We start from the raw sequence: 115,343 nt of genomic DNA on the forward strand, positions 1-115,343 counted from the left end.
TTACAACATCCATTTCCAAAAAGGCGAAGCAACGGGTATATTGCTATTCTCCAAATAACCATGCAAGAGCAGACGGAATGTCACAAAACAACCATTATCAAGTTTGTGATATACCGTCTTTGTTCTTTTGATAAGTTGAAGGAGACACCCCGAATTGCGTCTTGAAGCATTTACTGAAATAGAAAGGATCATTGATGCCTACCTGATAAGCCACTTCCGCAACAGTGGCATCCGTCTTCAGTAACAACTCCGCCGCTTTCTTCATACGCATTACACGCAGATACTCTTTGGGCGCATAACCGGTAACTCCTTTCACTTTCCTGTAAAATATGGTTCGTCCCAATGCCATCATAGAAGCAAAATCATCCACGGTAAAATCAGGATTATCCAATTGTTCCTCCACGATACGTGTCAGCTTATCGGTAAACTCTTTATCCTTATCTGTCGTGCATATCACCGGACGTATCATGGAAAGGTCGCTCGAGAACTTCTCACGCAGTTTATCCCGTTGCTCAATCAGCTTAAATACGCGTGCCAGCAATAGCTTTGTACTGAACGGTTTCGTAATATAGGCATCCGCTCCGCTTTCCACCCCTTCCAAGTGACTTTCGGGCGCATTCAAGGCAGTAAGCAGAATGATAGGGATATGGCTCGTATTAAAGTCGCTTTTCAATTTTCCGGTAACCTCGAATCCCGATAGCCCCGGCATCAGGACATCACAAATTATCAAATCAGCGTCATACGAGTAAGCCCGTTCCAACCCGGCATTACCGTCTGCTTCCGCCATTACTTCAAAGTAAACGGAGAGCTCCTCTTTCAAGAACTCACGTACATCCGTATCATCTTCTATAATCAACAGTTTCCGTTTATTCAAAGGTACGACCGGCAGACCTTCTTCCTGTGTCTCTTCCTTATCCTGCCCTGTATCCTCACCTATACCGGAAACCATCCTCTCTTCCATGTCTGACAAATGTTTCTGCGCCATTTCTTCCTCACGAAGCAGAACATTGTTGGGTATCAAAAAATCTTTCTCTTCATAAACCGAAGTATCGGTAGAAAGCACCACCGTAAAGACAGAACCGCCTTCGGGATTTTCATCATACGTTATAGTCCCTTTATGAACATTTACCAATTCATGGGTCAGATGAAGCCCCACCCCTACACTGCTACCGGAAAAGTTACTCTGCATGAAACGTTTGAAAAGCTGGTCGCGTTTCTCCTTAGGGATACCGACACCGGAATCGGTTACCTTAATAACTAATTTATGAGCGGCGGCATCCACCTGTATAGAGAAATCTACTTTCCCACCCGATGGAGTATATTTGAACGCATTAGAAAGCAGATTATAAATAACCTTATCCAAATTACCCTTATCAATGAACATTTTATAAGACGCCGCGGAAGGGATAAACCTGAAGTCCATTTTCTTGGACTCGGCGGCATCCTTGAAACTCAGATAAATTTCATAAAGGAACGCTATAACATCGGTTTCTTCCAACGAAAGAGCAAGCTTGTTATTCTGCATTTTCCTAAACTCAAGCAGTTGATTAATAAGTCTCAGCATGCGTTGTGTACTCTTATCCATGACTTTTACCGAGTAGGCCATTTCTTTGGGTATCTTGCCAACACGATGCATCTTCTCCAAAGCAGCCTGAATCAGCGTCAACGGAGTACGAAACTCATGGGAGATATTGGTAAAGAATACCAGCTTGTATTCCGTAAGCTGTTCCTCCACTTTGATCTTATTACGCAAATCATTCATGTTGCGAATAATACGATAGACCGTATAGAACACAAAAACTATAAACAGAAAATAAAGCAGATAAGCCCAAGTAGTACGCCAGAACGGCGGCGCAATAACAATCCGGAGCATCGTATCCTTATCGCCCCACTGTCCTGCAGCATTACATGCTTTTACATGCAAATTATAGATACCCGGTTTCAAATTCTTATAGGCAGCAAAAGTCAAGGTAGACGGAATACTCCATTCTTTATCATACCCTTCCAATTTATAGCTGAACTTTGGCGGAATCGTAGTAGAATAATCCAGCGTAGAAAAGTTTATTCCGAACGAATTCTGGTTATATCTCAAATGAATGTCACGGACATAAGCAAGGGAATATTCCAAAGGTGAATTAGGTTCATCGGAAGATACCGATATACCGTTCAGCTTCAATTCGGTGAAAGTAACGGAAGGAATACTTTGCACGCTTTCCACTTGCGACGGGTTAACGATAGTCAGTCCTTGATTGGTTCCCATAATAATCCTGCCATCCCGCAATCTCAACGCACTGCTTTCGCTATATACATTGCACAGCATATCGCTGGAGAAGAAGTAGTTCTCAAAAGTCTTTGAGCCAGGAAAAAAGCAGGAAACTCCATATTCGGTAGTAATCCATACTTTACCTTCCGTATCTTCTACAAAAGCCTGTACCATACTGTTCACTAAACCATTGGCTACACCATAATGAGTAAAATTCAGCTTGCCGTAATCATTACCGGGCGTACAAATACAGAACCCCACACCGGATTCGGCAATCCAGATATTTCCCTTGCTGTCCTGCATTATATGCCGCACTTCATTACTCAGTAAACTTCGGTTACTCCAATTATAATGGTGATAGGCTTTAGGATTTGCCAACAATTCCTCAGGACGGAATACAAATATACCATCACTCGTACCTGCCCAAATCCATCCTTGTTTGTCCTCAATCAATACGCGTATGCGTTTCTGCGAATAGTATTCATTGAGGAAATGACGGAATTTATAGCCGCCCTGTCCATCGGGTTCGGCAAGGTCCAGCCCACCGCCAAAGGTACCGATCCACATCCGCCCTTTACTATCGCGCAACATACAAAATACTTCATTGGCTGCAAGAGAATTCACATCATCAACCCGATAAGTGTACTTTTTATCTCCCGCATACAGTCCATCACCCCTACTTCCCAACCAAAGGACACCTGTGGAATCTTCACAAAGCGCGTATATATTTTTGCCATAGACAGCTTTGTCCTTTAGGCAAGACAGTACAGCATCGTATACATAGACCTTTCCATCGCGAGTACCCAGATAAATATCCCCATTAGTTGCGGCAGCCAGCATACGAACATTATTCACATGTGTTTCCGTATCGTATTTCACCGGCTCCGGATAGAACTGTGCGGCTCCCTCATTCACTACCTTCAAATGAGACACTCCCGTATACTCGGAACTCAACCAAATGCTCCCCGAACGGTCTTCCATGATATATTGCAGGGCATTGGACGAAATCAATGAGGAACGGCTGTCATCCGCTTTGAAATGGCGCAGTTCGTCAGTCCGCAAATCATAGGTAAAAAGCCCGTTGCCATAAGTTGAAATCCAAAGAATATCACGTGAGTCGTGTACTACATGATAGCGTTCCATATCGATATACCCCACCTTTTCTTGGAGCATCAGTTGAAAAACTTTCACGACGCCGGTTCCCGACTGAATATAATATAACTTACCTGTCTTGTTGTGTACCCAATAATTCCCCCGGTTATCTACAGCAACTTCACCGCCGGGAATATTCCACTCCGATGGTGAGGGTTTCAAGGCATTGCTCTCCAAATCAAAAACGAAACTACCTTTTGAAGTAAAGATAACCCATTGGTTCCCAACCGACAAGCTACCCGGCAAATCCATACCCGAAGATACATCCGGCAACTTTGCCGCAAAGGCAAGCCGCCCCTTCTTATCCGCAGTCCAAATTTCACCTTCGATGGTTATAAAGCAGGTTTTGTCTTTAAAACGATAGGCACGCTGGAAATAATGTGACTTATCAACACACTGCAACGCATTATCTTTCCAATAATAAAGTCCTCTATCCGTGCCAATCCACACCCGTTTACCGCTATCCTGCAACACAAACAGGATATTGTCCGATTGGAGCTGTCCACTTTTCGCATTAAAGACTTCCGAAACAAACTTGCCTTCTCTATATTGTATACGCCGACAGCCTTGCCCCCGTCCCCATAACCAGACTTCGTCAGATAATATGGTTATATATCCGTAGTGGTCTTCATGTTCCCCACATCCGGTGAAATCCACGAAACAATCCTTCTTCAAATCATAACAACTGAAACGATCGGCAGAGGTAGATATCCACAAGAAGCCGTTATTATCTTCATACAAATGCTTGACCCGTCGGTCTGCAAGTGAAATACGTCCGTTATTTTTAGGCAGGAAAGTACGAAACGAATTACCGTCATAACGGTTCAGTCCGTTCAGTGAACTCATCCAAATAAAGCCTTTGCTATCCTGATAAATATAACGGACAGAATTATTGGACAATCCGTCCGCTGTAGTCAGATATTGTACATGTACCTTAACGGAAGCATAACCCGACAAATTCATTAGTGCAACAAGACACACTACCAGAAAGGTATAAATTCTTCTCCCGCAGACTCTTTGTTCTATGTTTTTCATAAGTTTCCGATGTCGTTACGGCAAAAGTAATGATTTTCTCCGTATTACGGGGAACTTCTATCTAATAGTTACTATAATTTCATCGCCAAAAGGGTCGAAGTCGAAAAATGCTTTATCGGAACGAAGTTGTACGGGAAGTTTCTTTTTCCCTTGTCGGACGGAAAGTTTCTTTATAGTTTTCCCCTCAATAACCATAGTCAACGGTTCTGTAAAAAGTTTCTTATCCAAAGATAATTCCGGAACGATATATAATTTATTCTTTTTCTCCGTTACCCTCAAATGAATCGCTTCCTTTTCTTTGAGATAGGAAACAACCTCACAGAAAGTTCCGACCCATACTTTGTCTTCATTGGCTTTGACCTGATCCCAGTGTTCCCACAAAAGTTGCGGATTTCGGAAAGCATCATACCCGTAAGTCAGACCGTGCGTCATACCCACACCCCAATCACCCGTCCTAATCAGTGTTTCCAGCCACTTCTGCAAATCGCGGGCTGTACGCTTACTGCCTACGGAACGTTGTTTTAGCCGCGTACCCACACGGTTTCGAGCAACAAATTCCATTGCGTCTCCTTGCTTCGTATTATTGGGATAAGCGTATGTACGAGGCATTATACCGACATTGGCATATATCGCACTGTCGTTTTTCATTATATCTTCCTTGAGTACGTCAAACGGGAATTTGGCAAAATTACGATGGGCCCAGCCATGATTGGAAATCTCATGCCCGTTTTCCGCCATTTCTTTCAATTGAGGCCACGTTACACGAGTAGTATCTCTCACGCGTCGCTCATCCTTATTCACTTTAGAACCATTAACAAAAAAAGTTCCGCGAAAACCCCGTTGTTCCAATTGCGGAGCTGCCAGTGTATAGTGCTCTGCCAACCCGTCATCAAAGGTATAACTGATAGCGCAAACTTTATCATGCCGATACTTGGCGACATATACATTCCAATCCGTCCCGAATGAAAAACCGGAATAAAAAAGCGTACATAAAAGAATAGTCAAAAAAGTTCTCATGGTTGTCCTATATTTAAGTTTATCCTCGACAAAGATAAATAAACGTCCTGATATACAGCAGCCATGAATATTCGGAAACCATGTAGTTTTGTACACTTACCTCATCTGCGTCATACCGCTTCCACTTATTATCATGCATCGCGGTTATTCATTCGTTACCGTAACGCGTAACATCAGATACGGCAACAATGGCAAACGAACTTTCCGGAGATTCACATCATAATGCCGGTAATCTATCGTTTTTCCGACTTCAAACGTACCGGGATACTCAGTGACAGTCATATTCCATGTATCAATGATTTCCACTTTATATTTTGTACCGGATCGCACTTTTTGATAAGAAGCGTTCTTTGCCGGAAGATTGAATAACCATTCATCCTGTATCTGCCTGCCGAAATAAATCAAGTAATAACCATCTCCGGCCGTAGCTGTCCGATGGTCACGGCTGACATCCGCCAATTGCAACGGTTGCGGCAGTGAGTCCAGCAGACTGCGGGTAAAAGGAATACGTTTCCACGATTCACCACGCCACTCTCCGCCTTTTGCCCAGAAAATAGTGTCCATGCTGCCGGTATTCCACTGGTAGCATTCTCCGTGCGTGACGTATGTACCGGCTATCAATCCTTGCCAAATACGATGAAGCATTTCAGGTCCGCTCAAACGTCCCCAACGGGAAGCCAGATTCCCCTCATAACACACTTCATCAAAGATGACCGGCTTGCGGTAAACACCGCGCACAATAGAAGCACGCCCGAAATCCTCAACCGGAGCCTCATCCTGAATACTGGTATGCGTCAGTGCTTCCATCCAATAAGGGAAATAGGTTGCCGTACTCCCATGAATGGAGCATAAATGCCCATAGGGGTCTGACGCGGCAACAGTCCGTATCAAAATATTCCAATCAGCTTCGTTTTTGGCCTTGACGTAATCATACTCATTCGCCAATGACCACCACACATTACTGAAAGAAGCAAGACGCGCCGTCAGATATTTGATATATGCCACATTGATTTCCATCGGCATACTGTCAAATCCCCAACGTCCTTTATCATAAGGATGGAACAGAATTAAATCCGCTTCGACACCCAAATGCTTCAGATTATCAATGCGTTTCTCCAAATGGCGGAAAAAAGCAGGATTGAAACGTGTAAAATCAAACACCGGTTTCCCGGAAGAATACTCTTTGACAAGAAAAGGATAGATTACCGGTTCTTCCTTGCAAAGGCCGTAATTCTTCGGAAACACACACATCCGCAATTTATTAAACCGCGCTTTCCCCAATGACAACAACGTTTTCTCCTGTACCGGCTGTGACATGTGGGTCCAGGCATACGCCGTAGTGCCCAGCGGATAATATACGGTACTGTCGGCATACATAAAATTATGCGTATCTTTCACCCTCACCGGACCGTGATTGTCCGCAACGGCCGGCACACATTCCAGAGTGCCCTGCTTTCCGGTCAAAGAAAGCATATTGCTTTGCGTGACATAATGCCACATCCCCGGTAAAGCAGGCATAAAGCGGATAATATACCGCCCGTCTCCGTCATAAAAGCCCTGCACGTTGACCGTGTCTCCTCCTTGCTGCCAAAAAGCGGCGGCCAGACTGACATCCGTAAAAGGATTTCCGTCGGAAGTACCTTGCAACGCGACCTCAAACCGTTCCCACTGCGGAACTTTCTTCACCTGTGCATTAAGTTGCCAAACAGAAGTTATGAGGCACAGCACGCATAAAGCTATTTTTCTGAAATATTCCATAATTCCCTGTCTTGAAATCCGGGCTTACTGTTGAAGCGTAATACCCATTATTCCTATCACCACCTCATTAGAAAGCGTTTCCAATACCAGACGCGAAAGTTTCTTCTTGGCATTCAACGGCATTTCCAGCAAGACAGCCGCGCCGCCGTCAACCTCACGCGACACCCCGGTAAAACCAAGTTCTTCACCGAAATTATTACTTAGCTCACCCGTTTTCAAACGCAAGCGATAGAGAGACGGAGCATGACGATTAAAGGCCTGTCCGTCTTCAAAGAATATTTGTTCGATAGGAGGCCAATTGTCCGGATTTACCAAAGGCAGAGTATCACAAGTGCCATCTTCATAATATACGCGGATTACGCCATTCTCAATATGGCACTGCATATGATTGGTACTGCCCGCCATCAACAGATAGGCACGGGATGCCTTACCGGCCAGAGGAATCTGCAAGCTGTCCGGATAATTGTCCCAAAGAGAGGTGAAAGCAATGTTATGCCCCGCGGCAGGAGTACGGAAAGGTATTCCGAGTTTTGTTTCCAGCACACCTTCGCGCACAGCGGCACGCAGCCCCGTATCATCAATCCCGGCCGTTTTCAGCGGATGACACCACTCGCCTATACCTTGTTTGGGTAATTGCAACGTAGTGTACGGAGAGCGGGGCGATAGATATTCATTGCGGAAAATATCCGTTACATTTGCATTGAACACCTTCTGCATATCAACGGGGGTACATTTGGCAGAGTCGACGGCTTTAAAGTCACCAGCCGGAATAGTTTGTTTACAACTGCCGGCTACCGGTTGTTCCACCGGCGCCCACCATTTCATCTGTCCCTGTTCCATGGCAATAAAGCTGACAGGTCCCGCTTCACGAACACGGGCCGAAGGATAAGTATCAATAGAAACGGGAACTGTGAGCGACTCTCCTTCCCAATTGACATCGATTGTTATTTCCTCACCGGAAGAAGCCGGAACGGAAACACTAAGCATAGGCCGGCCAACCGAATTTTCAACCAATTTCCATGCCGCCTCCTGTCCGTTCACTGTCAGACGCGCTACGGAAGAGCGACGCGCCGGAAACTGCAATTCCAGATTACGCACCGCAGACAGGTGATGAGTAACGGTATAAAGCGAGCGATCGCGGGAAGAATATTTGCCGGCAACCGCTTCACCCGCCTTAAAATCAAAGTCAATATCCGGCGTATGCAATGAAGCATACTCCCACTCCGTCGGGAAACCGGGCTTTATCAACAAGCGACCGTTCAAAGCATCAGGCAAAATACCGTAAAGTCCTTGAATCAATGTACGGGAAGCTACTCCGATAGGATCGCCGAAATCGCGATAACACTCCCCTCGGGCGGCGTCATAGAAACTTATCTGTCCGAAGTTACCCGGACTCTCACCTAAATACATGCCATCGAGAACAGAGCTTTTCAATAATTTGAAGCCCGCCTCTCTGCGTCCTGCCTGAAAATAGGCCAGTGACGTATGCATCACCTCGGCAAAAGCTACATTATTGATACTCCATGAGTAGGGCATCCAGTCGGTAGTAGCCACTGTGGCATACTCCCCGGCATTAATGGCAGCCCCCGCTTCCTTCAACTGCTTCTGCCAACGGGCATAAGAAACCGCATTGACAGGCAAAGCGGCAGTACCGGCGGTAAAGACATCATCCGAAGTTACGACAGGAATATGAGGAATTTCACGGTCTACATAACTTGTAGCAAGATATGCCTGGAACGGATCTGCCACATCACTATCGAGGGCATGATAAATAGTCCATACAGCAGCGTCTTCATGCAAACGGCGGTGTCCCATGAAATCCTGAAATTCAGCCCAATGTCCTTTCTCCGGCAACCATAGGCGGGCGTTGAGCGCTTTCAGTATCTTATCGGCTTCTTCCCGATAAGGTGCAGGGTCCTCGCCGATTTTCTCGGCAATCAGCGCAGCCAGCCTATTGCCGCGATAGTTATAGGCGGAACTGTGTGTGACAGCTCCACTGTTATAGTACAGTGCGTCACTTGCCCAGATACAGGCATAGGCATCGTAAAGGCCGTCGTTATCAGGGTCGAAGTTACGCTTTTCCCAAGCAAGATGCAACGTCAGCAAAGGCCACATACGACGGGCATAATCAAGGTCTCCGGTCCAATTGAAGTGCCACAGCAATTCGTCTATGTAGCAGAGGTTCATGTCATAATGGTGCATCTGGTTATTTCGCCGGGGATTTCGACAAATATACCCGTTGCTGTATTGAGGTGTTCCCCAAATCTTGGCCGAACGTGCCAGTGCAAGAGCGGAATCTTGTGCAGGATGCGGAATCGTATTAGGAATCCCGGTTACCTGACTGGCGGCATAGTTATCAAAATGAGTGCGTGCGCGATCGTGCCAACCCAATACATCGCCTACATAAGCAGCGCGCCAACCGCTCAGCGGCATACGCCAACCGATAGCTCCATGCAGCCACACACCCTCTTCTCCCCAAATGCCATCGGCGGCAACGGCAAGCGCACCGCCAAGCGTATTGAAATAAGGATCGGGAGTAGTAATTTTGATGCGTCCGGCAAGTTTACGGCAAGCATTCTGCAAAGTAAGATATTGTACATCGCCATCCGGTACTTCTTTCAATTCGTTACGGACAATACTTATGTATAAATTTCCGTCGGACGGAAAACGGCATTTCAGCGTTTGCAATACCGTACCGTCTTCTGCCGGTTCAAAACATCCCGGCGGGTCTGCTCCCATATCTCCGCTACGGAAAAGCTTCTTCTGACGGATAGGCGAATTCAACACTTCCAGCTCACAGCCGGCAGGCAATTCTCCGGAGAACTTCCACATAGCCATTTCCTCCGTCAAACTTGCCAGTACGGAAATCTTCAGGACGCAATTCTCTCCCCATGTTTTGTCTTTCAACAAATAAATGCGGCTACCCGGATTATAGCGAGCCTCGCACCAAGCGGTCTCTTCCAGCGGTGTAACCGTCCCATCCGGCAGGCGCAGACGAAAACGGATATTACGGCTGTCGTTCTTGACATAAGTGGCAAATATCGGACGATCGCTGGTTTCCAGACGCCATGCCGTAGGACTGCCGTAGAGAGCACGGGTATAACGGTTCTTTCCGTTAACACAGACAAAATCCTCGCCGGACGGCAGGTATTGCAACGCACGGGGAGTTCCCCGCTTATGGTCATTGTAGGAAGTGGATTCTATCAAATCACCTGCTTTCTTCGGCGCTTTAGACGAAGAAGCATATTGCGCGTAAGAACCCAAAGGGGAGAGTATGGTAAAAATAATTGTAAAAACAGAGGTACGATTCATAGGGCTCGTTGATTTCAAAAGATGAGAGTATAGCTTAGGGTATCTCACAGTACGACTGAGATACCCTAAGTATACGACTGAGGCAAGCTCAGTCGTATAGTGAGACTACCCCCTCTTACAGGGTATTCCGAGAGGGTATGGTAAAAGGAGTTTCCTATCAGGCATACATAATAATATTTATGTACAGCCAGAAGATTACGGCATCTGTTTCAGTCCTTCCCAACGTACATCCCACGTACCGTCTTGCGGGAAACCGGGATTCTTCACTTCACAGCCGTCCCAACCTGCGCACATCAGCGCTACCGCAGTCAGCAAACCGCCATTACCCGGCAAGTAGCAACGCAAACGGCCGTCCTGATAGTTGTGCCCATTCAGCAAGTAAGTATTGGTACGCTTATCCATCAGCAAAGCGCCGACAGCCTTTTCGGGTTCACCCAGACGAGTGGCATTCATAGCGGTCATCGGATAATCCCAACCCCATGTCTTACCCCAATTCCAGTTATCCCACACCCAATGAAGCGTATTCTTCATATAGTCGGCACGTATCAGTTTGTTCATAGGCAGGATGCCGACAGAGCCGAGTACAGCCATGTGGTCGCTGGTGAAACGAATATCCTTATAGGTATCTACCGCATTTTCGGCAGCCAGATAAAGGCTGTCTTCATTATAGGCCAGCGGTGAGAGTTTGTCAATCATTTCATCCCACTCCAGATTGCGTTTTTCACCGGCACGTTCGCGCCATTGCTGCGCTACATTCATTGCATAGTGCCAGTAAGAGAGTTCAAACGGCGGATTGATGGTAGTAGCGGCACGTAATGTTTCCTGTGCAGGAATCGCGCCTTTCAGGATAAAGCGGCCATGGAAATCATCGTACGTAGCGAAAGAGTACATGAACTTTGCAGTCTCTTGCACCAGATGGTTGTATTTCTTAATTACTTCATCCGAAGGATTGGCACGGTAAACGAGTTCCGCCAGATAAATAAAGTGCGGTTGTTGCCAAATCAGGAAACTGCCGACATTAGACGGTGCTTCCGTTCCGCTGGGATCGGTCATTTTCATCCAACGGACTCCGTCGAAACCTTGACGGCGTGCTATCTCACGGGCAACCGGTTCCACCGTTTCGTACCAGCCGAGTGTGCGGTCCAGCAACTCCGGATGCCCCCAAAGCGCCTGCCAGGACTGATGCCACCATATCATTTCGAGGTGGAATTTACCGAACCATGAGTTATACGTCAATCCGGTTTCCTGCGGCGGAACGCTACCTGCCGACTGAATGGCCAGCAAGTATTGGCTCAATACAACACGGCGTTCCAGTTCTTTGGCACGCGGGTCGGTACAATGTGAGAAATCTACGGCTGCGCCGTTCTTCCAGAAATTATTCCAATAGCTGTTGCCGGCAGCCAGAGTTTCGGCAAAGACGGGCAGCGCTTCGGCTGTATAGGTCGCAGGTTCACTTTCGAGTACGGTTCCGGGGAAATCGGAAGTAAACTTGCAAGAGAAAGCGAATTTATCTTCTTCCGGTGTCAGTACAAAATAGTTTGCCGACTTCTCTTTGAGGGAAGCTTTGCCTTCCCAATGCAAAGATACGTAGTAAACCGTAGAATCAAGCGTACGTTTGAGAACAGCGCTTTGCGCATCTTCAAAAACTATATTTGTAGTGTGTTTGTCGTTAGCATCCCAATTGCAAGCGTCATCGGCATGGGCACCCGTAGGATACGGGAAGTGCAGCTTCACTCCTGCATGTGCCGGACTGGTGATGCAGGCGGAAATCATATCCAACTCCGGATGACATACAGTCTGTACATCAAAAGCGTTGCCATTCAATGCGAAATGACTGTTGATAACACCGTTCCACATATCCAGTGTTTGGGCAATATCGGTAATATCCGAAATCTTCACACTATCGCCCAACTCCAGCCCTACGATGCCCAAATGCAGGCGGTGAGGGTTCACACGGAACCAGTTAGAGGCTTCTTTCTGCCGTCCGTCTTCCTTAAACTGGCAGGCGTACAATTCTTTATGGCCGCGCCCGAAATCGTATTCCTTTAAGTATTCTTCCGGTTTATAGTGATCGGGATTACCGAAACTGTGCCAGCCCCATTGGCTTTGCGTACCCAATGGTACACCTTTCTTATATACAACAGGGAAAGTCTGAAGTCCGGTAGCATCCACTGTGAAGGCAAATTCACCGTTACCCACCGACAGCGACGCCAGGGAGTCAAATGAAGAAACCTGAGGGTTATTACGGGCAACCAATGCCTCACGATCTATCGGCGCTTGCTTTTCCGAACCGCAAGCTGCCAAAACGACTGCAAGTAGAGAATAAAATAGTTTTTTCATGGTATTTTTAGTGTAAGTAATATATCTCATAGTTGTGAACGAAGCAAAGATAACGCTTCCTCAGCAACCAATCTCTGTATGTATTGGCAGAAATGCTAAGAGATTTGCTTCCAAACCAATCAGGCAGAGGGAGCTTTCCATTTATTCACCCGGCAACGGCCAGTTGGGGGTAGGAACACGCATAGTCTTCATTTCTTCTTCAAACTGCGCAACCTTTTCAGGATACTTATCCGCCAGATTAACAGATTCGGTCATATCCTCCCGGATATTATACAATTCCAACGGAGCATCTTTCTTTATGGTCACAACTTTCCAATCCCCACGTCTTGCAGCACGCTGCTTTCCGGGAAACTCCCAATACAACAAACGATTATCCGTATCAAGGCTCTGTCCATAAAATAAAGGAAGAATATTGATACCGTTAAGTTTCTGCGGTAATTTATCTGTTGCGCCCGCCAAAGCGGCCAAGGTAGGCATTACATCCGGAAAATAAATAATGTTATTCAGTTTCCGTACCGGAACCTTCCCCGGCTGGTTCACGATAAAAGGCACACGGATACCACCCTCATAAAGTTGTCCTTTCATGCCTTTAAGGGAACCTTTACACCCTAATTCCGCCAAAGGAGCTTGTTTGGCCGCACCATTGTCCGATGCAAAGATAACCAATGTATTCTCACGTAGTCCCAATCTGTCAAGTTCCGCCAACAAACGTCCGATAGCCCGGTCCATGTGAGTGATAAGCGAAGCATAACGCTTGGTATTCATATTCCAAGACTCATCATCATACCAGCCGGTTTCATCAATAATATAAGGTTCGTGGGGAGCATCGTAAGCCAGATATAAAAAGAACGGATTATCCTTATTGCGGTTAATGAATTTAATGGCATCTTCCGTTGAAAGATCCGTATTATGCTTAATATGCCTGTCACCCTCATTCTCTTTCACATTCTCCAGTTTTTCGTTATTGAAACGCCAATAGGGATAATAATACGGGTCGTTCGAATAGGTGGTGCTGATGAGCCAGCCATAAAACTCGTCGAATCCCCGGTTCAAAGGAGTAGCCTCCGGATTAAAACCGTCCAAATGCCATTTATTCACCAGGCAAGTTCTGTAACCGGCGGATCCGAGCACGGTAGCAATTGTTGTGTCATTCGGTTGAAGATGCATACGACGGATAGGTTTTGTACCTTTCAGCCCCTCAATGCCGCCGGCAGTGCAAAAGTTATCGCGAATGGTAGTATTACCGGTATTCTTACCCGTCATCAGAGAGCAACGGGAAGGGGAACTAATACCGGAACCGGCATAACATTGGGTAAAAGCGGTTCCCGTAGCCGCCAGGCGATCTATGTTGGGAGTCTCTATGTATTTATTCCCATAACATGCCAAGTCACAATACCCCATATCATCGGCTAAAATAAAAATGATATTGGGCTTACTTTCTTTTACTGCGGCCGGCTGCTGCGCCTGTGCCCCGAGATGAGGCATAATAAGCATTCCGGTACCACATACACTTTCTAATAATATTCTTTTTCTAAACATAATCGACATCAAATATATAGAAAAAAGGTGGTATACCCCTAAAAAGCATCCACCTCTTTCCTCTTTCACTAACCTAAAATTTAATCTATATTAATCATCACATGCAATTAAGTGAGATATCAATTCTTATATCCCTCATTTTGTTCATAAAGACCGGGAGTCACGTTCATCTGATTACGGGGAATCGGATAAAGATAACAACCTTCTCTTAGATTTGACTTCAATTCAGGATAATTATAACGGTCGAACTTTGCCTCTGTATCTGATTTCCAAGTACCGTAACGAACCTGATCGAACCAACGGATACCTTCTCCCATTAACTCTATTTTACGTTCGAGTTTGATGTATTTCATAGCATCGTCCACGCTTACGCCTGTTTCAGGTCTTAAATCACAATTAGCTCTTTTACGTATTCTATTGACAATCTTCATGGCATCTTCCGTCTTACCTTCGCTTGCCAACAACTCTGCATACATAAGCTGCATATCCTCAATACGGATAATCGGAAGATTCACACCCCAGTCATCATAATTCTTCATCGCGTTCTCATCGTAAGAAGTGTTCATCATCTGAAGCTTCGGCTTTGTCGGCAAGAATTTATAGAACATAGCCTTTGTATATACAGTAGCAGTTGTACCATCATCAAAAGTCATCTCCTCCTGGGGACTTTGATAAGCATTAACACCGCCATCTGCCGGATGAGCCTCCAATACACCAAAAGTATAGCCACGTCCGTCTTTGCCATTTGCATACTCTCTGTCAAACTCATGCATTAATGTTTTTTCCACATAAATAGAGTTGGCCGAGCATACCCACTTTGTCCATGAAGCAGGGAAGTTCTTGGTAGGAATCATATTGAAGATTGCCGGATTTCCCGTACCGCCACTACGATATTGAATTGCAAATACCGAGTATTTGTTATAATAATCCGTAGACGGCATCCATTGCATTCTCCACTCTTCCAACGTAGGAGCCCAATACTCTTCAGCGTGCGAATCATTCAACACACTTTCCAATTGTGTCTTCGCCAAACTCTTCGCGTTGGCATCGTTATACGGGAAACCGGCCAATGTCATATATACACGTGCCAGCATGGCCTTTGCCGCCATTCTATCCGCACGTCCTTGTTCTTCTATGTTCTTTTTGCCTTTGGCATCCTGCATGTCCTCCTTATACGGAAGCCCTTCCGCTTTCTTCAAATCAGGAATAACTACATTATTGATGATATCCGACGGAGCAGATTGTTTTACCGACTTAATCTCTGCCGGAGACATCGGTCTGTCAACAACAGGAACATAACCAAACAAACGTACTAATTCAAAGTAAGCCCAACCTCTTAAAAAATAGGCTTCATTTAAATGCTGTTCTCTAATATCTTCCGAATCATATGTACAGCCGGGAATCTTGGAGATGGCGACATTGGCATCGTATATTACTTTATACCACATATTCCAAGTGTTGTCAAACATCTCTACATTGTCTGCCGCTCTAAAAGTTCCTATCTCCGAATATTCACGATAAGCATCCGGATTAGGTTCTACCCATGCTATATCAGAACGACACTCAGACATAAACCAATATTCACAGTTGGCAGCCTGACGCAAATCGGCATAAACACCCAGAATACCCTGTTCTGACTGACTTTGAGTCTGGTAAAATCCATCCGATGTCAATCTGTCCACCGGAGGAGTATTCAAGAAATCGTCACAAGAAGAAATTGTAAGTGCCAACGCACCTATCCATAATATATTTTTAATCTTAAGCATAATTCGTTGTATTAGAAATTAGAAATTGACATTTATACCAAATGTAAATGTACGGGCATTAGGATAACCACCGTAATCCAAACCTAATGCAGTAGCGCCACCGGGGCCTGAACCGACATTGGCAGCTTCCGGAGAATAACCTCCATAATAACTATCCCATTTTGCTAAATTCTCAATAGACAAATATACGCGTGCATACGATACAAATTTAGGATTAATCGGTAACTTATATCCAAAAGTCAGATTCTTAATGCGTAAATAATTGGAAGAATATAACCAGCGGGAATCTATTGCCGACGATGTAGTCGTACTGAAGATATAAGGAACCGAACCATTACCCGGTTCATCCTCTGACCACCACGCATCTCTCCAATGACCCATTACGTTGGATTTAGCTCCCATATTCGGACGGTCGATTGCACGTCCCAAAAGACCATATATCTTTCCACCTGTTTGTGCCGTCAATAAAACAGACAAATCAAAATTCTTATATGTGAAGCGGTTAGTCAAACCGAATACAAACTTCGGTGTCGGGCTTCCAAGATAATCTCTATCGTTCTCTTTATCAAACTTTCCGTCATTATTTACATCTCTGTAACGAACATCACCCGGTTGTATCTTGGTTCCTTCGAAAGTCACCGGTTCCCCACCGTGCGCAGCGCTATAGGCATCAATCTCCGCCTGGCTTTTCCATACACCGATAGCATCATACATGTAGTAAGTATTGACAGCTTTACCCACAGTAAGAATGTTAGATTCATTATTAGACCAACCTGAATAAACCGGAGTATTATCGGTACCTATCTTCTTCACTTCATTTTTATTATAAGACATATTAAATGAAGTATCCCACGTAAATTCCCCTGTCAGGTTATGGGTATTCAACTCGATTTCAAAACCTTCATTATGAATATCACCCAGATTATCCCAAATCGTACTGAAACCGGAAGCGCCTTCTACCGGAACTTGATATAACAAATCGGTAGTATTTTTAGTATACCAATCTAATGATAACTGAATACGATTATTCAAGAAGCCCAAGTCAACAGCGATATCTGTACTATGAGTCTTTTCCCAACCTAAATCCGCATTACCCAAGCTATTAGTGTAATAACCGGGAGCGCCGCCATAAATGGAAGAAGTTAAAGTAGCGTAAGACGCCGTATTACTGATAGAGTTATTACCTGTAACACCATAGCTGGCTCTAAGTTTCAAAGTATTCAACCATTTCTGGTCCCAATTCTTAAAGAACTTTTCATTAGAGATAAGCCAACCTCCTGATACGGCGGGGAATACGCCCCACTTATTATTAGCGCCGAAAACAGAACCTCCATCAAAACGCAAACTACCGGAAATCATATAGCGTTCATCATAATTATATTGTAAACGACCAAAAGTAGACAGTAGCTTATTAGGAGTTTGTTCTGTCACTGTATTAGCTTTCGGTTTAACCTTAGAACCGTCAAAAGTACCGGTAATAGCATCATTCGGGAAAGGCGAACTGAAAGACTGCTCCGTCTTATAACCCAAAGATGACTGCTCTGAAGAGAAACCAAGCATTGCACTTACTCCATGTTTGTCAAAAGTATGGTCGTAATTAGCAACAGCTTGTAACAATGTATTCCAGATACGGCTTGTTGTATGGGCACCGCCTGAATTTTGACCCTCTCCATTAGACCATTTTGAACTAGCGCTTGAGAATGTATAAGTATTGCCATCCAAATCAAGATAATTGGCAGCCGCTGATAATTCTACACGGAAATCTTCAAAAGGAGTAATACGCAAGAAAGCATTTCCCACCATACGCAAAGTACGGTCTTGACGTATCATACTCTCGAGTGTATAGATAGGGCTTGAATTGGTATCAGCCCATCCGTAACGTTCATTAGGCTGTACATTTGTCATATAACCGACCCCTAATTCTGATACAGGAGTAGAGGCTAACGCTTTATGAGTCTGCGCATCTTTACCATTGGCTTTACCGGAACCATCCGTTACAATATAAGTAGGAGCCAGATTAATTCCAAGCGAAATGTATTTATTGATTTTAGATTCAACATTTGCGCGGAACGAGAAACGCTCATAGCCTGTACCGGTAGCCAAACCTTCTTGATTCATATAACCGCCGGAGAACATATAGTTTACATTATCTGTAGCACCGGAAACACTCAGGCTATAATCCTGTACCATAGCCGTACGATAAAATTCATCCTGCCAATCCAACAGACTTAATCCTTCGGACGTCGGAGTATAAGTATGCGAGTCTCTCATATCCTGACTCAAATAGTTGAACCAACGTTCATCAAGAACATACTTATAAGAATCATCCGTACCTGCCTTTACACCAAGATTCGCCAAACGTGTAGCGTTATCATCGAGAATACTGGCATTGGTAACACCTTTCTTTTTGGCATCAATCAAATATTGAGTATCATTCCATCTCGTTCTAAATTCCATCCATTCGGTAGCGTTCAGCATATCTATTTTCTTTTCCAATGTCTGGAAACCGACACTTGCATTGAATGACACCTTTGCCTTACCCGTTTTACCTTTCTGAGTTGTCACGATAACAACACCATTCGAACCACGGGAACCATAAATAGCGGAAGAAGCGGCGTCTTTCAATACTTCAATAGAAGCAATATCCGATGGATTTATACCACTCAAAGTAGTCATAGGAACACCGTCAACTACATAAAGAGGATCGGAATTGGCATTAACCGAAGCAGCGCCACGTACACGAATCTGCATATCCGCACCAGGTTCACCCGTAATGGAACGTACCGACACACCAGCAAGTTGTCCCTGCAAAGCCGTTTCAGGACGTGCTAAAGGTCTATCCTGAATACTCTTAGCGTCCATCTTCGCCACAGCACCTGTCAAGGAGCTTTTCTTCACGGAACCGTAACCGATAACAACAACTTCATCAAGAACTTCCGTATCTTCTTCCAAAGTCACCTTGATATTACTTTGTCCTTTCAAAGCAACATCCTGAGCTTTATAACCTACAAAGCTAACTTGCAGGACAGCATCTTCCTGAACATTTTTCAGAGTAAAATTACCATCGACATCTGTGATAGTACCATTAGTAGTTCCTTTAACCAGCACACTCGCACCAATAACAGTTTCACCTGTTTTGTCCAATACAACACCCGTAACGGTTTTGTCTTGCGCAAGAATGTTTAAATGACAGCTTATTAAAAGAAGCATTAATAAGCATAACTTTTTGTGTAAGATTCTCATAGACTATTAATATAAATTGGTTGATTAATTAATTCAAGATTAACAGTCCGATATAACTATTATCGGATACAGAACTTGTGGGTGCAAAATTAAATATAGCGATACGTAACAAAATACAACTACTGACACAAATACTTTCCTTTTTGACTTTCTCTTAAGCAAAAAGGAACTTACAAGTACTAAAACAATAGAAAATCAAGGGTTTTATAAGCATTTTGACTGTTTACTGCCTATTTTGACTTTAATCTAAGTCCTCATCCTCCGCTTCAGTCTCCCGACCGAAAGAACGGTATTCTAATGGTGTAAACCCTGTACGTTTTTTAAATAATGAAAAGAAATGTTCGGTAGATTTATAATCAAGCATAAAAGAAATCTCTTTGACGGACTGAGAAGTTCCGACCAACAACTGTTTAGCTTTACGTAGCTTCAGTTCTTGGAAATATTTGGCCGGCGCATAACCTGTATAGTCCTTGAACACTTTCCGGAACCAGGAATAGCTAATATTTAATTTCATGGCTAACTCTTCAGGATCGATATCCTTAAAGACATTCTCATTCATTATAATCTTAGCTTGCTCAATCTTCTGATCGACGTCACCTACCTCAAAAATCTTATTCTTCGAAATGGAAAGAATCATACCTACGATATGCAATACTATACCGCCAAGATACTGCTGAGAAGATATCTTATCCGCTTCGGCAATTTCTAAGGCGCGGGAAAAGAGAGATACCAGTTCCTCATTCAAACCGACCTCAAGCACTTGATTATCCTTTGACAAGAAACCGCCTTTCATCAAATTATCAATGACAGGTCCTTCAAAACCTATATAGTATTCATTCCACCCTGTCTGACGATAAGGATGATAGGTATGCCATTGACCGGGAAACAGCACCATCAACCGTCCTTTACAGACTTGCTTTTCCGGAGTGGTTTCTGAAGAGAACAATCCCCGCCCCTTCGTTATATAAACCAATTGGTATTCACGCAAAACACGTCCTTTCTGGGCATTAAAGAAATAGCCGGAAGGGTGATCTTTCAAAGGATATGGAGAGTCCGGCTGAATAGACTGAAAGCCGACAGTATTTACCCAAAGACCAAATTTTTGGTCCATGTCATTTACAATAAGATACTTAAATTCCACTCCTAAATCATTGTAATTCTTTGTCATAATACGTGTCCTTCATGATGGGTTCGGGACAAAAATAGGAAATATTTATGAAATAAGGGATAGCAATGCAAGATTTAATAAAAAAATCCCGGTTGGCAGAACAGGCATTCTTCCAACCGGGATTCGCTTATTTCTAAAAGGACTACTACTTCTTAACCACAATTTTATCGTACTGCTGCTCGGCCTTGATCTCCGTATATTTCGGCGCATCCATCATTTCAATCAATGCACGGAGAACAGGACCTTCACCCATCGGATCATTCTCTTGGGTAGGACGGTTATAATAATATGCAGGAGACGGCATGATACCTGTTCCGACACAGATTTTAGTAACATCACCTTTATCAGACATCAACGTCATCATACCCTTAAGTCCTTGCTCGGCGGCATAAATAAAGTCGGGATGCAGCCATCCGTGCTTTACACCGCGTGCAATACCAAAGACAAACATAGCCGTACCTGTAATCTCCTCATAAGAATCTTCCTTATCGAGAAGCTGGTGCCACAAACCGTTCTTACCTTGATAACGTACTACACCGCTGCACTGGCGACGGAAGCATTCCAATACTTCAGGACGCATCGGGTGATTCTGCGGCATCACTGCAAGTAAATCGGCAGTTGCCATAAAAACCCAACCGTTAGCACGGCTCCAATGAGCAACACCATGTTCATCCGTATCCGTATGATAGCAATGATAGAGAATACGTTTTTCAGGGCACCACAAATATTTATGATATTTGATTACCTGATTGGCAGCATCATTGATGTAATTCATATCACCGGTCATCTTAGCCATACGGGCAAGAAATGAGATAGCCATGAAAGCGTCATCCGCCCAAATTGTATTTTCATGAGGCCAAATGCGGGCAATAGTGCCGTCTGCCAGACGAGGCTCACCATAATTCAGATGTTCGGCTGTTTCATTAATATAATTCAAGAAAGAATTATTCGGATGCTTCATCTGCAAGTCAATCAGACTGGCTCCCATAGGACCGTTGTCATCCAAACGCTTTCCACGGAAAATCATATGCCAGCTCAATTTACGAACTCCATACCAACCTTCATCTTTCATTGCCTGATCATATTGCTTCTTGAAGAAGTCCAGATTGCCTTCATTAAATACGAAGTTCATATTTTTAAAGACATAATCATCATACTTCTTAGCACCGGTTTTATCGGCCAATTCCATTAAAGCGATATGAGTCACTCCATTGGTATAATGCCAATTATTATACTTGCATGCAACCTTGACATTCATATCCAAAGGCAGGTTTTTAATCGACTTATAGGTTTTACCGGTCTTGGTATTCTTAAACTCATAAGTGGTGGTTGCAAGAATACGGTCTGCTATTTTTACGGCAAGGTCGGAAGCTGATAGTTTAGCTTCAGCCGCAGTCTTCATCGTTGTTTGCGAGAAGGCAGTGACAGCTGTTAAAAACAGCACACATGAGATAATAGTTTTCTTCATGGTATATTTGAATTATAATTAAAAAGCTTTACGGTATAAAGCCTCAATCTCTTCGACAGAAGTAGGACGAGGATTACCACCTGTACAAACATCATTAAATGCATCGACAGCCAATTGATGTAAATCTTCCTCTTTTACATTGATTTCATGTAACTTTTGAGGAATACCAATACTTAATGACAACTTACGAACAGCTTCTACTGCTGCACGTATTCCTTCACTTTCAGTCATGCCATCGGTATTTACTCCCATAGCTTTGGCTATATGAATATACTTAGGAGCAGCCGGAGACTCTGCATTGTACTCCATTACATACGGTAAAAGCAATGCATTGGCAACTCCATGAGGAGTATCATAATGAGCGCCTAACGGATGTGCCATAGAATGTACAATACCCAGGCCCACATTACTGAATCCCATACCGGCAATATACTGAGCTTGCGACATGGCTTCGCGAGCTGCTACATCGTTACCATTGTCTACCGCAGCTTTCAAATTAGCGGCAATCATTTCAATGGCTTTCAGCTCAAACATATCAGACATAGCCCAAGCGCCCGGTGTTATATAGCTTTCAATGGCATGTGTCAGGGCATCCATTCCTGTTGCGGCAGTCAATCCCTTCGGCATGGAGTACATCAGTTCCGGGTCTACAATCGCAACAACCGGAATGTCATTGGGGTCTACGCAAACCATCTTCTTTTTTGCGTCCTCATCAATTATCACATAATTAATGGTTACTTCAGCAGCAGTGCCGGCCGTTGTAGGCAAAGCAAAAGTGGGAACAGCCTTGTAACGGGTCGCAGCTACGCCTTCCAACGACTTCACATCTGCAAAATCCGGATTATTCACCACAATACCGATACCTTTTGCCGTATCAATGGAAGAACCGCCTCCCAACGCCACAATAAAATCCGCGCCGGACTCTTTAAAAGCGGCTACGCCATGTTGTACATTGGCAATAGTAGGATTTGCTTTTACATCACTGAAAAGTTCATAAGGAATATGATTCTTTTCAAACACTTCAATTATCTTGTCTGCGACCTTAAAACGAATCAAGTCCTTATCTGTCACAAAGAAGGCCTTCTTAAAACCTCTGCGAATAGCTTCTACCGCGATTGTCTCCCGGCAGCCTGCTCCGAAATAAGAGGTTTCGTTCAATATCATCCTATACATAATTACGCTTCACTTTTATTTCGGTAAATTAAAAGCCACAGTCATCTCTTTCATTTGTTCCTGGCTCATACCGTCCGGTTCAAAGCCCATATTCTTAGCCGCAATGTAAATCAGAGCGGATTTATTCAATACGTCTACCTGGTCAAAAGCAGACATAATATCCACATCTACTGCAAAAACCCCGTGCTTCTCCCACATAGCTACATCATAATCATTCAGGGCTTCAATAGTAGCGTCAGCCAATTGTACGGAACTTGGCAATTCATAGGGAATTATACCCAATCCACGAGGACAGAACGCTTTGGTTTCCGGAATCATGCTCCAAAGCAGATTAGTAGCCACATCTTTCTCCAGGAACTTCTTATTATGGGTCATAGCAATCAGTTCGATAGGATGTGTATGCAAAGATGCTCTATAAGGAGAACCTTTTTCAAGCAGATAATTATGAACTGCAAGATGAGAAGGTAATTCCGACGTCGGCATTACAGGCTGGTCCGCTATAATTACATAGCTGGCGCAGTCATCCAGAATACGGATTATTGAACCGTTTGCCATAGGCCAACGCGCCAAATCACGCATACGCATCTGAGTACCCTTACAATAGAAATAGCAACCTTTCAGATAAGGAAGCTGCTTACCTATCTGTTTAACCTCGCTGATAGCCGGCAGAGCTTTGATTTCATCATCTACATATTCAGTGATGTTTAAAGTTATATTACCACCATTACGTTCCGCCCAACCTTTTTGCCAAAGATATCCGGCTACTTCTGCCGCCTGATTGACTTCATAAGCCAACTCGGGACGATTTTCAAGAATTGATTTCATGTGTCTATTTAATTACAATTTATTAGATATTATTTTTATGCTTGTGCCATCGCCACTACAATAATAGAAGCGATAAGAACGGCTAATCCCGATATCAGTACGCCTATTGTACGAGAGCCGCATCCCTTCCATTCTTTCAGCAGGATTCCCCAAACATTACTGAATGTAACATTCAGTGACATCAGTATACTCCAAGAGAATGCAAGCAATATCGGACTGCCGCCTAAGAAACTTTTACCCATCTCCAGACCAAAGAATTGCGAATACCATAATACTCCGGCAAGAGCGCAAAACAAAATATTATTCACAAGGATATTGCCTTTGGCCGACAAGTATTCCTTACCTGTCTTATTCTTTATATTTTGCTGAATGCAATAAGCCGCATTCGTACAAAACCCGCCCAAAGTCACCAGAAAGATAACAGGAAGTCCGGCATACAACGGGGCCACACCACCGGCCAATGCCGCTTCTTTAATAGGCGTTCCGGCATCCAGGCCGAGAGCAAAACAGGCACTCATCACACCTGCCAGTAAAGCGACCAACAGTCCTTTTGTCAACGCAAAATCTTTCACGGCAGCCTTTTTTTCTTCCTCACTCATATTTTTGGAGCGCAGACTGCCTGCATAACCGATAATGGCAATTCCCGCCAAAGTAATGCAAACACCAATAAGGAGCATCAAGCCATCGCCATGTAATAAGTCTTTCCCTGCAAACAGAGCCGGAAACAAAGTTCCAAAGCCGGCACAAGTACCCAAAGCTATACTCTGTCCTAAGGCAACACCCAAATAGCGCATACTCAATCCAAATGTCAAACCGCCGACACCCCAAAGGACACCGTAAACAATAGCCGGCAATGCACCGCCGGCTCCCCAAAGTTCTATCAGGTTGCCATCAGCAGGAATGGCAAGTAAAGCGCCAAGCAACGGAAAGACGAGCCAGGCAAAAATCCCTTGTACCAGCCAAAAGTTTTCCCATGACCAACCTTTAACTTTATTGATAGGTACATACGAACTGCTCTGCCCAAAGCTTCCCACAGCGATAATTAATAATCCTATTAGTGTATTCATGATAATCAATGGTTAATATTCTACGAGTAATGAAAGTAGCGGGCAAAGATACGCTTTCCCCGCTAAACACTATCATTAACTCTGATTAACTTAGTTACGTTTTGATGTAACCTCAGCTTCGTATTTCTCTATTTCAGCGATGAACTCTTCACCTACCGGCACATTATTCTTCAAGCAGAACATATCCCAAACGGCATTCCAAGGCAAAGCTTTGGCCTCTTCCAACAAAGCAAGACGTTGGAAACCTTGACCGGCAGCCTCATACTCGCGAAGTTTAGCCAGCGGTTCCAATAACGCACGCAACATACATTTCTGCGCAGCACGGGTACCGATGACATAAGCGCCTATACGGTTGATAGAAGCATCGAAATAGTCAAGACCGATATGTACACGGTCTAAAGCATTGCAGCGAACAATTTCCTGGAAAAGTTCGAGAGTCGGGTCGTCCATGATAGTCACATGGTCGGAATCCCAACGAATCGGACGGCTTACATGAAGCATCAATTCCGGCACGAATAACAACATAGACGAAACTTTATCCGCAGCGCTTTCCGTCGGGTGGAAGTGTCCCGTATCGATTGTTATCAGTTTCTGGTGTTGCACGCTGTAACCTACACAGAACTCATTAGAGCCTACCGTATAGCTTTCCAGACCGATACCGAACACCTTGGACTCCAGGCAGTCTTTCATATTCTTATACTCCGTAGCAAAAATTTGGTCGAGAGAGTCCTTAAACAACTCACGATATTTCATACGGTTTACAGTCACATCCTTACTACCGTCGTGTACCCAAAGATTCATGATACAAGGATCACCCTGACGGCGTCCCATCTCTTCTGCAATGGCACGGCAACGTTTGGTATGTTCAATCCAGAAATCACGGATGCTCTTATCCGGATTAGATAAAGATAAGTTACCGCTTTTCGGATGCGAGAAAGAGGTTGAATTGAAATCCAGTTTCATTCCGTTTTCAGCGGCCCACTGCATCCAGCTCTCGAAATGCTTCACTTCCACTTGGTCACGGTCAACAAAGGTACCGCCAAAATCACCGTAAATTTCATGCAGGTTCAAACGGTGCTTACCGGGGATATAAGAAGCGGCCTTTAAAATATCGCCGCGTAATTCTTCCATATTACGAGCCTTACCGGGATAATTACCTGTAGTCTGGATACCGCCGGTCAACGAGCTGCCCGACTCAAAACCGAGGACATCATCAGCCTGCCAGCAGTGCATGGAAATCGCAACCTTCTGAAGTTGTTCCATTACCTTTTCTACATCTACCCCAAGAGCAGCATAACGTTCCTTAGCTACTTCATAAGCCTTTGTTATTAGTTCTTCTTTCATGATACTGATTTATTTTATATGATTGTTAAACATTAATGATTCATTGTCACCTGTTTGAAATGTAAATATGCGGTATCCCACACTTCCGCATCTTCCGGATAGAAAGTTTCCAAAGAAATAGAGCGATTGATTAATTGACGCATGGAAGCAATATCTTTTGCCGTTCCTGCCGCCAACGCCTGAATCATAATATTACCAATTGCCGTAGCCTCAGACGGGCCTGCCACAACAGGAATACCGACAGCATCGGCTGTCCATTGATTCAATAAATCATTACGGCTTCCACCGCCGATAACATGAAGTGTATCTATCGGATGAGGAGAAAGAGTGCGAAGATTATCCAAAACCTGACGATAGCGCAGGGCAAGACTCTCAAAGATACAACGAACAATTTGACCTCGTGTCTGCGGAACAGGCTGGTGAGAATCCGAACAGTACGTCTTTATAGCCTGTTCCATATCGGCAGGATTGGCAAACAGAGCATCATCAGGATTAATCAGACTACGGAACGGTTCACTGGCATTCGCTTCGGATATCAGCTCCGGATACGAAGTCTCTCCCCATGCCGCACGACAGCGTTCCAACAGCCACATTCCACAAATATTTTTCAATAAACGGATAGTGCCATTCACGCCGCCTTCATTCGTAAAATTCAAAGATTCGGTTTCTTCTGTAATAACCGGGCTTTCTGTTTCCACTCCCATTAAAGACCAAGTCCCACTACTCAGATATGCAAAATCAGGATTCATTGCAGGAACTGAAGCCACAGCAGAAGCCGTGTCGTGCCCGGCAACCGCAATTACAGGTATCTCTCCCAATCCGGTCATACGCTGTACTTCTTTTGTCAATGTTCCTATTTTCTCACCGGGGTAAACAAAGCGGCCAAAATTATTCTCCGTCAGTCCGAGCTCGCGCAGCAAAGCATTTTCCAGTTTACGGGTTTTCGCATTTACCAGCTGCGCCGTGCTGGCAATGGTGTACTCCGTTACCTTTTCCCCGGTCAGCATATAACTTAAAGCATCAGGTATAAAAAGCAGTTTATCGGCAGCGGCCAATGCACTGTCACCATTCCGTCTCAATGTATCGAGCTGGAACAAAGAATTGAAGTTCATTACCTGAATACCCGTCCACTCATAGACTTGTTTACGGGCTACTTTTTCAAAGAAAGCGTCAGGCGCTCCGGCAGTATGGGGATCGCGGTACGAATAAGGTTGACGAAGAAATCCACCATCTTCACCCACGCAAACAAAATCCACTCCCCATGTATCGATACCAATGGAAGTAATTTCAACATCTCCTTTTTGAGCGACTATTTTCAATCCTTCGATAATATGCCGGTAAAGTTCATATATATCCCAGTAAAAATGTCCGCCGGTTTCAATCAAACGATTCGGGAAGCGATTCACATCTTCCATTTCCAATCCTTCCGGTGTGAAGGTTCCCAAGATAGTACGGCCACTGGTAGCACCCAAATCGACCGCAAAAAAACATTGTTTCATGGTAATTAGTTTTAGTCGCTATTTCATGATACAAAAATAGGGGAATCATCCCCTATTCTTTGTACTTATTTTGACTGAAAGGGTGTCAGATTTGACAATCCATTTCGTCCGCTATTACCACATCCGGCTTCTTATTTCATATCCTCACAAAAACGGGTAACAACTTGCTCGCCTTCCGTATTGCGGATAGTTACATTCTTCATCGTAACAGCCTTGCTATAAATAAATTCGGCGCCCAATCGTGAAGTAATATCAATATCTTCCAACACGACATTCTCAATCGGCATTTCAGGAATACCGTTGAAGAATAATGCGCGACGGGCTCCTGCACATATCAGATTCTTCACATGAATATTCCGGAAACAAGGAGTTGTTTCGTCCACAGGAAGCGGTTCGACTTTAGCCGGAACCTTTTCACCGCTTTCCAACACTTCAACGGCAGATTTTCCACCATAATAAAGATTGAAAGTAATCGGTTCGGTAGGAATATCCATCATGGAAACATTGGTAATCCAGATATTTTCAACAATACCGCCACGGCCGCGCTTACTTTTAAAGCGCAATCCCACATCCGTTCCCAAGAACTGACAATTGCTGACAGACACGTTGCGTACCCCGCCGCTCATCTCACTGCCGACAACAAAACCTCCATGTCCTTTAAATACCGTACAGCCATCTACCACTACATTTTCACAAGGACGTGCACGACGGCGGCCATCTTCATCCTTACCGCTTTTCAGGCAGATTCCGTCATCTCCCACATCAAAAGTAGAATTCACAATCAGCGCGTTTTTACAAGATTCCAAATCCAGTCCGTCACCATTCTGCGCATAGCTCGGATTACGCACCTGCACGTCTTCAACCAGTACATTCTCACACATCAGCGGATGTAAGTTCCATGCCGGAGAGTTCTGGAATATCACTCCTTGCAACCATACATTCTTACATTCTATCAAGCTCACCATTACCGGACGAAGGAAATGACGGACACTTTGCCACTCTTCTTCCGTTTGCAGATTCTGAGGGACATTCATATTACTGATAGTATCTCCTTTCAAAGTTTCAGGATAAGGGAACCAGTAAGTAGGACGTTTATATACGCCACCACGGGCTGTCGTCTGCTTCCAAACACTCTCCGTGACTTTCTCACGCTTCAGCGGGCGCCAGTAATGACCGTTTCCGTCGATAGCTCCCTCGCCTGTTATCGCCACATTCTCCAAATTACGACCGGAAATAGGCGACTGGCAACGACGGGTATCCAAACCCTCAAATACAGTTTCCACCAAAGGATAGAGATCTACATCGGGAGAGAAAAGGATAACGGCTCCTTTTTCCAAATGCAAATCGATATTACTTTTCAACACAATAGGTCCTGTCAGCCAAACACCGGCAGGAACAACGAGATGCCCTCCCCCTTGTTCGGAAAGGGTATTGATTGCATCGGCAAAAGCCGATGTACATAGAGTTTCTCCATTACCGACAGCATTGAACTCTGCCAGATTAACCGTACGGTCGGGAAATCTCGGCGCTTCCACACGAGGCATGTCAAAAGGCAGGTTACGATAAACAGCTTCATACTTATAGTCCGCAGACTGGCAAGCACTGAATAGCCATAAACAAATAGCAGCGATTACATACAATGGTTTTGTCATTCTTAATAGCGTTTTAAAGTTAGCAAACGTACCGGAACATATTTTCCGATACATACATTAATTATCTCCTAAATAAAAAGACGGTACAGGCGCCTGAGGATACCCCATACTACGATGAGCTACATAGCTACGGTACAAAGCGTCCTGCATCAACGTTACCCTACGGTCTGTCGCAGGAATATTGGTGCGATAGATACGCAGTTCGCCGGGTAAAGCCGTTATCAATTCCTCGCGCCAATCACCTTCCATATCAGCCATCAGCAATATATCCCCTTTGATATTTTCCGTTAATATCTCACCTTTCCATTTCCAGATACTCTGGTCACGTCCACCGGAAGAGGAACCTGCGCCCCAACGGTTATCGTCTCCTTTGAATGTCTCACGCAACAAATCGGCATCCCACCATATCCAGTTACGGCAACCGGGTATCTCATCTTGAGATACTTGCAGTTTCTTTCCGTCGGCAGTAAGCAAATATCTGTCGGTGCTTCCTCCTTTACGGTCTTCGCTGGCAAAACACTCCAATCCGGGATGAGCAGGGTCAAAATCCGCTACCATGCCGTCGCCTACATGATAGGTCGTATGTCCGATACCCCATATCAATTTACCCGTAGCAGCATCCACTACCGAAACGCCACGGCCGTCTTCCTTTTTCGGTTCACTTACCATAAACACCTGCATGCCCTCCATATCGGGACGCAACTTGCAAAGATACGCTTTGTCGCTGTGTCCCAATCCCGAGGACCACAAAAGCGTTCCGTTATCATCGAGCATACAAGAGCCTAACATAACCTCATCGCGGCCGTCACCGTCTACATCGGCAGTAACCATGCTATGCGCGCCCATACTACGGACAATAGGATTTTCCTCATCACCATCCCAACGCCACACACGTTCCAATTTACCGTTTTTCAACATCCAGGCATCCACAACCATCAACTTATAAGTACCGCGTGCCGCCAGTATGAACGGTGTCTTTCCGTCTAAATAGGCAACTCCCATCTGATTACGATTCTGTCGAATCAGATTTCCGTAACGGTCATTGCGTTCAGGCCAATCCACGCGGTCTATCTCCTGTCCGGTCATGCCGTCCAATACGGAAAGATATTCACTCCCGCCGCAAACGCGCCCTTTCCCGTTCTTCACATAGTCGGCACCCGCCGTTTTAATCGCCACTTCGGCCTTACCGTCTCCATTGAAATCGTAAACGATGAAAGGCGAGTACCAGATACCCGGTTCAATACCCGGCCCCATATCGTATGTCCACAGATAAGTGCCGTCACTCAAATAAGCGGATATTTTATAAGTTTTTCCGGTAGTGTCACCCGGCATGCCCGGGTCGACATTTGTTTCGGGAGTACGGATGATATAATCATAAGCCCCGTCACCGTTCAGGTCGGCCAGCGCTATCTTTCCGGCTTTTGCGTTATCTTTCAGGCGGATAGATGTATAAGGTTTCAAATCGGCCGATACAACCTTCCGTTTTTCCGATACAACCGGTTTCTGTCCTTTTACAACAGCCTCCACCCAATAAACGGCTTGTTCATGAGGGGTGGCATCCACAAAGTCGCAAGTACGGGAAACGGCTTTTTTCGTCAAGCGACGAGTCTTTCCGTCTACTTCACGATATACATGGAAAGCCGTGGCAGGAGCATCCGATGCCAGCAAACGCCAGCTGAGATACACGGATTTGCCGTCCCGGGAAGGAGCGACCGCCAGTCCGCGGTTTAATTTCTCAGTAATCCGTTCTTGAGCGAATCCCTCTACCAACGGTTTAGGTTCGTGCTTAGGGTCAAGAATCTCATAGAAATAGTTTCGTTCACGCGGGTCTTGAGCGTGTAAGGAGCAGAAAGCGCAAACAAACGCTACCCCGGCCCAACTGATTTTCTTCATTGCATTTCGTTTTTAGTTATCTTCAGCGGTATAATACGTACAGGGCCTAACAAACCGCTCGGTACAGGTTCCCAACCGGCATAAGTCCCTTTTTTATAACCAAGCGCCGCAATATTTATATCTTTGAAGATACGCCACTTCACTCCACGGCGATCCATATCGGCTATGCGGTTGGCAGGAAGATTGGTCACTTCTATTTCCAGAATATTCTTTCCCGGACGCAAGTATTGCCCGATGGGGCAACAATAGGGTACAGCCCACAAAGTGGCAACCTCCCTGCCATTGATACGTACACGGGCACTTTCACGAACGTCACCGAGTGAGAGCTGCCAATCCTGAGCAGAGGCGGGATTTTCAATCACAAAAGCGGTTGTATAGCAACCTGTTCCCATAGTTGTTCCGGCACCTTCAAAGGATAAATCCGTCCATGAGCCCAAAGAAACGGAATCCGGTACACTATGTACCGCAGGAGCGCTTTCCACAAACCGCAGGCTCCATAAACCGGACAGTTCGACAGTTCCCTGCGCAACAGTCTGATACTTCCATTCCGGAACCTGTACATCAGCTTCCGTGAAAGTCTTCAATATGGCTGATTCCCCGGAAGCCAATTGTAAATAAACTTCCGTCTTGCCATCCTTCTGGCGCAGAAGAGCCTTACCGGAAGATCCGTTCATCGGATTATAAAGCATAACCGAACGTGCAGGTACAGCCAACGGTATCCAACTTTCCGTATCTTTCCCGGTCAGTGCGGATATGAAATAATGGTAGCCCTCCGTGTTTTTGCGACGAATACAACTCAAATCAAAAGATGTCTTCATCGCCTCCGGTATGGCAGCGGTCTGTGCCAGCGTACGGGCATAATCCGTACCGAAGAACACCGTTTGGCCTTTACCACGTTCATTCCCTAACTTCTTTATCTGCTCCAAAGTACGTTTAAATTCCGTGCGGCGCCGTTCCAATCCGGCATATCCCGGAACATCTTCCGGATATTGATCCAAAAATACAACAGTCGCCCCCTCTTTCGCCAAATCAAGAAGCTTGGCAAGTACATCCGCAGGCATCAAACGCGCCCCGGGAACCACCAATGCCTTATACGTTGTTCCGCCGGACGTTACGATTCTCTTATCGCGACAAGCAGCCGTACGGATGAAATTATCGGAAATATAATCCATATCGTAACCGGCATCATTGATACGGTGCACCGCCTCTATAAAGCCCGGAGCACGCTGTGCCATTTTATGAATATCGAACATCAGCAGTCGTCCGTCCTGCTCCTGCCACATATCATACAACGGCAGATACACAAGAAAGTCATTATCCGGCTGTCCCATTTGCAAGAAGCTCTGACAACGGGATATATACTGGAAGAATGCGGGCGCATCCCGCCATATACTGTTCGTCGGGCTCATATCCACCGTAGCATAAAACTTCCAACCGGGCCAGGCAGCCTCGGCGGGAGAATAGGTCGTGCCATGGAAAAACGTATGATTGACGCCGGAAACGAACATGAGGTCGATATCCGGCTTACATTGCGACAAAGACGTACGGAAATGCTCCGTCAGCCAAGTAAAAGTCTCCGAAGAAGTATAAGGTTTGCCGGCGATATGAGCGCCCGAAGAAGCGTATTTCAGCATGGAGAGGTCGGAGTCATTGGGACGCGTCAGCGAATCCTTACGCAATCCCCGTATACCGAAATCGGATAGGCCGAAGCCTTCGCACTCAGGAATATCCACCGTAGCATAAAGGTCTATCAGATTTCCCGGCGAGCCATGAGCCTGGTTTCTGGTCTTAGACCCGTGCAGATGCGCCCACTCCGTCCACTGACGGGTAAAGTTCTCCTGCAATAATTCACTGAGAGTTTCACGATAATCGGAGATGATGCGTCGGGTTTTGTCCGAACGCTCCCCTGTCGCCAGAAACTCCGGCAGATGTTCTTCCAGTTTATAACCGCGACGTGCCAGAAACTCATCAAAAAGTCCTTCCGACCAGTCCGCCCCGTAAACCTCATAGGAGTCGTTAAAGAAATTATGAGGATAAGCGGTAGCGCTGCCGGACGTATCCTTGAACCGTCCATCGAAAGCGCGTTCAAAACGTCCGAGATAGTTTTTCACGGCACGGGCCGAGAAATGATTCATCACATACCCCTCACCGCCGGGAGCCGCACGTTTCACTTTCTGCAAAGTCTTGCCGCAAAAGGCGGCAATCAAACGCCAATTGCCTTTCGGAGCTTTCCAGCATAGCATTCCGTCTTCCACCTTATTCGTCAAATCCAGACACTTTCCCTTATCGGAAAAAGCCATCAGACGTTCCAATTCGGCATAAGGCCGCTGTTTTCTATCGGCGACTTCTATCTTTTTGTCGAGCGTATTCCCGCCCTCCAACCGGTATTCCGTGACAAACAGTTTGCAGGCTGCGTCTTCTATTCCCACTTCAGGACCGCCGAACGGCCAGCCGGTACCGGTATTCATATCAATCTGCATTCCCAAACGGGACGCTTCACTTTCCGTATATTGCAGCATCTGCATCCATCGGGAAGAGAGAAACGGAATATCCTTCGCGTCGTTTCCCTGCACGCCATAAATCGGAGTAATCTCCATCGTACCCATTCCCGCCGCAGCATACGCTTCCAAATTACAGGTCAGGTTTTCCTTATCCACTGCGCTTCCCATCCACCACCAGCGGGCAGCCGGCTTGGCATCCAAACTAATCTCCGGCCACGAAACATCTTGTGCGGACAAAGCCCCTGCGCAAAATGCAAACATGGCAATACAAAACAACCGATTCATACCTGTCTTATTTTTCCAGTTCCAAACATCCCATAATGAACGGACCTGTTGCCTTGGCATCGTTATCCCTCATCTTCTCACCTATATAATATTCAAAGCTTCCGTCACGATACGGATGACCGCCCAAGCCGCCAACCTGGCAGCAACGGGTCAAAGTCAAAGTACCGTCCTGTTTCTCCACCAATAGCTTGTCTTTCAGACCTTGCAGAGCCTTTTCCGCCACAGCGCGATATTTTGCATCGATATATCCTTTATTCACCGCTTTTGCATAAGCATACATACATTGGGTGGTTACGGATGCCTCGGGGAAATTCCCCTTGCGCTTGGGCTGGTCGATAACCTGGTACCAAAGTCCGGCCTTATCCTGATATTTCGGCAATGTTTCCGCCAATCCGCGAATATAGCCGAGCATATCAGCGCGTCCCGGATGATTTTCCGGTATAAAGTCCAAGGCGTCCACCAGCGCCATAAACCACCAGCCTATACTGCGTCCCCAGAAGTTGGGGGAATGTCCGGTCGCCGGATCGGCCCAACGCTGGCTCTTGCTCTCGTCCCACGCATGATGGTACAATCCTGTCTTGGCATCATAGGTATGTTTATGGCAGAGACGGAATTGCTTCACCGCCTCATCGATCCATTCCGGCCGGTTGAATTCCGCGCCATACTGCGCCATAAACGGAGAAGCCATATACAGCCCGTCCAACCACATCTGATGCTGATAAATCAGTTTATGCCAGAAGCCGCCCTCCAAAGTACGAGGCTGGTTTTTCAATTGTCTGATAAGAATATCCATTGCCGCCTTATATCTCTGATCGCCGGTTTCACGATAGAGGTCGAACAGCACCTTTCCCGAGTTGATGAAATCCAAGTTGTAAGTAGACTTATCATACAGATGAATTTCTCCTTTTTCATTAATCAGAGAGTCGGCCCACTGCTTCACGTAGTCATAGTAACGACGTTCGCCCGTAGTCTTCCACATCTGCAACATGGCGCAACAGCCTACTCCCTGGGCATAGCCGAAAAACAAACGCTTACCGTGGTCCAACTGATAAGCCTGCGGGAAACGCATCATCTCAGAGTCGGCAAACCAACGTGCATACGAGCCTTGTTCCCATGTATCCGTACGGAAAGGCACTGCGGGTAAACCGGACTTATTATAGAGATTCACACGGAAGAAGTTACAAAAACCGTAGCGTACGGCAACCGGTTCCGCCACCTGCGGAGCGGAAACCTCCAACCGGCTGCCTTTTATCACAGCCACCGCCGGATAAAAACGACGGTCGGCCCCTGCAACCAGAAAACCCTTGACCGGAGCATCTTCCGGTGTCATCAATCCGTCTTCGGCATATTCAAAACTCAATACGGCCTTATTGCCGCTAACCTTCATCGTTTTAAAGAGCGGACCGGAATAAGCCACATCCTTACCATATTGTTTGGCAAGCGCCCATAAAGCCATGCGCTCACCGGCCACCCGCTTATTACGCGGATGAATATCCGTAGAATCCGCCGCATCCGTAACGACCGCCATACCCACGTTCTTCAGCCCGCTCTGCCATGTTTTGAGCTGCGCTTCACGAATACCGGCCGGTTGCCCTTTATGCGGAGCAATCTGCATGAAATAGAAAGGCATATCGGGTTGTTTCCATTCTTTCCGCCAACTGTTGATCATATTGGTAAATACCTGCTGATATTTTTCATGGCGAATGGCATTGGATTCTCCCTGATACCAAATATTTCCCTTCACCGTATATCCCAGAATAGGATGAATCATTCCGTTCCAAAGCGTGGAAGGAACCTTGCAATATCCTTTTTCCTGCTTCACGTTCTTCAGGGCGAAATCTTCGAGTACGTCCGTATAAAGCGGATTATTCTTCATGACACCCATTTTCGTCCACGACTCCGCATGCGTGCCGCCCCAGGTAGACTGTATCATACCTACCGGTACATTCAGTTCTTTATGCAATCTGCGTCCGAAAACGAATCCCACCGCCGAGAAATCATACAGGTTTTTCGGCGTGCACACCAGCCACCGGCCTTGGCAATCATCCATTTCACCCTCGGGAGCCAACTGATGTTCCACCCGGAACAAACGCAGCTCCGGATAATCCGCATCTTTCATTTCCTCGGCTTCCGTTATCATACCGGTCATCCATTTTTTATCGGGATGCTTGGAAACCGGATATTCCATATTGGATTGTCCGGTACAAAGCCATACTTCACCTATCAACACATTATTAATAGTAATCGAATTTTCACCGCTCACCGTAACGGACTGCCCCTTTGCGGCCGCAGGCGTTTTCAACTTCACGGTCCATTTACCGTCAGCCGCAGCTTTGGTCGTTACGGCTTTATCCGTCCATGATGTTTTTACCGAAACGCGTTCACCGGGCGTCGCCTTTCCCCACAGATTGACTTGCGCATTTTGCTGCAAAACCATATTATCGGAAAAGATGGCCGGAAGTACCACTTTGGCAGAAACGGAACCTGCCAATACTAAAAGAAAGGAAATAAATCCAAGTAGTTTTTTCATGTGCCTTTGATAGTTTTAATAGAATTAAGAAACGAACTTTATTCTGCATTGCAAAAATAAGAGCTTCACGGCAAACGAGTTCTGAGTCTTTTGGCGGTTCTCTTATTGTTTTTGTCGTTTATCGCCTTTACAAAAGTAAGAAGGTCGTTTGTTTTTCCCAAATCCATCAAAGGAGAATATATACGGAATTATTTCAAATAATTCTTTAGAGGACAGTCCGTAGCTTTTAATCCTTCTGCGATGCTTTCGGCATTGAGGTGCGCCCCCTTTAGCGAAGTATGCGTATGATCTTTATTAAAGTACTCACTTACCGCACGTAATCCTTGTTCCCAACCTTTTTTTTGCAATTTGTCCGCTGTGAGTTTATTCAAATCAATAAAATACGCTCCGGTTCGCTCTGCCGCTTCACGAGTCCATTTACCGAAAGAGTCGGTATTACGCTGAATTTGTCCATTATCCCACACATTGCGTGGAGTGTGGCTGAGCACAATAGGAATAGCACCCTTTTCTTTCACATCCATAATAAATTTACGTAAGTACCAGCCGAAAGTATAAACGACCTGATATTTTCCGGTAGACTCCATCAAGAACACCTTGCTCTCATTTCCAGCTCCGGGCAATTCTGCACGCGCTTTGCCAGTATTAACAGCCCCGGCATCATTATGACCAAACTGAATAAGTACAAAATCACCGGGCTGCAGTGCACCGTATACTTTATCCCAACGCCCTTCATCCAAATAAGTACGGGCACTACGTCCGGCTTTAGCGCAATTTTCAACCGTTATCCTATTCAAATCAAATTCATCCGCAATAACACTGCCCCAGCCCCACATACCATTCTCATCGTTATCGTTATTCTTCACCGTGCTGTCACCCACGGTAAACAGTACCGGACACCCCTTCCTACGGTTCTTACCCATAACAGTATCCTGATCCATCGGCTTCAAATAATCGGCAAGTTGCAACCCTTTACATTTACGGATACCTTCAATTGCCGACTCCGCATTAACACGGGCGCCAAAAGCACTGGTATGAATACGATCAAGGTAGAACATATATTTCACTTTCTCTTTACCATACCTTTCAAATTTACGGGCGGTAATCTCATTTAAATCAATGAAAGGTATCCGTTGTTCTTTAGCTATCCGTTTAGCCCACAAACCAAAAGTTTTATTTACACGTGTAATAATCGTACTATCCTTGTCGTCCCACGCATTACGGGGAGTCAGAGATAAAAGGACTGGATGCGCCCCTTTTGCTTTTACATCCCGTACAAAACGTCTCATATATTCACCATAGGTATATACCGTTTCCTTTGCGCCCGTTTCTTTGATTATCACATTCAAACTGTCTTTTCCGATTCCCGAAATAGAAGCACGCGCACGACCACTATCATACGGTCCGTTATCATTATGTCCCAGTTCTATAAAAACCCAATCATCCGGACGTATCCCTTTAAGAACTTCCGGCCAAAGGCGGTTATAAAAAGTCCGGCTGCTTGTTCCGCCTAACGCGTGATTTTCCACTGTTATTTTATTAACATCAAAATACTCGCCCACGTAATATCCCCATCCCCATTGTCCGTTATTTCCATTGCCCAAAGTACCGGTACGCATGGTGGAATTCCCCACTAAAAAAAGTACAGGATTATCCCCTCTGCGACTGGAACCGGCGATAGGCCTCACAGTCCGCGCCTTATTCAAACTGTCCAACGTATTATCAATTACATTATTTACATCCTTCATCGGAGCGGCAACTCTATTTTGAGCACACAATGACAGATTGATAGAAAGCGCAATACACCCCGGCAATAAGTAGCATAAGAAACTTTTTTTCATAACAAGCATTTCATTTTAATAAAAGAAACCATCTATATTTTACACGTCTACAAATATTCTTCATGACACCCTTTTCGTCCACGATTCCACATACGTGCCGTCCCAGATAGATTGACTGCGCATTTTGCTACAAAGCCATATTATCGAAAAAAAATGACCGGAAGTACCACTTTGGCAGAAACGGAACCTGCCAATACCAAAAGAAAGGAAATAAATCCAAGTAGTTTTTTCATGTGCCTTTGATAGTTTTAATAGAATTAAGAAACGAACTTTATTCTGCATTGCAAAAATAAGAGCTTCATGGCAAACGAGTTCTGAGCCTTTTGGCGGTTCTCTTATTGTTTTTGTCGTTTATCGCCTTTATAAAGGCCGGAAGCTGTCTTATTTTTACAAACCTTATACTATCCGCCGTTCAAAGCAACGAACGGCACAAAAGTCTTACCTTGACACACTTACGTACAAAGAGAATCAATCGCCGAATTTCACCAGCTCTACCCTTTCGCCCAAGACACGGCAATATTTACCGTTTTCCTTACGGCGTTCGGGGATAAACTGCACGCGGACAGCTTTCACTTGCTCCGTACTGACCTCTTCGGGCGTATCCACTCCGTTTCCCGCGCAGCTCAATTTGTAGTAGAAAGAGCCAAGCCCGTCCAGATGGACACTGTTGCCGTTCTCCATAAAGAATGACATGACTTCCGGCAACGAACGGATTACCGCATGCACATCCGCGGGCGTAACCGTACACTTCCGGCTGATGGCTTCTCCCAAATCCTGCGTATTGACTGTGTGTTTGTTGACACATGCACGGGGAAACCATTTGTATTTCCCGCCTACTTTGGCACGACTCTTTTTATAAAACATACCGACTTTATTTTAAAAGGTGAATAACTTCCTCAGGCTGCCTGCCTGAGGTTACCGCAAAGATACGATTAAAAGCCTTCTAATATACTATTAAAAGGCTTTTAATTATATATTGTAAGCCTTTTAATCATACCTCGGTCATAGGCTCATCACGGGTAACCCTACGGACAAGTCCGCCATCCCCGCCAAGAAACAGTCCCAAGCATGCATACATATACCGTTGTTTTTACAATATATTGCATATAAAGAATAAAAAAATTCTCATTTCTGTATATTCTTTCCAAAATATTCCCTACTTTTGCGCCGTTCTAAGAATAATTATACAGAAAGATGAAAAAGAAAGCTAATCGGTTAGATGCCATCAAGATGATAATCTCAAGCAAAGACATCAGTTCTCAGGAAGAATTGTTGCAGGCTTTGGGGAAAGAGGGCTTTGAACTGACGCAAGCCACCTTGTCGCGCGACTTAAAGCAACTGAAAGTAGCCAAAGCGGCCAATATGAACGGGAAATATGTATATGTACTGCCTAACAACATCATGTACAAACGCAGCAACGACCAAAGCGCCAGCGAAATGCTGATGACCAGCGGGTTCGTTTCACTTCATTTCTCCAAGAATATTGCCGTCATCCGTACCCGTCCGGGCTATGCCAGCAGCATGGCCTACGACATCGACAACCGCGAATGTCCCGCCGTACTGGGCACTATCGCCGGGGACGATACGATAATGATGGTTCTGCACGAGGCTGCATCCCATGAAGAGGTGCGTGTTTTTCTGTCACAAATCATTCCTAACATGAAGTAAGTCAGTATAACTATAATATAACGAAATAAAAGAAATGGATTCGAAACAAATTGATGTGATGGTAGCTGATGCCTCACATGAAGTTTACGTGGATAAGATTTTGGATACCATCCGAGAAGCTGCCAAGGTACGCGGAACGGGCATCGCAGAACGCACGCATGAATACGTAGCGACTAAAATGAAAGAAGGAAAAGCTATCATAGCTTTGTGTGGAGAGGAATTCGCCGGTTTCACTTACATCGAGAGTTGGGGAAACAAGCAATATGTAGCTACATCGGGACTTATCGTACATCCCGACTACCGCGGCCTGGGACTTGCAAAACGCATTAAGACGGCTTCTTTCCGCCTGGCACGCCTGCGATGGCCCAAGGCCAAGATTTTCAGTCTGACCAGCGGGGCTGCTGTCATGAAGATGAATACCGAACTGGGCTACGTACCGGTTACTTTCAATGAGCTGACAGACGACGAGTCTTTCTGGAAAGGTTGCGAGGGCTGCATCAACCATGACATATTAGTAGCCAAAAACCGGAAGTTCTGCATCTGCACGGCAATGCTTTACGACCCGAATTTACACGAAGAAGATAAAATATAAATAAATGAGGAATTATGAATGAAGAATGAAGAATTTGGCTGCGCTTTATGCTGCATAGTAATTCTTCATTCTTAATTCTTCACTCTTAATTTAAAACTTATGGAAGCAAAGAAGAAAAAAGTAGTGGTCGCATTCAGCGGTGGTCTGGATACTTCATTCACAGTTATGTATCTGGCTAAAGAGAAAGGATACGAAGTATATGCGGCTTGCGCCAACACCGGTGGTTTCAGCCCCGAGCAGTTGAAAACCAACGAAGAAAACGCCTACAAGTTGGGTGCCGTAAAATATATCACTTTGGACGTAACGCAGGAATATTACGAAAAGAGCTTGAAATACATGGTATTCGGCAATGTGTTGCGTAACGGCACTTATCCCATATCCGTAAGTTCCGAACGTATCTTCCAGGCATTGGCCATTGCACGCTATGCCAACGAAATAGGCGCAGATGCCATTGCGCATGGGTCTACCGGCGCGGGCAACGACCAGATACGCTTCGACATGACTTTCCTTGTAATGGCTCCGGGCGTGGAAATCATCACCTTGACACGCGACATGGCATTGAGCCGCCAGGAAGAGATAGACTATCTGAACAAACACGGCTTTGCAGCCGACTTCGCCAAACTGAAATATTCCTATAACGTAGGTTTGTGGGGTACTTCCATTTGCGGCGGTGAGATTCTGGATTCCGCACAGGGACTTCCCGAAAGCGCTTACCTGAAACATTGTACAAAAGAAGGCAGCGAGCAGTTGCGCCTGACCTTTGAAAAGGGTGAACTTAAAGCGGTCAATGATGAAAAGTTTGACGACCCCATCAAAGCCATCCAGAAGGTAGAGGAAATCGGCGCGGCTTACGGCATCGGCCGTGACATGCACGTGGGCGATACGATTATCGGTATCAAAGGCCGTGTAGGTTTTGAAGCCGCCGCTCCCATGCTGATTATCGGCGCGCACAAGTTCCTTGAGAAATACACATTGAGCAAATGGCAGCAATACTGGAAAGACCAGGTAGCCAACTGGTACGGCATGTTCCTGCACGAAAGCCAATACCTGGAACCGGTAATGCGCGATATTGAAGCCATGCTGGAGTCTTCTCAGCGCAATGTAAACGGTACCGCCATTCTCGAACTCCGTCCGCTCAGCTTCTTCACCGTAGGCGTGGAGAGTGAAGACGACCTTGTAAAGAACAAATTCGGCGAATACGGTGAAATGCAGAAAGGCTGGACTGCGGAAGACGCCAAAGGCTTCATCAAAGTGACCTCCACCGCACTGCGCACCTATTACTCAAACCACAAAGAAGAAAAAGAAAACATCTGATATGGAAAAGAAACTGACACGTTCCGTCAACGACAAAATGCTTGGCGGTGTATGTAGCGGCCTCGCCAAATACTTCGGTCTGGACCCTACACTGGTACGCTTGGGATATGCCTTTCTCTCGATATTCACTGCCGGGTTTCCCGGAATCGTGCTCTACATCTTGGCCTGTATCATCATACCTAAAGACACTGCAATATGATTAAAGTAGGAATCATCGGCGGAGCCGGATACACGGCAGGCGAACTGATACGCCTGTTGCTGAATCATCCCGAAGCGGAAATCGTATTCATCAACAGCTCGAGTAATGCCGGCAACAAAATTACCGACGTACACGAAGGACTGTACGGAGAAACAGATTTAGTATTCACCGACGAACTTCCGTTGGACGAGATTGATGTGCTTTTCTTCTGCACGGCACATGGCGACACCAAGAAATTCATGGAAAGCCATAACCTGCCGGAAGACTTGAAAATAATCGACCTCTCCATGGACTATCGCATCAAGAGCGATGACCATGACTTTATTTACGGACTGCCCGAGTTGAACCGCCGGGCTACCTGTACGGCAAAGCATGTTGCCAATCCCGGATGCTTCGCAACCTGCATCCAGCTGGGATTGCTTCCGCTTGCCAAGCACCTGATGCTGAACGATGACATTATGGTGAATGCCATCACCGGCAGTACCGGTGCGGGCGTCAAGCCGGGAGCGACAAGCCACTTCAGCTGGCGCAACAACAACATGAGTGTGTACAAAGCTTTCGAGCACCAGCACGTGCCCGAAATCAGGCAATCGCTCAAACAGCTCCAGAACAGCTTTGATTCGGACATCGATTTCATCCCCTACCGCGGCGATTTTCCCCGCGGCATTTTTACCACTATCGTGATAAAGACCAAAGTGGCGCTGGAAGAGATTGTCCGTATGTACGAAGAGTATTACGCCAAAGACTCCTTTACGCATATCGTCGACAAGAACATAGATTTGAAGCAGGTTGTCAACACCAACAAATGCCTTATACATTTGGAAAAGCATGGTGACAAGCTTCTTATCATTTCCTGTATAGACAACTTGCTGAAAGGAGCCAGCGGCCAAGCCGTACACAACATGAATCTGATGTTCAATTTGGAAGAAACGGTCGGCCTCAGGCTGAAGCCATCGGCCTTTTAATGAAGAACGAAAAATGAAGAATGAAGAATTCACGTAACAGAACAGACTCACTGCTACATGCCAAAAGTTATGTATTCGCATTGAGGATAATACGCATGACAAAATTCTTGCGAGAGAATAAACAGGAATTTATTTTGAGTAAACAAATTCTTCGTTCAGGCACGGCAATAGGAGCGTTAGTTCGAGAGTCCGAGTTTGCCCAAAGCCGCCCCGACTTCATTAACAAGTTAAGTGTTGCACTGAAAGAAGCCAACGAAACGGATTATTGGCTGAATCTGCTAAAAGATTCAGATTACATCGCCAATAATTCGTTTGACAGTATAGATAGCGATTGCGGAGAACTGATAGCTTTGCTCATCTCCTCAATCAAAACAGTTAAAAATAACATGAATGCAGGATAGAAGGATTGTGCTCTCCCTCAATTCTTCATTCCTCATTCTTAATTCTTCATTGAAATGAAACTATTCGATGTATATCCCCTTTTCGACATTAATATTGTCAAAGGAAAAGGCTGCCATGTATGGGACGACAAAGGTACGGAATACCTCGACCTCTACGGCGGTCATGCGGTAATCTCTATCGGGCATGCACATCCGCATTACGTAGAGATGATCAGCAAACAAGTTGCCACACTCGGATTCTATTCCAATTCCGTTATCAACAAACTGCAGCAACAACTGGCAGAACGGTTGGGCAAGGTCTGCGGATACGACGATTACTCCCTGTTCCTTATCAACAGCGGAGCCGAAGCCAACGAGAACGCGTTGAAACTCGCTTCGTTCTATAACGGACGGACACGCGTGGTATCTTTCTCAAAGGCTTTCCACGGACGGACTTCATTGGCAGTAGAGATGACCGACAATCCTAAAATCATCGCCCCTATCAATAACTGCGGACACGTAACCTATCTCCCGCTGAACGACATAGAGGCAATGAAAGCCGAACTGTCAAAAGGCGATGTATGCGCCGTAATCATCGAAGGCATTCAGGGAGTGGGCGGCATACAGCTACCGACCGATGAGTTTATGCAAGCCCTGCGTGAAACCTGTACCAAATACAATACCATACTGGTTCTGGATGAAATCCAGAGCGGTTACGGACGTAGCGGCAAGTTCTTTGCCCACCAGTACAACGGCATTAAAGCCGACATCATCACCGTAGCCAAAGGTATAGGCAACGGCTTCCCGATGGCAGGCATACTTATCAGTCCGATGTTCACTCCTGTTTACGGACAGCTTGGAACGACTTTCGGCGGCAACCATCTGGCTTGTAGCGCAGCGCTTGCCGTATTGGATGTCATCGAGCAGGAAGAGCTCGTAGCCAACGCTGCCAAAACAGGCGCATACCTGCTGGAAGAACTGAAGAAATTCCCGCAAATCAAAGAAGTGCGCGGACGCGGATTAATGATCGGTCTTGAATTTGAAGAACCTATCAAAGAACTGCGTCTGAAATTACTGAAAGAACAACATGTGTTTACGGGTGTCAGCGGTACGAACGTACTCCGCCTGTTGCCGCCTCTATGCCTCGGCATGGACGAAGCGAACCTCTTCCTGGAACGTTTTAAGAAAGTACTTTGATATTTGAAGAATAATCAGCCGACAAAAGAGACGACCGAAAGAAGAATACCTTCCTGTTTCGGTCGTTTTTTATAGAAAATCCATACCTTTGCCGGAAGACAACATTTTAAATTACAAGATGATATGAAAACAGCAATTATCGGTGCAGGAAATATGGGCGGGTCTATCGCCCGCGGTTTGGCCAAAGGAACCATCATCCCGGCCAATGACATCATTGTTTCTAATCCTACGCAAAGTAAATTGGATGTACTGAAGGCAGAATTCCCGGCGTTGCAAACCACACGCGACAACCAGGAAGCCGTGACCGGAGCCGAGCTTATCATACTCGCCGTTAAACCGTGGCTGATGAAGTCCGTAGTGAGCGAACTCAAACTGAAAAGCAAACAGATACTTATCTCCGTGGCGGCCGGCATACCTTTCGAGGAGTTGGCGCACTATGTGGCAGATAAGGAAATGACTATGTTCCGCCTCATCCCCAACACCGCTATCAGCGAGATGGAGAGCATGACGCTTATCTCCAGCCGGAATGCAAGCAAAGAACAGGAACAACTGCTGCTCGACATCTTCAACCAGATGGGACTTGCCATGCTGATTCCCGAGGAAAAAATAGCGGCTGCCACCGCCATGACTTCCTGCGGCATTGCTTACGTACTGAAATATATCCAGGCCGCCATGCAAGCCGGAATAGAGATGGGCATTTACCCCAAGGACGGAATGCGCATGATAGCCCAATCGGTAAAAGGCGCCGCCGAACTGATACTGAACAACGATACGCATCCCAGTGTGGAGATTGACAAAGTATGCACTCCCGGCGGAATTACAATCAAGGGCATCAATGAGCTGGAGCACCGGGGATTCTCCTCCGCCATTATCAATGCCATAAAAGCAAGTAAATAACAGAACTAATCCACTTAATACGAACCACATGGACGAACAGATTAAACAAATCGCCGAACGCCTGCGCGGATTGCGCGACGTATTGGAGCTGACTACCGAAGACATCGCCCGCGATTGCGACATCTCGGCAGAAGAATACCGTCTTGCAGAAACGGGAGAGTTTGACATCTCCGTAAGCATGCTGCAAAAGATAGCCCGCCGTTACGGCATTGCGCTGGACGCATTGATGTTCGGCGAAGAACCGAAAATGAGCAGCTACTTCCTTACCCGTGCAGGAAAAGGAACCAGCATCGAGCGTACAAAAGCCTATAAATACCAATCACTGGCCGCCGGCTTCATGAACCGCAACGCCGATCCGTTCATCGTTACCGTAGAGCCCAAACCGGAAAACGATCCGATACATTACAACAGCCACTCGGGACAGGAATTCAACCTCGTTCTGGAAGGCCGCATGATGCTGAGTATCGACGGCAAAGATTTAATTTTAAACGAAGGAGACAGTTTGTATTTCAACTCCAAACTGCCTCACGGCATGAAAGCGCTGGACGGAAAGAAAGTACGGTTCCTTGCTGTAATCATGTAACAACATAAATGAAGAATGAAGAACGAAGAATGAAGAACGGGGTGTATGCTTATGCCGTACATCAGGTTCTTAATACCCAATTCCCCATTCTTAATCCCTAAAGTTATGGTAGAAAGATTTTTATCGCAAACGTCCTTCACTTCTCAAGAGGACTTTATCAAGAATTTAAAGATTAACGTACCGGAGAATTTCAACTTCGGTTATGATGTAGTGGATGCCTGGGCTGCCGAACAACCCGACAAGCCCGCATTGCTCTGGACCAACGACAAGGGCGAACAAATCCAGTTCTCATTTGCCGACATGAAGCGCTATACGGACATGACGGCTTCCTATTTCCGGAGTCTCGGCATCGGGCACGGGGATATGGTAATGCTGATTCTGAAACGCCGTTATGAGTTCTGGTTCAGCATCATCGCACTGCACAAACTGGGTGCCGTCGTTATTCCCGCCACACATTTACTTACCAAGAAAGATATCGTATACCGATGCAATGCCGCAGACATCAAGATGATTGTCTGTGCAGGCGAAAGCGTCATTACCGACCATATCACCGCCGCCATGCCGGATTCTCCGAGTGTGAAGAAGCTGGTGAGTGTAGGTCCGGAGATAGCCGAAGGCTTTGAGGATTTCCACAAAGGCATAGCCGATGCCGCCCCGTTCGTAAGACCGGAACACGCCAACAGCAACGATGACATTTCCTTGATGTACTTCACCAGCGGAACCACCGGTGAGCCGAAGATGGTAGCCCACGACTTCACGTATCCTTTGGGACATATCGTTACCGGAAGTTTCTGGCATAATCTGCATGAAAACAGCCTGCATCTCACCATTGCCGATACAGGTTGGGGAAAAGCCGTATGGGGCAAACTGTACGGGCAGTGGATAGCCGGTGCCAACATCTTTGTATACGACCACGAGAAATTCACTCCCGCCGATATTCTGACAAAGATACAGGACTATCACGTCACCTCGCTTTGCGCGCCGCCTACCATCTTCCGGTTCCTGATTCACGAAGACCTGACGAAGTACGACCTCTCGTCATTGCAGTATTGCACCATTGCCGGCGAAGCGCTGAATCCCGCCGTATTCGATACATTCAGGAAACTGACAGGCATCAAACTGATGGAAGGCTTCGGACAGACCGAAACCACCCTTACCGTAGCCACCATGCCGTGGATGCAACCCAAGCCGGGCAGCATGGGACTTCCGAACCCGCAATACGATGTAGACCTGATAGACTATGACGGCCGTTCGGTAGAAGCCGGTGAACAAGGACAGATTGTAATCCGCACCGACAAAGGCAAACCGCTCGGTCTGTTCAAAGAATATTATCGAGACGCCAACCGCACCCATGAAGCATGGCACGATAACATCTACTACACCGGCGACGTTGCCTGGAAAGACGAGGACGGTTATCTCTGGTTCGTGGGACGCGCCGACGACGTTATCAAGAGCAGCGGTTATCGCATCGGCCCGTTCGAAGTGGAAAGCGCCCTGATGACGCATCCCGCGGTTATAGAATGCGCCATTACCGGAGTTCCCGATGAAATCCGGGGACAAGTGGTGAAAGCTACCATCGTACTGTCCAAAGAATATAAGGACCGTGCAGGAGAAGAACTGATTAAGGAGTTGCAGAACCACGTAAAGAAAGTGACCGCACCTTACAAGTATCCGCGCGTCATAGAGTTTGTAGACGAACTTCCCAAAACCATCAGCGGTAAAATACGCCGTGTGGAAATCCGGAAGAACGATGAGAAATAACCGCTTCGAACAAAGAAGAGGTATACAAGGTTTATAAAAGAAGGAATGTGCCTAAATGATGATTAACATATCATTTTGGCACATTCCCTTTATTTTTAGGGATGAGACTTACCGTTTCCGCACTATATCCTGCAAACGGAAAAAGGCATCCGAATAACGCGCTCCCCACAATTCATACCTTTCACACTGCATTTCCACCTTACGTGAAAAGTTATCCCAGCTTTTCTTCTCTACCGGCGACCAGACATTCTCGGCCAACGCCGCCATACGGGGAAAGAGAGAAAACTCCACTTTCCATGTAGTAGGAATATACTCTGTCCATAGGCACCCTTGCGCGCCCCAGATAAGTTCAGTCTGTCGGTCAGTCAAAGAATCGGGAACAATTTGGAAATCATACACCTTCTCCAATGATAAAGGTCCTCTCGGCCCTATCTCGGATTGTGTACGGCTTTCTTTCATGTTGAAATACGACCATGCCGAACAGGCAAATATGGCACGGTGCCCGGTTTTCAATGCTTTCACGCCATAGTTCGGACGGCGCCAATTCATGATAATGCAATCCTCGGATATACCGCCTTCCAATATCTCGTCCCAGCCGACAAGCGTTTTCCCTTTAGCGTTGACAACATCCTGTACATAATGGATAAAATAGCTTTGCAAGGCTTTCTCGTCAGCCAGACCATGGTCGCGCATGAACCGTTGCGTTTGCTCGGATTCCTGCCACCAGCGTTTGGCGCATTCATCACCCCCCACATGGATGTATTGCCCGGGAAATAAGTCGCACAGTTCCGAGAATACATCTTTCAGAAAGTCGAAAACTTCCGGTTTGGGAGCAAGCACATTATTGAATTTATTGAAGATTCCCCAGGTAAGCGCACATTTCTTCGGCTCATCCGGTGTAGTACTGAATTGAGGATAAGTGGCAAGCACAGCCATGCAATGCCCGGGAATGTCAATCTCCGGTATAACGGTGATGTATCGCTCGGCGGCATATCGTACCACCTCGCGGACGTCTTCGTGAGTGTAGTAACCGCCATAAGGAAGCGGCTGATACTTTCCCGGATACAGTCCTTCTATTTCCCCTTCGCGCACAGAACCTTTCGCCGTCAGCTCAGGCCGGCACTTCATCTCTACACGCCAGGCCTGGTCGTCCGTAAGATGCCAATGAAAATAATTCAGTTTGTGCAAAGCAAGATAGTCTATATACTTCTTGATAAACTCTACCGGAAAGAAATGGCGTACCACATCCAGATGCATCCCCCGATAAGCGAAACGGGGATAATCCACGACCTTGGCCGCTGCAAGAATCGGCAATACACCGGCTCGTACGGGCAACATCTGAATCAAAGTCTGTACCCCGTAAAATACGCCTGCCGCATCATTTCCTTCAATACGGATACCCGTACCGGGAATAACTTCCAGCCGATAACCTCCGGAAACTTCACCGTTGTTCCGATTGACCAGAACGATACCGTTTACCGCCTTATCAGCCGTACGCTTTTTCCCCTTCTTTGGCACATCGACCCGCAGAGGGATACCTAAATAACGATTTGTATAATCGGCAAGAAAATCAGCCGACGCAACCAGGGAAGAATCGGACACGCGGACAAGCATGCCTCTTTCAATTTGAACCGTCCCCTCGCCGGCAACGGTTATCTCCGCCGGTTCGGGAATAATACTGAACTGTTTCTCCTGAGCCTGTCCGGCAAGTGCGGAGATTGCAAAGATTGCAGTCATAAATTTCCTGAATAACATAGATGATGAATTATTAGCTTTGCAAATATAAGCTTTTTATGTAGATAAAACGATAAAAGGACTATATTTGCACGTGAATCGGGCTTTGCAAAAAGAATCCAATCACTAACGAAGAACGCCACGACACATGGGTAGTAGAATGCGGGCAGGAAGAGAGATGCTTCTCTTAATGATTATCCTGTTCCTGTCCGGCCATATATGCGCGCAAGATAGCTATATCCACCGCCTCGGCATTGAAGGCCGACCGGGATATATATTCCCCACCAGCTCTTTCCTGCGGGGCGAAAACTATATGCGCAAAAGACTGGGTTCCGCCTGCTCCGCCCATCTGAAATACTCATTCCAACTGCAACCGGGTACGGCCGCCGACCGAGTATACGGAAGTTCTTATCAGGGAATAGGAGTAGGCTATTTCGATTTCGGCAACCGCAGGGAGATGGGAACGCCTGTCGCCCTCTACGCTTTTCAAGGCGCCCGTATTGCCAGGTTCACTCCCCGCTTATCACTTAATTACGAATGGGGATTCGGCGCATCTTTCGGCTGGAAACCATACGATTACCTCGCCAACGCCAATAATACCGTTATAGGAACCAAAGTCAATGCATATCTCAATGCCGGAATTCATCTGAACTGGATACTGTCTCCGCGGTTCGACCTCAATATCGGCGCAGCGGCGGTACATTTCTCTAACGGCAATACCCAATATCCCAATACCGGTTTGAATACGGTAGATTTTAAAATCGGAGTGGTATATAATTTCAATCGGGATATAGACAAAGCGTTACAACCGTCACAACAAATTCCGGTTCCGTCATTCCCCAGGCATGTCAGTTATGACCTGACACTGTTCGGTTCGTGGCGGAGGAAAGCTATCGATGTACCGGGTGGACAGGTCCCGGCTCCCGACAAATATGCCGTAGCAGGATTCTGCTTTGCCCCTATGTATAATTTCGGGTATAAGTTCCGCGCAGGAGTATCTTTGGATGGCGTGTATGATGCAAGCGCCAATATTTACGCCAAAGATTACATTACCCCGCTCGACGGCGGCAATGAGGAAGACGCGTTCGGTATTCCCCCGCTTCGCAAGCAACTTTCATTGGGTGTATCCGCACGTGGAGAATGGGTGATGCCTTATTTCACTGTCGGCATAGGTTTCGGCGCCAATATCCTGCATGGCGGTGGCGACCTCCAATCATTCTACCAAATATTGGCTCTCAAAATTGACATGACCCGCGACACCTTTCTGCACATAGGATATAACCTGAAAGATTTCCATGAGCCCAACTACCTGATGCTCGGTATAGGTTATCGGTTTAATAATAAACGTCCCCGTCTGTATCATTAATCCGGACGAATACGCAACATCTCATTTTGACTATAGTGAAAAAGTTTTTTGATATATGGCAAAATGAATTATCACAGTAGAGAAAAACGATTAGAGTATGTATTCAGCAGAAATGCTGTTTATGCAAGATACCCTTTCACCTTTCATATCTTTCTATTTATGCGGGTTAGCGGGTGAAGGGGTACCAAATGTATTGATTTGATTTCATAAGAGTGTCGCTTCCTCCGTCCTGCAAGGCGAAATAATTCATCTTGCGGGATAGATTTATTCATCCCACGAAACAAAATTATCCGTCTCATAAGATGAATCCATTCATCCCGTGAGATGATTTTAAAGGATTTACGGGTTGTGCCTGTAATATACCTGCGGGAAAAGAAAAAGCTCCGCAAATCATTGATTTACAGAGCTTTTATAAAACATTTGTACTCGAAGCGGGACTTGAACCCGCACAGCCGCAATGGCCAAAGGATTTTAAGTCCTTCGTGTCTACCATTCCACCATTCGAGCATCCTTAAAAAGGAGAGCGGAAAACGAGACTCGAACTCGCGACCCTAACCTTGGCAAGGTTATGCTCTACCAACTGAGCTATTTCCGCAGGTTTCCGGAGAACGGATGCAAAGATAAATAGTTTCCCCGTTACAGCCAAACTTTTCACCGGAAAAAAGTTAACTAAGTAGCGTGTACGATGTTAACCGAGCTGTCATTGATTAGTTAACATCCTGAGCAGAGGAAGTTAACATCGTACGCCACAATAAGTTAATTCTCTACGATTACCGACCGAGCAATACTTTCTCGGCCTGTTCCATTGTCTCAAAATTAAAGCCATCTACAACTTTCCGCATCAAACCGGAGATTTCGTCATTGCACAGATTACCTATACTGCCTTCATGCGTATGATGTACCTCTTTGCCATGAGAGAACTTACCGGCTTCAATGTCCAAACCGACTTTCTTATAAGCATCCCGGAACGGCATACCTTCACGAGCCAGACGATTCACCTCTTCCACACTAAAAATAAGCAGGTACTTATCGTCGTCAAGGATATGTTCGTTCACTTTGATTTCGTTCATTATATAAGTCGTCATCTGCAAACAATCCTTCAACTCCTGAAAAGCAGGCAGGAATACTTCCTTAATAATCTGCAAGTCGCGGAAATATCCGGAAGGCAGATTATTGGCTATCATCATTATCTGCTGGGGCAACGACTGAAGCTTATTGCATTTGGCACGTGTCAGTTCAAAAACATCCGGATTCTTCTTATGCGGCATAATGCTTGAACCGGTAGTGCACTCATCCGGCAACTTCACAAACCCGAAGTTCTGGCTATTGAACATACAGGCATCAAACGCCAGCTTGGAAATCGTACCCGCAATGCTTGCCAAAGCAAAAGCTACATTACGCTCCATTTTTCCACGCCCCATTTGGGCATACACCACATTATAATTCAGCGAATCGAAGCCCAACAGCCGGGTAGTCATTGTACGATTCAAAGGGAAGGACGAACCATATCCGGCGGCAGAGCCCAGCGGATTACGATTACACATCTTAAAGGCAGCCTGCAAGAACAGCATATCATCCACCAGACTCTCCGCATAAGCGCCAAACCACAATCCGAAAGACGACGGCATCGCTATCTGCAAATGAGTATAGCCCGGCATCAGCACATTTTTATAACGTTCGCTCTGCATGATAAGCACATGGAAAAGTTGCTCCACAGCTTCGGCGATTTCCTTTATCTCCGTACGGGTAAAGAGTTTCAAGTCCAGCAGCACCTGGTCGTTGCGAGAGCGACCGCTATGGATTTTCTTTCCCACATCACCCAACTTACGAGTCAGCATCAACTCCACCTGAGAGTGAACATCTTCCACCCCCTCTTCTATCACAAACTCCCCATTCTCTGCAGCCGCATAGATATTCTTTAATTCCGCGAGCAGCAGGGACAATTCATCTTTCGTCAGCAAGCCGATACTTTCCAGCATCGTGATATGTGCCATAGAGCCCAACACATCATGCTTTGCCAGGTAAAGATCCATCTCACGGTCACGTCCCACCGTAAAACGCTCTATATCCTTATTTACCTGAACGGATTTTTCCCAAAGTTTCTGAGCCATAAGATTCAGTAATTAGTAATTAATCAGTGACAAGGTCTCTGCCATTTTCTCCAGTCCTTCCTGTAAAGGTTTCTGCACCATAGTTTTCATAAACGGATTTAATTCCATACCGATGGTGAGTTTCATTTTACATTCCGTTTCTGTAACGGGCACTATCTGTATCCACAGATTGAACGGCAGAGGCGAGGTTGTTGTTGCAAACTTGATACACTTACAAGGTTCTTTCTCCACAATCTGCAATACGATTTTCCCAACCGGAGGTACTTCTATCGACAGCGTTTCCGCATCAAAACTCAAATTCTTCACCTTGTCCTGCGGTAGGCGGTCTTTTACCTTATCCAAATTGCTAAGGTCTGAAAGCTTCTCATAAACAGCATTTTGCGAAGCAGGTATTACCTTCACCGCGCTCTCAAATTTTGTCATAATCCAATGGTCTTTAAAAGACAAAAAGAACTATCCGGACAGTATCTATCCGAATGGCTCTTTCGTCATAATCTATCATTATATAAAATAAGTCTTATTTTCCGGCTTCCCAATGCGCAGGGTCTTTACGCCATTCGTTCAGCGTAGCCACATCTTCTTCTTCAATGTAACCTGTACGAAGAGCGACTTCCATAACAGCTTCATAATTGGTCAGTGTCACCAAAGGAACTTTAGCATCCTTGAATGCTTTTTCCGCGATGGGGAATCCGTAAGTGTAAGCGGCAACCATACCGATTACTTCGCATCCGTCACGACGGATAGCTTCAACGGCTTTTAAGCTGCTTCCACCGGTAGAAATCAAATCTTCCACCACTACCACTTTCATGCCCGGACGAAGTTCGCCTTCTATCAAGTTCTCCAAACCGTGGTCTTTCGGAGTAGAGCGTACATATACAAATGGCAGGTTCAATGCATCAGCCACCAATGCTCCCTGAGGAATAGCTCCCGTAGCAACACCGGCAATAGCATCAACCTGACCGAAACGTTCCAGAATCAGACGCGTAATTTCCAACTTCACGAAATTACGGAGAGAAGGATATGAAAGAGTTTTACGGTTATCACAGTAAAACGGGGATTTCCATCCTGATGCCCAAGTAAATGGATTAGCGGGTTGTAGTTTAATCGCTTTAATCTTCAACAACTTCTCTGCAAACAATCTTTCTAAAGTTTTCATAGCTAAACTAACTATTATGATAAATATGCCGCAAAAATACAGAAAGCTAACGAGAATAAAAAAAAGAATACGGATAATTTTTACTCCAAATCATCATTTTCATCAGAAAGCGTAATGCAATGACGAATATCCTTCATTTCGAATCCCCGGCTCAGAGCGAAACGTACCAACTTATTATTCAGCTCGAACTCATTTTCCGCATGAACGCTCTTGCGCTTGGCCGCCAGTAAATCATTCAGAACGGCAAGATATTCATCTTCGTCAATCTCATTCAGGTACTGAAAGAAAACTCTTTGGGGGATTTTCTTTAATTGGAGCGCCTGCCCTATCTTTATTTTTCCCCATTTGGCAAAACGGTACTTATCATGGATAAAGGCGCGGCAAAAGCGTTCCTCATCAATGTATTTTTCCTGTTCCAAACGGTTGATGATACGGTCTATGGCATCATAAGAAATACCCCAACGCTGCAATTTCTCCGTTACTTCCGCACGGCAATGCTCTGCAGTAGAACAATAAGCGGCCAGGCGGCTTAAAGCATCTGTTTCTGTAATTTCTATCATCGTTCTGCGATTACAATTCGGTCATTTCCGGAAATATCTTTTAGAACCTGTAGATTGGTATATCCCTGCTCACAAAGCATCGTCGCCGTAGCTTCTCCGTAAGCCCGATTTATTTCAAAATACAACCGGCCGCCGGGCGCAAGCATCGTCTTGCCCAATTCCGCTATCCGCCGGTAAAAAAGCAATGGATCGTTATCCGGAACAAACAATGCCGAAAAAGGTTCCCAGTCCAGCACATTGCGCTCCATCGTTTGCTTCTCCGACTCTGTGACATATGGCGGATTACTGACAATGACATCATAACATTCGCTGTCTCCCGGTGTATAGGTCAGTACGTTTTGCCGGAGAAAGCGTACATTTCCTCCGAGCATATCGTTATTTCGTCGGGCAATATTCAAAGCTTCATCCGAAATATCCCAGGCTGTTACTTTCGCATCCGGAAAGGCTTTGGAAAGAGAGACCGCGATACATCCGCTCCCCGTTCCTATATCAAGAACACGGGCATCGGACGCAATCTCCTTTAACATCGTTTCCACCAATTCCTCCGTTTCCGGACGGGGAATCAGCACGCCGGGAGCCACGTGATAGGAACGTTCCAAAAAGCGGGCGGTTCCCTGTATATACTGTATCGGTTCAAAATTATGCAAACGAGCGAGAATGCCATCCAAATCCTGCATCTCTTTTGGGGATAAAATTATATCTTTGCCCAGATAATAATCAACCGCCGTCTGTCCCAGTATTTCGCAACAGACAATGCGGGATAGATTGGCAGCTTCTTGTGCAGAGTAACTCTCCTGCAAAGTACGGCGAATATGAGCAACGGAAATATTCATAACGTTCGGCATTTCGAGCTGCAAAAATAGTGGAAGTTTAAGAGTAATACAAAGTATGGAAGAAGAAAAATATATGCGCCGCTGCATTCAACTGGCTCAAAACGGATTATGCAATGCCGCCCCCAACCCGATGGTGGGTGCAGTAGTCGTATGCGACGGAAAAATTATCGGTGAAGGATATCATGTACGTTGCGGTGAAGCGCATGCCGAGGTCAATGCAATCCGCTCTGTCAAAGAGCCTTCACTGCTGAAGCGCTCCACAATCTACGTCAGCCTGGAGCCTTGCTCCCATTATGGAAAAACGCCGCCTTGCGCCGACCTCATCATAGAGAAGCAAATTCCTCGCATCGTGATAGGCTGCCAAGACCCGTTTGCCAAAGTAGCAGGACGAGGAATCCAAAAGCTGAAAGATGCGGGGCGGGAAGTCACCGTCGGGGTGCTGGAACAGGAATGTAGAAATTTAATCCGCCGCTTTATTACATTTCATACCTTGCATCGTCCATATATTACGCTGAAATGGGCGGAATCCGCCGATAGATACATCGACAACTTCCGGGAAGGCGGAAAACCGGTTATCTTATCCAATCCATTGACTTCCATGCTGGTACACAAGAAGCGGGCGGAACATAGCGCCATTATGGTAGGCACACGTACAGCCGAACTGGACAACCCCGGCCTGACGGTACGCAATTGGCAGGGACGGTCGCCCGTACGAATCGTTATAGACAGAAAGCAAAAGCTCTCCCCCGAGCTACATTTATTCGATGGAAATGTCCGTACGCTCGTATTCACGGAGAAACCGCATTCTCCACAATCCAACATTGAATACATTCCCATCGACTTCCGGCAGAATATATTGCCACAAATCATGGAGTATTTGTATGCGCAAGGACTGCAATCGCTATTAGTTGAAGGCGGAAACATCCTGTTACAGTCTTTCATCGATGCGGAATTATGGGATGAAGCGTTTGTTGAAGAGAGTCCTTCAATGCTGTTTTCCGGTGTTAAAGCACCTGAAATAGGCGATAAAATACCTTATGCCAACGAACAATATTTCGGTAGAAGTTTTCGACATTACACCGCTGCAAGATTAAGCTAACAGCCTTATTCAAGGGCATTTTTATCGAGAAAAACAGCCATATTATCTATAATTTTATATAAAACTTGCCGATAAAGCTGTTTATAGAAAAAAATGTTCCTATTTTTGCAACTTGTAAATAAACACTATCTTTCAAATGAGAATAAAGTTTTTAGCAATAATCGCGAGTTTTCTTTTTGTATCAATCGCAATAAGCTCGTGCCTTGACTCTGACGATACAGTAGAACTAAGCTCCGATGCAACGGTACATGCTTTTGGCATCGACACCGTATACGGCAAATATTATAAATTCACGATAGATCAACTAAGCAGAGAAATCTATAATCAGGATTCATTGCCAATTGGAGCGGATACGATTATTGACCGCATATTAATCGATACATTCACCGTAAGCGGCTGGATTACTTCGAGAGATGAAATGAACATCAACGGCGACACGATATTCAACAAAGCCGATTCGGTAGACCTTAGAAAAGCGGTAAACAATGAAACCGGAATGAAGTTTAAAGTACATGCTCCGGACGGCGTTACTGTAAACGAGTATACTCTCAAAATCAGAATGCATAAGCAAGACCCGGACTCTTTGGTATGGAACCTTATGAGCTCTCCTCTATATGTGCCCGCTCCTGCAAGTGGTCAAAAGGCAGTATTATTCAATAACGAATTATGGGTATTCACTCAAGATGCGGCATATAAAACGGCTATACAACCTGATGAAAACAATAAATATCCAAGCGATTGCAATTGGACGAAAGAAGCATATACAAGCTTCCCCAATAATGCCCAATTAAGTTCTCTTGTAACCCTCAGTGGAGATAACGGGCAAAAGCTATATATTGTTACGACAGCTAACACCGTATATTCCTCTTCCAATGGAAGTGATTGGAACGAAGAAAACCGCTTTGGGAGTGATGTCCAAGCATTGATAGCAAGTTTCCCTAATATCCTTACCGTTATTACCAATAATGACGTTTATACCACTAAGGACGATGGAGTTACTAAAGAGTCTGGTGAATTCAGCGGTACAAACTTTCCTACTGAAAACATATATTCCACCAACTTCGAATCTAACTACCAGCCTCAGGTTATGATAGTAGGCAAGTCCGGCAATGACCAATCAGAGCAAACAGTTCCTTGGGTTTCCTCTAATGGTAGCTATTGGGTTCCACTTAATAATACAGCCTATAATGTATATTGCCCTAAACTCGCTAACCCTGTTGTGATGTACTACGGTGAAAACTATTACATCTTCGGCAGTAAAGAAGAAAACAAGCTTGATGCCATTTACACTTCTGTTGACGGCATATCCTGGCGTAAAACCCAAAGAAAATTCTTGTTAGACAAAGATATGACAGAAATAACCGCCCCCTATTCCATTGTAGTAAATGCCCCCTATATCTGGGTAATCTTCGGCGGCAACGGAAGCACAAATGCAGTTTGGCGCGGCCATCTCAACAAGCTGATGTCGGCCGAAGTGCAGTAATCTTATTATTTCTGTTTCCCTTATATATAAGGTATAAAACGAGAATAGTAACCAAGACAAGAGATGTAAGTATAGAAAGATGCTAAATAAAGAAGAACTTGATTTAAGCCGAATTCCACAACACGTGGCAATCATCATGGACGGTAACGGACGTTGGGCAAAGCTGCGTGGACAAGAGCGTAGCTTCGGACACCAAGCCGGTGCCGAAACTGTGCATATCATTGCAGAAGAAGCGTCAAAATTAGGCATCAAATATCTGACTTTATATACGTTCTCCACCGAGAACTGGAATCGTCCTTCTAATGAAGTCGCTGCATTGATGGCGCTTCTTTTCGATTCTATCGAAGAAGAAACTTTCATGAAGAACAATATCAGATTCCGAATCATCGGAGACCTGACCAAGTTGCCCGCCAACGTGCGGGAACGCTTGGAAACGTGTGTCGCGCATACCGTCAACAACACAGGAATGTCTCTGGTACTGGCTATCAGTTACTCATCCCGTTGGGAAATAACGGAAGCGACCCGCCAAATTGCAACTCTAATACACAAAGGCGAATTAACTCCCGGACAGATAGACAGCAATCTGGTATCCCAGCATCTTACCACCAGCTTTATGCCCGATCCCGATCTGTTGATACGTACGGGCGGAGAAGTTCGTCTAAGCAATTACCTGCTTTGGCAATGCGCTTACTCGGAGCTTTATTTCTGCGACACCTATTGGCCGGACTTTCGTGAAGAGGAACTTTACAAAGCCATTTATGACTATCAGAAGCGTGAACGCAGGTTCGGAAAAACCAGTGAACAAATCAGTTGACCGAACAAACACAAATTGTAAAATAGTAAATTGTAAAATAGTAAATAAAAAGATGTACTATCGTATTTTCTCCATACTCGTAACGTTTATCTGCCTCTTTAGCTGTGTACCGACCAGCTCGGCACAGGACATTAGCAACACCGATGAAGCCGAAAAGCCGGTTATTCTTTACTCGGGAACGCCTAAGAAATATGAAATAGCAGATATAAAGGTGGTTGGAGCCAAGAATTATGAGGATTATGTAATCATCGGTCTATCCGGTTTGTCAAAAGGCCAGACCATTACCGTACCCGGTGATGAGATAACGCAAGCTTGTAAACGTTATTGGCGTCACGGTTTGTTCTCTGATGTACAAATCACAGCAGATAAAATCGAGGGCGACCAGATTTGGCTTACAATCCATCTGACAATGCGTCCCCGTGTTTCCGATATCCGTTATCACGGCGTGAAGAAATCGGAACGTGAGGATTTGGAAGCCAGAGTAGGTTTGATTAAAGGTAATCAGATTACACCGAACTTGATAGACCGCGCTAAGACGCTGATAAAGCGTTACTTTGACGACAAAGGTTTCAAGAATGCCGATGTCATCATCACCCAGAAAGACGATCCCAACAATGCCAATCAAGTCTTGGTCGACATCAACATCGACAAAAAGGAGAAAGTAAAAGTACATAAGATTACCATTACCGGTAACCAGGCCATCACCACCAAGAAACTAAAGCGCGTGATGAAGAAAACGAATGAAAAGGGAAAGCTCCTTAACCTGTTCCGCACCAAGAAGTTCGTTGAAGAAAACTTTGAAGCTGATAAACAGCTGATTATAGATAAGTACAACGAATTGGGTTATCGTGACGCCATGATCGTAAAAGACAGTATCAAGCCTTATGACGACCGTACGGTAGATATTTCCATGGAAATCGAAGAAGGTCAGAAATACTACTTGCGTAATGTAACCTGGGTCGGTAACACCCTTTATCCTTCCGAGCAATTGAATTTCCTGCTTCGCATGAAGAAAGGTGACGTCTACAATCAGAAGTTATTGGAAGAACGTACCAGCACAGATGAAGATGCAATCGGTAACCTCTATTATAATAACGGTTATCTCTTCTACTCGCTCGACCCTGTGGAAGTTAATATCGTAGGCGACTCCATCGACCTGGAAATGCGTATCTTCGAAGGCCGCCAGGCTACCATCAACAAGATTAGCATCAATGGTAACGACCGCCTATACGAAAATGTAGTTCGTCGTGAACTTCGTACCCGTCCGGGACAGTTGTTCAGCCGTGAGGACTTGATGCGTTCCATGCGTGAAATCCAGCAAATGGGACACTTTGACCCTGAACAAATCCAACCGGACATTCAGCCGAAACCGGAAGACGGTACGGTAGATATCGGCTATGACCTCGTTTCCAAAGCAAACGACCAGGTAGAATTCTCTGCCGGTTGGGGACAAACGGGTATCATCGGTAAGTTGAGCCTGAAGTTCACAAACTTCTCCGTTGCCAACTTATTGCATCCGGGTGAAAACTATCGCGGTATCCTGCCGCAAGGCGATGGACAGACGCTGACTATCAGCGGACAAACCAATGCCAAATATTATCAGTCATACAGCGTATCATTCTATGACCCGTGGTTTGGAGGCAAGCGTCCGAATGCGTTCTCGGTATCTGCGTTCTACTCTCGTCAGACAGACATCAGCAGCCGTTACTATAATTCGGCATACATGAATAACTATTACAACAGCTATTACAGCGGCATGTACGGTTATGGTATGTACAACTACGGTAACTATAACAATTACGAGAACTATTACGACCCGGACAAATCCATTCAGATGTGGGGATTGGCCGTGATGTTCGGTAAGCGTCTGAAATGGCCAGATGACTACTTCCAATTTACAGCAGAGTTGTCCTACCAACGTTACATCCTGAGTGATTGGCAATACTTCCCTGTTACCAACGGTAAGTGTAACAACCTGAGTATAAACCTCACCTTGTCACGCAGCTCTATCGACAATCCGATTTATCCGCGTCAAGGTTCCGAATTCTCGCTGTCGGCACAGTTGACACCGCCTTACTCCTTGTTCGACGGTACAGATTACAGCAAATACAGTACCAGCAGTCAGGACGACATGAACAAGATGCATAAATGGATAGAATACCACAAGTGGAAATTCAAATCCAAAATATACATCCCGTTAATGGACCCTATCAGCGTAAAACGCACTCCGGTATTGATGGGACGCGTAGAGTTCGGTTTGTTGGGACACTACAACAAGTATAAGAAATCTCCGTTCGAAACCTTTGACGTAGGTGGCGACGGTATGACAGGATATTCCAGCTACGCAACCGAAAGTATTGCCTTGCGCGGATATGAAAACAGCTCTCTTACTCCTTATGGATACGAAGGCTATGCATATACACGTCTCGGTCTGGAATTAAGATATCCGCTGATGCTGGAAACAAGTACCAGTATTTATGCGTTGACTTTTGTTGAAGCCGGTAACGCTTGGCAAGATGTAAACAAATTCAACCCGTTTGATTTGAAACGTTCTGCTGGTGTCGGTGTCCGCATCTTCCTTCCTATGATTGGTATGATGGGTATCGACTGGGCTTACGGTTTCGACAAAGTATTCGGAAGAAGTGAGTACGGCGGCAGCCAGTTCCACTTCATCTTAGGACAAGAGTTCTAATTTGTTTAACTAAAACCAGAACGTTATGAGAAAGAGTTTATTAATCATGTTTCTGCTGTTTACCGTAGGTATGACAGCCAATGCACAGAAGTTTGCCCTGATTGACATGGAATATATCTTAAAGAATATCCCGGCATACCAAAGTGCAACCAATGAGTTGAACCAGGCTTCCAAACAATGGCAAAGCGAAGTTGAAAAGCTGGGCAAGGAAGCCAAGAGTTTATACGACAGCTACCAGGCGTCTATCAAAACCCTTTCCGAAGCACAAAAATCAAAGAAAGAAGAAGAAATTGTTGCCAAAGAGAAATCTGCGGCGGAATTACGTCGTAAATACTTCGGCCCGGAAGGTGAGCTTTTCAAAAAGCGCGAAGCGTTGATGCAACCTATTCAAGATGAAATTTATGAGGCCGTAAAGGAAATATCCACACAGAAAGGTTACGCCGCAGTAGTAGACCGTGCATCCGCATCAAGCATCATCTTCGCTTCTCCAAGTATTGACATAAGCAATGAAGTGCTTGCAAAATTAGGATATTCAAATTAATTTCATACATTTGCATCCTATACAAGGAATAATCATTCAAAATAAATAATAAACATTATGCTTAAAAAAATCGCACTGCTCGTAGTTATGTTCGCTCTCCCTTTGGGAGCTATGGCGCAAACTAAATTCGCTCACATGAACTCTCAAGAAGTTATTATCACCATGCCGGAATATACAAAAGCTCAAGCCGACTTGGATGCTATGTCTAAAGAGTACCAAACGGAAATGCAGCGTACTCAGGAAGAGTTCAATAAGAAGTATCAAGAATTCTTAGCACAAGCTGACTCACTGCCGAAAAACATTGCCGAAAGACGTCAGAAAGAATTGCAGGATATGGCACAACGCCAGGAACAATTCCAACAAGAAGCTTATCAGTCTATGCAAAAGGCACAGCAAGACGCTATGGCTCCTATCTATAAGAAATTGGACGAAGCCATCCAAGCGGTAGGTAAGGCTGAAGGTGTAATATATATCTTCGACTTGGCTCGTACTCCGATACCTTATGTAGGTGCACAAAGTGTAGATGTAACCGCTAAAGTTAAGACACAACTCGGTATCAAATAACATCGGTATCAAATAAACCGCATACCTCTAAACGGGGAATTCATCGAAAGGGTTAAGCTGCAAACAGCTTAACCCTTTTTTTATATCCTATCACCTTTTATCCCCGTACCAAGTTCTTCGGGTACTTCTTCGGAACAGCCATCCTTGCCAATGTGGTTCTCGGCTATGTAGCCGAAATGGCAGGCTGGGACTGGACTTTCATACTCCTGCTTATTGCTTGCGCCTTGTCCATTTTGTTGATGTCTTTTACGTATAAAGACGAGAAAGCATTGCTTGCAGAAAGAAACAAACGTTAGAATTTTAAAATCGTCCTTCATGGTAAGCATGGCGCGCTTACTGTATAGTATTAATTAATCACAGGTTGATTGACAGGATTGGAATATGCGCCGAACTAATCCTGTTAATGAACCGCTATCGACAAAAGTATGAAAAAACACTTTTACACACACTTGGGGAAACACTTTGTAAAAATGGCATTTGTTTCCGTGTTAGGTTTGATTTCTGTATCCTGCTCCGATGATATACGGACGGATGGATTTTCAACCAATGACATCCCAGAACTGCTACCCTTAAGTAATGTACAGAAAGAGATTCTGGCTTATCTTCCAAAAGACTGTATCATCGCCCATCGCGGTACCGAGTTTTGGGCTCCTGAAGAAAGTGAAGCCGCCATGCGCTGGGCACGTAACATGGGCGCGGACTACCTTGAATGTGACGTACAGCGTACTAAAGATGGAGTTGTACTCGCCCTCCACGATGAAAGCTTACTTCGTACAACCGATGTAGAAGTTATCTGCCCCAATCGTCAGAACGATTACGTAAGCGCTTTTACGTATGAAGAACTGTTGAAACTTGATATCGGTTCATGGTTTAAGGATGCTAATCCGGAACAGTGGCGGGAATCATTCAGAGGACTCGAGATTATCACAGTACAAGATGTTATTAAAATTGCGGAAGGTTATCGTTTTAAGCGTTGGGGTAAAGATACCAATGGTGTACTGGATGGTCATCGTTATGGCGAACGCATGTATGACAAAATACAGCTTCCCGATGGAAAAGTTAAATATGACTTTAAGTATGTAGAGGATGAAGCGGACAACGGTAACCGCCCGGGTATCTACGTGGAAACCAAATCACCGTCACTCTTCAGTGGAGTAGAACAGGATTTACATGATATCTTCGTGGAATATGGCTGGTATCACGACGACATCAACCAATTGAAACGGGTTCCTTACAAAAACAATACACCGGGGTTGGTTGATATTGCTAATACACCGGCACGTATCGTTTTGCAGACATTCTCCGATCCCAGTCTCAAAAGTTTCAATTCTGTGTTTAAGCGTACCATTCCTTATGCATACCTCTATGCAGATATGGAATCGACCCCTGCTACTTATGCGCGCCTTATCAACTTTGCTATTGAAAACGGTGCCACGATTATGGCTCCCAATATTGACTATGTTACCGGTTATCCAAGCAGTCTGAAAATATGGCAAGGAGAAATGATACGTCGGGCAGGCATGGATATTCATGCATGGTCATTCAATACCAATGAGCAATATTTGGCTTATACAGGTCCTTGGAGTGATCCAAAGGGAGAAGGCGGTGCAGATAAAAACTATCTGGATATGTCATTTACCAACCTGACAGATTTATGTATCCGGTATTATAACGATACAATGCAAAAATACAAGGACGCAGGCAAGAACTATTTCCGTGACCAGACTCGTAACAGACATGCCGGTAAAGGTACAAAGACCGCACAGCAAGTGCTTGATGAGTTAGGCTACTAAATATCAACCAATTATAATAAAGACAATCATGAAGAAATATATTTTCCCGTTACTGGCTTTCGCTCTGCTGAGTACACAGAGCTGGGGGCAAACGAAGCCCACTGAGGCACAGACAGAACTCAATGCTTATATGGATGACGGTTTAGTGACATTCAAATCTCAGGACGGACAGTATAGTTTCCGCGTCGGCGGACGATTAGCGGTAGACGGTGCATATTACATCGATGACTATACAGACCGCAGTTCAGGTGCCGATCTGTCTTCGGCCCGTATACGTATCTTCTCCAAATTGGGTAGTAAACTTGATGTGAAGTTCGATATTGACTTTGCTTCCGGCGTATCTATCAAAGATGCCTATTTGCGTTGGCACACAGACCGTGCCGGCTTCTTGCGCGTCGGTCATTTTGCCGAACCGTTTTCTGCTGAAAACATAGCCAGTACATTCGACTATAACTTTATCAATAAGTCCGCCACCAACGAAGCCTTCGCACCCGGACGTGCTTTGGGAGTTTCCTACCGTCATTACAGTAACTATCTATGGGGCGAAGGTGGAATTTTCTCTCAGAAAATAGGTAAGTCTCATTCCAATGGTGATATGGGTTGGGGCGTAACAGCTCGTTTGCTGGCTCGTTACATCGGTGAAGATTGGGCTGTTCATGCCGGTGGAGCTTTCAGCTATCGTATTCCTGACGCCAACGGGTTCGCCAATGGCAATGATGACTATAACCGCTCCGTGATACTTGCGTCTTCACTGGAATCCGCCATTGATAAGACAAACATGCTCTATTCTAAAGTCAATAATGTTAAACAGACTTTCAAGTATAACATAGAGGGATTGGCTACTTGGAGAAATCTTTATCTGACAGGCGAATATACACATGGAAAGTATGTACGCGAAAGAGACTGGGATTATAACTTCCAAACATCACTCGGTACACTTATGGGTACCTTTACCCCTACACCGGAAATCTACAAGTCATTTTTCGGTCCTGATACCAACGCGGAATTCAGCGGCTATCAAGTACAGGCAGGTTGGTTGATTCGTGGCGGTAACTACCGTTACAACAAGGTAGATGCCTTGATGAACCGTCCCGGCAGAAATTCTCTCGAACTGATTGCCCGTTACAACCATACCGACCTCAACTATATCGAGCCGGGTAGCATCTTCATGAACGGTAAATTCTACTCCAATGAGATGATGGCGAGTTGGGGTATGGCCAATACCTCCGTCGTAGGTGGTGTAGCCAACACCTTTACAGTAGGAGTAAACTACTATTTCACACACAATATCGCTATGAAAGTCAACTATTCTTATGCGCATCTGGACCAACAGTACAGCGATGCTTTCAGATATGACAAGAATTTACACACATTGCAAATGAGATTGCAGCTCGAATTCTGATGCTGTAATTAATTTAAACTGTCCCCGTCACATGAGCACATGTGATGGGGATACTTAATTAGGAATCTCCTCATGTAAAGTATGAATTAAAGACGGAACGGCAAAAGGTAGAATTGCAGTATCACAAAATTTGTGCAATCCGTGCCCTATCCTCACAAATTACATTATCTTTGCTGCACACTATACTCTTAGCGTCAGAAAGATTGTATGAAACAAAAACTACCATCCAGTCCCGGTCCTATCGGTGTATTCGATTCCGGATACGGTGGGCTTACTATCCTGAGCAAAATACGGGAAGCCCTACCGGAATACGATTATGTCTATCTGGGTGACAATGCCCGCGCTCCCTACGGAACACGTTCGTTTGAAGTTGTCTATGAATTCACATTGCAGGCAGTCACAAAACTGTTTGAAATGGGTTGTCACCTGGTAATTCTTGCCTGTAATACGGCATCCGCCAAAGCTCTGCGTAGTATCCAGATAAACGATTTGCCACATCTCGACCCGGCACGCCGCGTATTGGGCGTTATCCGCCCTACTGTGGAATGTATCGGTAATATAACCCGTAGCCGGCATGTCGGAGTTCTTGCCACAGGCGGAACAATCAAGTCCGAATCCTATCCTTTGGAAATACATAAACTTTTCCCCGACATCAAAGTCAGCGGAGAGGCCTGCCCGCTATGGGTATCACTTGTAGAGAACAACGAAGCGCAAGGAGACGGAACGGATTACTTCATCCGCAAATATATAAACGAACTCCTGGCCAAAGACCGGGAGATAGACACCGCTATTTTGGGTTGTACACATTATCCGATACTATTGCCTAAAATCCGGCAATATATGCCTGATGGTATCACCATAGTATCACAGGGAAAATTAGTGGCGGACAGTTTGAAAGATTATCTCCGCCGTCATCCCGAAATAGATGCAAAATGTACACAAGGCGGCGAATGTACTTATTATACTACAGAGGCGGAAGAGAAATTCGTCGAATCTGCATCTATCTTTCTGAATGAGGCGGTCACGGTACAGCGTATCGAGTTGTAGGCACAAATTGCCTGACATTAAACATTAAACCGAAAAAACTTGTTATATTTGTAAAACAAGAACTCTAAATTCATACCATTATGAAAGAAGAAGATAAAAGCAAGCTCATCGAAGTGTTCAAAGGATCGCTTTGGGAAGCTGAACTTGTAAAAAGTTTGCTGGGAAACAATGACATCGAATCAACCTTGAAAGATGGGATGGTAGTCAACATCGTCCTGCCCGAGACTGCTGTCGATGTAGCAGTGCTCGTCAATGAAGCGAATTATGAAGCAGCCATGGAGGTTGTTCGCTCATACGAAAAGAAAGAAGACGGAGATTAAACTTCCCACACCGGGAAACACACAAATATGGAACAACAACTAACGAGAATTGCTGTCAAAATAGGCAGCAATGTATTGACACGCCGTGATGGCACATTGGACGTAACCCGTATGTCCGCCCTTGTAGACCAAGTGGCAGAACTGCACAAGGCAGGCGTAGAAGTTATCCTCGTTTCTTCCGGAGCCGTAGCATCGGGACGAAGCGAGATACATCCCACCAAAAAGCTGGATAGCGTAGACCAACGCCAGTTATTTTCTGCTGTGGGGCAAGCCAAACTTATCAACCGCTATTACGAACTATTCCGTGAACACGGTATTCCCGTGGGGCAAGTGCTCACCATGAAAGAGAACTTCGCCACCCGCCGCCACTATCTCAATCAGAAGAACTGCATGACCGTAATGTTGGAAAACGGAGTGATTCCTATCGTCAACGAGAACGATACCATTTCCGTCAGCGAACTGATGTTCACCGATAATGACGAGCTTTCCGGACTGATAGCCTCCATGATGGATGTGCAAGCCTTGATAATCCTCAGCAATATCGACGGTATCTACAACGGCTCGCCGGCTGACCCTTCATCAGAAGTCATTCGGGAGATAGAGCATGGTAAAGACCTGTCCTCATACATACAGACTTCCAAATCCAGTTTCGGGCGCGGCGGTATGCTTACCAAGACCAATATTGCCCGTAAGGTGGCCGATGAAGGAATTACAGTTATCATCGCCAACGGCAAACGTGACAATATCCTTGTCAATATCCTGAGAAATGAGGAATCAAGAATGAAAGATGAAGAACCTTCATCAGATATGACAGCACAGCACAATTCTTCATCCTTCGTTCCTCATTCCTCATTGAAATACACCCGCTTCATTCCCGCTCCCCAGCCTGTGTCCAGTGTAAAAAAGTGGATAGCTCACAGCGAGGGTTTTGCCAAAGGAGAGCTACACATCAACGATTGCGCCACACAGGTGCTTACTTCCGACAAGGCTGTCAGTATTCTTCCCATAGGCATCATTGATGTACGGGGCGAATTTGAAAAGGACGACATTGTGCGTATCATAGACTTTGAAGGAAATCCGGTGGGCGTGGGCAAAGCCAATTGCAGTTCGGAGCAAGCTCGCGAGGCTATGGGAAAACATGGTAAGAAGCCTGTGGTGCATTATGACTATCTTTATATAGAATAAGTCCGATTAATACCGATTATAATCACTACATTTGCAGAAGTATCAATTAATAAATCACAAAAAATGGATTTAAAAAAGACTTTTTCCGCCGTACAGTATGCCAGTCGCAAGCTATTGGCGCTGAACGACGAAAAGATTAACCAGATATTGCTGGCCGTTGCAGATGCAGCTGAGGAAAGAACAGAGTTTATTCTCGCCGAGAACCGGAAAGACCTGGAACGTATGGATATTTCCAATCCGAAGTACGACCGCTTGAAGCTGACGGCAGAGCGCTTGAAAGGCATTGCAGGCGACATCCGCAAGGTTGCCAAATTACCCTCACCGATAGGACGCGTACAAAAACAGGGAGTGATGCCCAACGGGCTGAAAATAAAACGTATAAGTGTACCTTTCGGAGTAATCGGAATCATCTACGAAGCACGTCCTAACGTCAGTTTCGATGTATTTTCACTCTGTTTCAAGAGTGGTAATGCCTGCATACTGAAAGGCGGAAGTGATGCGGACTATTCCAACCTTGCCATCATCAGCGTGATACACGATGTGCTGAAACGATTTGAAGTAGACCTGCACATCGTGGAACTGTTACCCGCCGACCGTGAAGCTACCGCGGAATTACTGCATGCCAACGGCTATGTAGATTTGATTATCCCTCGCGGCAGTAGCAATCTTATCAACTTTGTTCGCCAAAATGCGACTATCCCGGTGATAGAAACCGGTGCAGGTATATGCCACACCTTCTTCGACCGCTACGGGGATGTAAAGAAAGGGGCAGCTATCGTCAACAACGCCAAGACACGCCGCGTCAGCGTGTGCAATGCTTTGGACTGTCTGCTCGTAGACGGTGACCGCATGAAAGACCTGCCTGCGCTCTGTGCGCCGTTGCAGGAAAGCAACGTAATTATCTACGCAGACCCGTTTGCATATGCCTCTTTGCAAGGCCACTATCCAGCCGAACTGCTGAAAGAAGCCACTGAAGAGGACTTCGGTACAGAATTTCTGGACTATAAGATGGCCGTGAAAATAGTTGAAGGCATAGACAGCGCCATAGCGCATATACAACAGTATGGTTCCAAGCACAGCGAGTGTATCGTAACCGAAGATAAGGGACATGCCGACTGGTTCTGCCGCGAAGTGGATGCCGCCTGTGTCTATGTCAATGCTCCTACTTCCTTTACAGACGGCGCACAGTTCGGATTGGGTGCGGAGATTGGTATCAGTACACAGAAGCTGCATGCACGCGGCCCTATGGCTTTAGAAGAAATCACCACCTACAAGTGGATTATTGAAGGAGAAGGACAGGTAAGAAAGTAATAACGATTAATCACTAAAAAAAGTATGAAGAACTTTACTTGCGTGCAGGACATCGGTAATCTGAAAACTGCACTGGACGAAGCATTCGAAATCAAAAAAGACCGTTTCAAATATGTAGAACTGGGACGTAACAAGACACTGATGATGATATTCTTCAACTCAAGTCTGCGTACCCGCCTCAGTACTCAAAAAGCCGCCCTGAACCTGGGCATGAATGTCATTGTACTGGACATCAACCAAGGAGCATGGAAACTGGAAACCGAACGCGGCGTCATCATGGACGGCGACAAACCGGAACATCTACTGGAGGCCATCCCCGTAATGGGCTGCTACTGCGATGTTATCGGCGTGCGTTCTTTCGCCCGCTTTGAAGACCGCGAATACGATTATAACGAAGTTATACTGAATCAGTTTATCAAATACTCCGGTCGTCCGGTATTCTCTATGGAAGCCGCCACACGCCACCCGCTGCAAAGTTTTGCAGACCTTATTACCATTGAGGAATATAAGAAAACGGCACGTCCCAAAGTTGTTATGACATGGGCTCCGCATCCTCGTCCGTTGCCGCAGGCCGTTCCCAACTCCTTTGCAGAATGGATGAATGCCACGGACTACGATTTTGTCATTACTCATCCCGAAGGTTATGAACTCGATCCGAAATTCGTGGGTAACGCTCGCGTGGAATACGACCAGATGAAGGCCTTTGAAGGTGCAGATTTCGTATATGCCAAGAACTGGGCTGCCTATACCGGCGACAACTACGGACAAATACTGAGTAAAGACCGTGACTGGACCGTAAGCGACCGCCAAATGGCCGTGACCAACAACGCTTATTTCATGCATTGTCTGCCGGTACGCCGTAATATGATTGTAACGGATGATGTGATTGAAAGTCCTCAATCTATTGTGATACCGGAAGCGGCCAACCGTGAGATTTCTGCAACAGTCGTGTTGAAACGTCTGATAGAAGGTTTATAAATAGTACTTTCCCGTAGTCGTAATCTCCGTATCTCTTATGGATGATACGCTTATATACGATACAAAATCTTATTATGGCTTATGTTTTTCTTCGTCCCGCAATTGTGGGATGAAGAAAAACATAAGCCATAAGTGTAACGGTATTTTGAATGTACCAAAAGTACAAAATCAAAAATAGAGGGATAAACTATTTCTCCGTTTCTTTCCCGGCCTCTTTCCAACCGATAAAGCCCTTGTCAAGGTCATAAACCTTATAGCCTTTCCGGCTCAAGATAGTAGCGGCTTTCTTACTGCGCTTTCCGCTGCGGCAATAAAGAGCTATCGGTTTATCCTTTTGAAGTGTAGAGTCTGCTATAACAGCAAACTGTTCGTCCAATACATTGATATTGATACTGCCCGGAATATGTTCTTCCGAATATTCGGCAACCGTGCGTACATCCAATCGCTGGATATCGGGATCAGCTATCAATGTTGCAAACTCATCCGTCGAAACGGATTCGAAATCCTCTCCTTTCTGCTGACAGGAAACGAGAGTGGAAAAGAACAGGCAAATACCTGCAAAAAACGCTTTCATAAGTTTACTCATTTTAGTCGGAATTGAAAATGTAATCAAAGTTATAACTTTTTCGTTTATGATGCCGGATATCGCGGAAAATATCTGCATAGTCTTCACTATACAACAAAAAAGAGGATGCTCGCTCAACCGGCATCCTCTTTCCTTTTGTTACCTCTACCACAGAGGCTCACTAACCATTATTATAAACAAATGCACACAATTAGAATTGGAACATCAAACGAGCTTGAAGCACGTGGAAATTCTTGTCATATTGGAATTTATCACGGTCAAGACGATTGTATGTGTAGCTCAACATCACTTGGGCAAACTTATTGAAAGAGTAGTTTACACCCAGAGTAGCGGAATGCATATTACCGCCGCCTACACTTAATGAAGTAGAAGGATAGTCTGCCAACAGTCCGTTAGGGTAGTATTGGTCACGTCCGGGAACATACTTTTCACCTTCAACGATATCATTCAATCCGGTATAGCTGTAACGTGCAACCACTTCAAGCGCTCTGCCATTCAAACCTTTCAACAAAGCATCAGAATTGCTGTACTGATACGGATCACCGAAGATTTTATAACCGGCTTCAATATAGGCGCCATGGAAAGAGTTCTCGCCGAGCGGATTACCTTTTTGCCATGATTCAAGTGTTCCCCAAGAATCGATAGAGCCCAAATTAGCCTCAAACAATGCCTGGTCGTCACGGTCTTTAGTAACATGTTTGTACATATACTCACCACGAGTAAAGAAATTATCTGTTTTGTATAAGAATTCAGCACCCACATCAAATACGTTTTTCGCCCACGGCAGTTGGGCTGACAAGAAGTCCTGAGTGGCGTCTACATAAGTTTCCAATGAAGAACCGATATTCAACTCTGTTTTCAATACGTTATTTTCTACTGTACCGGTAGCAATATTGGCATAGCGGAAAGCAGCTCCTACGTGGAATGTTCTGTCCTCGTTATTGATAGGACGCCATACCCAACGGCCACCGAATGACATACCTTGATAGCCTGCAGGCTGGTCATTGTACTTATTTTCCGCAAATACACCTTGATTGGCAAAGAAATGATCATTGTAGAAAATATAGCTCAACCCCAACTCACGGGATGGCGAGAAAGCGTTGGCGGCAGCCGAACGGGAAATGAAGTGCAAACTTCCGCGACTGGTATTGTTTGCCATTGATGCCGGATTGTTGTAGTAACCGGCTTTAAAGCGATGAGTGCCCTTTGCACCTTCCAACGAGTATTGCAGGAAAATATTCTTCTGTGAGAATTTACCCTTGGAAAAATCAAAATCCGCATAGAAGTACCAGTCTTCATAACTCATCGAGGTACGAATGCGTGCATCGGTAATAGCAGCTCCCGATTTCACCGGAGTGAAGTCCGAATGATAGTATGCACCGTCCATCATAAAACGTGCACCAATCGTAAAGTTCAAGTTTTCCTTGGCGTTGCTAACATTAACAACCGGCTTATTATCAAAGTCCTGAGCTTGGATTACCGATCCTGACAGTGACAATGCAGCCAATACCGGCATTAAAATATACTTTTTCATATAATATAATCTGTATTAGTGTTAATAAATTAATTAGTAACCAAGTCTTTTAAGTGTTTCAACCGCATCCGGAACCGTTTGAGGAGCCGGCGCTTTACGCAGACCATTGTCAATTAAGTATTTCAGACTCATTTCAGAACGGTTGGTAAACAAACCGTCACCATAGATACCATGCAGAACTTCATCATATTGTACGGTATTTCCCCAGTTATATTGGCCGAAATATTTTCCCATTTGCGCATAAGAGTCGAATGAGTACGGATGATTGAGCATTCCTGATTTCTTGATAAGATAAGCCTGCCACGGAGCATTCATTTCCGGATAGTCATTAGGAGCGCCTGCAATACAAGGACCGATAATATGAGCCTTATATTCCAAACCGAGATTAATGAAAGAAGCATAACCTTGAGGTGTGTCATATTTCAAGTCGGTAGCCCCATTACCTTCCCACAACAAGAAGCACATAGGTATCTTACCCTGGAACTCTTCTGCTGTACGACGAAGACTCTCAAGAGAGAATGTCTGAAGAATAACCTTACCGTTAGTATTACCTACATTAACTTTATTATTTTTATAGAAAGGTTCTCCGTCGCAAGGCTTGGTAATGATATTCCAGCCGAGTTCATCAAGTTTGTTATAAACGCGTTTTTCAAAATCCGAAGGGTTCAGCCATGACTCTTTAAATTCAATATAGACACCCGGACGGTTACCGGTATCCTGCGGGTCATCCACATACTCAAACTTATACGTCAAACAATCACGGGGTTTATCCGGATTCCAAGTACCGGTAACGGTGTATATACGCTCACCGTCGGCATCACGTGCCAGCATTTTCCCTTCAGCATAACGGATTTGGTCTTCAAGAGCCGAGATATACTGATGTTGTTCGGAAAAAGACTCACGAGCCTGTTCAATGCTTGTTTCGTTAAACCAACTACCGGCATCAAGAGCAAGTAATTCCTCATACATATAAGACATTGCATAGTAAGGACGGAAACTGGCTTTATCGGCTGCAACAAGCTTTTCAGCTTCTGCCTCACTCATTCCATGACGCATATAAAACGCCTTACGGGTTGCAGGTACCAGTTCGCTATATACGTTTTCAATGTTAGTGGTACGTTTCAGGTTATCATCGTGATTGGCAAGGATAACACCGTCCTTTGTACACTGAAGGTCGGATTCAAGATAGTCCGCACCCATCTCGCGTGCCCAGCGCCAGGCAGACTCTGTTTCTTCCGGGGCCCAGAAAGTAGAGCCACGATGCGCCATTACAGCATAATCGGGTACATAGTCGCGCACTTTTGCCATTTCGGCAGAGATTGTGTTTACTTCAACACGTGTTGCATCATTATTCACATCTGTAAAATCTTGGTCTTCACAGGAAGTGAAAGCTACTAAGGCCATACCTAACAAGGTTGCGCTTAATTTGATTGGATTCTTCAACATAGTTTAATTTTTAAGGTAAATACTGGTTTAAAGTCATTCTATATTATCTTAAAAAGATTATTTTTTGTTTCTTTCTGCAAGCAATGCTTTCTCGTCTTTATAAGTGAAAGACATCAATAAAATGGACAAGGCGCAGGCAATAAGCAGGAGTATGAAAGTCCAGTCCCAGCCTGCCATTTCGGCTACATAACCGAGAACCACATTGGCAAGGATGGCGGTTCCGAAGAAGTACCCGAAGAACCCGGTAAGTCCGGCAGCCGTACCGGCGGCATTCTTGGGAGCAAGGTCGAGCGCTTGAACACCGATCAGCATTACCGGACCGTAGATGAAGAAACCGATAGCAATCAGAGACAAGGTTACAATTACATAGTTATCGGAGAAATGCCAGTAAAGGAAAATAAACACAGCAACAATAGCCATGAAGATGATAGTAGTCATGGCGCGTCCGCCCTTAAATACCTTGTCGCTTAACCAGCCGCAAACCAATGTTCCGGGTATTGCCGCAAATTCATAAGCAAAATATGCCCAACCGGCTTGCTTGATATCATATCCTTGAGCTTCTTTCAGGAAAGTAGGAGCCCAATCGAGACATCCGTAACGTACCATGTAGACAAATGCATTAGCGATAGCGATGTACCAAAGCATCTTGTTATTGAATACATGCTTAAAGAAGATTTCTTTTGCCGTAAGCACTTCCTCCTGCTTCTCGCTATAATTCTTGGGATAATCATTACGATACTTCTCAATGGAAGGAAGTCCGCAAGATTGAGGAGTGTCACGTATCAGACAGTATGCCACTAATGCCACAAGGATAGCCACTGCCGCCGGGAATACATACGTACCGATGAGGAAGTAACGGGATGAGTCAGCGCCATAGAACCAGGAACCAAACCACAATGCGCCATAAACAGCCATCGGACCAACCAATGCACCGCCCACATTATGAGCGCAGTTCCAGATGGACATCATCGTTCCGCGTTCGGTCACCGAGAACCAGTGAGTCATGACACGTCCGCAAGGAGGCCAGCCCATACCGTTAAACCAACCTACCAGGAAGTTTAAAGCAGCCATTACGATAATAGCCAGTGATTTCTGTTCCGGACCGAAGAACTGCACCGGTACAATCATAAACATCATGGAGACAGCAGCCAAAATCAATCCTAACGGAAGGAATACGCGTGCATTACTGCGGTCGGACACGCTTCCCATCAAGAATTTGGACAAAGCGTAAGCCACGGCATTCATAGAAAGAACGATACTCAACTCGCCCTTTTCAAAACCAAACTGAGCAAGCTCCGGAATGGCCATCGAGAAGTTTTTACGCACGATATAAAAACCTGCGTAACCGATAAATATACCCAGGAAGACTTGCCAACGATAACTTTTATACGTCGAATCAATCTTCTCTGCCGGTAATTCCTGCTTATGAGCAGGTGGTGCTAAAAAATTCCACATAGTACTAAGATTTTAAGAATAATATTATTTGTTACTATTTAGTTTGCTGGTTTCTTCTAAGTCCAGAGCTTCTGCAAGTATCGAAATCGGGTGTTTTACTTTTGCCGGAGTGGACATCTCGATCTGCCATTTACAAGTTTCGCAATCGGTAGCGACAAAATCGGCCGCCACTTCTTCTATCTGACGGAACAGTGAAGCGCCTATTCCCTGTGATGTTTCATAGTTTTCCTTTTTAAAACCGTATGTACCTGCGATTCCACAACATTGGGAATTAAGTACGATGAGATTTACATTGGGAATACTGCGCAGCAAAGCGATGGAATAATACGCCCAACCGAGTTTTTCCATGTGGCAAGGCGTATGATAGGCTATCTTCATCTTTACATCATCACGGAATTTCAGTTTTACATTTCCCTCTTCGAGCAAGCGGAAAATGAAGCGGGTAGCCAATTCTATGCTGTCGCGTACATCTGCATTATCAATTCCAAGCAAATGCGGATATTCATCCCTCATTGTAAAAATACAAGTCGACGAAGCCCCGACTACCGGACGCTTATCTTCAAAAATCGACTTACGGACAGAGCGGAGATTTGCTTCAGCTTGCTTGCGCGCCTGATTTATCAAACCGTTGGAAATCAAAGCCACTCCGCAGCATTTCTCTTTTTCAAGCAAATGCACTCCATAGCCTATTGCGTTGAGCACACTCACCATATCTTTACCCAACCGGGGGAAATTATAATTGATGTAGCAACCGTGGAAGAAACTTACATGCTTCCCGTAGTTATCCTGCGAAGCCATCGCATTCTTTTTGAACCAGCTCTCGAATGTCTGGGAAGAATACTTCGGAAATACACGATGATGGTCTATTTTCAAGACTCCGTCCATTACCATTTTCACCGGTTTCAGAGACAATGTGGTATTCACTACGGGAGCAAAGGCAGACGCCATAGTACCTACGAAATCCGTATTTGCCAGCATAATATCGCGCAACGCCGGTTTCTTCTTGCTATATTTGATACGTGCCAACTGAATGATGTCGCCAATCTTCACATTCGAAGGACAAGCCACTTCACAACGTTTACAATTCAAGCAATATTTCAGCGCTTCATCAAAGTATTCGCCTCTTTTCAAGCGAAGACGCTCTTCGTCCGGACCGGCCTGCTTCGGACCGGGATATTTAGGATTCACCGGGATAACCGGACAATATACCGTACAAACCGTACATTTGATACATTGCTCAAAATTGTTTTCGCTTATATTATTCTGCTGCATATTCATGACATCATCCTTTTATTAAGTTATCCGCTACATATAATGCCGTAAGCATGGAAATACCGGCACCGCAACCTTCATGTATTGTATTGGACCCGCTCAACACCGACCCAATGGCAAACAGATTCCGTTGCGCATCACCCTTAATCTTTATCCGTAACTTATCATCGGTAGCTACACCGAATGTCATATAATTCTGTTTATTGAAGAAAGCCTTGTCATACCAACTGTCACGTCCGGGAGTGAAATCGACATCACTGCCGAAAACTGGTTCGATAACGCTATCCGGCTGCGCAACCAATCCGTTGCTGAAATAGCTGCCCGAAGCAAGGATAAAGTTTTCCGCCACAAATGAAATGTCTCCATGATTGACAGAGTATACCGCCTGCACTTTATTACCGCTGAAATCAGCTTTCACTACCGTATCACCCAACATATAAACTCCTCCCAACTCTTCAAAAGAACGGCGGAGTTGTTGCTGCGCGCGAATACCCGGAACGGAAGGCGGCATTGTAGGAATCAGCCACACCGGAATATCCAACGATTCTTTCAGCTTCTTTACCGACGCTGCGGACGACAATCCGAATACGGCCGGCAAAGCAACGATGTCGAAGCCGGATATCTTTCCGGTCAACTCCAGAATCAAAGCTTCAAGCGTTTTTTCATTCTCCAATACTCTGGCAATGTTGGTAGAACGCATTTCCGTCGGACTGATCCGTAATCTTTCCAGTTCCGGAAGATTAATAGAGGAAATCCGGCATTCGGCGCCATACTTCTCAAAGCTGTCGGCAACAAACTTCGTGTTGAAATCAAGGAATCCGGCCATATTGACTACCAGAATCTTCTTACCGGCTATATCATTTGCCGAGGAAAGCGGCGTAAAATCAGAGAATGTCAGCCACGTCGGTTTCAACGTACCCATCGGAGTTATGCGTAAATGATTATGCTCGGCATCACCGTTCACTTCAATGCCGCAATCGAGGAACTGCTGCTTTGCTTCACGAACGTAGTAGGCAAAATTATCGCCCAACTTAGCGTATGGATGGTTCGCACTAATCTTGTCAGCCGCAGCCACAGGATTGTCCACCTTTGTCCCGTCAGCAAGCTCGTTAAGCAAATCAAATGAACCGGAAGAAAAATGCAACGCACTTTGCCCGGTGGAAACGATAGCACATTTCACGCCATTCTTCTGCAAACGGATTCCACACGTCAGACCGGCAAGTCCCCCACCTATTATTAAAGTATCAAATTTCATCTCTATTCATTTTATTCCATTCCACAAACTCCACTGTATACCCACTGGGTATATTCACTTTCACGCAATGCTTCGCCCCATGCCACAGGATACAATCCTTTCCAGCGTTCGTTCAGGAACGAAGCCAGGTCATTCTTCGCTTTTTGAGAACAATTATGCGCCTCACCCAACAATCCTGCCGCACGACAAGCGCAGAGTTCTCCCTGACAGGTTCCCATACCGACGCGTGTGCGACGACGCAAGTCTATCAGATTATGCACATCAAGTTCGTTTACAGCATAGTTTACCTCACCTACGGTCACATCTTCACATTCGCAAACCAGACTGTTGTCATACTTGCTTTCCGACGCAATCCTGGCGGCCATTTCACCGTGACGTCCGACCGAAGAACGTTTGGGTTGATCCGTCGTCACTTGTTTACCGTCAGACCGCCCCTCTTCCAAACGCGAACCGGGAAGGGGTTCATTCATCGTAGTACAAGGCTTGTCAATGCCAAGTTTCTTGCAAGCCAGATTCGTAGCCCATTCCGCCATCAGTCGATAAGTCATCAGCTTTCCGCCGGTAATAGTTACAAAGCCCGCAACACCATCACGTATCTCATGATCCAGCAACACGATGCCACGGCTGATGTTACGCCCGGAAGGGTCGTTATCGGCGGCCACCAACGGACGAACGCCGGCGTATGCGCGCAAAATACGAGTTGTAGCCAAAGCAGGAGCCAACTTCTCCCCCTCCGACAACAACAAATCAACCTCTTCCGACGTAACCCGCACATCATCCACCTCATCAAAGCCCACGCGACTGGATGTCGTTCCAATCAGGCAGATCGTATCTCCAGGAACAAGAATATCTGCATTGGCAGGCTTGCGGCAACGGTTAAGCACAACATTATTGATTCGATGCCCAAAAATCAATAATGAGCCTTTTGCAGGGAACATGTCCACCCTTATGCCTGCTTTTGCAGCAATGCCATGTCCCCAAATACCTCCCGCATTAATAGTCAGAGGTGCGTAATAATTATGTTCTGTTTTCGTTTTATGATTAAATACAGTGACTCCGACGATACTTCCCCGGTCCTGAATCAATGCTGTCACTTCATGATAAACCAGTACTTTCGCACCGTGAGCTTTGGCATCAATAACATTTGCCAGAGTCAGTCTGAAAGGGTCTATCGAACCGTCAGGCACTTTCACCGCTCCTGTTATGGCAGGATTAACAGAAGGTTCTATCAATCTCGCCTCGGCAGGGTCTATCACTTGCGCATTGATACCTGCGGCCCGACACGATTCCACAAATAAGTTTTGATACGAAAGGTCGTCTTCCGGAAGAGAGATGAACAAGCCGCCGTTTTCTTCTACACAATGGCGCGCTATCTTCCGAAGAATCATATTCTCCTTGATACATTCGGCAGCCGATTCCCTATCAGTCACCGCATAACGGGCGCCACTATGAAGCAATCCGTGGTTTCGCCCGGTGGCACCAGCAGCAAAATCAAAGCGTTCTACAAGCAAAACACGCATTCCACGTAAGGAACAATCTCTTGCCGTACCCGCTCCGGTCGCACCTCCACCAATAATAATGATGTCAAATTCGTTAATTTCGCCATTAAGTACCATGTCTCTTATAATATTAGTTAACGTCGTTTGATTTCAAGATTAGGATAACAGCGCTTTTGCTTTCTTATCAAAACGACTTAGGTTTCATTTCGCAACAAATATAAATTCTATTTTTATAATAACGAAACATTTCCTTTGTTTTTTTACTGAAAAGCAGAAAAAAAAATCTTCAGATAGGAAGTTTTATATAAAAAAGCAACAACAAGACTTACGTTTCAAAAGAAAAGATAACAGAACTACTGTTTTATAATTTCTTAGCATCATGAGTTTTCCCATACTGTTTTTTTCAAGTATATTAGCGCATTAAATACGATTTTCAAGCTTATTATGACAAAAGAAGAGAGACAATCTATCATATTAGAATTGTTGATACAGCATAATTCGATTCTGGTAACGGACTTAGCCACACACCTTAACGTTTCGTCAGTTACGATACGCAAGGACTTAACCGATCTCGAAAGAGAAAAGAAACTATACCGAAATCACGGAAAAGCGATTTTAATAGACCCCTATATCGACAACAGGAATGTTAGCGAGAAGGAAAAGCTGTATGTCGAGGAGAAGAGACTGATCGGAATGAAAGCCGCAAGCCTCATCGCTCCCAAAGATTCTATACTTATAGCATCGGGAACAACCATGCACGCACTCGCGCGCAGCATAGTTCCGGTGGACGAATTGACCGTCATTACCGCTTCCATGGAAGTATCGAATATCCTGGCAAGCGAAAAGAACATATATATCATCCAACTGGGCGGTATATTACGGCATAGCAGCCTGTCCGTAGTAGGAAAATATGCAGAGAATATATTGGCGGATTTCTCGTGCAGCAAGTTATTCATCGGTGTAGACGGTATCGACCTCGATTTCGGTATCACCACCACCAACATGATGGAAGCAAGTCTTAACCGCGTCATGATGCAAACCGCCCAGAAAACGATTGTGCTTGCAGATTCTTCCAAATTCGGGCGGCGCGGTTTCAGCAAGATTTCCGACATGGAGGATGTCGACCATATCATCACCGACTCCCGCATCCCCCCTTCCACCGCTTTACGCTTAGAGGAGATGGGCATCGAACTGACAATTGCCGATGCCGGTTATCACAATAACATGTAAAAAGAAAACAGGTGCTATAAAGTCCTTATGACACCTGTTTCATATCTATTTATAATGTATATGAAATCAATTCCCCTCTACATGAAGCCCCGTTTCATCCAGGACATAGGTTTTGAAGCTATCGGAATAAGTATAAATACTGAAATAAACATCCACGCCCTGCACACCTTCAGTCATATATTGTTTTAAGGGAACGGACAGATAGGCACGCTTACCGTAATCTTGCACATCGCTACTCACATCGTGATATAAAGTCAACCGCACTTTGGCACGTCCGCTATCTTCATCTATCGAAACTCCATCCTCTACAAAATGAAAAAGATGTTTGCCCTGCTGCTTCACCTCTAAAACAACATTCAGATAATCATATCCCAACCAAATACTCCGTATTTCAGAAGGTTCCGTTTTCACTCCCCCTTCAAATTCACCGGCAGTCAGAGGCAGGGGAGAAATCGTTTGCAACAGAGCATACAGTTTTACGCCTGAAACCCGACCGTCACCGGCGACCGACGTCTCATAATTGGCGACAATACGAACGGATGCATCCGCGTTCGTACGCAGGCCTGACGCATCCTCAAGAATTTGAAACGTCTCGCCTTCATCGGTCAACACCGACTCCAACCGTCCGTCCGCTCCGGAAAACGCAGTCATAAAATCCTGCTTCACGGAAGGATAATGATAGTCATCATCGCCGCATGATACCGACAGGCACGACACAACGGCGACAAACAGGCCACAGCAGTACTTTTTCATACCCACTTACTACACACTGTTACGATTCCTCTTTACGCAATCAATCGACAAGCCCTTACTTGGTCGCAGCCAAATAATTCGTCAACGGATTGGCATACATCAGCAACAACTTCTCACGCAAGAAATCCACATCCTTGTCAGGAATAGTGATACGCTCCAGCTGACCGTCAATATAACTTGTAAAGCGCTTCTTATCCTCTGCCGTATAATGTTCGACAAACTCCTCGGCATTGTGCAGCAAGTCGTGAGCCACATAATTATTGGCAAAAATACGATAGTTGGCATGAATACGCTTATCAATCAAAGCGGATATGGCAACGAACAACTCCGGTTTCGGCAATGTTCTGTCCAATTCGCCCAAATCTTCATTGATACAAGATGCCATACGGAAACATACACGGCCTTTGTATCCCAGAAGTCCGGTCTGCATGTTCAGCAAGTCGTCATCCGTGGTTTTCTTAAAGTCGGGTATATCACGCTTCAGCTGGAATTCCTGCGCTTTCAGATAGTCGCAAGGATCATATTCGTACGAAATGGAAAGCGGAACAATATTCAGTTCCTGAAGATTGGTGATGATGTCTCCGTCGCCGCCCATCGCCAACATTTTCAAAACGCTATCCTGCGTGATGTCATTAGAGTCCTTGGCACGTCCCTCGCGTTGGGCTATCCAGATGGACTGCTTCTTTTCCGCAATCGTGTAGTGCATATAACGCGACATACGAATGGACGACTCCAACATCTGGCGCATGGTAAGCGCGCGCTGCACGGTGAAGCATTTATTGATACGCACCAATTTCTTAATCCAGGGATAAATCAGCAGATTATCACCGATAGCGATTTCTACGGTATCCAACCCCTGCTCCACCAGAAGAACAGACAAGAAACCGGAGTCGAGAATGATGTCCCTGTGATTGGACACATAGGTATAGGCAGACTGCTTGTTCAACACAGCCATACTTTCCAGTATCAGTCCGTCTGTAGTATCTTTGGCTAATTTATGCAAGATGCCGTAGCAAAGGTTTTCCTGGAACTCCTGCTTGGTCTTGCTCGCGCGCATTTTCTGCGCGATAGCCTCAAAAGGAACACCCGGCATAACGGCGCAAGCCACTTGTTGGAAGGCCGGGTCAGCAATTAATTCCTCAAAAATCTGAGGTAGTTCTTCGTCATGATAAGGGCGGATTTCTTCAAATTCCATGATATGCAATTTTAAATTTTAAACAATAAGCATTTGGTTTCAAGACTAATAAACGGGCATCTAATAGTCGGTTGATACCTAATAGTTAATATCTAAAATTGGTTTTCTATTATATCTGTCATTACATCTTTAATATCCAGGTTCGCCGCACGTACCTGCTGCGGGATAAAACTGGTAGCGGTCATACCCGGAGTAGTGTTTACTTCCAGCAGATTTATTTTTTCTCCTTCGGTAATGATATAGTCTACGCGGATAATTCCGGAAGCTCCGAGGATATCATAAATGGCGGAAGTAAGTTTCTGCACGCGGTCGCGCAGTTCATCGGGAATGCGTGCCGGAGTTATTTCGTCCGACTCACCGTTATATTTGGCTTTATAGTCAAAATACTCATTATGCGATACTACTTCCGTAATAGGGAACACCACAGACTTTTCTTTGGTCTTGTAGCAACCGCAAGTAATCTCCATACCTTCCATAAAAGCCTCCACCAAGACTTCTTTCGCTTCGGCGAAAGCCTTTGCAATGGCAGGTTGTATCTGCTCTTTCGTATTTACCTTCGTCACCCCGAAGCTGGAACCGCCCAGACTGGGCTTGATGAAACAAGGCAAGCCTATCTTCCCAATCACATCTTCGTCGGAAACAGACTGCCCCTGGCGAAGCAGCAAAGAGTCGGCGATACGCACACCGAATGTTTTCAGATATTGATTGCAGGCAAACTTATCATACGTCAGTGCGGCCGCAAGCACTCCGCAACAGGAATAAGGTATATGAAGCATATCGAAATATCCCTGCAAACGCCCGTCCTCACCCGGAGTTCCGTGAATGGTAATATATGCAAAATCGAATACAACCTTCGCGCCGCTCAGCCGGAAACTGAAATCATTACGGTCTACCGGAGCTTTCGTACCGTCGGGAAGCTGCACGTGCCAGTCCGGCCCCTGCATCTCTACTATATATAATGTGTACCTCTCCTTGTCGATGAAGGAGTAGATTCCTTGTGCACTACGCAGGGAAACTTCGAATTCGGAAGTGTCTCCTCCGCATACAATAGCAATTGTGCGTTTCATTCTAATTCTCTATTACTAATATAGCCTCTCCACTTATCAATCAGCCGACTCATATCATCCGGCAACTCCGAGGTAAAGTACATTTCCTCCCCGGTGACGGGATGTACGAACCCCAGCGTCATGGCATGAAGCGCCTGCCGCGGACAAGTATCAAAGCAATTGTTTACAAACTGTTTGTATTTGGCAAAATGGGTCCCTTTCAGAATCTCATGGCCGCCATAGCGTTCATCATTAAAGAGGATATGTCCGATATGCTTCATGTGCACACGGATTTGATGGGTACGGCCTGTTTCGAGGATACACTCCACAAGCGTCACATAGCCCAGGCGTTCCAGCACACGATAATGGGTAACGGCATGCTTACCCTGGTCATCGGGCAGAACGGTCATCTGCATACGGTCTTTAGGATTACGCCCCACATTACCGATGATTGTACCTTCGTCTTGTTCCACATTTCCCCAGACGAGGGCACGGTAACGGCGTTTGGTGGTTTTATTGAAGAATTGCAGACCGAGATTGGTCTTGGCATCCGGTGTTTTGGCAATCACCAGCAAACCGGACGTATCTTTGTCGATACGGTGCACAAGCCCCACATGCGGGTCGTTGGCATCGTAATCGGGAATATCTTTCATGTGCCAGGCGATGGCATTGACGAGCGTACCGTGATAATTCCCGTGCCCGGGATGTACCACCAGCCCCGCCGGCTTATTGACAACCATCAGGTACTTGTCTTCATACACTATATCCAGGGGAATATCTTCGGGGATAACCTCGTTTTCGTAACGGGGACGGTCCATCATCACCGTTATCACGTCCAAAGGTTTCACTTTGTAACTGCTCTTGACCGGCTTATCGTTCGCCATCACAAATCCGGCATCGGCGGCTTTCTGTATACGGTTACGCGAAGCATTGGTCAGACGGTCGAACAAATATTTGTCCACACGCATCATCTCCTGCCCTTTATCCACTACCACGCGGAAGTGCTCATAAAGCTGCGACTCATCACCGACAGGTTCTATATCGTCCAGTACATCATTTTCTATGTCGTCCGGTAACTCTTCGATCATCGTTTGTCCTTTTTAAGAATTAAAGACAGCTTCATTCCCGTACACCTACCTGCGTTAAATTCAAAACCAAGACTCATCGGCCGCAGAACCTTCGGAACCAACCGGTTCCTGAGTCTCCGTTCCGTTATTCGCGGACAAAGAATCGCTTTCCAGTACCTCTCTGTCACCATTGCCCACCATCAAAGTCAGCGTTGCGCCCATAGGCACTTTTTCATCGATGGCGAGCATGCGCCCCTGATACTTCACGCCATATACCCAGTCCTTTTCACCTGCCATGTATTCGATGTCGTTCAGCTTGAAGCCCGAAGCCAGAATGCGCGCTTCGGCCTGACGCAAGGAACTGTTATCCGCCACATCGGGAACAGCCTGCAAAGGTATATTGATGGCGTTGATTGTCAAATAAATGATGCGGCCTTCTTTCACCTTTTGTCCGGCGGCCGGATTATAATCCAAAATGCAGCCGGCAGGTTTGTCCTTGACGTAAGTGGAATCGGAAACGACACAGGCCAGCCCCCGGTTACCGAACACCGTTCCGGCTTCCGCTACCGTCATGCCCTTCACATCAGGTACTACCACAGCCTCACCGTGGCGGGTATATATATCTATTCCTTTTAAAGTTCCGAACAGCAACAAGGCTACCACAACAATCATTGCCATGACGTTTATCCAGAAGTATTTGTTCTGCCGGAAAGAAAAAAATTCCTTTATAGTCATAATCACTACAATTTGGTGCAAAGATAATGCAAACAGAGAGCAGAATAAAAGAACTTGTTCATTTTTTATGCCGAGGTGCGGTTTATCTTCGCTTTTGTTGCAAAGATAATGCAATTTAGGCGCATTGCAATGATGTTTTCTTGAAAGTTTCACAAAAGAAAAGCCGCAAAACACTGTCACCAGTCCTTTGCGGCTTTCTTATTTCTCTATCAAAAGGAATGACTTACGCCTTCACTCCGTTGTATTCGTCAGAAACAGTCAGTTTCTTTCTGCCTTTGGCACGACGTGCGGCCAATACTCTACGACCATTAGCTGTAGCCATTCTCTCACGGAATCCGTGTTTGTTTTTTCTCTTTCTGTTAGAAGGTTGAAATGTTCTTTTCATTACTGTATCTTGTTTTATGTTATTATTCTACGTAATCGGGCTGCAAAAATAGAGACTTTTTCTAAAATAACCAAGAGATAACTCATTTTATCTCAAAACTTTTTGTGTTTTTTACCGATTTCCATTACTTTTGCACCCGCAAATCAAGGGAAACATCTTAATAACATAATAATAATAAAGACTATAAAAGTATGATTAATGCCCAAGACATTAAAAACGGAACTTGCATCCGCATGGACGGCAAACTGTATTTCTGCATCGAATTCCTGCATGTAAAACCGGGAAAAGGTAATACTTTCATGCGTACCAAGCTGAAAGATGTAGTCAACGGCTATGTTCTTGAACGTCGCTTCAACATTGGCGAAAAGCTGGAAGACGTACGCGTAGAGCGTCGTCCCCATCAATATCTCTATCATGACGGTGACAACTATCAGTTTATGAACCAGGAAACTTTCGACCAAATTCCTATCGCTCACGACTTGATTAACGGCGTAGACTTCCTGTTGGAAGGAATGGTTGTAGACGTGGTATCCGACGCTTCTACCGAAACGGTTCTGTATGCCGACGTACCTGTGAAGATTCAGCAGAAGATTACATACACCGAACCGGGATTGAAAGGCGATACAGCTACCAACACCCTGAAACCCGCAACAGTAGAATCAGGCGCGACAGTACGCGTACCGTTGTTCATCAACGAAGGCGAAACCATCGAAATCGATACTCGTGACGGTTCTTACGTAGGTCGCGTAAAAGTATAAAACTCCTTCTTTAAATAGTTGGAAGCCTGTCGGGACAGTTCGCCCCGACAGGCTTTTTCTTTTTACAGCACATGGCGATAAAAACGCCGCCACGAACCGAGCAATGTAAGGCCATAACCGACATGCCTGAGGAATGCCGGAACCGGAATTTGTCGTGTCCATCGGATTTAGTTCCTAATAACGGTATTCGCAGGATTTATGCATTCCCATCGGATTTATCAGTATCTTTAATACTACATGCTAATTCGTTAGACAGCCGTTGCCCGTTCGTTAGACAGCTGTCTAACGAACGGGCAACAGTTGTTGAACGAAAGAATGACATCCGTCTGACGAATTATGACTGACGATGCTGCCTCTTGTTATTTATTGTACCATCCCCTATCTATCACCAAATAAAAGCGTATCTTTGCAACATCAACTTCCGCAACCCGATAAAGAAAAAGACACAGAGATATGCGATACTCCGTTATCATCCCCGTATACAACCGCCCCGATGAAGTGGACGAACTCCTGCAAAGCCTTACCCGGCAAAGCTTTAAGGATTTTGAAGTCATCATTGCAGAGGACGGCTCTTCCGTTCCTTGCAAGGACATCGCAGACCGTTATCAGAACATGCTGGATATCCATTATTATGCCAAACCCAATTCCGGGCCGGGGCAAACGCGCAATTACGGCGCCGAACGCAGCCGGGGGGAATACCTGATTATACTCGACTCCGACTGCATCCTTCCCGAAGGCTATTTTGCGGCGGTGGAAGAAGAGTTGCGGAAAGCCCCCGCCGACGCTTTTGGCGGACCGGACCGGGCGCATGCATCGTTTACCGATATACAGAAAGCCATCAACTACTCCATGACTTCGTTCTTCACTACCGGCGGCATCCGCGGCGGGAAGAAGAAGATGGACAAGTTCTATCCGCGAAGCTTCAATATGGGCGTACGCCGTGAGGTTTACGAAACGCTCGGCGGCTTTTCACGGATGCGTTTCGGAGAAGACATCGATTTCAGCATCCGCATCTTCAAAGGCGGATATCAATGCAGGCTATTTCCCGGAGCATGGGTATATCATAAACGGCGGACGGACTTGAAGAAGTTCTTCAAGCAGGTACACAACTCCGGCATTGCCCGCATCAACCTCTACAAGAAATATCCCGAATCTCTAAAAATAGTTCACCTGCTGCCGGCCGTATTCACATTAGGAGTAGCCGTACTGCTGGCAGGCGCGCTCTTCTGTCCGTACAGCCTGCTTCCGATCGCATTGTATGCATTACTTGTCTGCACGGATTCCGCTATCCGGAACAAGAGCCTGCGCATCGGCATCTATTCCATCGCCGCATCTTTCATCCAGCTTATCGGATACGGAACCGGTTTCTGGCGTGCCTGGTGGAACCGCTGCATACTCGGTAAAGACGAGTTTGAGGCATTCAAGAAGAACTTTTATAAATAACGGGCAGTGAAGGAGCTGCAGGCGGTAAGAAGAAAAGGCATGGAGAAATTAACAATCAACCGGTGGGCAGCCGAAGACCGTCCGCGGGAGAAAATGATGCTGAAAGGCGCGGAAGCCCTGAGCGACGCAGAGCTGCTGGCCATACTTATCGGCTCGGGAAACACCGAAGAGAGCGCCGTAGCACTGATGCAGCGGACACTTGCCTGCTGCAACAACGACCTGAACCAATTAGGGAAATGGGAAGTACGCGACTTCTCCCGCTTCAAAGGTCTCGGACCCGCCAAAAGCATCGCCATCATGGCCGCCCTCGAACTGGGTAAACGCAGAAGACAGCAAGAGCATCCGGAACGCGCCGTGATACACTCGTCCAACGACATCTACGAAATCTTCCATCCGCTGTTGTGCGACCTCACCATAGAAGAGTTCTGGGTGCTCCTGCTCAACCAGGCTTCCCGTGTCATCGATAAGGTACGAATCAGCCGGGGCGGCATCGACCAAACCAGCGCCGATGTAAGAAGCATCCTGCGCGAAGCATTGCTGCAACGCGCTACACAGATTGCGCTGATACACAACCATCCTTCGGGAAACCCGCATCCCAGCATGAATGACCGCCGGCTGACGCAGTTCATACAGAAAGGCGCGCAAACCATGAACATCCGCCTGATTGACCACGTTATAGTCACAGACGGCAGATATTACAGTTTTAATGACGAAGGAGCGCTGTAATGTAGTGTGTACATTCTTTGTAGTTTCAATTAAAATCTTTAGATTTGCTTCGCTAAACCAACAAACCGTACGAATATGACCAAATTTGAAATAGAAGAGAAAATAGTTGCCATGCTGAAAACCGTATTCGACCCGGAGATTCCGGTAAACGTGTACGACCTGGGGCTCATCTACAAAATAGATGTTGCCGACAGCGGCGACGCAACCATCGACATGACCCTGACGGCTCCCAACTGCCCCGCCGCAGACTTCATCATGGAGGATGTCCGCCAGAAGATAGAATCGATAGACGGAGTGAATTCCGCCACCATCAACCTGGTATTCGAACCCGAATGGGACAAGGACATGATGAGCGAAGAAGCCAAACTGGAATTGGGTTTTCTCTAACGAATAATGGAACTGTGTATAAATGAAGAACGTATATTTCCTATCAGACGCACACCTGGGTTCACGGGCCATCGAGCACGGACGGACACAGGAACGACGGTTAGTCAACTTCCTCGACAGTATCAAACATAAGGCGGCTGCCGTATATTTGCTGGGCGACATGTTCGACTTCTGGTACGAATTCCGCACGGTCGTGCCCAAAGGTTACACCCGCTTTCTCGGCAAGTTGTCCGAACTGACGGATATGGGCGTGGAAGTGCACTTCTTCACCGGCAATCACGACATCTGGTGCGGAGATTATCTGACTAAAGAATGCGGGATCATCATTCACCGCGAGCCTCTCACTACGGAAATCTACGGAAAAGAATTCTACCTGGCCCATGGCGACGGACTGGGCGATCCGGATAAAAAATTCAAGCTGCTGCGTACCATGTTCCACAGCCGTACGCTTCAAACTCTGTTCTCCGCCCTGCATCCCCGTTGGAGCGTAGAGCTCGGACTGACGTGGGCCAAGCACAGCCGTCTGAAAAGAATAGACGGGAAAGAGCCCGACTACATGGGCGAGAACAATGAACATCTGGTACTCTATACCAAAGATTACCTGAAAAGCCACCCGAACATCAACTTCTTCATCTACGGTCACCGGCACATCGAATTGGATTTGATGTTGAGCGCCACCGCCCGTGTCCTTATCCTCGGCGACTGGATAAATTATTTCTCTTATGCCGTATTCGACGGTGAGAACCTTTTCCTGGAGGAGTTTATCGAAGGAGAGACCAAACTATAACCATCCATCTCAACTTTCAAGAATCGTTTATTCTTATAAATGATTACGAAAAAGGACAAAAAGCCGGAACTTTTTGCCCGGTATCTTGTAGTATCATCATAACCATTAAAAAACAAAAGCGTTATGGATGATATGATTTACAGAAACGATTCGATTGCCGAAGAGAACATAGACCCGAACGGCCGCCCGGCAGAGAATAAATTTGAAGAATGGAGCGAGGAAGTTTCCGAACGGACAGACCTCGGCTATAAAGAGCAAAAAGTAAAATCCGCCAAAGAACGGAAAAAGCTCATTAAAGAAATGGATGAGATCATCAAAAAAGAAATAGAATGAAAATAGGGTGTCAATCATAGTTTTGACACCCTATTTCTATTATCTGACCCTTTTTCTCATTTATATCCGGCAGCTTTGGCAATGCGTTTCGGAATTTCCGTATTATCCATCTTGCCGACAAACAGTCCGGAGCCCGCACCTATTGCAAAAACAGGAACATAACCGGCTGTATGGCTGGAGCTGGTCCATCCCACCATGGCTATCTGGCTCATTACCTTTTTGGCAGCGGCGGCCAACGGCTCGGTCTTGGCATAAAGGCTCTCCTCGAAAACAATCTTGTTCTTTACGAAAGACGTTTCATATTCATCACGAAGCATCTTTTCCTGTTCCCAGGTTAAAGGCAGCTCTTTCCAGAAGCCCATTTTATCGGCAAGTAACGCCTTTACCTCATCCCATGAAGCCTTACCGGATTTCTCTTTACGCAAGTCGGTAATCGCTTTGGAAAGAAGATCTTGGGATTGTTTCTGATTCAACAGGGATTTCAAGTGCAATTCATACTTTCCGATGCCCAGCCCCAGGCCACCGGTTTCGTGGTCGGCGGTTACGACAATCAGAGTTTCTTTCGGGTGCTTCTTGTAGAACTCATAGGCGACCTTTACCGCATTGTCCAAATCGATAACTTCTTCAAAAACGGTGGCAGGGTCATTACCGTGACAAGCCCAGTCTATTTTGCCGCCTTCTACCATAAGGAAGAAACCTTTATTGTTTCCTTTTGTCAGGAACGAAATGGCGCTTTCCGTTATTTCCGGTAAGGTAAGGTCACCTTCTTCACGGTCAATAGCATAAGGAAGGCAAGATGGAACGGCACCCTCTTTCTGGATAAGTATCATCTTCTTCGCATCCGCTGCTTTGGTCTTGTATTCGTCCAAGCCGCGGGCAATCGTATAACCCGCTTCTTCTATAATGGGGAAGATACTCGGCGCTTCTTTCTTATCGGCAGTCGTAGAAGGCTTCAGGAAGCCGCCGCCCGCATAAAAGTCAAAACCGGCTTTCGGCAAGTCGAGCGCGATTTCGTAATACATGCTACGGTTGGGCTGGTGAGCGTAGAACGCCGCCGGAGTAGCGTGGTCTACGCTGACACTGGTAGTGACACCTACTTTCTTACCGGACTTCTTGGCTTTCTCGGCAACTGTCTGCAAGACGTTTTTATCATCGTCCATACCGATAGCCCCATTGTATGTCTTTGCACCGGTGGCAAGAGCCGTACCGGCCGCTGAAGAGTCGGTCACGGAATTAGTGGCGGAAAAAGTCGTAGCCACGGTACCAACCGGGAAGGTCGTAAACAAAAGCGGTTTTACACCGATACGTCCTTCTTGTTCAGCCAGGTACATCTCCGTACCGTTCACCTGGTTCACTCCCATTCCATCACCGATGAAATAGAATACATACTTTGCCTGCTGCGCATAGGATACGCCCGTCAGCAATACAAAGAGCAATACATACATTAATCGTTTCATAAACTGTTCTATTTAAAATTATCTGTAATGTCAGTGTTTTTCCTTTATAGGGAAACAAAGATAAGAATTTTAAATCATTCACATATGACGATGTTATGAAAAAGAAAGTGCCGGAAACAGTCAAGACTGTTTCCGGCACTCGTATCAAGTCCTTATTACAATACTGTTATTTGCTCAAGATAGCCATTGTGTCAGAAGCAATCATCAGTTCTTCATCGGTCGGGATAACCACTACCTTCACCTTAGAATCGTCTGTGGAGATTACAGCTTCTTCACCGCGAACCTTGTTCTTTTCCAAATCGACCTTAACGCCCATAAATCCGAGGCCTTCGCATACTTCGCTGCGGCAGTTGCACTGGTTCTCGCCAACACCGCCCGTAAATACGATGATATCCACACCGCCCAAAGCAGCGGCATAAGCGCCTACATACTTCTTGATGCGGTAGAAATACATCTTTTCTGCCAGAATAGCTCTCGGATTACCGGCAGCTACGGCATTCTCCAAGTCGCGCATATCGCTTGACTCACCGAAAATACCCATCACGCCGCTCTTCTTGTTCAGCAGATTGGATACTCCGTTTGCATCCAGATTTTCCTTATCCATGATGAAAGTAACGGCACCGGCATCGATGTCACCGCTACGAGTACCCATCATCAAACCTTCCAACGGAGTCAAACCCATGCTGGTATCCATGCATTTGCCGTCTTTAATGGCAGAGACGGAGCCACCGTTACCGATGTGGCAGGTAATGATTTTCTTTCCTTCCGGCTGTACACCCAGGAATTCGCACACACGCTTTGATACATAACGGTGAGAGGTTCCGTGGAAACCATAACGGCGAACGCCATATTTTTCATACAGTTCGTAAGGAACGGCGTACATATATGCATAATCAGGCATTGTCTGATGGAAAGCGGTATCAAACACACCGATCTGCGGAACATCAGGCAGAATGGCGGAAACCGCATTTACACCCTTCAGGTTGGCGGGATTGTGAAGCGGAGCCAAATCATTGCAAGCGGTAAACGCGTCCAGCACTTCCTGAGTCAGCAATACGGATTCGCTGAATTTCTCACCTCCGTGTACCATACGGTGGCCTACCGCATTGATTTCGTCCAAAGACTTGATGGCGCCGTATTCGGAGCTGATCAATGTATTCAGGATGAACTCTACACCTACGGTGTGTTCCGGTATGTCTTTTTCCAGAATCTTTTTCTCGCCATCAGGCAAGGTCAATTTCAGGAAGGAGCCTTTCAGCCCGATTTTTTCAATACCACCTTGAGCGATAACCTCTTTGTGGTCCATATCAAACAATTTGTATTTGATGGACGAGCTACCGCAGTTCAATACTAAAACTTTCATATTATATCAGATTTAAAGTTATTTGGTGTGTTTAGCGGCAATAGCCTGGTTCGCAGTAATCGCAATCATGCGGTAAACATCTTCGATAGAGCAGCCGCGCGACAAGTCGTTTACCGGACGTGCGATACCTTGCAGAATCGGACCGACTGCATCGGCATGTCCGAGGCGCTGTACCAATTTGTAGGAGATATTACCCACTTCAAGGCTCGGAACAACGAGTACATTCGCATTACCCGCAATGGCGGAACCCGGAGCTTTGCTGGCGCCGACTTCGGGAACCAACGCCGCGTCAGCCTGCAATTCGCCATCGATAGCGATATCAGGAGCCATTTCTTTAGCAATCTTCAAAGCTTCCACTACTTTGTCCACCACTTCGTGTTTTGCAGAACCTTTCGTAGAGAAACTCAACAGCGCCACTTTCGGGTCCAGACCTGCGACAGCCTTAGCCGTACGCGCAGTACAAACAGCGATTTGAGCCAATTGAGAAGCATCGGGAACCGGAGTTACGGCAACGTCACCCATTACCAGAATACCATTCTTACCATATTCGGGAGCATGCGTCAGCAACAGCATCGCACCGGAAACACAAGTAATGCCGGGAGCCGTCTTGATAATCTGCAAAGCCGGACGAAGCACATCGCCGGTAGTATTGCGCGCACCGGCCAACTGACCGTCCGCATCACCGTTCTTGATAATCAAACAGCCCAGATAAAGCGGATTGGTTGCCAGCTTACGAGCTTCTTCAATGGTCATGCCTTTTTTCTTACGTAACTCGAACAGCAACTGTGCGTATTCTTCCAATCTCGGATTGTTTTCCGGATCGATAATGGTCGCCTTGGAAATATTTCCAAGTCCCCACTCCGTTGCACAAGCGTTGATTTCAGCAGGATTGCCCAAAAGAATCAGGTCTGCAATACCATCTGTCAAAATTTGATTGGCAGCTTTCAATGTGCGTTCTTCCGTACCTTCAGGAAGAACAATGCGTTGACGATCGGCTTTCGCACGCTCTAAAATTTCATTAATTAATCTTTGCATGATATTTTAATTGTGTATAAGAATCGGTAGTTCGTGTTATTCACGCCGCAAAAGTACATAATTTTGCAATATACACATTGCAATTTCGAGGCTTTTTCTACATCAAATGAGAATTATTATAATATTTAACACTAACAGATGATTTACGGGATAGTTCCTCACTCCAAATAGCTAACTTTGCAGCGTTTTCAATGTTTTCAACAGGTAGGTATTATTTAATAATCAGGTATTATGATCCGTCAATGCGCCATCCTTTTCGGATGTTTGGCTTTGGGTGAATTGATTGTATTCTTAACGGGTATCAAACTTCCGTCCAGCATCATCGGCATGCTGCTGCTCACCCTTTTCTTAAAGTTGGGTTGGATAAAACTGCACTGGGTGCAGGGAATGTCCGACTTTTTAGTTGCTAACCTGGGATTCTTCTTCATTCCGCCCGGTGTAGCCCTCATGCTCTATTTCGACATTATCGCCGCCGAATTCTGGCCTATTGTCATCGCCTCATTAGTCAGCACCCTGTTGGTACTCGTGGTTACCGGATGGGTTCACCAATTAACACGTAAAATCAAATGAACTTTTTAGAAAACGAATTCTTCCTGCTGGCTATTACTTTCGGGATATTCTTCTTAGCCAAGCTTCTTCAAAAGAAGACAGGAATCATGCTGCTGAACCCCATCTTGCTCACTATCGCCATACTTATCATTTTCCTGAAAATGACAAATATCAGTTATGACACTTATAACAAAGGCGGACATCTGATTGAATTCTGGCTCAAACCGGCCGTCGTCGCACTGGGCGTTCCTTTGTATCTGCAATTGGAGACCATCAAAAAACAATTGCTGCCTATCCTGCTTTCACAATTGGCCGGATGTATTGTAGGAGTTATCTCCGTAGTCCTGATAGCGAAACTGATGGGAGCTTCCGACGAGATTATTTACTCGCTGGCTCCAAAATCCGTTACCACCCCGATAGCCATGGAAGTTACGAAATCAATAGGCGGCATTCCCGCACTGACCGCCGCCGTAGTGGTTTGCGTAGGTCTGTTGGGCGGAATACTTGGCTTCAAGACAATGAAACTCACCCATATCGGGAGCCCCATGGCGCAAGGACTTTCCTTAGGGGCAGCCGCCCATGCTGTCGGCACGTCCACAGCAATGGACATCAGCAGCAAATACGGTGCGTTTGCCAGCCTCGGACTGACGCTTAACGGAATATTTACGGCCTTGTTAACCCCAACTATTTTACGATTGTTAGGGTTACTCTAACAAAATCTTCTTATTTTTGTTATTATATTCTTAACCAATAGAAATTATTTATGATTCCATTTAAAGATATCGAACTAAAAGACAAAGACCTGATTACTTCCTTTACTCTGAACAGTCCGCGACGCAACTGCGACCTTTCATTCTCCAACCTGTGCAGTTGGCGCTTCTTATACAACACTAAGTTTGCCATTATGGACGGTTTCCTGTTATTGAAATTCTGGGCAGACGGAGAGCTTGTATATATGATGCCTATCGGTAACGGCGATTTAAACAAAGTGCTGGACGCGCTGATAGAGGATGCCAATCAGGAGGGAGAGCCTTTTTGCCTGTTGGGTATCTGCGCCGGAATGTGTTCCGAACTGGAAACTTTCATGCCCGGCAGGTTCCACTTCACAGCGGACAGGGATTACGCCGATTACGTATATCTGCGCTCTGACCTCGCCACCTTGTCCGGCAAAAAGTTTCAGGCCAAACGGAATCATATCAACAAATTCAAAAAGACTTATAATTACGAATATACTCCTATTACAGCCGACCGTATTCAAGAGTGCCTCGATTTGGAAGCGGAATGGTGCAAAGTCAACAACTGCGACCAGCATGAAGGTACAGGCAACGAACGTCGCGCATTGATATACGCCCTGCATAACTTTGACGCGTTAGGACTGACGGGCGGCATTCTCCATGTAGAGGGCAAGATTGCGGCTTTTACATTCGGCATGCCTATCAACCAGGACACATTCGGAGTGCATGTAGAAAAGGCCGATACCCGTATAGACGGCGCTTATGCCATGATTAATTACGAATTCGCCAACCACATCCCGGAACAATATATTTACATCAACCGGGAAGAGGACTTGGGCATTGAAGGACTGCGGAAAGCAAAGCTCTCCTATCAGCCCGCCATTATCCTGGAGAAATATATCGCTTGCTTAAAAGAACAGCCGGTAGAGGCTATCAAGTGGTAAATCAGGGAATAAGGCAGGTGACAGAATGGTACAATTATGATAAAGGGTGAAACGATGCGGGAAAAAGTAAAGAATTTATGGAAGCTATGTTTTAACGACAGCGATGAATTTACAGATATGTATTTCCGCTTGCGTTACAGTAATGACGTCAACATCGCAATTCAAAGCGGTGAAGAAGTGATTGCCGCCCTGCAAATGCTGCCCTATCCCATGACTTTCGGAAAGAACGAAATCAAGACAGGATACGTATCGGGCGCCTGTACACATCCCGATTATCGCAATCGCGGGGCTATGCGCGAACTATTATCGCAGGCCTTTACCCGTATGCTGCACAATGACATGGCCGTTTCGACCTTGATTCCGGCGGAGCCTTGGCTATTCGGGTACTATGCCGGCATGGGCTATGCACCCGTATTCAGGTACTCCTCAACAATCTTTACGGCTTCAGAGGTTACTACCGCTAACGAAGCAGTTGTTCTGAACAAGATAAATGATTATCAGGAAGAGGTATACCGCTATTTGGACCGGAAATTACGGGAACGTCCCTATTGCATCCAGCATACGGAAACAGACTTCCGGGTGATTCTTGCCGATTTACAATTGGGGGAAGGATGTGTCTATATATTGAAGCAAGGCGATAAAATTCCGGCATTAGCCATTGTATACCCGGCAGGCAGTACTTGGCAGGCAGGAGAAGTCGTTGCGGAAACCCCTGAGATGCACTCATTATTGCTACAACACATTTGCGGACAACTGAATATCCCGTCCATTCGAGTTATCGCTCCGGCTGCGGCAGGGCAAAACCCGCAAGTATTGGGTATGGCGCGCATCATCAATGCCAAAACGGTACTGCAACAATATGCCGCCGAGCACCCGGAACAGGAAATGAGCATTGCTCTTACAGATCCGCAAATCAGCGCCAATAACGGTTACTACTATCTGAATAACGGCAAGTGCATGAATAGCGCCAAGCGCCTGCCGGGCAGTCACTTGGCACTCACTATCGGCGAACTTACCGAAAAGATATTATCGTCCTTACATCCTTACATGAGTTTAATGCTGAATTAGCGGTTATTACAATCCGCTGAAGTCCACGTCCTCGAATACCAAGGACGGAATACGCCATGAAGAAGACAAACGGGGATCATTACCCACAGCCGATAAAGACGCCCAAAGCGTAATCATATTGCCCGTGACATTCATTTCGCTGATTGGCCGGGTCGGTTTGCCGTTCTCAATCAGAAATCCTTCGATACCGTACGAGAAATCTCCGGAACTGCTGTTACAGTTACCGCCATTGAATCCGGTAACCAGAATGCCTTTCCGCACATCCGCCACCAAACCGTTCAAATCTTTGTTTCCCGGTTTGAGTACCAATAAGGAAGGAGAGCCAACGGTAGGTTCCACTCCCATCTTCCGGGAATTGTAAGTGTCGATGAAGTATGTTTTCAGCACTCCGCTTTCAAAGATAGGGCGTGGCTCCGTAGCCACTCCTTCGCTGTCGAAATAACGTGCGCCCCTTGCTCCTATGATATGAGGCTCGTCCATGAGATTCAACAGCCCGCCACCGACCTTGGCATTCAGCTTATCCAGCAGGAAAGAGTTCTTTTGCTGCAACGCAGAACCATACAGCGCGCTCAGCATCGGACGAAGCAAACTACTTGAATTCACAGAATCTACCACCATCGTATATTTGCCGGAAGCCACCTTCTTTTGTCCGAGTTTGCGCAGCGCGCGTTCCAAGGCCGTTGCGCCTATACCCGACTTCACCAGTTTATCGTAAAACAAAGCCGAGTCATACCAGTAAGAGGACGGACGCGCCTCTCCCTCTCCCCGCAATGCCACATCGGCAGATACTGAGAACCAGGTAGACTTGGACTCTCCTTCGAAACCATTGCTCGTCAAACGGTAAGAGGAGTTTTCACCGTCACCATACGAGGTGCTTACGGATATAATGCGGTTGTCTTTGCCCAAAACCTCCTCGGCGGCGGCACGTGCGACAGCCACCTTATCATCCGGATTGATAGTTTCGAACCGCTCGTCGAATAATTGTAAATCAGGTTTTCCACCCTTATAATAACGGGAAGTATCGGGCAGTACACGCGCCTCGTCCACGGCCAGATAACGCGTAGAGTCGATGCCATTCTTTATAAACGACTCCAGTTCCTTCTTATCCAAACGATTGGTTGAATAAGAACCGTATTTGCCATCAACATACAAACTGATACTAAGCCCGCTTTCCGAGGCTTGCTGCAATCTGTCCATTTTGCCATCGCGTAATTCAAATGAAGCGTTGGAGTTGGAGTACAGCGCCAACTTCACTGCCCGGCATCCGTTTTTCAAGGCATAATCCATTGCCCACTGCACCAGTTTTTTATTATTGTCTGTAATCATATTCTTAGTTGACTGTGGATAGCTGATAGCCAAAGAAACATTATCAGTTATCAATTATCCGTTAGTATTTAGTTTTCCCCTCCTACGGTGAGTTTGCTGACCAGCGCCGACGGCATACCGCACGTCACCGGGCAAGACTGCCCGTCTTTACCACAGGTCCATGTACCATTGTCAATCCTATCATTGTCGGCTACCATCGTGATGTCCGCCAATGCTTTCGGCCCATTGCCTATGATATTGATATCCTTAACGGGCTGCGTCAGCTTTCCGTCCTCAATCAAGTAACCGGACTTCACAAAGAACGTAAAGTCACCGGCCCCAATCTGAACCTGCCCATTCGTAAACGTATCTACGAAGATACCGTTCTTCACCGTAGAAATAATATCCGCTTCTTTCATATTGCCGGCTTCCATATACGTAGCGCGCATGCGGGGAATAGGTACGTTGCGGAATGTATCGCGGCGACCGTTTCCGGTGGGGTTCACGCCGTAATGTCTGGCGCTGATACGGTCGTGCAGGTAGCTGGTGAGCACGCCTTCCCGGACGATGTACGTTTTCTGTCCCTCCACACCTTCATCGTCAAAATTCACAGCACCGCGGTTAAAGGGAATCGTACCGTCGTCCACCACATTGATATGCTCGCTGCACACTTTCTTATTCAGCTGACCGGAAAATATAGATATGTCCTTACGGTTGAAGTCCGCCTCAAAAGCGTGGCCGATAGCCTCATGCAACAAGATTCCCGAACCGCCCGCGCCCATTACAACAGGCATTTCACCACCTTTAGGTTTGATGGCTTTAAACAGAATGGCTGTTCGGTCTACTACCTCACGGGCAATCACGTCTATAATATCATCTGTCATAAACTCAAAGCCTCTGCGATAAGACCTGCCGGCATAACCGTTCTCCATTTTTCCGTTTTCTTCCATGATACAAACGGCCATGAAAGACGCCATCGGGCGGTAATCGTAATAGCTGATACCTTCCGAATTACAAAACAGCACATGCGACGTACTGTCCTGCAAGTATGCCTGCACCTTCCGAACGCGACTATCCAAAGAAAAGATTTTCTCATTCAGCTTTTCCAGATAAGGAATCTTTTCTTTTACGCTTACGTCTTCCCAGGGAATCGTCACAGCATAACGGTTTTGAGATATCGTCTGCTCCGTCAGTCCAACAGGCACACCCGCCTTGCCCGAAGACGCAATACGGGCGGCAGTGCGTGCGGCACGCAACATTTCTTCCAAAGTAACACCTTCTACGTACGCATAACCGCTCCTATCTCCGGCCAGCACGCGCACTCCCATACCAAAATCTATGTTGGAGCCGCAATTGTTTACCTTACCATCCATCAAACTCACATTGTTGTTGAACGTATGCTCAAAATAAAGGTCTGCGTAATCCCCGCCTTTTTCCAAAGCAGCCGCCATTACTTTCCTTAAATCGGCTTCCGTCACACCAAAATGATTGATGGCAGCAGCGACAGCGGATTTGTTATCCGCCCCGTCCGGAGCGGTCATCCCGCCGGTTCGTAAAAAGTTTCGTCCATCCATTTTATCCAGTTATAAATTATGAATTATAAGTTACTTATCTTTACAGAGAGAGAATCTTGGGAAATAAGCCGCATATCGAGATAGCCTCAGTCGCATACTTAGGGTACCCCTGTCGTATACTTAGGGTATCTCAGTATACGACAGAGACTGCTTTATACAATTACTATTGATTATCAGATTGTTATAAATCAGCAAAACAAAGTCAATCCATCTAAATATCTTTTGTCAAAAGACTCTCCAGTTCTTCCGCGTTCAAACGCAGATAGAACTGCCCTTTATAGGCAACCGAAATGGCCCCTGTCTCCTCTGACACAATGATGGCATGAGCGTCCGATACCTGAGAGATTCCCATGGCAGCACGATGCCGCAAGCCCAATTCTTTCGGAATATCCAGATTGTGCGATACAGGAAGGATGCATCCCGCCGCCTTGATACGTTTCTTGCTGATAACCATAGCCCCGTCGTGCAACGGACTATTCTTGAAAAAGATATTCTCTATCAAACGCTGGTTTATATTGGCATTGATAATTTCGCCCGTACGCACCACATCGTCCAACGGCATATTATGTTCAATGACAATCAACGCACCGACTTTCTGCTTGCCCATACTGATGCAAGCCATTACAACGGGCATAATTTCATCGTGCTCCATACTCTCCTTCTTGTTTCCCGTAAAGAAACGCACCAGTGCGCTGGCATGCTGATGCGAACCGAGCGTAAGCAGAAAACGCCGTATTTCGTCCTGAAACAAAATAATCAGCGCTAACACTCCTACACTGACCAGCTTATCAAAAATAGAACCCAGCAGTTTCATCTCCAACACCTGCGAAACCACCAGCCAAATCAAGATAAATACCAGAATACCCGTAAACACGTTGATGGACCCGGAAGCTTTCATCAGCTTGTACGTATAGTAAAGCAGGAAAGCCACCAGCAATATATCTATAAAGTCTTTTATGCCAAATTCAAAAAACACGGTTCTCTAAATATTAAGTATTAACTAATCAGCTATCAATTCTCATTCCATAGGCTTTGCACCCTCTTTCTTCATAGCCTCAACGATTTTCACCGTTTCCACCGCTTCGCGCACATCGTGCACGCGAAGGATATCGGCACCCTTCAATAAACAAATGGTATCCAATACGGTTGTACCGTTCAGCGCCTCTTGCGGAGTAGTTCCCAACAAGCGATAAATCATAGACTTACGGGAAACGCCGGCCAGCAAGGGAAGTTCAAAAATACGGAACTCTTCCAGATGGGCCAGCAACTCGTAATTATGTTCAACGGTTTTGCCAAAGCCGAATCCCGGATCCAATATAATATCCTTTACTCCTAAATCGCGCAGCTGCTGAACCTTGCGGGCAAAGTACATAAACACCTCTTTCAGTAAATTATCATAATGAGGGTTTTGCTGCATATTTTGCGGCGTGCCCTGCATATGCATCATGATATAAGGAACATTCAAGTCGGCAACCGTACGGAACATATCGCCGTCCATTTCTCCGGCGGCTATGTCATTAATGATTGCCACACCGTACTCCTCAACGCACATCCTTGCCACATCCGCCCTAAAGGTATCTACCGAAACAACGGCGTCGGGCTGCACCTTTCTTAGAATACCCAACCCCATACGCAAACGTTCCATCTCTTCCGCAGGCGACACATTCTCCGCATTGGGACGCGAAGAGTAAGCGCCGACATCAATAATACCGGCTCCCTCGCCCACTATCTGTTCTATACGGTGTGTTATGTCGATTTCCGTCTGCATACGGCTGCCTGCATAAAAAGAATCGGGAGTGACATTAAGAATTCCCATGACGCAGGGAGAGGAAAGGTCTAACAAGAAACCATTGACATTTATATATTTGGATTGCAGAGCTTTCATGGACAGTTCTTTTTTACTTATATATCTGCAAATGTAAACAAAAAAGGCGTCGCTGGTACACCAAGTCCAAAAAATAAAGTATCTTTGTTCAGAATATACAAGTATTTATCATGAAGGTAAGTTCAAAATATATTTTTCCCACGTTATTCTGCATTTTGCATTTCCTGCTTATGCCGCATAACGTATCGGTTTGGGGACAACAGAAAAACGCGATGGAAGAATACCGTGTAGACAGTATTTTATACAAATACTATCTCCGTTGCAAAGCCGAAATATCGTCCCCCGTCATTATGCAGATGGCTGACACGCTGTTCCAAATGGCTGGCGAAAAGCATGATTTGCGTATGCAGGCAGTAGCCCTGACCAACAAACTGGATTACCATTACTTTCGAGGTACCGACAAAGACAGTATTTTATACTATGTGGAACTTGTGAAGCAGTTTGCCACAGAAACCCGGCAACCCAAATACTACTACTTTGCCTGGAGCAAAAGACTTATCAACTACTACATCAAACAGCAGCAATACAACACCGCTCTTTACGAAGCCGATAAAATGATGAAGCAAGCCGAAGCGGACAACTACCCCGCCGGCATGGCAAACGCCTATAATATATTAAGCTCCATCTATCAAGTCAAAAGGCTTTTCAAATTGGCAGCCGAGAATCGGGAAAAGGAAATCGAGATAATCCTGAAATATAAAATAGACACCTATAATTTATCAAACACTTATTCCTTACTGGCCTCTTTCTATTGTTCCCTGGGAGAAATGGAGAAAGCCAAAGAAAAACTGGATAAGGCCAAGGAAAACATATACAGCGATTCGCAGGAGTTCTATTTTTATTTGAGATCCGCCGATTATTACCAGGCCCTTAAGGACTATCCCCAAATGAAAGGATGCTTGCAAAAAGCTAAAAAGCTGTTGGACGAGAAGAAAGAAGTGAAACGGATGGCATGCGATTATTATCTGAATGAAAGGAATTATTATATGGCCACACGCCAATATTCCAAAGCATTATCCGTTCAAGAGCATATCTCTCAAAACTATATGGACAAAATCAATCGGGGAGACGCCTTGCGGAACACGGCAATCATCTATCAGGAAATGGGAAATAATGCCAAAGCAGTAGAATATTATCAGGCGTATATCCAGAAAACAGATTCCGCGAACCGGATTTACGAAGATATCGCCGCCGGAGAATTCTCGGCCATATTAGGAGTGGAGAAACTCAACATCGAGAAAGCAGAACTTCAACAAGAAGCCCAACAACGGGATTTAGCCAACAAACAGCGCATCATCATCCTGCTTGTTGTTTTGTTGGTTCTCGGCGCCATATTCTTCTATCGTGAACATCTGCTCAACGGAAAACTCAGGGCATCGCAAAAAGCCGTCTCCGAGAAGAACAAACAATTGCTCATCTCCGAACAGGAACTGCTCGTCGCCAAAGAGCGTGCCGAGAAAGCGAGCATGATGAAAACCGAGTTCATACAGAATATGAGCCATGAGATTCGTACCCCGTTAAATTCCATTGTAGGTTTCTCCCAAATATTAAGCAGCATCAGCGGTGACAGTACGGAAGCGCAGGAATATGCCGGAATCATAGAGCAAGGCAGTAACAACCTGCTGCAATTGGTAGAAGACGTGCTGGACATTTCGAGTTTAGACAGCGGAACGGAAATTCCGACCCATATCATGGCCGACGCCACAGAGTTATGCCGGAAATGTATAACCAAAGCCCAGCAAGACCTGAAGCCGGGAGTCAGTCTCGAATTGCAGGCCGAACAAAGCGAATTCCATTTTCATACCAATCCGGAGCGTGTCAGCCAGATACTCTCACATTTACTGAAAAATGCAACGAAGTTCACCACGAACGGACATATTCTTCTTGAATGGCATACGGACAAAGAGCGGCGGCGCATTATTTTCAGTGTATCGGATACCGGAACAGGAATTTCCGCCGATAAGCAGGAATTCGTATTCGAACGGTTTGCCAAAGTGGATACTTTCGTGCAAGGCACCGGTCTGGGACTGCCCATAGGGCGTATCTGCGCAGAAAAGATGGGTGGAAGCCTGGTGCTCGACCCCGACTACACCAACGGTTGCCGCTTCCTATTGACTTTGCCGCTAAAAGGCTAAGGAAATATAACAGTCTTTTTTTTCCACGCCGCCCCATGCAATGTAGCAAATTAAACCATATCTTTGCAGCCGTATAAACAGATTTTTCAACCGTACTTCAAAAGAAGGGGAAACCATGGATATAACCGCTCTTTATCAGATATTTCTTAGCTGTACCGGCGTAACCACCGACAGCCGCAATTGTCCGGAAGGCTCACTGTTTATCGCTTTGAAAGGCGATACGTTCAACGGCAATGCCTTTGCCGCCAAAGCGCTGGAAACGGGAAGCGCCTATGCCGTCGTGGACGAAGCCGCCTATGCTCCTGCCGGAGACACACATTACATATTAGTGGACAATTGCCTTCGCACCCTGCAACAGCTTGCCAATTATCACCGCCGCCAACTGGGCACGCGCATCATCGGCATTACAGGGACCAATGGTAAAACCACAACAAAAGAACTTATATCCGCCGTATTGTCCCAAAAGTACAACATACTGTACACGCTGGGAAATCTGAATAACCCGATCGGCGTGCCGCTCACCCTTCTCCGCCTGAAAGCAGAGCACGAACTCGGCGTAGTGGAAATGGGCGCCAGCCATCCCGGCGACATTAAGGAACTGGTGGAAATAGCCGAACCCGATTATGGAATTATCACCAATGTAGGAAAAGCGCATTTGGAAGGATTCGGCTCTTTCGAAGGTGTCATCCGGACTAAAGGCGAACTGTACGACTATCTGCGCCGGCAGGGTAACTCCACCATCTTTATCCATCAGGACAATCCTTACCTCACCCAAATAGCATGGGGGCTGAATCCGGTAACTTACGGAGAGGAAGACAATCTCTATATCAACGGTCACGTCACCGGCAACTCCCCTTACCTTACTTTCGAATGGAAAGCCGGAAAAGCAGGAGAACGTCATGAAGTACAAACCCAACTGATTGGCGACTATAACTTCCCCAATGCACTGGCAGCCATCACTATCGGACATTTCTTCGGAGTGGAAGCGGCAAAAATAGACAAGGCACTGCATGAATACGAACCTCGAAACAACCGCTCTCAACTGAAAAAGACCGCGGACAACACACTGATTATCGATGCCTACAATGCCAACCCTACAAGCATGCTGGCGGCCATCAGTAATTTCCACAACATGCAGGCAGGAGGCAAAATGCTGATACTGGGAGATATGCGTGAATTGGGAAAAGACAGTCCCGGGGAACATCAGAAGATAGTGGACTGTCTGGAAGAATACGGTTTTAAAGACGTGGCGCTGGTAGGTGAACTATTCGCGGCGACCCGTCACACCTATCCCACCTATCCCGACGCTCCGGCTTTAATAGCCGAACTCCAAAAGAATAAACCTTGCGGAAAGACCATCCTGATAAAAGGTTCAAACGGTATAAAACTGAATACGGTAGTGGATTATCTTTAAGACTGGCGCATCATCTTAGGTTTCAACACGAAATAAGCTACCAATGACGCCAGCACAGCCCCCGTGGTATTGGCTGCAAAATCCAGCCAATCGCCGCCACGGTAGGTAGTGCAATACTCCTGCAAAAGTTCCACCGCCCCGCTAAACAATACCGGGCAGACAAACGCTCCCAACCATGCGTGCCATATAGGAGTACGGTCTCTCCTATGCGCCCTCAAGAACTCCAACCATAACATGCCCGACATACCGAAATACATACAAATATGTACCACCTTATCAAGATTAGGGATAGTGCCCAGCTCGGTAGCAGGCGGTTTGAAGAACGACAAATAGATTACAGCAAGTATTACTGTCAGCGATACCGGATATTTCTTAATATAATATAGCATATCTCAAATTATGAACAATCTGTGCGCAAAAGTATGGAACATTTTCTATATTTGCACGTTTTAAGAGGTATTAATAACGAATTGTAAGAAAAATCCACGTTTTATGACAAGAAATGAAAGAGCTAACTTTGGAAGTAAACTGGGGGTGATACTTGCTTCAGCCGGTTCCGCAGTTGGTCTGGGTAATATATGGAGATTCCCTTTCGAAACAGGCAATCATGGCGGCGCAGCCTTCATTCTGATTTACCTGGTATGCGTACTGATATTAGGTATTCCTATCATGATAGCCGAATTTCTTATCGGACGCCGTTCACGCGCCAATACTGCCGGAGCGTATCAAAAACTGGCTCCGGGAACCCAATGGCGTTGGGTGGGACGAATGGGCGTATTAGCCGGATTCCTGATTTTGGGCTACTACTCGGTAGTAGCGGGCTGGACTTTGGAATTTATAGGAGAGGCCGCTACCAACAGTTTTGCCGGCAAGTCCGCCGCAGAATTCATCGCCTCCTTCAACGGCTTTGTCAGTAATCCGTGGCGCCCTGTTATCTGGCTGATAGTATTCCTGTTGGTCACCCACTTCATCATCATAAAGGGAGTGGAAAAAGGCATTGAGAAATCAGCCAAAATAATGATGCCCATGCTGTTCATCCTGCTGATAGTACTTGCCATTTGTTCCGTATCATTACCCGGTGCCAGTGAAGGTATCGAATTCCTGCTGAAACCAGACTTCAGCAAAGTGGACGGTAATGTATTTTTAGGCGCGATGGGACAAGCGTTCTTTTCACTCAGTCTTGGCATGGGATGTCTCTGTACATACGCTTCCTATTTCAGAAACGATACCAACCTGCCTAAAACAGCGCTCAATGTAGCAGGTATAGACACGTTAGTAGCCATTCTCGCCGGGTTCATCATCTTTCCCGCTGCGTTTTCAGTCGGCATTCAGCCGGATGCAGGACCGAGTTTACTGTTCATCACATTGCCCAATGTATTTCAACAGGCATTCGGCAACATACCTTGGCTGGCAATTGTCTTGTCCATCATGTTCTATGTTTTACTGGCGCTTGCAGCATTGACTTCAACGATTTCCTTACACGAAGTGGTAACGGCATACCTGCATGAGGAATTCAAATTCACGCGTGGTAAAGCCGCAAGATTAGTTACAGCCGGTTGTATCATACTGGGAGTATTATGTTCGTTGTCATTAGGCGTAGGAAAGGATTACACGATTTTCGGCCTTAACCTCTTCGATTTGTTCGACTTCGTCACCGCCAAAATCATGTTGCCCTTAGGCGGTTTCTTTATCTCTCTCTTCACCGGCTGGTATCTGGATAAAAAGATTGTATGGGAAGAAGTCAGCAATAACGGAACTTTAAATATACATATATACAGATTACTTATCTTCATTCTGAAATATATCGCTCCAATAGGAATCGGACTTATTTTCATCAACGAGTTGGGTTTCTTCAAATAAACAGTAATGAAGAATCCGTTTAAAGACTTCTTATACTTCTCCCGGGGAGAAAGGCGAGGTATCCTTGTTCTCATCATTGGGATAATCCTCATCTTTCTCTCCGGATATATTTATTCTTTCCGGCAAAACAACAGGCAGCTTTCTGAGGAAGAAGCCAGGATACAGGCTGCCGCCTTGAAAGAATACGACAACTTTATCAGCTCTGTGCGGGAACAAGAAAGAAACGAGAACAGCCGTTTCAAGAAATCGGAGAGATATAAAAAGAGAACAGTTGTATTGGCTCCTTTCGACCCTAACCGTACGGACTCCGTCACCTTCTGCCGCTTAGGCCTTCCCGCATGGATGGCAAAGAACATCTTACGCTATCGAAGCAAAGGGGGAAAGTTCCGCAATGCCGAAGACTTCAAAAAAGTATATGGGTTGACAGAAGAACAGTACCAAACGCTCTCTCCCTACATCTATTTTACGGCAGAAGACACTATAAGAAAGGCGACCTCTTTACTCACCCTTCGGCAGGCCGGGAAAGACAGTACTTATAAATATCCGGCAGGCACAATGCTCGACTTAAACCGCGCAGATACCGCCGAATTGAAAAAGATTCCCGGCATAGGCAGCGGTATAGCCCGGTTAATAGTAAACTACCGGCAACGTTTAGGCGGTTTTTACCAAATAGAGCAATTGCAGGAGATTCATTTGGATTATCGCCAACTGCAAGCATGGTTCACCGTTACGCCCTCTGAAATCCGGCGCATCAATCTGAACCGCGTCGGCATAGAACGTCTTCGCCACCATCCCTATATAAATTTTTATCAGGCAAAAGCCCTTGTGGAATACCGCAAGAAGAAAGGAACGCTCCATAGCCTCAAGCCGTTTACCCTCTATGAAGAATTCACCGAAAGTGATTTGGAACGGCTGAACCCCTATGTCTGCTTTGAATAAGAAAAGAACAGACAGCTATTCTTTGCAAACTTCACCGTCTTTCAGATGAATGGTGCGGTCGGTAATTTGCGCCAGCCCCTCATCGTGCGTCACAATCACAAACGTCTGCCCTAAACGGTTGCGCAAATCAAAGAACAACTGATGCAGTTCCTCTTTGTTATGGGTGTCCAGACTTCCGGACGGTTCATCCGCCAACACCACCGCAGGATGATTGATGAGCGCACGTGCGACAGCAACCCTTTGTTTCTCGCCACCGGACAGCTCATTGGGTTTATGTGAGGCGCGTTCCGTCAGTCCCATGAAATCCAATATTTCGGTAGCCGCCGCTCTCGCTTCCTGCTGCCCCACTCCGGCAATGAAGGCAGGTATCATCACATTCTCCAAAGCCGTGAATTCCGGCAGTAATTGGTGAAACTGAAAGACAAAGCCTATATGCCTGTTACGGAAAGCGGAGAGTTCTTTTTCATTCAAACGGTTCACCAATGTACCATCAATCATTACCGAACCGCTGTCGGGCATATCCAGCGTCCCCATAATCTGCAATAAGGTAGTCTTTCCCGCACCGCTGGGACCGACAATACTGACAACTTCCTCTTTTTTTATCTCCAGGTCGATGCCACGCAAAACCTGCAAATTACCGAAACTCTTCGTGATTCCTTCTAATCGTATCATCGTTTTAGTTACTGTTACAATCTTTTAATGACATACTCCGCCAGATAGCAGCCAAATACAGCCGGCATATAGCTTACAGTTCCGCAAGTGGACTTTTTATTCTGTTCATCTTCCGTCAACAGCACCGCCTTCGGGTCGGCTTGCTCGGTACTGAATACAACCGGGAGCTTCCGCTTAATCCCCAGTTTCTGCAAGCGTTTTCTTACCGCCTTGCTCAGTCCGCAATGATAGGTGTCCCATATATCGGCAAACCGTATTTGAGTAATATCACTCTTGGCCCCCGCCCCCATACTCGACACAATCTTGATATGCCGCTTCAGCGTTTCCGCTATCAAATAGCACTTGGGAGCAAGCGTATCGATAGCATCCACCACAAAGTCATACCGGGCAGCATCAAGCAGTCCGGGTATATTATCGTCTTTCAGAAATACAGGCAATACCGTCAGCTGTATATCCGGATTGATATCTTTGAAGCGTTCCGCCAAAACCTCCGCTTTCTCCCTACCCATAGTAGAGTGTAAAGCAGGCAGCTGACGATTTATATTGGTAGGCTGCACCGTGTCCGCGTCCACAATCGTCATTCGCCCCACACCGGCACGGCATATCATTTCAGCCGCATAAGCGCCTACTCCGCCAAGACCGACAACCAGCACATGCGCCTGTTGCAGCCGTTCCATTTTCTCCTCTCCCAGCAAAAGCCGGGTTCTCTGTTTCCAATCCTCCATCATCGCCAACCGCCAATCATTAACCCCTTATCACTTACTAATCTTCCTTAAACCATTTATAAACCCACTTTCCTACCTTCTCATAATGCTGCGCCTCATTGCGCGGATTAGAGAAAGAAACGGCATCCTGAGGTTCACCCAACTGATCGGGATAAAGCACAATCAAACTGTTATTGGAGAAATATTTGCCCAACTGCGCCGGAAGTTTCTCGAAAGAACTGTCGTAGGAGATAGAACCCCTACGCGCGCTTATCACTACCAGCAAATGGTCGTAATTCACTTGTCCGGTCAATATCAGCAAGTCCCCCCAATCATCCAGGCGGGAGAAGTCCGTCAAGGTCTGTCCGTACTTTTTCTTCACCAATGCCTGCAACCGCACGGTCGTTTCCTCATTTGCAAAGAAATGTACCCGGCAACCCAGCGTGCCGCCCATCCGGCAAAAATGCTCCACCCACTTTTGGAATCCGGCTTCGTACTCCGCTTTAGGCGGAACCGCTATGATAATTCGCCGTATCGTATTAATCGGAATCAGGAACTTAGCAATCATAACCTCACGGTGCAGACCTTTCAGCAAGTTCTCGGCAAGCATACCGAAGAAAGAGTCCACAATATTGACCTTGCGGTGCAGACCGATAATCACGTCGGTCACCTCATATTCTTTCGCCGTATGGATAATACCCGCAGCAATATTCAAGTCATACCGGGTAATCTGGCGCAACGGCACATCGGCGGAGGCCGTAATCATGGCCGCCTTCTCCAAATACCTCTTGCCGCGAAGCTCCAAGCCCTCGGAAGTATTGTTGTCATTGATTACGTTCAATGCCAACAGATTATCTTTCTGTTTGGTATCACGTATCAGCAAGGAGAGGTTCATCAGATATTCAATCGTATCCGGATTCGCCACCGGAATAAGAATCCTTTCCGCCTCAACCGTACGTTCTTCCTCCAGATGCGCCTCGCACATGGCAATCTTACGCGCGGCCCTTTCCGTAATAAAGGAACTCACCACACACGTAACGAGAATCAGCAATACCGTACCGTTCAGCACATCCTCATTCAGCAAGCGCTCACCGTTCGGCAAGATGATATTATACCCCACCAATACCGCCGCCAGCGTAGCCGCAGCCTGTGCATTACTCAAACCGAACATCAACTCACGCTCTATGGGAGCCATTTTATAGATTTTCTGCGTCAGCCAGGAAGCGATCCACTTGCCCACCAGCGCCACAATAATCATAACTGCAGCCACCTTCAAGGCGTCTCCCTGCCCGAAGATGACATGAATATCAATCAGCATACCCACTCCTATCAGGAAATAAGGGATAAACAGAGCGTTACCCACAAACTCCAGATGATTCATCAACGGTGACACATGCGGTATGAGACGGTTCAGCACCAATCCTGCCAAGAACGCTCCCAAGATGCCTTCCATACCCACGAACTCCATCAGGCCCGCTCCCAGAAAGACCATGGCAAGCACGAAAATAAATTGCATCACATTATCGTCGTAGCGGCGGAAAAACCAACGTCCGATACGCGGGAACGAATACATAATCAAAGCTCCGAGAAAGACAACCTTAATCACCAGCCACAGCCAGAACAGACCACCGGACTCCCCCTTGAACAGACCGCCCACCACAGCCAGTACCAACAATGTAAGCGTATCCGTCACCGCCGTACCTCCCACAGCAATGCTTACACTGCGATGGCGGGACACGCCGTAACGAATTACAATCGGATACGCCACCAGCGTGTGCGAAGCATACATACTCGCCAACAATATGGACGTCACGAGGCTGTACTTCAGCAACATCATATTGGTGACCAAGCCAATACCTATCGGAATGACAAAAGCCAGCAATCCCAGCATTACAGCCTTTCCGCGGTTCTTCTTGAAGTCGCCCATATTCATTTCCAGACCCGCCAGAAACATGATATAATAAAGCCCGACCTTGCCGAACAACTCAAAACTGCTGTCGCGCACCAAGATATTAAAACCATGTTCTCCAATCACCAAACCGGCCAGAATCATGCCGATAATGTGCGGTATACGCAGTTTATTCAGCAATATGGGCGCAAACAATATAATAAGGAGTACAAGGAGGAATATCCATGTAGGGTCTGTTATAGGAAGTGTTAAACTGAGATTGAACCAGTCCATACGCAGCGAGTTTTAGGTTTTAACTGCAAAATAACGAAAAAGTTTTCACTTTATGCGGTGCCATACAGCAATTTGTTATAAATTTGCAACCAATTCTATCATTTATAGATAGATTGGAACTATTTTATAAACTATATTAAAAACAAAAGAAAAATGAAAGTAGCTATTGTTGGAGCAAGCGGAGCCGTGGGACAAGAGTTCCTGCGAGTGCTCGATGAAAGGAATTTCCCGTTGGACGAGTTAGTGTTGTTCGGTTCTAAACGCAGTGCCGGCACTAAATACACCTTCCGCGGTAAACAGATCGAGGTTAAACTCTTGCAACACAACGATGACTTTAAAGGGGTTGATATCGCTTTCACTTCCGCAGGCGCAGGCACCTCTAAAGAGTTCGCCGAAACCATTACCAAGTACGGAGCCGTGATGATCGACAATTCCAGCGCTTTCCGTATGGACGCCGATGTGCCTTTGGTTGTACCCGAGGTAAATGCCGCTGACGCCAAAGACCGTCCGCGCGGTGTTATCGCCAACCCTAACTGTACTACTATCCAAATGGTAGTGGCGCTGAAAGCCATCGAACAGCTTTCTCATATAAAGACAGTACACGTATCTACGTATCAGGCTGCCAGCGGTGCAGGCGCCGCCGCCATGGATGAGTTGTACGAGCAATATCGCCAAGTATTGGCCGGTGAACCTGTCACGGTCGAGAAATTTGCCTATCAGTTGGCCTTCAACCTGATTCCCCAGATTGATGTGTTCACCGAAAACGGATACACCAAAGAGGAAATGAAGATGTACAATGAAACGCGTAAGATTATGCATTCCGACATCAAAGTCAGCGCAACCTGCGTTCGTGTACCCGCTCTCCGCTCCCACTCGGAAAGCATCTGGGTGGAAACAGAACGCCCTATCTCCATCGAGGAAGCGCGCGAAGCGTTTGCCAAGGGCGACGGACTGGTATTAATGGACAACCCGGCAGAAAAAGAATACCCGATGCCGTTGTTCCTCGCTGGAAAAGACCCTGTATACGTAGGCCGTATCCGTAAGGACCTCAGCAACGAGAACGGACTGACCTTCTGGATTGTAGGAGACCAAATCAAGAAAGGCGCCGCATTGAACGCCGTTCAGATTGCAGAATATCTGGTTAAAGAAAACGCTCTTTAAAAAAGCAACTTATATCAATAAAAAGACGGGGTTTTCCCCGTCTTTTTATTGATAACCATCGTAAACTTTCTTACCCATAAACACATATCCCGTTCCCTCATACTTTGTTCCTGAAAGCTCGGAATGAATATAACCGTTCCTTTCCACGAGTATCGTATGATAGATAGCCCGTTCCGGATTCTTTCTGGAATAAAACAGAATGCGCCGATTATCCGCTGTGTAAGAAATAATACTGTCAGTCTCCGTTTTCTCCCATTTCAGCCTTTTCAGCTTCCGCCTCAAGTAGCGTTGCATCAAATAGGTACGATGCCACGTCCCTCCCTTTTTGGAGACGAAAGGTTTACCGTCCAGCAAAGCGTTGGCATCATCATAGCAAGCAACGAAAAGATGGTTATCCGGAGAAGCCGCCAGCCATTGTTTCAGCTTATTGCCATACCGTTTATCATCCCAATTGTAATTGCTATCGATAAAGGAAATCCTTTTCACATACCCGGGTATTTCAGTATTGGCATCCATAAAGCCGAATATGAAGTTTCCACCGCCGCTATGACTGTTCAGCTCTATATGCGGATTGTATTCTGAAAAGAGAGCGAGGAGATATTCTACCGTTTCCTTGATTTTGTAATCACGCATCGGCCCGGCCTTTCTCCAGCGTCCCCAACTTTTGGAATCGGCTTCCAAATAGACGGTTACCCAGTTACAATCACGGGCCGTAGCCCTAAGATAGCGTGTTTGGGCCCCGATATTCTGTATATGGAAGTGCCAGTCATCTCCCTCTTCCGGCGCTTTGCCTATCGTCCATGCCGTACTGTTACCATTAGGCAAGGCATATAGTACGAGTTTGGTCGGTTTATTCCCGTCAAATAAAGATTCCGAAGGCGCATTGATATGGATATTGATTCCCGGAGCATAAACAAAAACCTTTTCCTGCTCTCCGGAAATAGGATTTACGGCAAATCCTGGTAACCGGTTACCAGGCTCCGCCTTTGCTTGCGACAACGTACCCTGCCCGTTCACTTGGATACAAAACAGGAAACATCCGATAAAAACTAAAGAAAACAAACGCTTCATATCATGTATATAAGAAAAATGCGTAGCCGGCTTGTCATATCCGGCTACGCATCAAATGATTCAATCTTAATTAATCAACATCCCACCATACATTATTCTGTATGCTGTTCGTTCCACCCATACGGCTTTCGGCCTCTTTTACGTTAGCCGCATTGACCGTATACTCTGAAGACGGATAATAGATGC

93 protein-coding genes, 2 tRNA genes and 1 pseudogene (1 of these 96 running past the window's edge) are annotated in these 115,343 nt (G+C 45.9%); 41 read left to right on the top strand and 55 right to left on the bottom strand.

Annotated features, from left to right (window positions below; all coding sequences use genetic code 11):
* Positions 1–97: 97 nt before the first annotated feature.
* The 21 genes from BUB52_RS13225 to BUB52_RS13325 form a co-directional block, all read right to left on the bottom strand.
* On the bottom strand, positions 98–4,450 hold the full coding sequence (locus BUB52_RS13225; protein WP_009121910.1) for a hybrid sensor histidine kinase/response regulator transcription factor: 4,353 nt from the start codon (positions 4,448–4,450) through the stop codon (positions 98–100).
* Positions 4,451–4,507: 57 nt separating this feature from the next.
* Positions 4,508–5,467: a polysaccharide deacetylase family protein gene (locus BUB52_RS13230; protein ID WP_009121909.1), complete on the bottom strand. Its 960-nt coding sequence runs from the start codon at positions 5,465–5,467 to the stop codon at positions 4,508–4,510.
* Positions 5,468–5,611: 144 nt separating this feature from the next.
* Positions 5,612–7,225, bottom strand: a complete 1,614-nt coding sequence (locus BUB52_RS13235; protein WP_009121907.1) for a DUF5060 domain-containing protein — start codon at positions 7,223–7,225, stop codon at positions 5,612–5,614.
* Between the two features lie 24 nt (positions 7,226–7,249).
* Positions 7,250–10,537, bottom strand: coding sequence for a DUF4450 domain-containing protein (locus BUB52_RS13240; RefSeq protein ID WP_009121906.1), 3,288 nt, complete (start codon positions 10,535–10,537; stop codon positions 7,250–7,252).
* Positions 10,538–10,732: 195 nt separating this feature from the next.
* Positions 10,733–12,877: a hypothetical protein gene (locus BUB52_RS13245; RefSeq protein ID WP_039950725.1), complete on the bottom strand. Its 2,145-nt coding sequence runs from the start codon at positions 12,875–12,877 to the stop codon at positions 10,733–10,735.
* Positions 12,878–13,018: 141 nt separating this feature from the next.
* The gene (locus BUB52_RS13250; protein WP_039950723.1) at positions 13,019–14,416 is read right to left on the bottom strand and encodes a sulfatase-like hydrolase/transferase; all 1,398 of its coding nucleotides are present in this window, start codon (positions 14,414–14,416) and stop codon (positions 13,019–13,021) included.
* A gap of 119 nt (positions 14,417–14,535) precedes the next feature.
* Positions 14,536–16,182, bottom strand: a complete 1,647-nt coding sequence (locus BUB52_RS13255; RefSeq protein WP_009121903.1) for a RagB/SusD family nutrient uptake outer membrane protein — start codon at positions 16,180–16,182, stop codon at positions 14,536–14,538.
* Between the two features lie 18 nt (positions 16,183–16,200).
* The gene (locus BUB52_RS13260; protein ID WP_009121902.1) at positions 16,201–19,392 is read right to left on the bottom strand and encodes a SusC/RagA family TonB-linked outer membrane protein; all 3,192 of its coding nucleotides are present in this window, start codon (positions 19,390–19,392) and stop codon (positions 16,201–16,203) included.
* A 274-nt stretch (positions 19,393–19,666) separates the two neighbouring features.
* Positions 19,667–20,593, bottom strand: coding sequence for an AraC family transcriptional regulator (locus BUB52_RS13265; RefSeq protein ID WP_009121901.1), 927 nt, complete (start codon positions 20,591–20,593; stop codon positions 19,667–19,669).
* A gap of 145 nt (positions 20,594–20,738) precedes the next feature.
* Positions 20,739–22,061 (bottom strand): glycoside hydrolase family 88/105 protein, encoded by a 1,323-nt coding sequence (locus tag BUB52_RS13270; RefSeq protein WP_009121900.1) that lies wholly within the window; start codon positions 22,059–22,061, stop codon positions 20,739–20,741.
* Between the two features lie 18 nt (positions 22,062–22,079).
* Positions 22,080–23,234, bottom strand: coding sequence for a lactaldehyde reductase (fucO, locus tag BUB52_RS13275; RefSeq protein WP_009121899.1), 1,155 nt, complete (start codon positions 23,232–23,234; stop codon positions 22,080–22,082).
* Between the two features lie 15 nt (positions 23,235–23,249).
* Complete coding sequence (gene rhaD / locus BUB52_RS13280) at positions 23,250–24,059, bottom strand: rhamnulose-1-phosphate aldolase (protein ID WP_009121898.1); 810 nt, start codon at positions 24,057–24,059, stop codon at positions 23,250–23,252.
* Positions 24,060–24,094: 35 nt separating this feature from the next.
* The gene (rhaT, locus tag BUB52_RS13285; protein ID WP_009121897.1) at positions 24,095–25,126 is read right to left on the bottom strand and encodes an L-rhamnose/proton symporter RhaT; all 1,032 of its coding nucleotides are present in this window, start codon (positions 25,124–25,126) and stop codon (positions 24,095–24,097) included.
* Between the two features lie 90 nt (positions 25,127–25,216).
* Positions 25,217–26,470, bottom strand: a complete 1,254-nt coding sequence (locus tag BUB52_RS13290) for an L-rhamnose isomerase (RefSeq protein WP_009121896.1) — start codon at positions 26,468–26,470, stop codon at positions 25,217–25,219.
* A 32-nt stretch (positions 26,471–26,502) separates the two neighbouring features.
* Positions 26,503–27,969, bottom strand: a complete 1,467-nt coding sequence (gene rhaB, locus BUB52_RS13295) for a rhamnulokinase (RefSeq protein ID WP_009121895.1) — start codon at positions 27,967–27,969, stop codon at positions 26,503–26,505.
* A gap of 131 nt (positions 27,970–28,100) precedes the next feature.
* Positions 28,101–29,621, bottom strand: coding sequence for a glycoside hydrolase family 28 protein (locus BUB52_RS13300; protein WP_009121894.1), 1,521 nt, complete (start codon positions 29,619–29,621; stop codon positions 28,101–28,103).
* Positions 29,622–29,678: 57 nt separating this feature from the next.
* The gene (locus BUB52_RS13305; protein ID WP_009121893.1) at positions 29,679–31,514 is read right to left on the bottom strand and encodes a rhamnogalacturonan lyase family protein; all 1,836 of its coding nucleotides are present in this window, start codon (positions 31,512–31,514) and stop codon (positions 29,679–29,681) included.
* Positions 31,511–34,300, bottom strand: coding sequence for an alpha-L-rhamnosidase (locus BUB52_RS13310; RefSeq protein ID WP_083554549.1), 2,790 nt, complete (start codon positions 34,298–34,300; stop codon positions 31,511–31,513). The genes BUB52_RS13305 and BUB52_RS13310 overlap by 4 nt, the downstream gene beginning before the upstream one ends.
* Before the next feature lie 7 nt (positions 34,301–34,307).
* Positions 34,308–36,830: a glycoside hydrolase family 88 protein gene (locus tag BUB52_RS13315; RefSeq protein WP_009121891.1), complete on the bottom strand. Its 2,523-nt coding sequence runs from the start codon at positions 36,828–36,830 to the stop codon at positions 34,308–34,310.
* Between the two features lie 188 nt (positions 36,831–37,018).
* Positions 37,019–38,668 (bottom strand): rhamnogalacturonan acetylesterase, encoded by a 1,650-nt coding sequence (locus BUB52_RS13320; protein WP_039950709.1) that lies wholly within the window; start codon positions 38,666–38,668, stop codon positions 37,019–37,021.
* Positions 38,669–39,136: 468 nt separating this feature from the next.
* On the bottom strand, positions 39,137–39,532 hold the full coding sequence (locus tag BUB52_RS13325; RefSeq protein WP_009121888.1) for an HU family DNA-binding protein: 396 nt from the start codon (positions 39,530–39,532) through the stop codon (positions 39,137–39,139).
* A 330-nt stretch (positions 39,533–39,862) separates the two neighbouring features.
* On the opposite strand from BUB52_RS13325, the gene BUB52_RS13330 reads away from it, so the two are divergent.
* The 10 genes from BUB52_RS13330 to BUB52_RS13375 all read left to right on the top strand — a co-directional run bounded on the left by BUB52_RS13330 (position 39,863) and on the right by BUB52_RS13375 (position 48,224).
* Positions 39,863–40,336: an arginine repressor gene (locus BUB52_RS13330; protein ID WP_009121886.1), complete on the top strand. Its 474-nt coding sequence runs from the start codon at positions 39,863–39,865 to the stop codon at positions 40,334–40,336.
* 34 nt (positions 40,337–40,370) lie between these two features.
* The gene (locus tag BUB52_RS13335) at positions 40,371–40,928 is read left to right on the top strand and encodes a GNAT family N-acetyltransferase (protein WP_009121885.1); all 558 of its coding nucleotides are present in this window, start codon (positions 40,371–40,373) and stop codon (positions 40,926–40,928) included.
* Positions 40,929–41,027: 99 nt separating this feature from the next.
* Positions 41,028–42,242, top strand: a complete 1,215-nt coding sequence (locus BUB52_RS13340) for an argininosuccinate synthase (protein WP_009121884.1) — start codon at positions 41,028–41,030, stop codon at positions 42,240–42,242.
* Between the two features lies 1 nt (position 42,243).
* Positions 42,244–42,441, top strand: coding sequence for a PspC domain-containing protein (locus BUB52_RS13345; protein ID WP_009121883.1), 198 nt, complete (start codon positions 42,244–42,246; stop codon positions 42,439–42,441).
* A complete protein-coding gene (gene argC / locus BUB52_RS13350) occupies positions 42,438–43,406 on the top strand; it encodes an N-acetyl-gamma-glutamyl-phosphate reductase (RefSeq protein WP_009121882.1) in 969 nt (322 codons plus the stop codon). Before BUB52_RS13345 ends, argC begins: the two co-directional genes overlap by 4 nt.
* 20 nt (positions 43,407–43,426) lie before the next feature.
* Entirely contained in the window at positions 43,427–43,807 is a 381-nt protein-coding gene (locus BUB52_RS13355) for a four helix bundle protein (protein ID WP_009121881.1), read from the top strand.
* Between the two features lie 54 nt (positions 43,808–43,861).
* Positions 43,862–44,983, top strand: a complete 1,122-nt coding sequence (locus tag BUB52_RS13360; protein WP_009121880.1) for an aspartate aminotransferase family protein — start codon at positions 43,862–43,864, stop codon at positions 44,981–44,983.
* 123 nt (positions 44,984–45,106) lie between these two features.
* Complete coding sequence (gene proC / locus BUB52_RS13365; protein WP_009121879.1) at positions 45,107–45,880, top strand: pyrroline-5-carboxylate reductase; 774 nt, start codon at positions 45,107–45,109, stop codon at positions 45,878–45,880.
* Positions 45,881–45,908: 28 nt separating this feature from the next.
* Positions 45,909–46,463 (top strand): helix-turn-helix domain-containing protein, encoded by a 555-nt coding sequence (locus BUB52_RS13370; protein ID WP_009121878.1) that lies wholly within the window; start codon positions 45,909–45,911, stop codon positions 46,461–46,463.
* Between the two features lie 105 nt (positions 46,464–46,568).
* Entirely contained in the window at positions 46,569–48,224 is a 1,656-nt protein-coding gene (locus tag BUB52_RS13375; RefSeq protein ID WP_039950708.1) for an AMP-binding protein, read from the top strand.
* 108 nt (positions 48,225–48,332) lie between these two features.
* On the opposite strand, the gene BUB52_RS13380 is transcribed toward BUB52_RS13375, so the two are convergent.
* Positions 48,333–49,961, bottom strand: coding sequence for a beta-N-acetylhexosaminidase (locus BUB52_RS13380; RefSeq protein ID WP_254302473.1), 1,629 nt, complete (start codon positions 49,959–49,961; stop codon positions 48,333–48,335).
* Positions 49,962–50,106: 145 nt separating this feature from the next.
* Here BUB52_RS13380 and BUB52_RS13385 point away from each other — a divergent pair, with 145 nt between their 5' ends.
* Positions 50,107–51,324, top strand: a complete 1,218-nt coding sequence (locus tag BUB52_RS13385; protein ID WP_009121875.1) for an acyloxyacyl hydrolase — start codon at positions 50,107–50,109, stop codon at positions 51,322–51,324.
* 423 nt (positions 51,325–51,747) lie between these two features.
* On the opposite strand, the gene BUB52_RS13390 is transcribed toward BUB52_RS13385, so the two are convergent.
* The 7 genes from BUB52_RS13390 to prmC form a co-directional block, all read right to left on the bottom strand.
* Positions 51,748–51,831 (bottom strand) — tRNA-Leu (locus tag BUB52_RS13390).
* Positions 51,832–51,846: 15 nt separating this feature from the next.
* Positions 51,847–51,919, bottom strand: a tRNA-Gly gene (locus tag BUB52_RS13395).
* A gap of 175 nt (positions 51,920–52,094) precedes the next feature.
* Positions 52,095–53,435, bottom strand: coding sequence for an argininosuccinate lyase (gene argH / locus BUB52_RS13400; RefSeq protein WP_009121874.1), 1,341 nt, complete (start codon positions 53,433–53,435; stop codon positions 52,095–52,097).
* A gap of 12 nt (positions 53,436–53,447) precedes the next feature.
* The gene (locus BUB52_RS13405; protein WP_009121873.1) at positions 53,448–53,858 is read right to left on the bottom strand and encodes an SRPBCC family protein; all 411 of its coding nucleotides are present in this window, start codon (positions 53,856–53,858) and stop codon (positions 53,448–53,450) included.
* Positions 53,859–53,952: 94 nt separating this feature from the next.
* Entirely contained in the window at positions 53,953–54,591 is a 639-nt protein-coding gene (pyrE, locus tag BUB52_RS13410; protein WP_009121872.1) for an orotate phosphoribosyltransferase, read from the bottom strand.
* Between the two features lie 80 nt (positions 54,592–54,671).
* Positions 54,672–55,151 carry a regulatory protein RecX gene (locus BUB52_RS13415; protein WP_009121871.1) on the bottom strand — a complete coding sequence of 160 codons (480 nt, stop codon included), beginning with the start codon at positions 55,149–55,151 and terminating at the stop codon, positions 54,672–54,674.
* Positions 55,148–55,984, bottom strand: a complete 837-nt coding sequence (gene prmC / locus BUB52_RS13420; protein ID WP_039950706.1) for a peptide chain release factor N(5)-glutamine methyltransferase — start codon at positions 55,982–55,984, stop codon at positions 55,148–55,150. Before prmC ends, BUB52_RS13415 begins: the two co-directional genes overlap by 4 nt.
* 55 nt (positions 55,985–56,039) lie before the next feature.
* On the opposite strand from prmC, the gene ribD reads away from it, so the two are divergent.
* The 14 genes and pseudogenes from ribD to BUB52_RS13490 all read left to right on the top strand — a co-directional run bounded on the left by ribD (position 56,040) and on the right by BUB52_RS13490 (position 71,213).
* The gene (ribD, locus tag BUB52_RS13425; RefSeq protein WP_009121869.1) at positions 56,040–57,083 is read left to right on the top strand and encodes a bifunctional diaminohydroxyphosphoribosylaminopyrimidine deaminase/5-amino-6-(5-phosphoribosylamino)uracil reductase RibD; all 1,044 of its coding nucleotides are present in this window, start codon (positions 56,040–56,042) and stop codon (positions 57,081–57,083) included.
* Between the two features lie 136 nt (positions 57,084–57,219).
* Positions 57,220–58,566: a DUF6242 domain-containing protein gene (locus tag BUB52_RS13430; RefSeq protein ID WP_009121868.1), complete on the top strand. Its 1,347-nt coding sequence runs from the start codon at positions 57,220–57,222 to the stop codon at positions 58,564–58,566.
* Between the two features lie 79 nt (positions 58,567–58,645).
* Positions 58,646–59,380 (top strand): isoprenyl transferase, encoded by a 735-nt coding sequence (locus BUB52_RS13435; protein ID WP_009121867.1) that lies wholly within the window; start codon positions 58,646–58,648, stop codon positions 59,378–59,380.
* A gap of 52 nt (positions 59,381–59,432) precedes the next feature.
* The gene (bamA, locus tag BUB52_RS13440) at positions 59,433–62,072 is read left to right on the top strand and encodes an outer membrane protein assembly factor BamA (protein ID WP_009121866.1); all 2,640 of its coding nucleotides are present in this window, start codon (positions 59,433–59,435) and stop codon (positions 62,070–62,072) included.
* Between the two features lie 25 nt (positions 62,073–62,097).
* Positions 62,098–62,613 (top strand): OmpH/Skp family outer membrane protein, encoded by a 516-nt coding sequence (locus tag BUB52_RS13445; RefSeq protein ID WP_009121865.1) that lies wholly within the window; start codon positions 62,098–62,100, stop codon positions 62,611–62,613.
* Between the two features lie 57 nt (positions 62,614–62,670).
* The gene (locus BUB52_RS13450) at positions 62,671–63,177 is read left to right on the top strand and encodes an OmpH/Skp family outer membrane protein (RefSeq protein ID WP_009121864.1); all 507 of its coding nucleotides are present in this window, start codon (positions 62,671–62,673) and stop codon (positions 63,175–63,177) included.
* 107 nt (positions 63,178–63,284) lie between these two features.
* Positions 63,285–63,473, top strand: a pseudogene (gene glpT, locus BUB52_RS13455) (glycerol-3-phosphate transporter); the annotation flags it as partial.
* Positions 63,474–63,647: 174 nt separating this feature from the next.
* On the top strand, positions 63,648–64,970 hold the full coding sequence (locus tag BUB52_RS13460; RefSeq protein WP_039950702.1) for a glycerophosphodiester phosphodiesterase family protein: 1,323 nt from the start codon (positions 63,648–63,650) through the stop codon (positions 64,968–64,970).
* Between the two features lie 28 nt (positions 64,971–64,998).
* Positions 64,999–66,372, top strand: a complete 1,374-nt coding sequence (locus BUB52_RS13465) for an OprO/OprP family phosphate-selective porin (RefSeq protein WP_009121861.1) — start codon at positions 64,999–65,001, stop codon at positions 66,370–66,372.
* Between the two features lie 207 nt (positions 66,373–66,579).
* Positions 66,580–67,419 (top strand): glutamate racemase, encoded by an 840-nt coding sequence (gene murI / locus BUB52_RS13470; protein ID WP_009121860.1) that lies wholly within the window; start codon positions 66,580–66,582, stop codon positions 67,417–67,419.
* A gap of 80 nt (positions 67,420–67,499) precedes the next feature.
* On the top strand, positions 67,500–67,739 hold the full coding sequence (locus tag BUB52_RS13475) for a DUF2007-related protein (protein ID WP_009121859.1): 240 nt from the start codon (positions 67,500–67,502) through the stop codon (positions 67,737–67,739).
* Between the two features lie 27 nt (positions 67,740–67,766).
* On the top strand, positions 67,767–68,924 hold the full coding sequence (gene proB / locus BUB52_RS13480; protein WP_009121858.1) for a glutamate 5-kinase: 1,158 nt from the start codon (positions 67,767–67,769) through the stop codon (positions 68,922–68,924).
* A gap of 63 nt (positions 68,925–68,987) precedes the next feature.
* Positions 68,988–70,235: a glutamate-5-semialdehyde dehydrogenase gene (locus tag BUB52_RS13485; protein ID WP_009121857.1), complete on the top strand. Its 1,248-nt coding sequence runs from the start codon at positions 68,988–68,990 to the stop codon at positions 70,233–70,235.
* Positions 70,236–70,259: 24 nt separating this feature from the next.
* The gene (locus tag BUB52_RS13490) at positions 70,260–71,213 is read left to right on the top strand and encodes an N-acetylornithine carbamoyltransferase (protein WP_005656370.1); all 954 of its coding nucleotides are present in this window, start codon (positions 70,260–70,262) and stop codon (positions 71,211–71,213) included.
* A gap of 187 nt (positions 71,214–71,400) precedes the next feature.
* Here BUB52_RS13490 and BUB52_RS13495 read toward each other — a convergent pair whose 3' ends face one another.
* From BUB52_RS13495 to glpA, 7 genes are all read right to left on the bottom strand, one after another.
* On the bottom strand, positions 71,401–71,787 hold the full coding sequence (locus BUB52_RS13495; protein WP_174263178.1) for a rhodanese-like domain-containing protein: 387 nt from the start codon (positions 71,785–71,787) through the stop codon (positions 71,401–71,403).
* Between the two features lie 202 nt (positions 71,788–71,989).
* Complete coding sequence (locus BUB52_RS13500) at positions 71,990–73,333, bottom strand: porin (protein WP_009121854.1); 1,344 nt, start codon at positions 73,331–73,333, stop codon at positions 71,990–71,992.
* A 33-nt stretch (positions 73,334–73,366) separates the two neighbouring features.
* On the bottom strand, positions 73,367–74,779 hold the full coding sequence (locus BUB52_RS13505) for a glycerophosphodiester phosphodiesterase family protein (RefSeq protein ID WP_009121853.1): 1,413 nt from the start codon (positions 74,777–74,779) through the stop codon (positions 73,367–73,369).
* A 57-nt stretch (positions 74,780–74,836) separates the two neighbouring features.
* Positions 74,837–76,234, bottom strand: a complete 1,398-nt coding sequence (gene pgtP, locus BUB52_RS13510) for a phosphoglycerate transporter protein PgtP (RefSeq protein WP_073212676.1) — start codon at positions 76,232–76,234, stop codon at positions 74,837–74,839.
* Positions 76,235–76,258: 24 nt separating this feature from the next.
* Positions 76,259–77,512, bottom strand: a complete 1,254-nt coding sequence (gene glpC / locus BUB52_RS13515; RefSeq protein WP_009121851.1) for an anaerobic glycerol-3-phosphate dehydrogenase subunit GlpC — start codon at positions 77,510–77,512, stop codon at positions 76,259–76,261.
* Between the two features lie 4 nt (positions 77,513–77,516).
* Positions 77,517–78,761, bottom strand: coding sequence for a glycerol-3-phosphate dehydrogenase subunit GlpB (glpB, locus tag BUB52_RS13520; RefSeq protein WP_009121850.1), 1,245 nt, complete (start codon positions 78,759–78,761; stop codon positions 77,517–77,519).
* 11 nt (positions 78,762–78,772) lie between these two features.
* Positions 78,773–80,377: an anaerobic glycerol-3-phosphate dehydrogenase subunit A gene (gene glpA / locus BUB52_RS13525; protein ID WP_009121849.1), complete on the bottom strand. Its 1,605-nt coding sequence runs from the start codon at positions 80,375–80,377 to the stop codon at positions 78,773–78,775.
* A 327-nt stretch (positions 80,378–80,704) separates the two neighbouring features.
* Between glpA and BUB52_RS13530 the strand changes: the two genes are divergently transcribed.
* On the top strand, positions 80,705–81,490 hold the full coding sequence (locus BUB52_RS13530; protein WP_009121848.1) for a DeoR/GlpR family DNA-binding transcription regulator: 786 nt from the start codon (positions 80,705–80,707) through the stop codon (positions 81,488–81,490).
* Positions 81,491–81,556: 66 nt separating this feature from the next.
* On the opposite strand, the gene BUB52_RS13535 is transcribed toward BUB52_RS13530, so the two are convergent.
* The 6 genes from BUB52_RS13535 to rpmH form a co-directional block, all read right to left on the bottom strand.
* Positions 81,557–82,243, bottom strand: coding sequence for a NigD1/NigD2 family lipoprotein (locus tag BUB52_RS13535; RefSeq protein ID WP_039950720.1), 687 nt, complete (start codon positions 82,241–82,243; stop codon positions 81,557–81,559).
* A 55-nt stretch (positions 82,244–82,298) separates the two neighbouring features.
* On the bottom strand, positions 82,299–83,438 hold the full coding sequence (locus tag BUB52_RS13540; protein ID WP_009121846.1) for a 1-acyl-sn-glycerol-3-phosphate acyltransferase: 1,140 nt from the start codon (positions 83,436–83,438) through the stop codon (positions 82,299–82,301).
* 92 nt (positions 83,439–83,530) lie between these two features.
* Complete coding sequence (locus BUB52_RS13545; RefSeq protein WP_009121845.1) at positions 83,531–84,505, bottom strand: D-alanine--D-alanine ligase; 975 nt, start codon at positions 84,503–84,505, stop codon at positions 83,531–83,533.
* On the bottom strand, positions 84,502–85,572 hold the full coding sequence (locus tag BUB52_RS13550; RefSeq protein WP_009121844.1) for an RluA family pseudouridine synthase: 1,071 nt from the start codon (positions 85,570–85,572) through the stop codon (positions 84,502–84,504). The genes BUB52_RS13545 and BUB52_RS13550 overlap by 4 nt, the downstream gene beginning before the upstream one ends.
* 60 nt (positions 85,573–85,632) lie before the next feature.
* Positions 85,633–86,286 (bottom strand): PASTA domain-containing protein, encoded by a 654-nt coding sequence (locus BUB52_RS13555; RefSeq protein ID WP_009121843.1) that lies wholly within the window; start codon positions 86,284–86,286, stop codon positions 85,633–85,635.
* A gap of 223 nt (positions 86,287–86,509) precedes the next feature.
* Positions 86,510–86,671, bottom strand: a complete 162-nt coding sequence (rpmH, locus tag BUB52_RS13560) for a 50S ribosomal protein L34 (protein ID WP_004292199.1) — start codon at positions 86,669–86,671, stop codon at positions 86,510–86,512.
* A 191-nt stretch (positions 86,672–86,862) separates the two neighbouring features.
* Between rpmH and efp the strand changes: the two genes are divergently transcribed.
* From efp to BUB52_RS13590, 6 genes are all read left to right on the top strand, one after another.
* A complete protein-coding gene (gene efp, locus BUB52_RS13565; RefSeq protein WP_009121842.1) occupies positions 86,863–87,429 on the top strand; it encodes an elongation factor P in 567 nt (188 codons plus the stop codon).
* A gap of 453 nt (positions 87,430–87,882) precedes the next feature.
* Entirely contained in the window at positions 87,883–88,872 is a 990-nt protein-coding gene (locus BUB52_RS13570) for a glycosyltransferase family 2 protein (protein WP_009121841.1), read from the top strand.
* A 39-nt stretch (positions 88,873–88,911) separates the two neighbouring features.
* Positions 88,912–89,598 carry a RadC family protein gene (gene radC / locus BUB52_RS13575; protein ID WP_039950718.1) on the top strand — a complete coding sequence of 229 codons (687 nt, stop codon included), beginning with the start codon at positions 88,912–88,914 and terminating at the stop codon, positions 89,596–89,598.
* Between the two features lie 75 nt (positions 89,599–89,673).
* Positions 89,674–89,985, top strand: a complete 312-nt coding sequence (locus BUB52_RS13580) for a metal-sulfur cluster assembly factor (RefSeq protein ID WP_009121839.1) — start codon at positions 89,674–89,676, stop codon at positions 89,983–89,985.
* A gap of 22 nt (positions 89,986–90,007) precedes the next feature.
* Positions 90,008–90,772, top strand: a complete 765-nt coding sequence (locus BUB52_RS13585) for a UDP-2,3-diacylglucosamine diphosphatase (protein ID WP_009121838.1) — start codon at positions 90,008–90,010, stop codon at positions 90,770–90,772.
* Between the two features lie 123 nt (positions 90,773–90,895).
* Positions 90,896–91,105: a hypothetical protein gene (locus BUB52_RS13590; RefSeq protein WP_009121837.1), complete on the top strand. Its 210-nt coding sequence runs from the start codon at positions 90,896–90,898 to the stop codon at positions 91,103–91,105.
* A 56-nt stretch (positions 91,106–91,161) separates the two neighbouring features.
* Here the strand turns inward: BUB52_RS13590 and BUB52_RS13595 are convergent, their stop codons facing one another.
* The 3 genes from BUB52_RS13595 to pta all read right to left on the bottom strand — a co-directional run bounded on the left by BUB52_RS13595 (position 91,162) and on the right by pta (position 94,960).
* A complete protein-coding gene (locus BUB52_RS13595) occupies positions 91,162–92,562 on the bottom strand; it encodes an alkaline phosphatase (RefSeq protein ID WP_009121836.1) in 1,401 nt (466 codons plus the stop codon).
* A gap of 166 nt (positions 92,563–92,728) precedes the next feature.
* Positions 92,729–93,925, bottom strand: a complete 1,197-nt coding sequence (locus tag BUB52_RS13600) for an acetate kinase (RefSeq protein WP_009121835.1) — start codon at positions 93,923–93,925, stop codon at positions 92,729–92,731.
* Between the two features lie 18 nt (positions 93,926–93,943).
* Complete coding sequence (pta, locus tag BUB52_RS13605; protein WP_009121834.1) at positions 93,944–94,960, bottom strand: phosphate acetyltransferase; 1,017 nt, start codon at positions 94,958–94,960, stop codon at positions 93,944–93,946.
* Between the two features lie 231 nt (positions 94,961–95,191).
* On the opposite strand from pta, the gene BUB52_RS13610 reads away from it, so the two are divergent.
* From BUB52_RS13610 to BUB52_RS13625, 4 genes are read left to right on the top strand one after another with little or no spacing between them, the layout of a single operon-like run.
* Entirely contained in the window at positions 95,192–95,530 is a 339-nt protein-coding gene (locus BUB52_RS13610; RefSeq protein ID WP_009121833.1) for a CidA/LrgA family protein, read from the top strand.
* The gene (locus tag BUB52_RS13615) at positions 95,527–96,222 is read left to right on the top strand and encodes an LrgB family protein (protein ID WP_009121832.1); all 696 of its coding nucleotides are present in this window, start codon (positions 95,527–95,529) and stop codon (positions 96,220–96,222) included. Before BUB52_RS13610 ends, BUB52_RS13615 begins: the two co-directional genes overlap by 4 nt.
* 50 nt (positions 96,223–96,272) lie before the next feature.
* Entirely contained in the window at positions 96,273–97,187 is a 915-nt protein-coding gene (locus tag BUB52_RS13620; protein ID WP_009121831.1) for a DUF2156 domain-containing protein, read from the top strand.
* Between the two features lie 36 nt (positions 97,188–97,223).
* Complete coding sequence (locus BUB52_RS13625) at positions 97,224–98,255, top strand: GNAT family N-acetyltransferase (RefSeq protein ID WP_009121830.1); 1,032 nt, start codon at positions 97,224–97,226, stop codon at positions 98,253–98,255.
* A 6-nt stretch (positions 98,256–98,261) separates the two neighbouring features.
* Here the strand turns inward: BUB52_RS13625 and BUB52_RS13630 are convergent, their stop codons facing one another.
* From BUB52_RS13630 to folP, 4 genes are all read right to left on the bottom strand, one after another.
* Positions 98,262–99,581, bottom strand: coding sequence for a TldD/PmbA family protein (locus tag BUB52_RS13630; RefSeq protein ID WP_009121829.1), 1,320 nt, complete (start codon positions 99,579–99,581; stop codon positions 98,262–98,264).
* 68 nt (positions 99,582–99,649) lie between these two features.
* Positions 99,650–101,134 carry a TldD/PmbA family protein gene (locus tag BUB52_RS13635; protein ID WP_009121828.1) on the bottom strand — a complete coding sequence of 495 codons (1,485 nt, stop codon included), beginning with the start codon at positions 101,132–101,134 and terminating at the stop codon, positions 99,650–99,652.
* Between the two features lie 211 nt (positions 101,135–101,345).
* Positions 101,346–102,110 carry a diadenylate cyclase CdaA gene (gene cdaA / locus BUB52_RS13640; RefSeq protein WP_009121827.1) on the bottom strand — a complete coding sequence of 255 codons (765 nt, stop codon included), beginning with the start codon at positions 102,108–102,110 and terminating at the stop codon, positions 101,346–101,348.
* Between the two features lie 42 nt (positions 102,111–102,152).
* Positions 102,153–103,019 (bottom strand): dihydropteroate synthase, encoded by an 867-nt coding sequence (gene folP, locus BUB52_RS13645; protein ID WP_009121826.1) that lies wholly within the window; start codon positions 103,017–103,019, stop codon positions 102,153–102,155.
* 212 nt (positions 103,020–103,231) lie between these two features.
* On the opposite strand from folP, the gene BUB52_RS13650 reads away from it, so the two are divergent.
* Both BUB52_RS13650 and BUB52_RS13655 read left to right on the top strand, forming a co-directional pair.
* The gene (locus tag BUB52_RS13650; RefSeq protein ID WP_254302472.1) at positions 103,232–105,154 is read left to right on the top strand and encodes a tetratricopeptide repeat-containing sensor histidine kinase; all 1,923 of its coding nucleotides are present in this window, start codon (positions 103,232–103,234) and stop codon (positions 105,152–105,154) included.
* A 115-nt stretch (positions 105,155–105,269) separates the two neighbouring features.
* Positions 105,270–106,568 (top strand): UDP-N-acetylmuramoyl-tripeptide--D-alanyl-D-alanine ligase, encoded by a 1,299-nt coding sequence (locus tag BUB52_RS13655; RefSeq protein WP_009121824.1) that lies wholly within the window; start codon positions 105,270–105,272, stop codon positions 106,566–106,568.
* Here BUB52_RS13655 and BUB52_RS13660 read toward each other — a convergent pair.
* On the bottom strand, positions 106,565–106,957 hold the full coding sequence (locus tag BUB52_RS13660) for a VanZ family protein (protein WP_009121822.1): 393 nt from the start codon (positions 106,955–106,957) through the stop codon (positions 106,565–106,567). The two genes, BUB52_RS13655 and BUB52_RS13660, sit on opposite strands and share 4 nt — an antisense overlap.
* 103 nt (positions 106,958–107,060) lie before the next feature.
* On the opposite strand from BUB52_RS13660, the gene BUB52_RS13665 reads away from it, so the two are divergent.
* Together BUB52_RS13665 and BUB52_RS13670 are read left to right on the top strand one after the other, a co-directional pair.
* Entirely contained in the window at positions 107,061–108,428 is a 1,368-nt protein-coding gene (locus tag BUB52_RS13665; protein WP_009121821.1) for a sodium-dependent transporter, read from the top strand.
* A gap of 6 nt (positions 108,429–108,434) precedes the next feature.
* Positions 108,435–109,367, top strand: coding sequence for a ComEA family DNA-binding protein (locus tag BUB52_RS13670; protein WP_009121820.1), 933 nt, complete (start codon positions 108,435–108,437; stop codon positions 109,365–109,367).
* A gap of 15 nt (positions 109,368–109,382) precedes the next feature.
* Here BUB52_RS13670 and BUB52_RS13675 read toward each other — a convergent pair whose 3' ends face one another.
* The 3 genes from BUB52_RS13675 to BUB52_RS13685 are packed head-to-tail and all read right to left on the bottom strand — an operon-like array spanning position 109,383 to position 112,925.
* Entirely contained in the window at positions 109,383–110,039 is a 657-nt protein-coding gene (locus tag BUB52_RS13675; protein ID WP_009121819.1) for an ABC transporter ATP-binding protein, read from the bottom strand.
* Positions 110,040–110,053: 14 nt separating this feature from the next.
* Positions 110,054–110,764: a tRNA threonylcarbamoyladenosine dehydratase gene (locus tag BUB52_RS13680; RefSeq protein ID WP_039950717.1), complete on the bottom strand. Its 711-nt coding sequence runs from the start codon at positions 110,762–110,764 to the stop codon at positions 110,054–110,056.
* A gap of 37 nt (positions 110,765–110,801) precedes the next feature.
* On the bottom strand, positions 110,802–112,925 hold the full coding sequence (locus tag BUB52_RS13685) for a cation:proton antiporter (RefSeq protein WP_009121817.1): 2,124 nt from the start codon (positions 112,923–112,925) through the stop codon (positions 110,802–110,804).
* A gap of 153 nt (positions 112,926–113,078) precedes the next feature.
* On the opposite strand from BUB52_RS13685, the gene BUB52_RS13690 reads away from it, so the two are divergent.
* Complete coding sequence (locus tag BUB52_RS13690) at positions 113,079–114,086, top strand: aspartate-semialdehyde dehydrogenase (protein WP_009121816.1); 1,008 nt, start codon at positions 113,079–113,081, stop codon at positions 114,084–114,086.
* A 45-nt stretch (positions 114,087–114,131) separates the two neighbouring features.
* On the opposite strand, the gene BUB52_RS13695 is transcribed toward BUB52_RS13690, so the two are convergent.
* Together BUB52_RS13695 and BUB52_RS13700 are read right to left on the bottom strand one after the other, a co-directional pair.
* On the bottom strand, positions 114,132–115,157 hold the full coding sequence (locus tag BUB52_RS13695) for a hypothetical protein (RefSeq protein WP_009121815.1): 1,026 nt from the start codon (positions 115,155–115,157) through the stop codon (positions 114,132–114,134).
* Between the two features lie 70 nt (positions 115,158–115,227).
* A protein-coding gene (locus tag BUB52_RS13700) for a SusD/RagB family nutrient-binding outer membrane lipoprotein (protein ID WP_009121814.1) crosses the window boundary here: on the bottom strand, positions 115,228–115,343 show its 3' end. It continues 1,537 nt past the right edge of the window; only the last 116 of its 1,653 coding nucleotides appear in the window; its start codon lies beyond the right edge, outside the window — the gene reads right to left on this strand; the stop codon is at positions 115,228–115,230.

The organism is Bacteroides clarus YIT 12056 (assembly GCF_900129655.1).
In the GTDB taxonomy this organism is placed as follows: Bacteria; Bacteroidota; Bacteroidia; order Bacteroidales; family Bacteroidaceae; genus Bacteroides; species Bacteroides clarus.

Coding starts and splice junctions, on each gene's coding strand:
- BUB52_RS13580 (WP_009121839.1), top strand. CDS start 89,674: ATGACCAAATTTGAAATAGAAGAGAAAATAGTTGCCATGCTGAAAACC.
- BUB52_RS13600 (WP_009121835.1), bottom strand. CDS start 93,925: ATGAAAGTTTTAGTATTGAACTGCGGTAGCTCGTCCATCAAATACAAA.
- BUB52_RS13255 (WP_009121903.1), bottom strand. CDS start 16,182: ATGCTTAAGATTAAAAATATATTATGGATAGGTGCGTTGGCACTTACA.
- BUB52_RS13245 (WP_039950725.1), bottom strand. CDS start 12,877: ATGAAAAAACTATTTTATTCTCTACTTGCAGTCGTTTTGGCAGCTTGC.
- BUB52_RS13320 (WP_039950709.1), bottom strand. CDS start 38,668: ATGAAAAAAAGTTTCTTATGCTACTTATTGCCGGGGTGTATTGCGCTT.
- rpmH (WP_004292199.1), bottom strand. CDS start 86,671: ATGAAAAGAACATTTCAACCTTCTAACAGAAAGAGAAAAAACAAACAC.
- rhaB (WP_009121895.1), bottom strand. CDS start 27,969: ATGAAACAATGTTTTTTTGCGGTCGATTTGGGTGCTACCAGTGGCCGT.
- BUB52_RS13635 (WP_009121828.1), bottom strand. CDS start 101,134: ATGGATGGACGAAACTTTTTACGAACCGGCGGGATGACCGCTCCGGAC.
- BUB52_RS13450 (WP_009121864.1), top strand. CDS start 62,671: ATGCTTAAAAAAATCGCACTGCTCGTAGTTATGTTCGCTCTCCCTTTG.
- BUB52_RS13360 (WP_009121880.1), top strand. CDS start 43,862: ATGAAACTATTCGATGTATATCCCCTTTTCGACATTAATATTGTCAAA.
- argC (WP_009121882.1), top strand. CDS start 42,438: ATGATTAAAGTAGGAATCATCGGCGGAGCCGGATACACGGCAGGCGAA.
- BUB52_RS13545 (WP_009121845.1), bottom strand. CDS start 84,505: ATGAAACGCACAATTGCTATTGTATGCGGAGGAGACACTTCCGAATTC.
- BUB52_RS13495 (WP_174263178.1), bottom strand. CDS start 71,787: ATGAAAGCGTTTTTTGCAGGTATTTGCCTGTTCTTTTCCACTCTCGTT.
- ribD (WP_009121869.1), top strand. CDS start 56,040: ATGGAAGAAGAAAAATATATGCGCCGCTGCATTCAACTGGCTCAAAAC.
- BUB52_RS13610 (WP_009121833.1), top strand. CDS start 95,192: ATGATCCGTCAATGCGCCATCCTTTTCGGATGTTTGGCTTTGGGTGAA.
- BUB52_RS13270 (WP_009121900.1), bottom strand. CDS start 22,061: ATGAAGAAAACTATTATCTCATGTGTGCTGTTTTTAACAGCTGTCACT.
- proC (WP_009121879.1), top strand. CDS start 45,107: ATGAAAACAGCAATTATCGGTGCAGGAAATATGGGCGGGTCTATCGCC.
- BUB52_RS13415 (WP_009121871.1), bottom strand. CDS start 55,151: ATGATAGAAATTACAGAAACAGATGCTTTAAGCCGCCTGGCCGCTTAT.
- BUB52_RS13530 (WP_009121848.1), top strand. CDS start 80,705: ATGACAAAAGAAGAGAGACAATCTATCATATTAGAATTGTTGATACAG.
- BUB52_RS13325 (WP_009121888.1), bottom strand. CDS start 39,532: ATGTTTTATAAAAAGAGTCGTGCCAAAGTAGGCGGGAAATACAAATGG.
- proB (WP_009121858.1), top strand. CDS start 67,767: ATGGAACAACAACTAACGAGAATTGCTGTCAAAATAGGCAGCAATGTA.
- BUB52_RS13535 (WP_039950720.1), bottom strand. CDS start 82,243: ATGAAAAAGTACTGCTGTGGCCTGTTTGTCGCCGTTGTGTCGTGCCTG.
- BUB52_RS13235 (WP_009121907.1), bottom strand. CDS start 7,225: ATGGAATATTTCAGAAAAATAGCTTTATGCGTGCTGTGCCTCATAACT.
- BUB52_RS13380 (WP_254302473.1), bottom strand. CDS start 49,961: ATGACTGCAATCTTTGCAATCTCCGCACTTGCCGGACAGGCTCAGGAG.
- BUB52_RS13355 (WP_009121881.1), top strand. CDS start 43,427: ATGAAGAATTCACGTAACAGAACAGACTCACTGCTACATGCCAAAAGT.
- BUB52_RS13500 (WP_009121854.1), bottom strand. CDS start 73,333: ATGAAAAAGTATATTTTAATGCCGGTATTGGCTGCATTGTCACTGTCA.
- BUB52_RS13650 (WP_254302472.1), top strand. CDS start 103,232: ATGGAAGAATACCGTGTAGACAGTATTTTATACAAATACTATCTCCGT.
- BUB52_RS13570 (WP_009121841.1), top strand. CDS start 87,883: ATGCGATACTCCGTTATCATCCCCGTATACAACCGCCCCGATGAAGTG.
- pgtP (WP_073212676.1), bottom strand. CDS start 76,234: ATGTGGAATTTTTTAGCACCACCTGCTCATAAGCAGGAATTACCGGCA.
- argH (WP_009121874.1), bottom strand. CDS start 53,435: ATGGCTCAGAAACTTTGGGAAAAATCCGTTCAGGTAAATAAGGATATA.
- BUB52_RS13260 (WP_009121902.1), bottom strand. CDS start 19,392: ATGCTTCTTTTAATAAGCTGTCATTTAAACATTCTTGCGCAAGACAAA.
- BUB52_RS13435 (WP_009121867.1), top strand. CDS start 58,646: ATGCTAAATAAAGAAGAACTTGATTTAAGCCGAATTCCACAACACGTG.
- rhaD (WP_009121898.1), bottom strand. CDS start 24,059: ATGAAATCAATTCTTGAAAATCGTCCCGAGTTGGCTTATGAAGTCAAT.
- BUB52_RS13300 (WP_009121894.1), bottom strand. CDS start 29,621: ATGACAAAACCATTGTATGTAATCGCTGCTATTTGTTTATGGCTATTC.
- glpB (WP_009121850.1), bottom strand. CDS start 78,761: ATGAAATTTGATACTTTAATAATAGGTGGGGGACTTGCCGGTCTGACG.
- pyrE (WP_009121872.1), bottom strand. CDS start 54,591: ATGAAAACTTTAGAAAGATTGTTTGCAGAGAAGTTGTTGAAGATTAAA.
- BUB52_RS13335 (WP_009121885.1), top strand. CDS start 40,371: ATGGATTCGAAACAAATTGATGTGATGGTAGCTGATGCCTCACATGAA.
- BUB52_RS13615 (WP_009121832.1), top strand. CDS start 95,527: ATGAACTTTTTAGAAAACGAATTCTTCCTGCTGGCTATTACTTTCGGG.
- BUB52_RS13665 (WP_009121821.1), top strand. CDS start 107,061: ATGACAAGAAATGAAAGAGCTAACTTTGGAAGTAAACTGGGGGTGATA.
- radC (WP_039950718.1), top strand. CDS start 88,912: ATGGAGAAATTAACAATCAACCGGTGGGCAGCCGAAGACCGTCCGCGG.
- BUB52_RS13250 (WP_039950723.1), bottom strand. CDS start 14,416: ATGTTTAGAAAAAGAATATTATTAGAAAGTGTATGTGGTACCGGAATG.
- BUB52_RS13445 (WP_009121865.1), top strand. CDS start 62,098: ATGAGAAAGAGTTTATTAATCATGTTTCTGCTGTTTACCGTAGGTATG.
- BUB52_RS13475 (WP_009121859.1), top strand. CDS start 67,500: ATGAAAGAAGAAGATAAAAGCAAGCTCATCGAAGTGTTCAAAGGATCG.
- BUB52_RS13595 (WP_009121836.1), bottom strand. CDS start 92,562: ATGAAACGATTAATGTATGTATTGCTCTTTGTATTGCTGACGGGCGTA.
- BUB52_RS13340 (WP_009121884.1), top strand. CDS start 41,028: ATGGAAGCAAAGAAGAAAAAAGTAGTGGTCGCATTCAGCGGTGGTCTG.
- BUB52_RS13430 (WP_009121868.1), top strand. CDS start 57,220: ATGAGAATAAAGTTTTTAGCAATAATCGCGAGTTTTCTTTTTGTATCA.
- bamA (WP_009121866.1), top strand. CDS start 59,433: ATGTACTATCGTATTTTCTCCATACTCGTAACGTTTATCTGCCTCTTT.
- BUB52_RS13345 (WP_009121883.1), top strand. CDS start 42,244: ATGGAAAAGAAACTGACACGTTCCGTCAACGACAAAATGCTTGGCGGT.
- BUB52_RS13660 (WP_009121822.1), bottom strand. CDS start 106,957: ATGCTATATTATATTAAGAAATATCCGGTATCGCTGACAGTAATACTT.
- BUB52_RS13670 (WP_009121820.1), top strand. CDS start 108,435: ATGAAGAATCCGTTTAAAGACTTCTTATACTTCTCCCGGGGAGAAAGG.
- prmC (WP_039950706.1), bottom strand. CDS start 55,984: ATGAATATTTCCGTTGCTCATATTCGCCGTACTTTGCAGGAGAGTTAC.
- BUB52_RS13225 (WP_009121910.1), bottom strand. CDS start 4,450: ATGAAAAACATAGAACAAAGAGTCTGCGGGAGAAGAATTTATACCTTT.
- BUB52_RS13230 (WP_009121909.1), bottom strand. CDS start 5,467: ATGAGAACTTTTTTGACTATTCTTTTATGTACGCTTTTTTATTCCGGT.
- BUB52_RS13695 (WP_009121815.1), bottom strand. CDS start 115,157: ATGAAGCGTTTGTTTTCTTTAGTTTTTATCGGATGTTTCCTGTTTTGT.
- BUB52_RS13585 (WP_009121838.1), top strand. CDS start 90,008: ATGAAGAACGTATATTTCCTATCAGACGCACACCTGGGTTCACGGGCC.
- rhaT (WP_009121897.1), bottom strand. CDS start 25,126: ATGAATACACTAATAGGATTATTAATTATCGCTGTGGGAAGCTTTGGG.
- pta (WP_009121834.1), bottom strand. CDS start 94,960: ATGCAAAGATTAATTAATGAAATTTTAGAGCGTGCGAAAGCCGATCGT.
- BUB52_RS13310 (WP_083554549.1), bottom strand. CDS start 34,300: ATGAATCGGTTGTTTTGTATTGCCATGTTTGCATTTTGCGCAGGGGCT.
- murI (WP_009121860.1), top strand. CDS start 66,580: ATGAAACAAAAACTACCATCCAGTCCCGGTCCTATCGGTGTATTCGAT.
- efp (WP_009121842.1), top strand. CDS start 86,863: ATGATTAATGCCCAAGACATTAAAAACGGAACTTGCATCCGCATGGAC.
- BUB52_RS13370 (WP_009121878.1), top strand. CDS start 45,909: ATGGACGAACAGATTAAACAAATCGCCGAACGCCTGCGCGGATTGCGC.
- BUB52_RS13315 (WP_009121891.1), bottom strand. CDS start 36,830: ATGAAAAAACTACTTGGATTTATTTCCTTTCTTTTAGTATTGGCAGGT.
- BUB52_RS13290 (WP_009121896.1), bottom strand. CDS start 26,470: ATGAAAGAAGAACTAATAACAAAGGCTTATGAAGTAGCTAAGGAACGT.
- BUB52_RS13460 (WP_039950702.1), top strand. CDS start 63,648: ATGGCATTTGTTTCCGTGTTAGGTTTGATTTCTGTATCCTGCTCCGAT.
- BUB52_RS13680 (WP_039950717.1), bottom strand. CDS start 110,764: ATGGAGGATTGGAAACAGAGAACCCGGCTTTTGCTGGGAGAGGAGAAA.
- BUB52_RS13630 (WP_009121829.1), bottom strand. CDS start 99,581: ATGATTACAGACAATAATAAAAAACTGGTGCAGTGGGCAATGGATTAT.
- BUB52_RS13375 (WP_039950708.1), top strand. CDS start 46,569: ATGGTAGAAAGATTTTTATCGCAAACGTCCTTCACTTCTCAAGAGGAC.
- BUB52_RS13550 (WP_009121844.1), bottom strand. CDS start 85,572: ATGATCGAAGAGTTACCGGACGACATAGAAAATGATGTACTGGACGAT.
- BUB52_RS13590 (WP_009121837.1), top strand. CDS start 90,896: ATGGATGATATGATTTACAGAAACGATTCGATTGCCGAAGAGAACATA.
- BUB52_RS13675 (WP_009121819.1), bottom strand. CDS start 110,039: ATGATACGATTAGAAGGAATCACGAAGAGTTTCGGTAATTTGCAGGTT.
- BUB52_RS13240 (WP_009121906.1), bottom strand. CDS start 10,537: ATGAATCGTACCTCTGTTTTTACAATTATTTTTACCATACTCTCCCCT.
- BUB52_RS13305 (WP_009121893.1), bottom strand. CDS start 31,514: ATGAAGAAAATCAGTTGGGCCGGGGTAGCGTTTGTTTGCGCTTTCTGC.
- glpA (WP_009121849.1), bottom strand. CDS start 80,377: ATGGTACTTAATGGCGAAATTAACGAATTTGACATCATTATTATTGGT.
- BUB52_RS13685 (WP_009121817.1), bottom strand. CDS start 112,925: ATGGACTGGTTCAATCTCAGTTTAACACTTCCTATAACAGACCCTACA.
- BUB52_RS13505 (WP_009121853.1), bottom strand. CDS start 74,779: ATGTTGAAGAATCCAATCAAATTAAGCGCAACCTTGTTAGGTATGGCC.
- BUB52_RS13385 (WP_009121875.1), top strand. CDS start 50,107: ATGGGTAGTAGAATGCGGGCAGGAAGAGAGATGCTTCTCTTAATGATT.
- BUB52_RS13620 (WP_009121831.1), top strand. CDS start 96,273: ATGATTCCATTTAAAGATATCGAACTAAAAGACAAAGACCTGATTACT.
- BUB52_RS13405 (WP_009121873.1), bottom strand. CDS start 53,858: ATGACAAAATTTGAGAGCGCGGTGAAGGTAATACCTGCTTCGCAAAAT.
- BUB52_RS13555 (WP_009121843.1), bottom strand. CDS start 86,286: ATGACTATAAAGGAATTTTTTTCTTTCCGGCAGAACAAATACTTCTGG.
- BUB52_RS13485 (WP_009121857.1), top strand. CDS start 68,988: ATGGATTTAAAAAAGACTTTTTCCGCCGTACAGTATGCCAGTCGCAAG.
- fucO (WP_009121899.1), bottom strand. CDS start 23,234: ATGTATAGGATGATATTGAACGAAACCTCTTATTTCGGAGCAGGCTGC.
- BUB52_RS13465 (WP_009121861.1), top strand. CDS start 64,999: ATGAAGAAATATATTTTCCCGTTACTGGCTTTCGCTCTGCTGAGTACA.
- BUB52_RS13690 (WP_009121816.1), top strand. CDS start 113,079: ATGAAAGTAGCTATTGTTGGAGCAAGCGGAGCCGTGGGACAAGAGTTC.
- BUB52_RS13265 (WP_009121901.1), bottom strand. CDS start 20,593: ATGACAAAGAATTACAATGATTTAGGAGTGGAATTTAAGTATCTTATT.
- BUB52_RS13625 (WP_009121830.1), top strand. CDS start 97,224: ATGATAAAGGGTGAAACGATGCGGGAAAAAGTAAAGAATTTATGGAAG.
- BUB52_RS13540 (WP_009121846.1), bottom strand. CDS start 83,438: ATGGAATTTGAAGAAATCCGCCCTTATCATGACGAAGAACTACCTCAG.
- glpC (WP_009121851.1), bottom strand. CDS start 77,512: ATGAATATGCAGCAGAATAATATAAGCGAAAACAATTTTGAGCAATGT.
- BUB52_RS13490 (WP_005656370.1), top strand. CDS start 70,260: ATGAAGAACTTTACTTGCGTGCAGGACATCGGTAATCTGAAAACTGCA.
- BUB52_RS13330 (WP_009121886.1), top strand. CDS start 39,863: ATGAAAAAGAAAGCTAATCGGTTAGATGCCATCAAGATGATAATCTCA.
- BUB52_RS13655 (WP_009121824.1), top strand. CDS start 105,270: ATGGATATAACCGCTCTTTATCAGATATTTCTTAGCTGTACCGGCGTA.
- folP (WP_009121826.1), bottom strand. CDS start 103,019: ATGAAAGCTCTGCAATCCAAATATATAAATGTCAATGGTTTCTTGTTA.